Origin of the sequence: Leclercia sp. W17, from assembly GCF_003336325.1 — a bacterium.
Lineage (GTDB): Bacteria > Pseudomonadota > Gammaproteobacteria > Enterobacterales > Enterobacteriaceae > Enterobacter.
Genome location: NZ_CP031102.1, coordinates 57,672 through 173,014 on the forward strand (window position 1 = coordinate 57,672; position 115,343 = coordinate 173,014).

The window sequence follows — 115,343 nt, forward strand, 5'->3', positions numbered from 1 at the left end:
TCTCCGAAACATTCTTTAACAACGCTGGCTATGACCGTGTCGTGTTCTCCATCTTCCGGAGCTGGCACAAAGATTTCAAATTGTGCCGGTGTATCCGGCTCAAGCAGAACGGGATAGAGACGCGGAGAATTAAGCAAAGCGCATTCAGAATTAATGAGCTTAACCCAGGCGCTTTTGTCGTCCGGATCCTTAAGCTGCTGTCCAAGGTTATCGCAAAAGTCAACTATCTGACGGGTATGCTCATCCGTGACTGCACAGATCAGGTTAAGACCATGCGTGGCCATACGCAGTTCCCGGGTTCGGGACTGGGAATTGATCGACCAGGGGTTAAGTGAAAGCGAAATAGGGCTTATGGAAGGGACGACCGTCTCATTCTGCAAATCTGTAAGCTGGCAGTTCGCAGTAGGCTTCGGGGAAAGGGTACTAAATATGTAACTTGCCTGTTGTTTAGTACTGGCCTGGATATAAAACATCGCGTCCATGCTTGTATCCCGGGATGAAATTGAAAATAGCTTCATTTTTAACCTTAATGGATGAGCGATTTATAGTCATGTGCAGACAAATGAACATTATGTGCGCCATCATTCCATTCAAAGAATAATCGATACTTAGAGTTTACTCGAATGGAGGAATAACGGTTTGACGTCATTCTTAAGCGTTCATAACGCAAGCTGTTGGATAATAACTCCCGCTCACTCTGGACATTATCCAGCGTTTCAAGTCGACACAGAATTGCGTTAATAATTTCAGAAGGAATACCTGCCGTTGTTTTTCCATTACGGAAGAACTTTTCAAGCCGTCTGTCTTTAAATGAATGGATCATAGTTCCTCCGTAATAATTGACCTTAAAATTAAATTAAAAGGGCTTTGAATTAATGAATACCTAAAATGCGGGCGGCAACTGCCAGCTGCTTATCACTTAACTGACGCTGGTGGGTTAAAGAAGACTTAAGGCTTTCCAGAAAATTATTACTACTGGATTGTTGGGTGATTGCATCAACCATTTTTTGATGAGACCTGCACCATGCTGTGAACGCAGAACTGTGGGCGCTTTCAGTCCTTAAACGCTCGTCTTGCAGGGATGCTGACACTTTGCGGGCAGCTTGCGCATTAATGCGGTACAGCGCATTCAGCGTGTAAGCAGTACGGGTCGTTTCGAGGCTGTAACCCGTGGCTTTACAAGCCATACAGCGACTTCTATAAAAATGCTTACGCTCTCCCCGCCCATTGCATTTATCGCAAACAATACGAAAAGTATATTCCGCAGTACCTTTTACAGAATCAACACAGCGGATTTTTGCGCTGGAGATTTCAATTCCACTGCGATCATAATATTTGGTCATAATGTGATTCCTCCGGTTAGTTCTGGAGTAATCATGACAGAATGAATCTACTGGCTAATAACCTGAGAGTAAATATTTTAAAAAAACATTGAGAGAGGGTCTGCAAATTTATACACGAAGGATTCAAATATAATTTGTTTAAAAAATTAAGAGCATTCTGAAGTAAAATTGCATCAAAAAGCATTCATGGATAAATCATGTACTGGTGCCAGCGATTTAAACGAGGACATTGTTCCGGTGTAATTACACAGTTTAGCATCATAGATTATAACCAAAAGGAAGGAGTCCTTCCCGTCTCGGGAATATTACTTTCCCGTTTGCAGTTTAAGAGACACTTAATGAGAAAGTAATAATTAAGTCATGCTCAACTCTACATTTTACATTGAGGATGGCGTAACAGGGTACGGCATACTACCGTACCCTTGTGTAGGGTTTATGTTTGAGGGAATTCTATAGCAAATGTGGCCGTGCCAGATTGACCACTTACAGCGGGAGTAACGGGATATGTGCGCTCTTCACCATTACCAAGATCCAGTGACAGCGATTTAGTTTCACCAGGCTGGACCGTAACTCCGGCAACCGTAACGCCGAACTGGGCGTTTTTCTGAACAGTCAGGGTTCCGTTTAACTGTCCGGTAATGATAGAACCGTCCTGACGACGCAACACACTGGTTCGGATGATGGCCAGCGGCGTGTTGTCCGTTGCTTTCAGTGCTACGGCTGTGGCCAGCGTCTTGAGATTATCCAGCATAATCAGGTTAGCTGGCTGGTAGGTAAAATTAAGCGTTTTAGTGGTCCGGTTACCTGATTCGTCAATAGCCAGAGCCTCCAGATGATACATCTGTCCCGATTCGTCAGTATTGGGGAAGATTCTGGGGTATTCAGGAATAAAGACATCCTTGGATAGCGGCGTGAATGCAAGGGTGACCTTTTCAGAGTTAGGTCCACCAGCGAGCTGAAGCGATATCAGGGAAGCATCCCCAGAGGCATCAGTAACGCTTATGCGTAGGTTCTCAAGCCCTTTAACCAGTTTTCCTTCTGCGTCTGCGCCATTAAAGCTGAACGCAATAACCGGAAGCGTTGAGTCAATTTTCAGCGGTGCATTAAGCGTTTTGGTTCCTGTGTTTCCAACAAGATCCGTGGCAGACACGCTAACAACCGTATAATCCCCGTCCGGTAGACCAGCGTATGAGAAAGTGGCGTTTTTGGTTTTATAATCGCTTTCACTGACAGTCACAGGCTTCAGGGTGAAAGTTTCCCCCCGGGCATTTTTAAGGGTGGCTTCGAAAACTTTGGTATCCCAGTAGCTGATGTTCCAGGCGTTGACGCGATCATTATCGGTGGCCGTCATAGTGATTGTCTTGGAGGCCTTGTTTACCTGAGCGACATTAACCACCGGTGGGTTGTTATCCCAGATAACCGTAAAATTACCAGCAAGCGCATCGAATATGCTGTCACCATCTTTTCCCGAGTAAAGATGCAGATACTCAAATCCTTTGTCACTGGTGTAGTTGAAGTTAACCGTCATCTCGCATGAACTTTGTCCGACAGGAATAGTGCAGAACCAGGCTGCATTTTTTACCGTTCTGAACTTTTGCACGTATGGTCGGGGTTCTGCGGTTACCTTTATGCGGCTAATGGTGGCGGTTTTAACGCTGATTGAGGCCTGAGTTAACCACTCACTGGTATCACTCCGGTACATCTCTTTAGCCACTATCTTCGGGGCTATTTCCATCGCCGGGGCTGGAGTGAAGTTGAGGGAGTTATGATGAATTCGTCTTACTCCTCCCGCCAGAGTCTGAAATTCATGATAAGTATCCCCCACATTTGGATATATGTATTTGAAAGTATAGATATTATAAGTGCTATCGGACGTCTGGAAATTCGAGTCCGCCCAGCCATATTTGGAACCGTTAACAGCAGTAAAGTCACTTTTCTTCCTTAATACCCGTACGGAAATAGGGTTCTGGAAGACGGTCATGCCAGACTGATAGGAGACCCATGATCCGGTAGTGGCGTCCTGCACCTGGATGATATCGTCAGGCTTAACCCGATCAATTACGCTTCGGCGGCTTAGTTCGCTCCTGTTTCCCGCTTTGTCATAAAGGTAGATCCCCACTTTATATTCAGAGCGGTTTTCCGGTGCCAGGGCATTGCTGCTTGCGTCGGCGACTTGAACGGTTACGCTACCTTCCACTGTATTAATTTCCGCTGGCTTTTTACGCTCCACTCCAGCGGCATCGGTTATGAAATATTCAGCATTAGCAAGCCCGGAACCTTTATCACTCAGTCCATTAAAGACCAGTGCCTGGACGCTGGCGTACTGCATACCGGCTGGTACTGAAGTGAAGATCGCTTCGCTGCCAAAGTTCCACCCATTTCTCGTATAACTTATGGTACCCGTTGCCGGAGGCGTTCGGTCAATTGCAAGCGGGTAATCCTGCCGGGAGACCTCCTTCCCTTGCAAGTCGGTAATCACCTCTCTGAGGGTGAAGCTATCTTCTCCCATCGCTGGTACGGTCAGAGTCTTGCCGTAATAATCAAAGCCTGTCGAAGATGTGGTACGGTCATCAACGGTAACCAGGCTGCTTTTCGTGCTCCAGATGAGGCTCCCGTCACTTTTCAGCAGACTGAGCGTAATATAACGGTCCAGACCGGAAATAACGGCAACGTCAAAGCTCGTTACCGGATTAATCCATACGGATGCAGGCGATACGGTCTTTTTAACGTTCAGGGTATCTTTAAAGCTGAATTCTGCGATTTCAGCGGAAGCTCCTGCGCTGAAACCTGCAAATGCAATAAGCAGGGCTAGTTTGATTTTCATGGGTTGTCTCCTGATCAGGTTCCCCATGATACTTTTTCAGTGTTCGTGATCTTTTCGGGAAAATAGCTATTTTTGATGTTTTTCTTTTCTGCCCGGCGGGACTTTTTTTGTTTACGTGAATGCAACAAAACCAGAAAAGTTACTTTTTGATAGGGTAAAATTAGGTTTCCCTAATTTCCAGAAGCAAGCGAAAGCAGAACTAGCTTAATAGCCATTAAGAACGCCATACCTATTGATAAATAACGCTCCTTACATTTAATGATTTGAGCATTTAAAAATGAATTAGCGAAAGAATTTTGGTTTGCTTTTTATTGCATGAGTAAAACAGTATTAATAATCCGGAGCCATTAGAACGTACTCTAAAGACTCCGGTATACAGATATCTTGCCAGTAAAAATGGCCTTACTCCTCATCATCCCCCAGCGCTTTTTTGATGGCGCGGCGGCGGGCTGCATCACCTACACGATATCCGACTGAATATACGTCATTCAACCGGCGCAGAATAAGATTTATTTCCTCATCCTGAATGTAGGCAGGTAAACACAGAACCACGTCGCCATCTTCATCATAGACTCGAACAACTTCCTTCTGCCCATCTCGCTCGCGAATAATCTGGACATGCTGAACCCTGGTGTATTCTGGGTTTACGCTCATTTTAAGTATCTCTCTGTAATTGTTGTTACCAGTTAGCTATAAGCCGGATAATTCTGGTATTCAGTGTTCTGCACAGCAATCGCCTGCTCGTGGATCATTGACACTGCCAGGCGGGCTTTAACTCGCTTGCTGGTGAGAAAACGCTTCACTTCTTTAAGTTCGCTGCCAGCCGACAGCATATTGAAGACATGCTGTTTGAGACTGTTGTTATTTTTGGCCACTTGTTTCTCCATCATCTTTGTACATGGTTATTTCAGGCTGGCCTGCCAGATCACACACGTTATCCATATGCTTTTGGACCCAGTCTGTTAGACCCAGACCTTCGGCCTTTGCCTGATTGACGTAACGCAGTTTACGTTCAGGGGTAACCCGCATCTGTAGTTGTGCCGTCGCTGGAACCGCCTCTTTCAGGGCGTTAAGGCCCCTCTGATCACGGGCCTGAATTGATGGTTTACCGCTAGGCATCTGATGTATCGCTCTCCCGGCGAGCGGTGGACAGCTCTATTTCTTTTGCGATAGCTTTATCTATGGCATCCAGCTGCATGGCAAACTTGATTTCAAGCGAACAGCGTAATGCCTTCAGGGCGCGTTCTTTGGTGCTGTATTGTGGTATGCCGTTCTGGCTACCATTCATGCCTCGCATGCGGCGGGAGGTTGCATCGACAACCTCTCCCTCTTCCCGTGTGCCGTGAACCGTAGTTCCGCTCCATGTCGGATAAACAGTGCCAGTGGCGGTGTTGAAGCTCCAGCCGTTTTGGTATTCCCCCGAGACCTCTGGTACGGGCATATCGCGTTCAACGCCATAGTCAGACCAGCGTAAAGCGCGGTTTATTCTGGCCTGTGCCACCAGCTCATCATACGCGGCTTGTTCTTTTTTATTCATCGCCATTTAGGGCAATCTCCTTAGAGGGGAATTAGGTGTTATATCGGTACGTAAGTGCTTTTCAGGCCTAATCTCTGACAAGGCCTGATGTGCCAGACTGCCGTTGCATTCACCGTTTTATGGCGGTTGACAGAGCCTCATTAAGAGCCGCAATTAGCTCAGGCGAAGTCGGCTCCAGATTTTTGGAAGCGTTCAGCAGCTCCTGAAGTGAAGAGATTTCCTTTGGCTCCACCTGGTTTGTTTCAGGTGCCGTTTTTTGCACTTCATCCAGTGTACGCTGTGCACCGTTATCCAGCACCAGCACCCCCCCGGCACGAATTTCTGAAATGGTGCGCAACGTATACATCAATTTATCCCAGACACGGCTACCAACCTCGAACCCGGAATCAGCTACTTTTTCTTCATTATGCTTTTGAAAAATTTCTTCTAACCAAGTGGTGAAGCGCTTTCCAAAAGTATTGGCGGCTAAAGAAGTGCAGGAATAAACCTGTTCGACCTGTTTTGTTCCATTTTTATCAGTGAATGTAATGAGACCGATTCGGCCACTGTTAACAGTGTAAAAGCGAGGTTGAAAGCCAGCTTTGAGAAGGTTTTCAATAGCTGAAAAAAAATCTTTTTTGAGCATCGGTTTCAAAATGGTTTTCCTTTTATGCCCGGTGCCGCCGGGGCGGTGGCGTTAAATATACGCCATGTAAGTAAATTAATTTATACCCATTTGATTGTCAATACAAACAAAAAAACAAACCATGTTTATTATTTTATCAACGATGCTATTTTAAAGTCCGTCTAAAATAAAAAACCAAAAAGTTAAATTTGAAGCCGTCCTTCCTAAATTCATTTCTTGCGCATATTAGCACCCTGCTTTAAGTAAATAATTTTTGAAAAAGTTGTCTGGAGGTTATTAGCTCGTGCATCTGGATTGGTAATATAAAGCCAACACAGAAAAGGAAAACAAAATGTATAAATTAGTATCTCCTCGTGAACTGACTGAGATTATTACCGGTTTACTGCTTAAACCTGAACTCCTTGGTGAGCTGGACTCACCAGAAAAGCATCGGATGTTTATGGCAGATTTAGGCCGCGTGGTGGCCGAACATTGTGGAGGTCTGGTAAACAGCGTCGTCTTGCCAGGAACAGAAGTTACAGTGTCGGATGGGTTACCGCTTAATGGCCAGCCGGTACGTTATCTCGGAATCAAAGAGAACATCCCTCACCTCCTTGTAGAGCCTGATGCTTCCTTACCTTCGCTCGCTAAAAACGTCTGGATGTATGCAGATCCTGAAGGCTGGAAAGAACATTTTGGAGCTGAGGAAGACTGCCTTACTCCTGAAATGATGCAGCTGTTCCGTAAAGGTATCCAGGCTCTTCAGAAAGAGCATGACACCCCTGAAATTAGCCTCACACTTCAGGACTGGCGCCTGGAGGAGGAAACACTGCCAGAAGAGGACAGTCAGGCCTATCAGGTCAGCGTTACCGGCCAACATAACATCCACTGTGAAGTTGTTAACAAGGAAGGTAACCCCTGTTTTGGTGTCATGTTCGAAATCGATCAGGGTGTGCCTGCCTTACACATCAACACCGGCGGGGATATGTTGCTCCACATTCATTGCGCCCATAACGGACTCGTTCTGACCCCTGATGCAAGCGGTCAGCGATTTGATAAGGCTCCCGTTGACCGCTTCTCTTATAACAGCCCATCCCTGCTGTTGTCTGCCGACTAACCAAGGCCAAATCTGAATTGTCCCGTTTAAGTAACCAACCCGCTGCCGCCAGGCGGGTAAATCCTCTTAATGGAGTTTTAATGCAAATCTCAACTGAAGTTCTGAACGTCTTATCTCGCTGCCGTGCTGAAGGGAACTTTCTTTTCCTGGCCGACCAGCTCGACCGCAGCATTTATGTTAAGACAAACAAAGTGCTCGAAGCCGCCGGTGGCAAATGGAACCGAAAAGAGCAGGCACATATTTTTACGGCGGATGCAGCTGAGCGTATCGAGCAAATCATTCTGACAGGTTCGGTTGACATCCCACGAGATCTGTTCAATTTCTTCCCTACACCTGAGAATTTAGTCACAGATATGGTTCTACGCGCTGAACCAGCTGCCGGGGAGCGTGTACTGGAGCCAGAGTTTGGTGATGGCCGCATTCTGAAAGCCTTAAAACTGGCGGCTCCGGATGCATTGATTACCGGGATCGAATTGAACGATGAGCGATTCCTTGCAGTGAAGAACGATAGTGTCCTTAGCACAGGAGTCGAGCTGGTGCATACCGACTTTCTTGGGTACCAGCCCGATGAAACTTTTGATGTTATCGTTATGAATCCACCATTCCTTAAACGCTCTGACGTTAAACAAGTCATGCATGCCATCGCAATGCTCGCTAAGCGAGGTCGCTTACAGGCCATTCTGTCAGCTGGGGTATTGTTCCGGGAAGACACACTGACAAAAGCGCTCAGGGAGCGAGTCAAACAACTTGGCGGACAAATTTCGCCTCTTCCGGATGATACATTTAGGGAGTCCGGAACAAAGGTCAAAACAGCCCGCCTTGAAATTGATCTTCGCCGCTAACTGACAAGCAACCGGAAAGAAATCTTAATACGAGTAGCCGGTTAAAGTTACCTGACCGGCTTAACTGACTAAATCAATAAAGAGTGAACAGAAATGACGCATACTGCCGTTTCTCAGGCTAATAGTGCTTTGCAGCTACCCACGGTGGAGCATGTCTACGCTCTTCTGAAAGCAAATTGTAAACCTGACCGCTTTGACGGGCGTGACGGACCCGTGTGGGGCCAGGAATACTCGTGGAATCTGGCAAAAGATCGCTTACAGGATCTGGAGAAATACGGTAAGGCATATGTCTCCCGTCATGAAGACCGTATGGGGGAAGGATTTAGTTTTGGTCCTGACCTGTTAATTATTCGCTAACGCTCCTAATGCCTGATGATATGGTAAGCACAACTGGAAAAATATGTTTTCAAAGCCTATGACCACTTTCACACCAGAACGTATTGAACAAATTTTGGAATTTGCCGAGGGTAGTAACCCAAGCGAAGCAATGAGTCTCAGAGCTGACGAAGTTGCTGTACTGGCACGTATTGGAAAGGCAGTTATGTCGATTGCGCCTGTTTATCAGTGCGAGTTTTGCCACCATGACGCAACCGGGCAACTTCAGTGGCACTGGGAAGATGTGAACAAAGCTTTTTATGATAAATACGATCCAGACAGACGCGGAAGACGTCGAATCCTCTATACCGCCCCGCCGATGCCTTTAGTTTCGGCTGACCTGCTTAACATGGCTTCATCTGCTATTGAAGACTTGCTCACTAACAAAGACAGAAGTGGTGCGGGAATGTGGAATGACATTCCAGAACAGCTACGACGCGCAGCAGAACTGGTAATGGATAATAGCCGGGCCGCTGAAACAGAAGCGATGCTGATGCGTCTTTATGTAGAATGTGACACAGGTGAGCGCAGGGGCAACGGCACTCAATCTGGCGTAGCAATGCCTTCTTGGCAAACCGTTGAAGAGGCACGTGTGTTGCTAGGGGTGAAATGATGCAGTTCTCGCCAGGGCAGTTTGTAATTCACAACAAGAAGCGCCTTGCGGAACGAAGGTAGACGTACTGACTGAGGTTCACTCCCCTCTCGACTGGTGGCGTAATGCCGCCAGGTTTTGATTCATATATGCCGTCCGTTAACGCATTTATATCTGACATACCTAATTTATCCTGATTCTTTTTTACACAAAGTAAAAGCATCACTTAATGCGATATGTGGATGCCGATAGTTTCAGGCTAATGTTATAAGTTTTGCAATCGTTGCCAGTTTGGACACCACAGAAATGTCAGATGTAATTCCAAAAAGAAAGATTTCCGTCCTGAACGCACAATAAGGTTTGTCGAAAGGCAAATTATAGATTTGTAATTTCGAGCACCATATGGAGAAGTTTTTTATACTTTTACGAACATAGTGACCTTTAGGAAAAGCTTAAAATAACACCAAACCTAAAGGGGAATAAGAATGAAACATCTCGCTTTTATTACTGCTGTAGCCGGACTCGGTATGTCTGTTCAGGCCCCAGCTCAGATATATGAATCGGCCTTTAAAGACACGAACGGTATTGAGATCCACGCCCCGTCTTCTCGTCTTATGCTTAATCCGGCATCACCGGTAACTTTGACACTTATTTCAGGTCTTGATCGTTTCGTTAATGTCAAAGTCACGAAAGACACTGGAACTGTCATTCTTAATACTACGACTACACGGACGGGTGTATCAGACCGACTAACAGCTGCTGACGGTAGTGAGTTCTACGGCAAAAAAGTAACTTTGCCTGCTTTGGGTGAAGGCAAATTTGTCGTTCAGATAAACGTGTTAGATCTCAATCAGAAGCCTGTAGCGACCTATAACTATAACTGGCTAATTGATGTCATCCCTCCAGCGGCAAATGCTCTTACCGCTAATACTGGTTCTGGCTCTACCGCTGGTGACGTGTGGAAGCTTGGATTAGAGGCAACGGGGCAGTATGACTTCACCTCTTCGGGCGTAAGTGATGCAAATGGTATTGATAAGGGCCTAATATATATTTACAGGCAGGACGGTAGCCTCTACAGCACTACACAGATGCAGTATGACGTATCCGGCCAAAAGATGTACCACACTTACTCTAAGAATTCAGTTAAGGGAACCGGAATACCAGACAGCAACCTGGATGAAGACTTTACTGCAAAAGTTGTTATCTTCGATAACGCAGGTAATAGCCGAACGCTGCCAACTCAAAAATTTCGCTACGACAACACGCTGGGTGAGATGACACTGTGGGCCGTTCATGATCCAAATACGTCTTCCAGCGTCGTACCCGGGGTTTCTAATTATCCGGCTTACAAAGCCGGTATGGTCGTTAACGAAAACCCTATTCGATTAGTCTACCGGATCCCAAAATCTAACTACCGTGCTTATTCAGAAGGTGGGCTTCAGTTCATCAATCAATATTCCGCCCCCAAAGAGATAGCTGTAGACAGCACTTATGCTTATGTTGAAATGACTCTTCCCTATGGCTCAATTAATGGGGATATGGCTCGTATGGCGAACTTTGGCCAGTGGGGAGGGTATTATCCGTCATACAGCCTCGTTCTAAACCCATCTGCAAACCAAACGCCTGCATTTGCGGGTACCTGGGTAGATTTCCTCGATGATAAGGGGAACTGGGTTAAGTGGAAGGATTTTGAGAGTGTGGCTTCATCACGACTGCCAATTAAAATTTCCCGACTTCGTTTTAACGTTGAAGCCCGGCCCTTTGCACAAGAGATCGGCGGTAAGGCGACCTGCACCATTCCGGCAGGAAAAACCTCGTGTGAAGCGCCTGAGACGTTTGATATGGCCTTGGGTACCCAGGGCTACAATAGGATCCTTTACTTCGTTCGCAGCATCAGCAATCCCATTTTGCGGTCTGAGCAATGGATTATGACACGCTGGAACAATAAACAACTGCCGGTAATAAACTCGATATCATATGACGAGACTAACAAGCAGCTGGATGTACTGGCGTCACTTGAAGGCGATGGTAACTGGTTCGACTCGGTCTCATTGAGGGAATTTTATCTTTCCGATAAGAACACCGGTACCCGGATGTCACCCACAGGCGTAATCAAATCTCGTATCTCAGGTAACTACACGATTGCTTATGATTTATCCCGTCAGTCTGAAGGAAAATACAACGTTGAGGTCAACATCAGGGACTTCTTCCAGAACCAGACCAATAAAACTTTCGGAGAAATTGCTCTGGATAACACTCCTCCGACAGTGGCCATAACATTCGACGGAAAGCCGGTAAAAGACGATACGGTAGTGTACGGCCTGGAGAACCTCAGGATCGCTCTGGCAGATAATCTGACAACCCCGAGGATAACCCGTCTTCAGCTCGTAGGTGGCCCCACAGCTGATAACGTTGAGCTTACGTGGTCACCGGCAGGCAAAGATACATACATGCCTGAGTATCCGAGGCTGTTCCCAAATTTCGAACCATCTGAAAATTATTCAATTAGCGTAACAGTTGCCGATAGTCAGTCGAATACCAAAACCTATACTCAGAAGTTCAGTTATCTACCGAATAACCTTGTGCAGTTACATAATCTACGCACATTATCGGTCAGTTCGCCTCTCAAAACGACAGATGGCGTACCCCTTGCGTACCTGTCCACTAACGTTCTGCGTAAGACAAATGGAGAAATTGCTAAAGGGGTCCAGAACGCAACGCTGACTGTGCGGAAGGATGCAGCCTTCGGTATTAAATTTAACGGGGCACAGGCGGCTCCAGGTGAGTCAGTTGAGGTGCAAATAGATATGGGCCAGGGGGATAATCTTCTGTTACCCGTTTATCCTTCCGAAAATGGGAAAGTTGGCACCTCAGAATTCATGATTCAGATCGACGAGTTGAAGTAACTACCCGGAGCCGACAGTAAAACTGACGGCTTCAATTTTACTGCCCTCCTTGACTCCGATCAGCCAGTACGTCTTCAGAGATTCGCAAGGAAGAACCGAAAGAAAAGTTACTTTAATCGTACGTTTCCAGCGATGCTTTTAAAAGACAATGCACACTCGTTGATTACGACAATGGGAGTGAGTGTCGAAACCCTTGAGTAAGGATACCCGGTAAATATACAGCCCCGGGGATCCTCTTCCTTCAACCGGGGATGACAACGGTAGTGAGTCCGGCAACTCACTCCCGTTGTCACTTCTCTGACATATCGTCATACGAGCTTACTCAAGTGCATCCACAAAGATGGGATCGTTTTGAATCTAAACTGGTACTGGTTAGCCAGTCACTTGCATCTATTCCCCCGTCGATACTTAAGTGACAATTGTAGTGATCTGCAATACTGGTGTCTCAGAAACACTGACGACGGTAGAGACTCAATACCCTAACCCCTGACAACAGGAGTGAGCTTAGAGGTGTTACGCTGCTGTCACTTAATGCTTGGGAATTGCCTGACTCACAACCATTGTCATCCGGAGCTACTGATTAACGTTGAACCGCTGGACTTTAATGACAGTGGTAGTGATGGATAGGCTCATTTCCATTGTCGTCATTTTATCGGACAAGCCTCTTCGTCCTACAGGTTTAAGCTGACAATGGTAGTGATTGGATGATCTCACTACTGTTGTCACTCAGTTCTTTGAGCGGACCCTTCCCTCGGTTGGTCGGCATTAACAACGGTAGTGACTCGATTGGCTCACTGCCATTGTCATCGTGTAAATGACGTACCTTATCAGCTCAGCTGAAAGCAATGACAACGGAAGTGACTCTAATTGCTCACTGCCATTGTCGTCGTGTCTATTGAGAGCCTTATCAGTGCACCTGAAAAGCAATGACAACGGTAGTGATTCTAATGGCTCACTACCGTTGTCACCGTGTGTATTGAGAGGATGGTCCACTTAACTGGACGTCTATGACAATGGTAGTGACTTTAATAGCTCACTACCATTGTCGGCGTGTGAATTGAGAGGATGATCAGCTCAGCTGTACGGCCATGACAATAGTAATGACTTAATGAGCTCACTACCGTTGTCACCCTGTTAATTAAGAGGCTCATCTGCTCTTCTGGAAGGCTATGACAACGGAAGTGACTTGCTGGGCTCAGTGCCATTGTCGCCGTATGAATTGAGAGGATCATCCGCTCTTCTGGATGGCAATGACAACGGTAATGACTTAATAGGCTCACTACCGTTGTCATCCTGTAAGTTAAGAGGTTGATCTGCTCAACGGGACGACTATGACAACGGTAGTGACTTGCTGGGCTCACTACCATTGTCACCCTGTGAATTGAGAGGTAGATCCGCTTAACCAGACGTCCATGACAACGGTAGTGACTTTCTGGGCTCAATACCGTTGTCACCCTGTGATTTAAGAGGTTGACCCGCTCTACTGGACGGCCATGACAACGGTAGTCACTTTCTGGGCTCACTACCGTTGTCGCCACATAGAATGAGAGGAGCATCAGCTCAGCTGAACGGCAATGACTACAGTAATGAGCTGGATGAAGCATAACCATTGACATCTGGCCCAACCGGAAGCCGTATTCGCCAATCCAATCGAGATTCACAATGGCCGTGACTCGCCGCATTAAGTTCCGGTGTCCTCCCAAAGCTGAACGCACACTCGGAGGACAATGACAATGCCAGTAAGGTACACATCATTACCATTGTCACTATAGCTACCAGAGAAGCCGGGATTTGAATGTCGATGGTAGTGAGTGGGTCAACTCACTGCCATTGTCACCCCGTTACGATATTTTCCGTTGGATGTACTGGCCAATGAAGTAAAGCGTAGAAACCGGGTGTTAACAGGTGACTCAGGAGAAAGCGTTGAATTCGCAATCTCGATCTACATAGGGTGGTAGAGAACAATGACAACGGTAATGACTTTTGACTCATTACCGTTGACGTGAAAGAGCGGGCTGGGACTAACGAAAATCGAAGAAGTAATTTAGCACCCGGAGCCTGAACCGCCGGGTTAACTTTAGCTGGCGTTGCTGTTCTTTTTCTGGCTTCGAAGACTACGAATATAGCGCAGTTCTTCAGCGGTTAAATCATGGACGGTAAGAACATCATCGCCGTCTATCGGGTCAGCTGGTGGGCATAACTCACCTTCTAAAACAGAAGACCCTGAGTTCTCTTCTTCATCTTCAACCACTTCTAAAGGAGGCTGAGTATTGTTCAAATTCAGATCGGGATCCCGCTTATGAATCTGGAAGTATACTTTTCCGTCTTTCTTAATTTCGGTGTACTGGAGGTATCCTATCGATGCCAACTCTTCAAGAGCCTTTCTCACGGTAGCATTCTGACTATTTGCTCGTGTTTTGAGGTTCAGACGATTTTTCAGCCGAGTAAGGGATATCGGTATAGGATTTGGCGGTAATGACTCTATGAACGTATAGAGAGCCTGGGCGCTTTCCTTCTTGGCCAACTCCTTAATTGCCTTCAGCTGCATCAAAACCTTATGATCGTATTGATAGAGCTCGAAAATCTTAGGATCAACCTGAAGGACAACCTGATCTGATTCCGGGTCTAACAGGGCAGACTGTACCAGATGCGTTGTATAGACTTTGGACGAGTTATTACTGGTGAACGACAAGGTAACGGATGCTAACCTGCGTAAGGAGGCGTCTATACGTTTTCTGGACGCTGTAGATGAGCGATAATTTTCAGGCGTACATAGCTTGAGGAATTCAGTGAATTTTAAGCTTATCGTGTCATTGTTAATCGGATGATTGGCATAGGTTCGAATGATGCCCATCCACGTCTTAAAATCTACTGACATATCAAGACGCTCACCGACAATTGAAATATTGGTGAACCCCTCGCTCTCCATTAAAGAGAGCGTCTGTAACTCTTTCGTTGCGTCAAAGCCAACCGTTTTATATTCCCGATTTTGACGCCCCACACTCTTTGGTGATGGGACGAACAGCCCGAGCCGCATCAAAGCAATAGACTGCACCGTACGGTTGCTGTTAGGACGCAAAATGATGTCTTTACCTGATTCTTTCTCTCTAACAGAGAAAGCCCTGGTGACCAGGTCCTGCTGCTCAGTATCTTTCTCTTTAGTCATAATAAGTTATCACTGAATGTGTAAACAGATTGGTGAATAGTAAGCCCCAGCGAACTCTATGTCACTGGATGGATCATTGTGATGATCCATATCTGTGCATAAGTTCTACCTAAAAAAACGACTCCACTCATTAAAACTTGGCAAAAACTCTTTGCATACAATGACCTGCAACTCTTATCAACAACGGATCAGATCAAGTTAAAAAGATCTAATGAAAAGTCACTACTATTGTCGCTCTGATCACTACTGATGTCAAAAAACTCATTACCAACGTTATAATAATCACTACCAATGTCAAAATAATCACTACTGTTGTCACTGATCACGTCTCAGGCCTTGTGCCGTCTGGCCTGGAGGCAGCGGGGATCTCTTTTGATCTATCAGGAACACTAAGGTACTAATTATTGGAACTACCTTGTGGAAAATGGGGATAAATAAATGCTTAGTTCTTATACAGGTCTCAACTTGCCTCCCTGATAAAAACTGTCGTCAAAGCTAAATCACAGCCACAGGCATTTTCGGTGGATAAATTTTTGAGAAATAGAAGCATACATGCAGACTCGTGTCGCAAGTAATTGAAAGTAATAATTTATTTAAATAATGCGAGTCACCTTACCTTACAGTGGAAGTTTAAGTCTAACCTCACTACCATTGTCACTTAAAATCATTACCAACGTCGAAATAGTCTCTACCATTGTCTTTTAAGTCACTCCCGTTGTCACTTATGTCGCTACTGTTGTCAGTGACAATGCTCCAGCCCAGTAACCATGCGGCCTACAGCGTACCGGGATCTTCTTTGTACTCTCTGGCACCTTTGGGATCATTTATTGGATCTACATGAGGGATAAAATCTTTTGACGATTTCGTAGTGCAGTTATACCAGCGACTTAGCAAGACAAAAGCTGCAATTTAGTGACGAGTTACTAGTCTGCCCAACAAGAGCAATGCAGAGAAGATATGTGGTGAAATGACCATGGTAGTGAGTCTAATCACTACCATGGTCCGCAGTAAGCGTTACTTACGCAATGAACGTCGGACTGATTTGCAACAACATGGGCTACGGCGCATCAGAAGACGGCCGTTGTGCTTCAGCAAAACAGCCCTGCTTTATTTTAATTCTTCAATGTTAATCATGAACTCAGATCTGCCTGTAAGGCCGGATACAGCAGGGAAAATAGGAAAGCTACGGCTGTCCCCGAGCCCCAAATCCAGTTGAAGCTCTTTGCTTTCACCTGGCATCGCAGAAACACCATTTACAGTCACGCCGAATGCAGCGTCCTTACGGACAGTAAGCACTGCGTCCTGAAGCCCTGTAGCGATTGAACCATCCTTTTTACGCAGCTGGCTGGCATACAGAACAGCCAGAGGAGTATTGTCAGATGTTTTGAGAGAAGCATTGACAGCTAAGGTTTTCAGATTCTCTAGCCTGACGAGATTGTTTGGAAGGTAGTTAAATTCGACTGAGCTTTCTTTAACGTTGTTCATCTCATCTTTGGCCTGAACTGTGAGAGTGTATGTTTCGCCTTCATTAAGAGACGGAAAGATCTTGGGATAATTAGGTGCATACAGGTTGTTTCCCAGATTCACCCAAGACAATTCCACCGCATCAGAAACAGGGCCACCGCGAAGAGTCATACGGCTTAAGGATGGTTTAGTTAGAGCATCGGTGAGCTGTATACGGACGTTCTCCAGCCCATATACTGTTACGTTTTTGCTGATCGGTTTTCCTTCGTAGCTAATACTTACAGATGGTGCTGTATTATCAACGACAACAGTTTGATAAGGGAGGTTACCGGTATTGTTGAATGTATCTTGGGCATTAATTACCACGTTATAACTGCCTTCTGGTACCTCTTTCATGTTGAACTCATACGTGTAGTTCCCAGACGCCATATTTCTACCTGTTTGTTTGCCGGTTACGCTTATTTCTGCGTTGTTACGGTTTTTATCTGACAACCAAACTCGATTTACATAAACATGGTCGAAATATGAACCATCTCCAGGTTGATTCACGTAAACCTGGAGAATGTTGGTGGTTTCAATGTAATCAAATCCAGTGACGGAGGGACCCAGTGTATGCCAGGCTATATTCTCCCATATAGGGGCAAAGAAGGTTGCTTCGGTGGTTGACCTTACTTCATAGCCACTATGAAGATAGCCGGTAGTGCCATTTATAATATCCTGGGGCAAAGAGACGGTACAGGTTGTTGAGCCAGCTGGAATACTGCATGTTGCTCCGCCAGTGATTTTTTGATCATATGGCCTAGCCTGTACATTGAACCGGATATTAGTAAGTTTTATAGGCATATCAGATGCCTTGAACAGGTTCCAGTTTACGCTGTTGAACCATGTTCCATCAGCCTTTTGTCGTTCTATGGGTGAACTTCCCCAAGCCGGACTCTTTACAGAGGCAGGATCCCAGTTGAGCCAGCTGGCATACTGACCAAGATCTCCTCCAGACCATTGATATGTATTCACAGGTCTATAGTAGTTTCCATCTAAGGCACCCTGTGGCAGCTTAACTTCCACGTAGACATAGGTGGCATCTTCGGAAAGGACCTGTACTCCGCCATAGTTATTGGTAATGCTCATGCCACCATTTCGATATGGCTTCCAGTTAGTTCTTGGGATACGTATAACCAACTTGTAGGGGTTTTCCAGCACTGTAAGGCCTCGTTTAAACGGGACGTATCCCGAAGAAATGCCGGGTACAACACTGGTGCTTACACGTGAGTCATGAACTGCAAATGGCGTAAATTCTCCCATTTGATCGTCATATAAAAACCGCTGGGGAGGAATGTTAAGCGTATTTCCTGCCAGGTCCGTAACGATGAAATTGAAGGTGAATTCTTCATCAAGATCACTTGAGGGCATGCCAGCCTGGGTGTTCATATCTTTAATCCACGGATAGAACGCACGTTTATTGGCTGTGTCATAACTCAGGTTATTGTCGGAGACCACAGAACCATTACTTCGTTTAATGACAAGACGGATCTTGGCAATTCCACTAGCATCCTCAATACCGTCTGCAAATATAGAAAACTGGCCACTACCGCCTCGGCCCAACTCCCAAAGTGGCCCAGAAAGTACCATGTCGTAACCTGCGTTTTGACTCGGATAAATACTCTTATAGCGTGGAGGAGTTGTATCAACGATGAAATGATAAGTAGATGTGCTCACTACAGTCTGGCGAATATCCAGAGTTTCATTGACTACAGTAAAGGTCCCTTCTCCGAGCGCCGGTAGAACCATATCCTTTCCATAGTATTCTGTTCCATCGGCAGCAACGATACGATCTGCAACGCTCGTTTTGGTCGAGACGGAGGAATACATAACCTTTTTATCGCTGTCTCGTGTGACCGTCACTCGCTCGTACCGATCAAGACCCGATATCAAGTTCAGAGTCAAAACACCAGCGGGATTAAGATATGTTTGTGTTGCAGGCTTAATATTCCGAACAGCCTTATTGGTATCTGTAAATGAGTAGCTAAATACCTGAGCATGTGCCGAAGATACAGTAGCAAGGGCAGTTGCAACCATGCAGCCAATTAGAGTTTTACGCATATGATGCTCCGGGAATAGGTTATAGCCTTATTCTACGGATTCAGCCTACAAGGTCCGGTCGGATAAAGTGATAATTTGCCTGTTAAAAGAGACATCAAGTGAGAAAGCAACCAACGTACAGAATGCAAAATGGCGGCAGTGCATCTGGATGACGCAAAAGTAACTTTTTGTACCCACTTTTTTGGATTTTAGCCTTCAAAATGAGTATTCAACCAATCATAAAAGTAACTTTTGATAGACGCTGCTCCTTTATGTTTGCCAATTGTGCTGATATGTTTTTAAATTCAAGGAAGCGAGATTTTAAAAGCATCTGTTGAGTCAAATTTATGTAAAATAACAGGGTAACCATCACTTCTAGGTTGAGGAAACCCAATGTTATACATGCTCTTATGCTGTTTTCTGATGCTCAACAGTACATTCGTTATGTTCAGAGCAATGTCTGCAATAAGTAAAGGATCCGCTAAAGAAAACCGGTCTGAAATATCGCTGATAGTCCTAGCAACACTTGGAATTGCATCACCATTCATTGTCGCAATGATTACTATTAATGAAAGTATGACATCTAAAACAGTAACAGATTTTTCTTTGGGTGCTCAGTGGTCCGGAATGGTTTCAGCGGTAGCGCTAATGGGGTTATATGCTCGACGCGTTTGGAAAGAGAAGAAGTCCTTATTTACTGGCGCTTTCCTGGCCTCTTCCTTAATGGCCTTTATTTTTACTGACAGCCTTGTTTTCGTATCCCAGAAGGACACCGGCGTTCTGGCTACTTTCGTACTCGATAAAAACGCTGGAGATATTGATTGTAGTCGCCCGGCTATGATTGTCCATTACAGTAAAGGTGTTCCAACGGACTGGCGTTGCCCAACCAGTATCATGTTGATGGCGTATTCTTCATATCCTTTTTTACCTTGGCCTGAGTATAGCCATGGTACCAGCCAGTCTCTTACGGTTGTTATTGATACATTTATGGAAAACGCTGTTAATCTCAGTCAAAAATAATAAATAAACCTCTCTAGTGAGAGGTTTTATAAACCTGAGCCACCAATCTAATTAACTCTATATTTTTGTTTTAGCTTTTTTAAAGGTAGACTTACCGAATAAAACAGCAATTATAGAGCAAAGGCCTGGCGTTAGGACAAAAGCTAATAATGCACTGCCAAAACTTGTCATTTCAGGCACCACGAACCAGCTGATAGGCCACGTCAGGGCAGGTAAATTTAGCGGATCATAAAGCGCATGTAGAGCGCTTAACACACAGTAAAGTGCTAAAAAGCAAACTAGATAAACAACGATCCACATTTTAATTTGCTCAGCAATTTCAAATTTAGGACTGCCCATGCTTTACCTCAGTGGCTGAATATTGATGGTTAATATCTTTAATCACCCGTAAGCACTTAGTGCATACCTTAGTTCGATTTGTCTGCTTGTCCAGAGTGTATTTAACTTCAAGTTGACCTCCAGCATTAAGCAAAGTGAGCATCTCATCTTCTAACACGCTTCGGTAAATGGTCTTGTCCGAGAGTGTGCCCGGTAACGAGTACTCAACATAATTGTTTGAAACTCTTACCGATTTAGGGATTTTACCACTGAGCTGGATTTCATTCGTTGAAGGCATTACAGTTACTTTAATCACAGTTGCCGGTGACCAGAAATCCTGATAACGCACTTTATGAATTTTATCAGCTCTAAGGCCTAACCACACATTTCCGGCGATAAGAACAATAAGCAATCCATAAACTGATCGTCGAATGTTACGCCTTTTAATCACAATGTCCCCCATCCCTCAAATATCATTCTAAATAACTGCACCAGGATATCATGAGCGTAATTAAAAGAATTCTTCATAACCGGGGTTTTCAGTTGAGTTTGCGGACTCTTTACTTTGCGGTTTCTCGCCCTCTATTTGAGTATCCCTGACAGGTTTGGATTTACCCATGCTCCTCTGAAAGGTATCCATAACAAACTCAATATCTTCTTCTGGCAGGCTGGTGGGTTGGTTGCTCATAGGACTTCCTCTTGTTGAATACGTTCGGCGTACAGGATGCGAACCGAAACGGTCGTGTTTTCAAACTCGTTCTCAAAAACGTCCATCCATTCCGTCCGGAATTCTTCCCCCAGAAGGTTATCGAGCCCCTGAAGAGATAATGGAAGAACGGCTGCTAGAGATCCCCCGGCTGCGAGATGAGATGCAGCTGCCTGGAGATGCAGCCTGGCCCGGTTATCGGCAAAAGGTGGGTTCATCACGACATAATCAAACTTCTTCTGTTGATTAGACTTAGACCATGTGAGGAAGTCAGCTTCTGTCGTATCGTATCCCTTAGCCCGGGAGATAAGGCAATTCAAAGTATCAAGCTCGATGCCAGTAACGATCACACCGGCAGGGAATGATTTAAGCAAATCCGCATGGCCAATATTAGGCTCCAGGAGGGTATCCCCTTCCCCTGCACCGAGCAGGGAATATACATATTCGCTGATTCGGCAAGATGAAGGGTAAAACTGATGCGATACAATATCAGGCATCTCCCCTATCTGGCCGATGTAACGAATAACCTCACACGGATCATAGGAAAATGTCACATCGTATTTTGTTACTGTTGCCCCTAAGAACCGAAGGGTGTCAGCGGCAACACTCGAAGATTTGCGTTCGGCGAGAGACCCTAAAGATGTCCAGCAACTCCATTTATTGTCCCCGTCATTTTTAAACATTAGTTCAGAAAGCTGCATCCGGGTATCAAAGTCGATGCACTGCTTAAGTACAGGGAATGCCTCCAAAGATTTCTTGCTATGAGCCATGCGGTCGGCAGGTAATGCCAGCGGTACGATAGCTGATAAAATATTGTTAAGCCGCTCGGCGATATCAGGGTGGACGTCAATATGCATTGATCCATTTTTGTAAACCCTGAAACGAATACTGTTGCCATCGATGCAGATCCATTTTCTGAACCCCTCATGTTCGACCAACGCCTCAACCAATGATTTGGTGTTATGGATCGCCTTCACCTGTTCGCCACGGAAGAATGCGCATATAACGCGGAGCTCGCTCAGTGGTGAAATGCCAGACTCTTTAAAATCCACCCTTAATTTCTGCCAGGGGTATTTAGACGGCTCGCAAACTCCGGTAGTGATCATGCGGGTGGAGAACCCAAAAGCTTTGTTTGTCTTATGACTGCGGCTCAGAGACTGGAAGACGTCGTAAACCCTTTCTTTAATAAATTGATTGCGGTCATTAAGCAAAGCAACGACTGTGCCTACTACAGCGTCAGCTGTGAAATCAGGGATCACCTGAGGCGGCATAATATAGCGGTCGGCCGTAAACTGCTTATCCCATTCGTTACGTTTGGCATCCGACATGATAGGCAAAACATCAGTGAGTGCCATAACGCGTTTCCAGTATTCAGATCTCAGAGCGTTTTCCGCGAACAAGGCATCCGCTTCAGAGATACTGTGGTTGTAGCCTGAGAGATAAGAATAAAGTTTCTGGTGATTGTGGGTTTTGAACTGGACAGCCATGTGTTTCAACAAGCAGAGTTCATCATTATAGGACTCAACAAGATCCGCGATAATGCCGAGCTCTTTGCGCATATCTGGAAGAAATGTTTCAGAAGAGCTAACCACCAGGCTATGAGAGGTTGTTAAAGCCAGTACGCTGTGACCTGCATTATCGGGTTTAGCTTCAGAATCAAGAGATGACATTTTACCGGTCCTTTAGAAAAAACTTTTACCAGGATAGCAACGTCGCTCTGTAACCTAATAGGTTCAGTGACACGAAAAAGTTTTTTATGTCTCTGAATAAAACTTAAAGATGTCAACTCATAGAAAGAAGCAAAAAAAAAGCCCCGCATAAACGGGGCAAGAACGATACATGGAGGTTTAAAAAAGGCGGGCAAAAAGCCTGAATCCTTAATGACTCTGACAAAACCAACACTTTGCCAAAAGTAAATTATTCTGCGTCCGGCTGTGGGTCAGTATCCTGATCGGTCTCTTCCCCTGCCTTCTTAGCATTTTTTTTACGTGGGTATTTTGGCTTCTCACCATTAAGTTTTGCCTGACGATTCTCCGCACGGCGAAGCTGCTTGTTCTCTGATTCTGTGATCTCTTTTGAAAGATTTCTCAGCATCTCCAGAGTACTGCGGTTCAACGTAATGTTGATTTCTTCGTCAGCACTTGAATCTGTCATCTCCGGCAATTCAATATCCCCCAGTTTCTGTAATAAGCTGGTGGTGATGAGTTTGACGCCTTCTACGGCTTTTGTGGCAATAACCGGCGGAATCCGTGCTGGCTTGAAGTCTGAAGGTCTGACTCGTACCTGACCATGTTGGGTTTTTTTCACCGTGATGCCATTCGCATCGGCCTGCTCAAGTTCCGCGATCATCTTCTTGATACGTGAAATTGCTTCTGTTTCACCGAGCTCATCGATCAGTGAAAGCACGTTAACATACGAAATAGCGTCAGCATGAATCCATTTCTTGATAACAACAGAACAGGTTGTCAGGCGGATAAGAGAACTGATGGTCGTCGGGCTTTTATTTTCACGTTGAGCAATTCGTTCGAGTGACCAGCCAGCAAGAGAATGTAGGCGACGATAGGACTCGCCAAGCGCAACAGGAGAAAGCGCAAGACCACGGTTACCATCAATGGTCGCGAGCTCACAGCCAATTTCATCTTCTTTAATCTCAACGCAAAGGATTGTGATGTCATGATCTTCATCACATGCCATCATTGCGGCTTTTAAACGGCAGTGCCCCTGGCGAACAAAAGGTACCCCATCAATGACACGTACTCGGATAGGGTCTACATAGTCACCTCGAATGTAGGCATTCTTGATGTTGTAGATGTGTTCTTCAACCTCAGGGAGCTTATAGTAATCGTCACCCATTCCCATTTCGCGGGAGTTGAAGCCTGGCGTGACCTGAATTACTGAAGGGTGGATAGCCCATGCTTTCTGGTCACTTACTTCAGTACAAAGTTCAGGGTTTGCATCACGGAACTGTTTAAGCCCAGTGACGTAACGACCTGTGCCAGTAACTACTGAAAAGGCAACATGGGCCGTTTTAAAGACCTTGTCATTAGCTTGCTGTGTAGGTTCTGTCAGTAAAACACTCATAGGGGCTCCGTTACATTTTTCTGCTTACTTTCTGCGTAGCGGGGATACTACCGAAAAAAAAATCCATAATTTTTCGCAAAAAAGGTACTTTTTGAGCCTATTCTGATTTTTCACAAAAAAAGAGGGCTCCCCATTTCTTGTGATGGCATCAAAATCGCTTCATAAACAAAGACATAAATCCAAAACATAAAGTTCAGGTATCAGTGAGGAAAAATCTTATAAATCCGCAATGCTGAAAGTCAAAACTGTGCGTCTTAAACAACTTTTTTTTGCTCCCTAAGTTATTAGTTAAAGCCCGTGGTTAGGTACGATACCAGCACCTAAATTTCTCTCTCAGGTATAGACACTTTGACTCGACATCTCAGACACATGCCGATAATCAAATGGGCTGGTGGAAAAACGAAACTGATGCCTTTCATCAGCCATCACTACCCACACGATCATAGTTGCCGGTGGGTAGAACCCTTTATAGGCGGTGGTGCCGTTTTTCTGAACATGTTTGCACAAAATGCATTGCTTGCAGATAGCAATCCAGACTTGATCAACCTATACAGGACTATTCAAAGACAGAAAACTAACTTTATAAATCAGGTCCAAAACCTAGCGGATAAAACCTTTGTCGAAAAGGACTACTATGAGATGAGGGACCGTTTCAACAAAACCTGTATTTCTGGTCAACCGCTTCAAAGAGCGGCTTTGTTTTACTCCCTGAATCGCCTGGGCTATAACGGTATGTGCCGCTATAACTCAGAAAGAATCTATTCAGTGCCCTGGGGGAAACATACAGAACTGAAGCTTGACTTCAATAAAATAGACTACCTTTCATTTCGTCTTTCAGGTATTGAACTGATCACCGCTGGTTTTGAGGAGACTCTGGCCGCAACCGGCGAAGGAGATCAGATTTATTGTGATCCGCCATATGACAAAACAAGCAAAACTAGTTTTGTCAGTTACGATGGTAAACCGTTCAGCCAAAGCGACCACGTGCTGTTAGCAAATATGCTCGTTGACGCTCACAGAAAAGGCGCTGCTGTTGCGATATCAAATAGCCTGACACCATTCACTTTGGGCCTCTATGAAGAGCGTGGATTCGTCATACACAGACTCAGCGCTTACCGATCCGTAGGAAGTAAGCCAAATACACGGAAAACGGAAACAGAAATACTGGCCGTGCTGAAATAGAGTTAATTCTAATCAACGGGGCTAATCCATTCCTGAAAAGTTAATACCTCAGGGTGAGTTCGTTGAACATAAGGTATAAACTGAAGCTCTTCTATTCTCCGGTCGCCCCTCTTTCCTTCGCAAATAAATGAAATGAGTCCTTGCTGAGAAAGCCCAGTAAGGACGCTCATAAGTCTTATATTTAGAGTTTTAAGCTGTAAGTCGTTATTAATGTCCTCCACTTTATGAGAGCTCTGGCCTGAACGTTTAAGATACTCGTAAACCATGAAATTCGAATTTCGTCGTTTTAACAATTTTTCGGTTATGCATTCCTGAATGAAACCGCCAAGAGCATCTAAAAGCGGACTGAGAACTACCGGGAAAGTTAATGTGTAACTTTGAGAAGTTTTAGACAAAGTAAATGAATTTAGAAAGCTAAAGTTAAGTCTCTTTTTTGAATATGGAGCGTAAGCGACAAGAGTAGTTGACATAACAGTAAGTAAAGCTTCAAGATGTTCCACTGTTATTAATGTGGTTTTATCTGTATTTCTTAGATTATGGAAATCAATAAACGCTACTCTTGAACGGCTAAGCCAATCTTGTACTTTAATGTCGATAGAAAATTGCGATATATGATTTGAACATTCATTTTGGTTGATAGGGCATGCAGACGAAAGATGGTTATGGATTATCATGCATAGCACAAAAAAAGGAAATCGGCAGGCTGTGGGGCATTGAAAACCGGTTAAAGAAAGCTTAGACGTTTCATATGCGCTTACCGGAAAAGTAACTTTTCTTAACGTTGGCTTTGACGATGTTCTTGCATTTTTACAAATGAAACCGAGACCCAGATCATTGTGCATTTTAAAGTCCATCTCCATCATCACCTTTTAGCCTTAACTGTATGGTATTGGTATACAAAAAATTAAAAATTATAATTAATAAGATTATCATTTTTTTACTATTGAAAAGGTTGTGATAGAGGGGAATTTAAATGTAAAAGATTTATACTCGCAGATCTTTATGAGGGATAAAACCCATTGCGTAAGCAACAATATTACGTGAGTGAGTCCTAACGACAGTTTAAGTCTTGGCTCTATATTTAAGCAGTAAAACATTTAACTGTCTTGGAGTTTACTTAACTTAAAAACTGTTATTGCAGCATAATTTTTCGAATCAAAATCATAGAATTTTCTGACTTTTCCAGTCAAATGATAACGTTCACCCAATAAAATGTGATCCTGTTTATCGGCCGTTAAAGCGATCCCGTCATTTCTAACTTTACCAGTAAATGTAAAAAAATAACTCCCTTTACTTTTTGCGTACGCGGCCCTGACTTCAGTAAATGTTAGTTCAATGCTTATGACCTGGCCGATATTGTAGCTATGTTTTAAAATTTCTTGTTCATTTTCCGGAGTTTCAGACAACATCACATCAAAGGTTGTAAAGAAACAATCCAGCTGGCGTTCTGTCAAAAAACGGTTATTGTCTAGTTGCGCCAATATACTATTAGAAAACTTAGTGTTAGCCTTTTTTGCTTTCTCAATAAGTACGTGGTTTCTGGATTTCCATGCTTCGAGTGTTGGGTTAACACGCAGTTCCGGAATGTTATCGAGAAAGGTAATTGGCTCTAGTACCACTAATTTTTCAATAATGGGTCCAACTGTTTGCACCCCATGACACTTTTCACATACATCAGCCCCTTTGTGGCCTGTGCCCGCACATTCGTTACATTCTCTTTCGATAGGTGCATAATAATTTCCATCTCCGTTAAGGGATACATTCACTGAGGCTGGTACCATATGACCATCAAGAGTAAAGAAAAGAGATTTCATTTTCGAAACACCTCCAAACGTGCCTCTACGATTGCTACAGCTTCTTTCACAGTTTTTTCATAGTGGTCATGCCCTTCAGGAAATTGGTCAAAACGTTTACCGTGTTCTAACTCTTCCATGTTGCGTTTAAGGACTTCATGAGTTAGAAGCAAATCATTATAATTATCGATAAGAGTCAGCTTTATAGGTTTAATCACTCAACTAATCCTCGGGTTTTTATTCCTTAAGGAGATCTCGAATTTCCAGAAGCTCTTCTAATTTTGGTTTAGAAAGAATGATTGCTGTATTTTCGTCGTTAAGTAAAGACAATAAAATATTTAGCTTTTCATCATTCAAGATTATTTGAACACCATCATCAGAAAATATTACATTTTTACTATCAACATTTTTGAACAAGTGTGCACTATCTCTACCAAATTTTAGTTCTGTTTGAGTATTCGTTATAGATTCCGTATGTGTACTTTCCACAAGCTCAAGAAATTCAGATTTTAGCCGTTCTGTTTTCTTATGCGAGAGGCGCTTAATACCCAAAGTCTTACGTGTGACTGCCGAATTTTTCTTTTCTGGTCCGCCTTTATTTAAGGTGTCTGGTCCTGCTCCAGCTGCATTGTGTTCAGGTATGCCTACAATTTTGCTCGTTGTAGTCTCAATATTCTTAACGCCAGGTAAGAAACCTTCTATATGTTTTAAAACCATTTTGTGATCGTTGGAATATTTTAACATTATTTCAATGGCGAGCGTTTTTTTGATTAGATTTAGGCTAATCAAACGTTGAAGCTCTAATGGCATATCAAGGATTTTTAGCATATTACGAATTGCGGTAGTTGATCGTTGATATCGCATTGCTAGTTCTTCAACCGAATACCCGAGACTAACAGCATGAGCTAATGCATGAGCTTGCCCAACCGGATTTAGCCCATTGCTTCTGTTACCATCGAGGTTCTCAAGGTATTCTTCAATTTCGTTTTTATAATCGATTAAGATAACAGATAATTTTGGAATATTAGCACCTTCAGAAATTGCTAATTTTAAGCCATGAAAACGAGTATGACCTTGACGAACTAAATATTTACCTTTTCTTTTTACGACCTTGATCATATCAACCTGCCTTCCTTCCTTAAAGGCTTGTTTGATTGACACAATCATCGATTTGACAGGTTCTTGTTCGTAACACAAATCTCCGATTACCGCCTCTCGGGGATTAAATCCCTTTTCAATTTCAACTAGATTAGTATCCACTTCAATGACTGTATGTTTGCTGTTGTTCATATCTTCCTCCTGTTTACTACATGATACATGAACCTCAAATTTGCCAAATAGGGCTGATACATCTAAAAGGTAAACTCAAAAAATTTGCTTAATAAAATTAAAATAAAAACTGTCTTGAATAAAACAATGATAGTAAACCCACTTTCATTTCCGTTTGCGATCTGTAGATATTGATAAAGGAGCGCTATTCCTTGTTTTATATGGACTTATCATTGTTTTCAACAGGTTAGATCAATTCTTTAGATCACTAAAGATCAATAGAGTTCAAGTAAAGATCACGGCATCTTTAACTCATTGATTATAGTAACTTTATGAAAGGATCCGGCATTCGGATGCATGCGAAAAGCATTTGAATGAATAAGGAAGGCATTTACTGGAATGCTTATGGCATTTAGGTAAATGCGTAAAAAGCATTTGCAAGAATATGTTATAAACAGTTTGCCAAATGAAAATCTTATCACCGACGAGTTAAGTTAATGATTAAAAACAACGAGTTAATCCATCCTTTTGACGTAACCAGTAATGAATCAGGTAAGACTTATCAACTGACGCCTAACTCGTCCAAGTCGGTTCAGCCCGTGGCCCTGCTGAGATTGAGTGTATTTACCCCTGTCGGCACAAAAGAAAACCGCGACCGAAACTTTGAAGTTGATGCCTCTGATGAGCTTTCGTGTATGGAAATTGCAAGATCGGAGGGTTATGACGACATCAAGATAACTGGTGTCAAACTATCTATGTCTACCGACTTTAAGTGCTGGCTCGGGATCATCATGGCTTTCAGTAAATATGGTTTTACTTCCGAGAAGATTAGCCTGACTTTTAACGAGTTTGCGAAGATGTGTGGTATCAGTTCAACAAACATCAACAAACGAACTCGTGCGCGCTTTAAAGAGTCATTAATGAACCTTGCATCGGTAGTGCTTGCCTTCTCAGACTCTCGTAGTGGTCGGTTCACAGTAACGCATCTGGTGCAGAAGGCTATGATTGATCCAAAAAGCGATACTGTTGAGCTGGTTGGGGATCCTTCTATGTGGGAACTGTATCGTTACGACCATAAGACATTGTTAAGCCTTCAGGTTCTATACATTTTGGCTAAAAAAGAAGCTGCGCAATCTCTCTATATTTATTTTGAAGCAATGCCAGCTGGTACGTTGTTCGTTAATATGAAACGGTTGAGGGAAAGGTTGCTTCTTACAACCCCTATTCGTACGCAAAACCAGATAATTCGTAAAGCAATGCGGGAACTTGAATCTATCGGATATCTCGATTATCAAGAAGTTAAGAAAGGTCGCGACATACAATTTCAGATCTTCAAAAGAAGCCCTAAGCTGGCCCTTGCCAAACAAGGTTGAAAGCTATCTGGTATGCACTGGTTATAACCTGCTGAAAAATAAGTTATTTATCAGTGCTATGCTTAGTGCTTCTTTTACTACTGGTCTTACATCTCGGCTTAATGTGCAAAAAAGTAACTTTTCAAACGAACTCCTGACTATTCATCTGTATGCCTTTCTGACTCAAGCGTACATGCTAGCCCATTCATTAAATGCCGTTGAGCAAGATGGTTTCGTGCGCACTCTATTCACGTGAATGCCTTTTGTGGATTACGCCTCTTACATTCATACAAATGCTTTTGATGTCGGTATCCCAAAAATTCATTCATTGAAATGCTTTTGTTTGCCACTGTATCCCGAGCATAGCTATGCAGTGGTATAAAAAGGCATTTTGGTGAATGGCATTAGGTCGAATGACACACAGTTCAGCTTTGTTAAGAGCGAGAATGGTCCAAGACATCTATGACATTGGGCATCAGAAGGACTATGTGCTTGATATGAGATCAAAAAAATATCAGAAGCATCACAACTCCAATGGCATTCAAAGAAATGCCTTTGTTTTGTTAGTACACCAAACAACCCAAAATTCATGCAGTTATATCAAAGACTCATTCGCAAAAGGACTCAGCCAGAAAGCATTTGCTTAAATAGCATTGGCCAAAAGCATTCGAATGAATGATGTTCGTATGGACAAGACAAAGTCCCACTCACGCCCAGAGGTGTAAAAGGCATTTAGATGAATGACGCACCGGCCCGAGGATTGTATGTAGTTTCTCCAACTGATAGTTGCCGAACCAGGGAGCACAGTGATATGCGGCCTTCTCAGAATCAAGAGATAGATAATAAGGGAACAAAAAAGATTAGATATGAAGCTTAGTTACCTGCCCGATATCTAGTTAGAGCTTTTCAAACCATCAAAAGTGACTTTTATGCTTGAGGAGTCTCATCAGCTTCAGGATTGAGCTTAACGTAATCTTACCCCCTCCCCTCTTTCAAACTTTTACTAAGCGTTCACTGGTACCTTTCAAAGATTATGCTTTAGGCCCTTTGCTTAAAAATTCACCAATCGCTAAACGTTAAAAAAAGGGGGTTTATGCGAACGGAAGGATCGGAATAAAAAAGTATTATTCATTCGCGTTTACGTGAACTCAAATCTACACGGAGTAATTATGGAACTTTCTTTAAATATTGGCCTTAGTGAAAAGAAATCTAACACGGCTGCACTTTTTAAAACAAAAAGCGCAAAAGTGATTTTGTTTGTTCTGCTGACCGTGCTTTTTTGCGGTCTGGCATATGCGGGTTCAGATGATGGGGCACTGGGAGATATTTGGTCATACATGAGTGAAAGTATGACTGGAGCTCCGGGCAAAATTCTGGCAGCCGCGATGTTGATCTCAAGCGTATATTTCTCTGTCCTTAAGCCTAACCCGGGCCTGGCACTGGTTTCATTATTCATGATGCTGGTAATGGCCAACGGCGAGAAAATTATCAGCACCTTTATGGATGCTGGCGTACCGCTGTAATTTATTGTTAATCATGCATGAGGGGGTTCATCCCCCTCTCTGGATTTTTAATGAGTAAGCAGAACGACGTTCCTCAGCATACCTATAGATTCCCTTTCAGGATCAACATGCCTCTACTGATTTTGTTTTGGGATGCCAAAAAATTAGGGCTTGCATTCATTCTGGTTGCATTTGGGAATATCTTCGAATGCTTCGGGTTTTCTGTTGTAGCAGCGGTTGTGTATTGGATTGCGTATAACAAAGCAGCTGAGTCAGGAATAAGAGGATTGCTAAAACACAAACTCTGGTGGCTCGGTTTTTTGCCAGGTAAAGCAGTTTTTAGTAGCCGTTATTTCAACGATCCATTTATCAGAGATTTGTATTCTTGATGGAGCTATGAATGAAAATGCTAAGTGGCATTAACATCCCTTTTTTCAAAAAATCTAAAAAGGATGAAAACGGTGATCTTGAACAGTCATACGTAAAGAAAGATGAAAGTGCTAAGGGACGTTTTTTGGACATTAAAAAACGATTTAGCCCACAAGCTGAAGCGTCAGGTGCTGGAATTACATACAGCGCCCTGATTAATCGTGATACAAAACTTATCCGCATTAATACTGTTTCAATAGCCGTCATTGGGTTATTGGTTGCAAAGATTCTTTTTTTCACTGACCCAGTGACGATTGTTACCCCTCCAAACATGAATGAAGAGATCACGGTTGTTGGTAACAAAGCATCGGAATCTTATAAAACACAATGGGCTCTCTTTTTTAGTACCCTTTTAGGGAATATTAATCCAACTAATATTTCCTTTGTGACGGCCTATGTCCTCGATGCCCTTTCACCTGAACTACAGGCTAAAACGAGTGAGTCTTTACAGGAGCAGATAAATATCATGCAGGCTCGTGGTGTTGAGCAGACCTTTAAGCCTAATGATATTTACTTTGATCCAAAAAATGACATGGTCTATGTCTGGGGTACCAAAACGACTCGACTTGTAAATGTTCCGGACAAAACTGAATCATCGAAATGGACTTATGAATGGGTTCTCGGGATGAAAAATGGTCGCCCAAGAATTGCATATGTAAATCAATATTCCGGAACACCGAATATTAAAAAAATTACGATAAACGGCAAAGAGCAACTGGCAACGCTGGATAATCCGCCACCGTCTACAGGTAACAAGTGATGATTAAAAAAAAGGGCTTAGGCTTCAACGCAATTACAGCATTGATCATGCTCACGACTTCGAACTGCGTAATCGCTGAAGAATACCAATTGCCAGCAACAATTAATAACCCGGTTGTAATGCCAGTTGGTGCTGACGGATTTCAGAATGGAGCTGCAAAAGCCATTATTCCGGGTCAAGCTGGTTCTGAACAGTCAGGTGCACAAACAAACCTTAGTGAAGCCGGTAATGCGCAGGGACAAAAACCTACAACTGATCTCCCTACCGTGCAACTTTCCCCAGCCAGCAATGCTTCGCCTGCGGTAAGCGCTATTACTGGAGCATTATCAAATAATCCTAGTCTCCCCGGATTTGACGCACAGACCCGATCTGGTGCAATTGATAGCTATGGGAGACCAACAGGTACCTCTTCCCAGCAGAATGCAACCAATGCGACCGCCACGTCAAAAGCCGATGAACTTTATGTCGAAGCTCGTAACCGATATAAAGAAGTTCAGCGTGTAAATGTGCCGCCTGGTGGGAATGTGGTACTGCCAGTTTCACGAGGACTTCAAAACAGAATATCGACCAGCTTCAAGAATGCTTCTGTCAGTACTTCTACCCCTGCTGAAGAGGCAAGCATATTTGTTAATGGTGGCGATGTCTTTATTTCAACTAATACCGATAAACCAATCGGGATTATGTTGTCTGAAGATCAGGTACCTGAATCGACCTATAACCTGACCCTGGTACCGCTTGATGTTCCCGGTGCGATGATTTCAGTTACTACATCTTTAAGCCCATCTATGCAAGCCAAACGTGAAACCTCATTGGATAAGCAAAACTATGAGGAAATGTTGGCCCGCTCCCAGTCAGAAGAACTGGCTCCAACGGATCCAAAACAAGACGATCATAAACAAAGAATCATTGATTTATTGACTCCTGTGGCTCTTGGTGAGGTCCCTTCAGGATTCAGTTTACAACAGGACCGACTTTCTCGTATTCCTGCGCCAGAGCAGTCACCATGTAACTTTAATATGTATGCAAAGCTCGGTCAGAGACTGGTTGGCTCACGTGAACTTATTGATGTAATTCTTGTGAAAAACGATAAACCATACGGTCAAATCGTTGCTGATCAGCAGTGTATGGCAGAAGGCGTTATTGCAAGTGCTTTATTTGATAAAGCATACCTGCAACCGGGAGAAGAAACAGAGCTTTACATAGTCCGGGATAAATTGTTCAAGGAACGCGAGGCCCGGGTTACAACCAGACCAAGTCTAATCAGAAAATAATATGGGAAAAGTTACTTTGCCTGCTCTGCTTGGGGCCACCGTGATTGGTTTTGTCGTATTTGCTTTAACCAGCTTTTACTACAGGTCAGAATATATACCAAAAAGGAGTGTATTAATCGTTCCGGACGCACCCATTAGTATCGAAGATGGCAGTAACGCTTTTCCCGTTCAGACAGTAATAATGAACGATCCAACTCTTATTGATAAATTTGTAGGAGAGGGCAATATTAATGAGGAGAATGCTTTTGACTATCACAAAAGTAACGTTTTGGAACCTAATTACAAACATGAAATATCTAGAACGAGCCAGATAGATAAAGCTGAAATGAATCATCCATCTGTTCGTGAAAACTGGGCCAGAGCAGGTGAACCCTATATCGTTCCTCAGATGTCTGACAGCGAACGAAATCTAAAAATTAAACGATTCCAGAAACCTACAAGTGGAGCTAATCATGGACATTAAAAAGGCCTGGGAAAATAAGACCGTCAGACTTTCTGTTATTGGCGCTCTGCTGGTAGTGATTGTTTATATTATTAGCCAGTCTATTTTTTCCACACCAGTTAAGAAAGAAAAGAAAACACAGAAAAAAGACATGCAGACCAATTTGTTGTTAGATGATTCGCAAATGAACAAATTGAGTAATGAAGAAAGCCAGAAAGTATATAAAGAAATGGTTAAGCAAAACCGACTTGACCAAAATGCGGCGAAAGAGGACCGCGAAAAAGCAGAAAAAGCCCAACAGGAAACTAAAGCCCAAGTTGCAAGTTTAACTTCTCAACTTCAGCAGCTGTCTCAGCAAATTAATGATATGCAGACAAATCGAAACGGCAATCGTAACTTGGATGCTGGTAGTTCGCGTAAAACGATTAATGAGCAGGCACCGGCAGCTCCTTATCAGCTTAATGCTAATGCGCCGATTAATGGCGTAAACCCTAATTACGCTTCTATCACACCTACGCGTAATAGCCCAATGAGAACAATCACACAAAGTTCCATTAAGACTAATGGTACCGATGGTGTCATTCAGGTTATGCCCGTGTCTGAAAACAGAATCAAGGAAGGCAGAGAGGTCATTGCAGGAGATAAAGCGCCAACTCGGACTGTACGAGGTGATGGTACTGCGCCAGTTGATAGCAAAGCGCGGCATGCTGCCCGAAAAGATGAAATGTTTCTTCCGGCAACATCTATTATCACTGGTGTTCTGATTACCGGGCTTGAAGCGCCTACAAGCCTTTCTTCCAAATCAGAACCAATGCCAGTAACGATGCGTATTAAAAAAGATGTCATCATGCCCAATAATTTCACCATGGATTTGCGTGACTGTAACCTTCTGGGTTCAGCTGTTGGTGATCTGGCGTCACAGCGTGCTTACATACGTGCCACTTCTATCTCTTGTGTTAATTCAAAAGGGAAAGCTTTTGACGTAAAACTGGAAGCATATGCTGTAAGTGAAAATGACGGAAAAAATGGGATCCGAGGCACGCTTATCAGCCGAAATGGTAACGCAATTGCAGGAGCTGCATTTGCCGGTGGACTTTCTTCACTTGCCGGTAGCTTAAGTCCCAGTAAGGTATCTTCACTTAACATCGACCCTAATTCACAGGCTCAGTATCAGTCCCCTAATTTTGGTGCACTTGGGGCATTAGCCGGGGCTGGTGCAGCTCAAGGTGGTCTTAATCGACTCGTCGATTACTACACCGCAATTGCAGAACAACAGTGGCCAATCGTAGAAATTAGCCCTGGCCGAGCTATTACATTTGTCGTTCAGACCGGAACTACAATTCCAACGAATCTGACCAGTCGCTGAGGTTTAAATGGATAGTTTAGAAAAAAAAGAATCGCCTGAATCAGCTGGACCTGAAATCACTAAAAAAATGGTGCGAGAAAGGACAACAAAAAAAATTACCTTCGAAATTGATATTGAAAAAATATTGAAGTATTTATTTTTCTTCGCCTTTGCCGTATTGGTCATTATTTATGGTTATAAAGGCTTTATGAATGTTTACGATTACTTCAATAAACAATCCCAGCCTTCGTACAAGATTGCAGTGCTTGACATGCCTGAATTACGTAAGGAATTTTTCAAGCATCACGGAGGCCGTACTGCTGACAATGATAGATCTCAATTCGAAGAATATTTCAGAACATTAATGAAGATCTACCGTGACCGTGGCTATTTAATTATTGATGCAACGCTTGCCGTTACTGTACCGGATAGTGTTGAAATCGTCACTTATATGGAACTTGAAGATAGCTCTGAAGCGGTACAATCAAGTTCTTATAATGCAAAGAAGTAGAGGGCACCCAATAGTGAAAAAGTTACTTTTCCCTTTAATGGCGGCTTTCGCCATTATGGCGAATACGGTCACTTATGCTTCAGAGCAGGTCCTAACTAATAGTGATGCTGCTGCGTTAATGGCAAAGGCAAAGGAAGGTGGCGTTTCACCCAGTCAGATCTCGGGTGTGTTATCAAAAATGAAAGGATATAAACCTAAGGATGCCATATACATTCCTTCTGGTGGGCTATACCTCTTTCAGGACGAACGTTCGCAGCTAATGGCAGTAACGACCGATGGCCGATACTCCCTTACTGGGGGAAGCCTTGTTGATGTAATTAAACGTAAACCTGTTCTGACTGTAGAAGAAATCAGGAATTCCTATTTTATTAGTCTTGATGAGGCCCCCTTCCCTCTGGAAACTGTAGCGTCCATTCCTCTGGGAAATTCAAAGCTTAAAAGACAAGCAGCCATTTTCATAACACTTGATTGTGACGGTTGCATGGAACTTGTTAAGAAATTCTATGCAGATCGGGACAAGTATCGGATAGATATTGTTTTAGTTCCCTCACCCGGTGAGCCAAAAGAAGAGCTTAGAAGGCTCTGGTGTAGTAAAGAAAAAGGAAAAATAAACAACCTCGATATTCTTCGTTGGCTAATGGGAAGCAAATCCGACATTGAAAAAAGATTGCTCTCTCAAAAAGAAGCAGAAGAATGTCCGGCGGAACCTTTGGTAGCGTCATTGATGCTCGCAGGAATTTATAAATTGCAGGGTGTACCTTCAGTTGTCAGACAGGATGGTTTGGCTGGTAATGGCATTCCAAAAGATTTCGACTACTGGTTGAACCAAAGCGTTGAACCTCTCTTAAAAAATCCATTTGAGACAAATTAAGGCTAGTTTATGAACATCAAAAGATTGGTACTCAGTGCTCTGGTTGTAGGTACATCCTCATATCTTACGGGGTGCTCCATCGGTAGTTCCGAATCCGAATGTCCAGGCATTGAAAAGGGCGTTATCTGTAAAGGTCCTCGCGAAGTTATGGAGTTAACTAATAATCGAGATGATCTGTCTGCACTGGCGGGGGAAGAGTCGGAATCGGGAAAGGAGAAATCGGCTGTCAATGACAGCCGTTATCCAACTGAAATTAGCCCTCCAGGGGAAGTCAAATATCCACAGTCTACTACCCTTAAAAATCAGCCTGTGGCTTATTCAAAAACCGAAATTAAGCCAGTTGGTCAGTTACCTGTCATGTACGATAAAACTTTAAAAATGGGTGCCCCTACTTCATCCATTGGACCACGGCCTATTTCTGGTGTACCGGTTAATTCAAACGTAAGGATGACTAGCAGTTATAGCACTGCCTCTTCAACTGGTAACCCTTTCGTTCATCCGGCTGCGGAAGTCGTTAAACAAACAAGCTATCCGGTTTCTGCTGGAAATGCCCCACGCTACGTTGCACCTAATTCTGATATCAGCCCTGGTAAGGATATGTACTCTCTTTACAATGGCCAGCCCGTTAACCCGACTCTCAACCCTGGGCAGATCCAGCAATACCGTTCGCAAGGTTATAAACAAGCTGTAGTGGCTCCTGAACCACTTGCTGTTCTGCAACAGGGGAAAGTAATGAGAATTACTTTTGCACCTTATACCGATGATAACGATGCGCTTAATCTTCCCGGCTACGTTTATGTCAACGTAAAACCGCAAACATGGATTGCTGGCAAGAATTCGACCTCAAACCCAGCTCGCATAGTTCCTTTAGAAGTACAGGATGCGGCCCGGGAAAATATGCAGCAGCAACAAAAAGCAACTAAAGCTGTCTCTTCGAACGGCATTGTTAGACAACTGTAAGGTCAAATATGGAAGCTATCAATAATTACAATAGCGGTTTAAATCGCCATCAATTAGGTGGGTTTATCCCTGTTTACGATCAATTAGCAGGGACTCACTATTTTTTGATTGATGGCAACAGATTAGGGTTTATGTTTATCTGTAATCCATCCCCTGGAGTTTTTGATAATCAGCAAGATGTTCTTGCTGAAATGTTCAAAATGGATTTCCCTACAGATACTGTCTGTCAAATATCTCTGACTGCATTGCCAGACCTGACTTTACAGCTTAGTGCTTGGTCAGCTGTGCGAGGTGGGCGTATGACTGGGAACGATAAGCTTAAAGCAGATCTGCTTAATGGTTATCAGTTGGACTACTACGACAGAAGTATGCATAAGCCTTTAAAACCTGATCATGATAACCTTATGTTGAGGGATTTTCAGGTATGGATCTCGCTATCGATTCCTTTACAGTCTGCCCTTCCTACCGAGCTGGAACATTCGCGTATCGATTCACTTTACTCTGAACTTGTAAGTAAGTTAATTACGATTGGATTGCATCCGTTTAAGGTCGATGCAGAAAACTGGCTCTATTGTATAGATAAGGTCGTAAACCCCGGAAAGAACTCCCGGTGGGCTGAAGGTTTCATAGACGTTAACACTATGAAAAGGCTTAATGAACAAGTTAACGTTCCCGGCCGTAAGTATACAGTCACAGAAAATCATTTCTCATCAGTCTGACCTGCTCCCCGTTGATTAGTACACCCCGATGTTAGTAATGTCTTCATAAGCCACATGAGGACATCCCCATGAAGAAGCGTTTTTCCGACGAACAGATCATCAGTATTCTCCGCGAAGCCGAAGCTGGGGTACCCGCCCGTGAACTCTGCCGCAAGCATGCCATTTCCGATGCCACGTTTTACACCTGGCGTAAGAAGTATGGCGGTATGGAGGTGCCTGAAGTTAAGCGCCTGAAGTCGCTTGAGGAAGAGAACGCCAGACTCAAGAAGCTGCTTGCCGAAGCCATGCTGGATAAAGAGGCGCTTCAGGTGGCTCTTGGGCGAAAGTACTGACGACAGACCAGAAGCGGGAAGCCGTGATGTTGATGTGTGATGCGACCGGTCTGTCGCAACGTCGTGCCTGCAGGCTTACAGGTTTATCCCTGTCGACCTGCCGCTATGAGGCTCACCGTCCGGCTGCTGATGCGCATTTATCAGGGCGCATCACTGAGCTGGCACTGGAGCGCAGGCGTTTTGGCTACCGTCGTATTTGGCAGTTGCTGCGCCGTGAAGGGCTTCATGTTAATCATAAGCGCGTGTACCGGCTTTATCACCTCAGTGGCCTGGGCGTAAAACGCAGAAGACGTCGTAAAGGGCTGGCAACAGAACGTCTGCCGCTGCTCCGTCCGGCGGCGCCCAATCTGACCTGGTCGATGGATTTCGTCATGGACGCACTTTCCACCGGTCGCAGGATCAAGTGTCTTACCTGCGTCGATGATTTCACAAAGGAATGCCTGACGGTCACTGTTGCCTTTGGGATTTCAGGCGTTCAGGTCACGCGTATTCTGGACAGCATTGCACTGTTTCGAGGCTATCCGGCGACGATAAGAACTGACCAGGGGCCGGAGTTCACTTGCCGTGCACTGGATCAATGGGCCTTTGAGCATGGTGTTGAGTTGCGCTTAATCCAGCCGGGCAAGCCAACGCAGAACGGATTTATTGAGAGCTTTAACGGACGATTTCGCGATGAATGTTTGAATGAGCACTGGTTCAGCGATATCGTTCATGCCAGGAAAATTATTAATGACTGGCGGCAGGATTATAACGAATGCCGCCCGCACTCCACGCTGAATTATCAGACACCGTCTGAATTTGCAGCGGGCTGGAGAAAGGGTCATTCTGAGAATGAAGATTCCGACGTTACTAACTGAGTGTTGTATCTAATCGTGGGGGCAGGTCAAGTCACACAAAGTGACGACGAATCTGAGCATCGTTACTTCAAACAACTTTCCGTTGTAAAGTTTCCTGAATACGTCAATTTCGGTTGTATGTATGAGTTAGTAGTTAACTGGATGCATGGACGTAAGACAATTTTCAGCCCATTTATGATCACTCAGACTGTTCAGTTTGCCGATCCGCTCAAGTTGTCAAAAGAAAACGTCCGCTACAAAGCAATCACTAATAAACAGGCAAGTATACCTTCAGTTGTCACATTCTGCCCTCGCCTGCGGGATATGGATAATGACTACATGGCCGTAACTCGCGAGCTTGAGGATGGCGCAAAGCTTTTAAGAGGGTATCTTACTTTCACTGTTATGGGTAGTAATGCCAATTCTGTGCAGACAGCAGCTAACGATCTCAAATCCTTTTACCTCGAAAGCCGGGTCAAAGTAGCAGATGATTCCTTTATCGTTTTCCCGTCATTTATGTCATGTCTGCCAATGTGCAATGACCCAAAGACAATTTTCGACCTTGACCGTTCCGAAGTAGTGAGCAACACCGGAGCGGCTCATATGACACCGATCTTTGGGCCCTGGAAAGGTAATACAGATAGACCAGTACTGAGTTTAGTTTCTCGTGAAGGTCAACTCATGGGACTTGATATTTTCAAGACTTCTGCAAGCTATAACATGGTTATTGGTGCAACGTCAGGTGCAGGGAAGTCATTCTGGACAGCATATCTAATCAATAACTATCTTGGAGCTGGACCGCGATCTAATAACCTCGTTCATTATCGCTCAACATTTAAGCATTTTTTAGAAAACGAATACCCAGATGATGATCCTGACGGTGCTCAAGTATTTGTTGTGGACGTGGGCCGTTCTTACCAGGGGATTGCGGAACAATATACAAACAGTCAATTTATTGATTTCGGTAAAACCCCTGACTTCACCCTAAATCCCTTTGCCTTCCTAACTGACATCACTGTTAACGACGATGTATTTAACGAAGCACCTGAATTTACCGGTGAATCAACTTCAAACGATGCAGAAAAAGACAAAGTTGCTCAGACCATAATGGTTTTGAATCAGCTAAAAATTATGGCTTCAGAGAAAGGCCTTATCGATGATTATCAACAATCAGTGATGCTTCAGCTTATTGCAGAAGAGTACCAAGAATCCAGAAAATCAGGTCGGACCGGTTCAATAACCGGCTTTGCTCTGCGTTGCAAGAAGCATGAAGACAAACGTATAAAGGATATTGGGGAGCAACTCGGAGCATGGTGCGAAGGTGGAATTTATGGGCACCGGTTTACCGATACGTTGCCTCCAATCAACTTCGACAGCAGATTTATTGTTTTGGAACTGGAGGAGCTAAAAGGCACCCCCCACCTTCAGACAGTTGTATTAATGTCTATCATTCAGGCTGCTCAGCATGCAATGTTCATCAAAAAAGATGGGCGTCGTCGCTTGTTCATCCTTGATGAAGCATGGGAGTACATTCGTCCTGATAATTCATCAGGTGCCGGAAATCAATCAAACCAATTCTTCTCTTCCTTCCTCGAAGCGGCATGGCGTAGGTTCAGGAAAACAAACTGCGCTGGCATCTGTATCACACAGTCGTTTGAAGATTATTTTACTTCTTCTGTTGGCCGGGCCCTGACTGCTAACTCGCCTTGGAAGATAATCATGAAACAAGAAAAAGAAAGCATTGAAGCAATGAAGGCTAATAAATATTTTTCTACTTCAGATGCAGAATATGAACGTATGAAAAATATTCGTACAGTCAAAAAGGTGTTTTCAGAGATGTTAGTCAGGTTCGAAAACTTCCAAGAGATCTGTCGGTTATACGTAGACCGGAAAATGGAGCTTTGTTTTACTACGGATAGTGCTGACAGGAGTAAATTATGGGAAATTCAAAGCCGCGAGAATTGTAGCTATGGCGAGGCAATAGAAATTCTCTATGCTCAAGAAGTAGCAGCGGGTTTGGCCGCGTAGAGTAAATATCTTCAAGCAAAAATAATTAAACCAGATGTCTCATAAGAATCTGGTTTTTTATTGTATGCCTTAAGTAAACAAATGAGGTTGTGACTTAATGAGTTCATCACTGTGCTGCAAATTTTGGTTTTATAATTAATGTGGTGTAAAAACAGTGACATAAATACAAATCGCAGTTAGGTTGTGTACGCATTAAGTAAACAAAATTTATAACTTCAATACTGACATTATAAGATGAAAATCACGTAAATTACATTTTTGTTTACCAAAGGTAATCAAAGTAGCGCGGCATTATTAGTGAAAACAGATCACTGGTGTCATTTTGCATACAAAACTTAATATCCTTTAATCATTCTTCTAAAAGTTTATTATTAACGGTTTGGTTTCTGAAAATTTATCCAATTTGCTCACCGAAGACTTTTAACTTATTTAACCCCCTTTATCGCCAAACTGTGATTTTCTAATGTTAGTCTACAGTTCTAGGGCCCTTGCTCCCATGATGCGAATCCTGCCACCTAATAAAGATTAACGCCTCATTCCTGTATGCCGGTCTTACGACGCCAGTGCACGGACTATTTTTGGTCATCACAAGGACAGGCGGGAGATTTAATCAGGGCGTGGTGTTGCTGAGCAGCAGCTGCGGCACTGTAAGCCGAAGGCGGAATTAACTCCTTTATCACCATCTGGGGACGTCATTATGGGTAGCCCTTTTAACTTGCTCAGGACCATTAAGCTAAAATTCCGGATAGCGATTGACGTAAGATTTAGGCTAAGCAGGTAAAGTGATCCCCGCTCCCGGGGTGACAACTTTATACAAAAGGCCGAGCGGAAGATTGTCCTTAGGGAATATTTCTTTAACACAGCACGGGCACTTACTCACGCTGCCGGATTTAACCCCCTTAATCGCCAAACTGGGGTTCTGTCCTCATGCTGGCCTTCAGTTCTGGGCGGGGTTGCTATCACTTGCTCCCTAATGCGAGATGTACCTGCTGATACAGATTAACGTCATATTCCTGCGTGCCGGTCTGCCGACACCAGTGCACGGGCTTTTTTCGGTCATCACATTACCGGGCAGGAGATTTTATCAGGACGTGGTGTGACTGAGCAGCAGCTGGGGCACTGTCATCCGCTTGCAGATTTAACCCCCTTAATCGCCAAACTGGCGTTCAGTCCTGATAGTGTCCTTCCGTCCTGGGCAGGGTTGCTAACACTGGCTCCCTTAATACGAAATGCGCCTGCTGATAAAGATTAAAGTCACATCACTGCATACCGGTTTGCCGACTCCGGTGCATGGCCTTTTCCGATAATCACAAGGACGGACGGGTGATTATATCTGTGCATAGTATGTCTGAGCAGCATCAGAAGGCACTGTCAGCCACTGGCAGATTTAACCCCCTTAATCGCCAAACTGGCGTTCAGTCCTGATAGTGTCCTTCCGTCCTGGGCAGGGTTGCTAACACTTGCTCCCTTAATACGAAATGCGCCTGCTGATAAAGATTAAAGTCACATCACTGCATACCGGTCTGCCGACTCCGGTGCATGGCCTTTTCCGATAATCACAAGGACGGACGGGTGATTATATCTGTGCATAGTATGTCTGAGCAGCATCAGAAGGCACTGTCAGCCGCTGGCAGATTTAACCCCCTTAATCGCCAAACTGGGATCAGTCCTGATAGTGTCCTTCCGTCCTGGAGAGGGTTGCTAACACTTGTTCCCATGATACGAAATGCGCCAGCTGATACAGATTAACGTCTCATTGCCCATGCCGGTCTGCCGACACCGGTGCATGGCCTTTTCCGATATTCGCAAGCACAGATGCTTGATTTTTTCAGGGTGTAATATACCTGAGCAGCATCTGAAGGCACTTTCAGTCGCTGTCAGATTTAACACCCTTAATCGCCAATCTGGGATTTTATGATGTTAACCTCCAGTTCAAGACCCTTGCTCCCATGATGCGAACCTTGCCACCTGATAAAGATTTACGCCTCATTCCTGTATGCAGGTCTTACGACTCTAGTGCACGGACAATTTTCGGTCATAACAAGACCTGGCGGAAGATTTAATCAGGCGTGGTGTGACTGAGCAGAAGCTGGGGCAATGTCAGCCGCTGGCAGAAAAAACCCTTATTCGCCATCTCAAACCGTCATTATGGGTAGTCCTTTTAACTTTCTCAGGACCATTAAGCTTAAACTCCGTTTAGAGAATGACGTAAGATTTAGGCTAAGCAGGTTAAGTGATCCCTCTCCCGGGTTGAACACTATATTCATCGTACGAGCGGAAGATTGTCCTTCGGGAAATATTTCTTAAACACCGCTCGGGATCTTATTGCCACTGGCGGATTTAACCCCCTTAATCGCCATACTGGGGTTCTGTCCTGATGCTGGCCTTCAGTTCTGGGCTTGGGTTGCTATCGCTTGCTCCCATAATGCGAAATGTGCCTCCTGATACAGATTAACGTCATATTCCTGCGTGCCGGTCTGCCGACACCAGTGCACGGGCTTTTTTCGGTCATCACATTTCCGGGCAGGAGATTCTATCAGGGCGTGGTGTGACTGAGCAGCAACTGGGGCACTGTCAGCAGCTTGCAAATTTAACCCCCTTAATCGCCAAACTTGGGTTCAGTCCTGATGTTGGCATTCCGTTCTGGGCGGCGTTGCTATCACTTGCTCCCATTATGCGAAAAGTGCCTGCTGATACAGATTAACGTCATATTCATGCATGCCGGTCTGCCGACACCAGTGCACGGGTTTTTTTCGGTCATTACAATACCGGGCAGGGGATTAAATCAGGGCGTGGTGTGACTGAGCAGCAGCTGGGACACTGTCAGCCGCTGGCAGATTTAACCCCCTTAATCTCCACACTGGGGTTGCCTCCTTAAGTTGGGTTTCATTTCGGGGTGAGGTTGCTAACTCTGCTCCCATAATTCGTAGTGTGCCTCCTCAAGAGATTAACACCTCATATCTTTAGACTGGACTGACGACAACGGTTCACAGTTAGGAAACGTATATCAGCACACCGGTGAGATAGATTTTAGGGTCTAAGCAAGAAATAGGGTAGGCGTGAAGATTCATTAATGGAGCTCTTAACTTCAAAGCGTAGAGAAGGAGACAAGAATCGTGGTTTAAACAGGTTGTGCATTAGGTATGGACTAGAGAGTCTGAGCTCACATCTGCAAGTTAAGCTCACAAAAAATCATAAAAAAGTAAACAAACATTAGCTTAAGATTGAAACTAAGGATAGAATTGTACGCATAACAAGGAAATGGACGCATTATACGTAAAGTTTACATATATGCGTAAAAGTCGGTTTTCAGTGCAAAAAGGTCATAACCATGAATTTACTTGAAAAGATCGCCCTCGTTGGTCAGCGCATGAAAAGCGAGCAGATTTCTCTAAAGGAATCTCTGATGGCTTCATCAAGAGTATCTGTTTCTGATGATAGTGTTGATGGTGTTGATAGACTGATCTATAACCACTGTTTGAATAAAAAAAATCTCTCTGATTTTTTTGGGAAGTCACGAGTAACGTTCAATAAAATACTTTCGGACTTAGAAGAAAAAGAACTTGTTGGTGCACCTATTTATCAAAACAAAAATCATCTTTACACCCGCTGGGATGTTCAAAAAATAATGGATGCCCTGGGTTATCCCAAGTACCGCGATCATTACTTTAGCAGAGCTATTGTTACTCAGAATCATAAAGGCGGTACAGGGAAAAGCACTACATCTGTAGCTTTAGCAGTAGCAGCTGCTTTAGATCTACAACTCAATGCACGTGTATTAATGATCGAATGGGACCCACAAGGTTCGATTGGAAGCAGCATGATTCAAAGTGTCTCAGAAGATGATGTCTTCCTTACAGCAATTGATGCAATCCTTGGAATTTATGAAGAAAATTCTGAGTATAAAAAATATTTAGATTCAGGATTCTCTGAAGAAGAAATCATCACTAATATGCCTTTTTCAACGCATCTGCCAAACTTGGACGTAATAACGGCTTTTCCGACAGATGCTCGTTTTAAAGATAAATACTGGCAATGTTCTAGAGAAGAACGTACGTCTTTGTTACTACGTTTCAAGGAAGTTATCTTACCGGTACTGAAGCAGAACTATGATTTGATTATTATAGACACTCCACCTGAAGATTCACCTTTGATCTGGGCTGCTGACGAAGCGGCCGATGGGATTCTTGTCGCAGTGTCACCACGTGAATATGATTACGCCTCTACTACAGACTTCATGCTTACAATAAGTGAAAGGTTTAAACAATCACCAAGTAAGGGCGACAATTTAAAATGGTTCAAAGTTCTTGCTGTCAATGTAGATGACAAAAGTCCATATGAAAGAATAGTTTTGGATAAATTAATCAGAACTGTTCAGGACCTTTTGATGTCCGCTAACATAAAAAATTCTGAAGCATTTAAGGCAGCTGCTTCCAAAGGGCGTACAGTGCTTGATATCAAAAAATCAGAGGAACTTTGTTCCGCAAAGCAGCTTGATGTCGCAGAAGAATCTGTATTACAGGTATATCAGCAATTTATAAATGAAATAAAAAGTTTTTCAGCTAAGCAAGGAGTTAACGCATGAGCGATGAGCAACATATCGGGAATGATAAATCTCGATATTTAAACGCACCAAAGCGGACAGAAGTCGGTCACCGTTCAGGTCTTGCGGGTTTGAAAACAGCACCTCGCATAAAAAAGTTATTCACTCTTCATAAGGGCCGGAGACTTGAAGCGGAACATGTGATTGTTCCAGCCCAGAGAGTGGAGAAGGAGACCTTAGTCCATCCAGCGAACCCACGAAATCAAGAAGCCCTTACAGATTATTCTGTTAGAGATATTCTTAAGCAGATTGAAGAAAGAGGGGTCGATACCGAAGGGATCGCTGTAAAAAGAGATGGGGTTTATTTATTAATAGAAGGAAGTCGCAGACGTTTCTGCTGTATAAAGGCAGAAAAGGATCTCCCCCTGTGGGTTCTTCCGGATGAACTAACCGAAGATGATATAAATTCAATTATATCCGCAGCACAAACATCTCGAAAATTTTCATATAGAGAAGTTGGGTTTCAATTTATCAAAAAAATGGAAGAAAAAGGATTTTCTACTAATGAAGAACTCGCAGCATATCTTGGGATTAGTCATGTATCGGTAGCCAAAAGAATCCAGGCGGCCCGTATTGACGAAACATTGATCTCTTTATTCCCGGATTATGAAGGAATCCCGAACTCCTATTATAGTCGCTTGTCTCGTTTACAGAAATATGTGCAAAAAAATCTATTTCCTTTAGATGAAGTAATAGATAATGTTAAAGAGGAAACAAAAGATTTAGACATTGGAGATCTCCAGGTTGCTCAAAAAGTTGTAATGGAAAAAATCACACAATCTGTGGAAAGTGTTTGTGAAAAAACTTATTCCACAAAATGGGAAACAAGTGATCTTATTACTTTTGATAACAAAGATAAGTATGCAAGAATCAGTAAAAACAATACTGGTAGAAAAATTCGCTTTGAATTCAATAGGATAAATGCGGGTTTTATTAAGGAACTAGAGGAGTTCATAAAAGAAAAATTAAAAGTATCAGAATAAATATTGAACTGCATCTTTATGATGCAGTTCATATGATTTATATTTTTAATTTCTTGTTATATTAATATGGGGTGTGCGCAGGTTCAGACATATAAGGTCTTAGTTCTATATGAACAGAAGCGCCATTCCCATCATTTACTACGTTTAAAGGTGCTTTTCCCGGCAATGACATAGTTGCAACGTCAGGTCCAGAAACAGCAAAATTATTTTCTGCTGAAGGCATTACTGTAAAAATCTTTATAGCAACATTTTCATGTCTAAATAATGAAATCCCAAAAGTAGAACCAGCTTCGGTATTGCTCACGTCCACAACCACAGGGGTTTTTCCTAGATATTCATTAGTTAGTATGTTTTTTACTAATGCCCCTTCCGGGACAGTATAGATACGGTATGGATATGCTAAAGCCGTGTGACAAAAACATATTAAAATAACAATTAATGTTTGTTTCATAGATTATCCTCATTCAAAAATAAAAGATATAACTCTTGAAAATCGTGGTTAGTAATTAGGTCCGCTTTTCCGGGAAAATCGTAACTAACAGAAAATAAAAGCGAAAGCGAATCTTTTCCTTTTGCTTTGGGAGAGATTCTGCTAAAAGCACGGTTAATAAACATAAGTTGATCTTCATTGTTGAAGCAAAGTCCAAGCATTCCAACCGTAGGAACTACGAATGTGCTTACGCTGCCTGGGGGCAAAAGTTGCTTACTACGGGCATTGTAAGCACAACGACTACCGCCTAGCGTTAGGCCTGAAAGCTCAATAAAACTTCTGGTTCCATTCTTGGCGACAAGCCAAACATCAGTTCCTGAACTTTCGACACGTAAAGTAACTTTTCCGTCAGTAAAGGCCTCACTTTTATTGTATAGAATAGGGTCAAAACCAACTGTCGGGAGTTCTTCGATTTTACTTTCTACTGACTGACAACCAGTCAGTAATGCAAACAATAAAAGTGTGATAACTTTAATCATCCCGCTTCCTTAGATTGTTTTTGGCGCTCGTTATAAAAGATAATGATTCACCGGGGTAGAGAATTGTTTCTTTCGTCCAATAACCATAACCACCGAGGATATTTTTTCTTTTCTCAATATAAACGGGTTCAGAAAATACTAAATGTTGATATTTAGGAAGAGATAAGATTTCATATTTTCCTTGTCCAACTAAGAGGTAATTCTTCTCTTTAGGATTGATGGATACTGGATTACCAACACTTTGAGGTATGTTAAGTTTTTTTATATTTAGGTCAGAATAGTCAGGAACGGACACTTGATCATTAGACGTATTTCCGGGAAGAGTAAACCCTTTACCCTGATCCGGTCCAAAGATGGCAATTATATCTTTGTTGTTTCTTGTGATCGAAACGATAGCCTGAAGGGGCGTATTAGCAAGGTCATTTATAAACGATATAGTTAGACTTGATTTTGGCTCGACCCAAACAATGCTTTTTCCGGATGTGCCTTCGCTTAATGCAATTTTTTCATTTAGTAAGATTTTATTTTTGGCAATGATATTATACTCAAGTTTTGGTATCACAATAAAAAGTGATTCTTTATTTGAAACATTCATGATTTCTAAGAAATTGGTTTTGGTCATGCTGGTCTTTAGAACAGGCCTATATTTACCATTTATAAACCACCTTCCGTTTATAAGCTCCGCTTTAGCAGATATAAGTGAATCACTTTTCTGTGCGGCAGAAGAAAAAGCATCTTTTCTATGCTCTTTCTCTTGATGTGGTGCAGCTGCTGCGTGAAGATGCAAAAGTAATGTTGAAATTGAGATAATCTTCCAATTTATCTTCATCTTGTTACCTCAATGTTGTTTTCAATCGAATCGAGTTCTAAAGGATAGGTTTTAAGTGAATAAAACTTGTTTGTTGTTTGTATTAGCTGATGGCACAATAAAACTGGATTGTTCTTCATGATTATTTCTACTAATGTAAGTGCTGGTGAGTCAGTTTGCGGTATACCCGGAGCAACTATTACCTGGTCTTCTAATTTTGACATATAGAGTGATCCAGTATTTATATGCAAACAATTACCGATCAGTACTGGAAGATTGTTTTGAGTACGACCATGGGCTTTTCGAATGCTGTTTACAGGATTCCTACCTAGGACCATAAGGTTGACGTCATTTATCATCATTGGTATTACGGCATGGTCCATACCGAATAGAAACTGGCTCTGAAAAATATTCACATTGGCATAGTTGAATGCTTGAAGCGCATTATAAGTATCAGTGAATGATGTGCGGATAGGGGCGTAATCAGAAGGGCAAACCCCAATTTTTATATCGCCTTTTAGTAAAATCTGCATCATCGTACCAAGCTGGGTATTAAGAAGTTTTTTTACCTCTTCCTCTAAATAGTAACGATTCACAGCTTTATGCCACTTTCCGCCCATTACACACCATCTCTCATTGAGGTATGTGCTGGGGTAAAATGTTCTCCGGTCTTTGTTTAATGGTAACAATTTTTTTAACATTTCTTCTCCGGCTCCGGCAGCTGAGAAATGCCTCACAAAACGTCCATCGAAAAAGCCACTGTTTATCGCCTTCATCAATTCTATGGGTTCCGGCCCATAGTCAAACAAATTTCCAGTAGAGAAAATTACTATCTCTTCTTCTGGCTTTGTAACTGATTGGATCAAGTTGCACAGCGCAGAGTAATGTCCATGAGGATCTGCCAGAAAGAAAATCCTTCCGGAGAAGTTTGTAAGGTCTATAGTTTGGACGTGCTCAGCTGCCATAAATTCCTCTACGTATGTTTACATCGATGATACGGTATTTCGAACTATGATTTTTTTACAAAAAGGCGTCATTTTGGATTCTAAGCCTAAGGACCTTTGTTACTTACAGGTAAAGGCCCCAGTCCTGGCTCTCAAACAGTTCATACTTAGGATGCAAAGTAACTTTCTGATTATAATTGGCTCCTTTATAAACATGGTTAATACATGAATACAGGAAATTTAACGGTAAGGTATTTAAAATGGAAGGATGCTGAAATAACATAGACTTACGTATTTTTTTAATAGTGTTAATGTTGATAATAGGTCACCATTAATGTATAAAGTTAATATCTAATATGGTCCTATTAATAAAAGAGAGTTTTTATGGCTGAACTATTAAAATCTGAAAGTCCTGTTTCACCATCAGTGCAGGATATCACTGAAGCTTTAAAAATCGTTGTCGATGATGGAAGTAAAGCTGCAAAACTGGTTTGTCTTAATGAAAGAAACGAATTAGTTCCCTTGCTTACACAAAATAGTTTTGTTCCAGATTTCCGTGTTCGCCATGAGGGTCTCAATCCTTTTAACTATCTTATTGATGGGCTGGAAAGGTTTTCGCATCACAGCGAATCTAGTAACTCACTGGAATCGACTGATGTATCTCACCAATACGATGAAATTAGCCGGTTAAATGTTCACCATGCACTTCATGCTTCTGGTTTAGTTCCTCAGGATGTTCACCTCTTTGTTACTTTACCACTTAGCCAGTTCTATACTGCTTTAGGGGAAACGAATATTGAAAATATTCAGAGAAAAAAAGATAATCTGATGAAACCAGTAGAGCGTTATCTTGACGGTAAACGCTATTCTTTTAACGTTTTGTCTGTGACTGTTTTCCCTGAATCTTTACCAGCTGTGACCCGGGCAGATGAAATTGAGGATATTGCTTCATTTGAATCAAGTTTGGTAATTGATCTTGGTGGTACTACTCTTGATGTTGCAAGTATTACTGGGCAATTAGAACAGATTTCGAAAGTAAAAGGTTTTGACCGTATTGGTTGTTCTATTGTTTACGATGAGATCAGCAGGTATCTTGAATCTGAGAAACTGAATACGAGTAATGCTTACATTCATCATCTTGTTGATAATCGTCATGATAAATCAGCTTTGAAGGTTGCAGAGGACAAGCGTGACGGTGTTTTTGATGCGGTAAACTCTGCGGTACAGAAGTTGCAAAGTAAAGTAATCAGAGCGGTTACACAAGTCGAAGAGAGGCCTCATAATGTTTTCCTTGTTGGGGGAGGTTCATATCTCATCGAAACAGCTATTCGTAAACATTTTGAAACGGCTAAAGTTATCATGGTAGACAATCCGCAGTTCGCATTATCTTTGGCAATTGCTGATACTATTTATTCAGAATAATGAGCTAGAACATGGCTAAATACCCTATCTCAAATAAGGCAGATAACGACCGGATTCAGATCCGGTCTTTCTGGATATCCGAAAGAAAAGCACCCTATGTTTATAGTTTCTTGAAAAAAACAGAACTTTGTCATAGGGGTGACCAACTGGATTTAATTAGGTCGGCTATTAGTACCGGGTTGGTATTAAATAATTTATTTCCTGACTTGGCAAATTTTATAAATGGTTTAAACGAAAGATTAACACTTGCAGATCTTAATAGGTTTCTGAATGATGGAAATACTATAGATACTGAACCTAAGCCTCCTATTAATGTATTGCTAGAGAATGTCTTAGATCAAAAGTTTAAGGAGTATTTAACACCTCTACAATTAGATAATTCAAAGCAGGATTCTGTTTCTGTAAAAGAAACCTTCCTTGTACAAAAGGAACATGCCTGCTTTGGTGTGAAGATTGAAAATGAGGGAAGCGATACCTCTATACCATCTGAAAGCCCACTTTCTTCAGGTGCATGGCTTTGTTGAATAAATCGAACTTTTGCTGAGTTGAAGGATCAGATCACGCATCTTCCCGACAACGCAGACCGTTCCGTGGCAAAGCAAAAGTTCAAAATCACCAACTGGCCCACCTACAATAAAGCCCTCATCAACCGTGGCTCCATAACTTTCTGGCTGGATGATGAAGCTATTCAGGCCTGGTATGAGTCAGCAACACCTTCTTCACGAGGCAGACCTCAGCGCTATTCTGACCTTGCCATCACGACTGTGCTGGTCATTAAACGCGTATTCAGGCTGACCCTGCGCGCTGCGCAGGGCTTTATTGATTCCATTTTTTCTCTGATGAACGTTCCGCTACGCTGCCCGGATTACAGCTGTGTCAGCAGGCGGGCAAAGTCGGTTAATGTCAGTTTCAAAACGTCCACCCGGGGTGAAATCGCACACCTGGTAATTGATTCCACCGGGCTGAAGGTCTTCGGTGAAGGCGAGTGGAAAGTCAAAAAGCATGGCCAGGAACGCCGCCGTATCTGGCGTAAGCTGCATCTCGCCGTTGACAGTAAAACACATGAAATCATCTGCGCTGACCTGTCGCTGAACAATGTTACGGACTCAGAGGCCTTCCCCGGGTTAATCCGGCAAACCCACCGGAAAATCAGGTCAGCCGCCGCCGATGGCGCTTACGATACCCGGCTATGTCACGATGAACTGCGGCGTAAGAAAATCAGCGCGCTTATCCCTCCCCGAAAAGGTGCGGGTTACTGGCCCGGTGAATATGCAGACCGTAACCGTGCAGTGGCTAATCAGCGAATGACCGGGAGTAATGCGCGGTGGAAATGGACAACAGATTACAACCGTCGCTCGATAGCGGAAACGGCGATGTACCGGGTAAAACAGCTGTTCGGGGGTTCACTGACGCTGCGTGACTACGATGGTCAGGTTGCGGAGGCTATGGCCCTGGTACGAGCGCTGAACAAAATGACGAAAGCAGGTATGCCTGAAAGCGTGCGTATTGCCTGAAAACACAACCCGCTACGGGGGAGACTTACCCGAAATCTGATTTATTCAACAAAGCCCAGGTGCATCCAAAATTTCAAAAGAAAAGTCCATTTCCTCTGTGGTGCCAGTGCTAGAAAAAGTATCGGATGAAAATCAAACCGCCTCCATAAGCATAAAATCTAAAGCTAAGGCAAACAAGCGACTAGCGACTTTGGCAAGATAGGTGAGAGACAGTACAATCGACTTCTGAGTTCAACTTGTCTTACCAGGAAAGCCAGCATACTTGCTGGCCTTTTTTTTGTTATAATAAACTCAGGCTTCAGCTGAATCTGTAAAATTACTGTTAATGAAACGGTATTTTAGGTTAATTTGGATGCTGTTACAGGAAGTGCGGATTTTTCCTAAATTTGTAAAAAACCTAAGAATTATCTTAATAAATCTGGTACTTAATTATTATTTTACGTAAAAAGTCTTTGTGGTTTAATGGTTATGTAAGGATTTTTTGATACCCTTATACCCGATGGACCTAAGGTCACTGACAACGATGTTCATGTAGAATCTTCGTTTCTGTAATCCCTTTTGTCCTTGTCCCAAATGATTGATTATTATAATAAAGGCTGATCGAATGCTATCTCGCAACTCACTAATACATGGTTTACGCCGAGACCAGTTAATCGGAGTTCTGACTATTTCAGAGTTTCCGGTAGTTATGGTAGAAAGCCACTTCATTCAGTCTGAGGTTATGGGAATAAAACCCGTAATTTTTAATATTGATGAGCTTCTTGTTTCTATATCCCCAATTTCCTCTCTTAAGTTCGATTGGGAGTGGGCCCCAGTTGATACAATACTCATTGAAGTTATCATTCCACCTGTAGAGTCAGACCTTGTAAGTGCAGAAAATGACTTCCTCCGTGATTCTGGTATTGGCCATATCCAGTGCGAGCCTGGCGGAGCATCAATACGACGTACAGTTACCTTCGTTGGTGGAATAACCGCTGATAACTTACTGTATCAGTTGAGGCTTATGTGCGTAAGCGCGTTAAAACTTTTAGGAGAGGAACTGGGGGATGAAGTCTAAGATTAGATATGTTTTATCTGGTTTTGTTGTGTTATGTGCATTTGCTGGAGTTTATAAAATCCTAAACAATGTTCCGGTTAAACCTGACCTTTTGGACTTCACTGGAAACACATTTAAAAAGACATCACTCTTCCTGCCATGTGATAAAAGCTCGCCTTCTTTAAACATTAAAATTGCTGATAACGAGAAAATCGTGATCAACGGCATCGCTTCAAAAGTAACTTTTGTTGAAAAGGCTGACCCCGTCAAAAGCCCTGGTTTTTGTGATGATCTTGATCTAAACAATTCTCGCCTTGTACATACGGCATCTTACAGCCTGGTGATTTCTGAAACCAAAACAGGATTTACACTATCAAATTTCAAGCATCTTGCCGATGATGAATCATTAGGCGGTATGTGGTTTTATCAAAAGTGACTTTTTATATGGCAACTTCAGACTTCGCTCTTAAAAACCATAATGTTAAAGCATTTGGTCAGGATGCAGCCCTTGTCATTGAGATGAACAATGAAGATGTTAGCTCATCAAAACCTTCACCTTTTTCAAATGAGATTGATAATTATTATCTTACATTGCACGTCGCTCCAAGGAACGCAAAAAAAGATTATGACTGGGGCTCAAACCGTTCTGTACTTCTAAAATTGTCGACGAATGAAGTTATGCAGATGGCATCTGTATTTCTTAGAATCATGCATACTTTAAAGATTGATAAGAGGAAAACCTCACATCATGGCCACGTCGTATACAAAAATATAAGCGTTACCCCAAACGAGAGGGGCGGTTTGTTGTTATCCGCAGGGATAGTTCCAGTCGATAAAGATGGCTTAAAACCCTTCATGCACATGGTCCCCGTCTCACAAATGGATTGCGTTAAAATTGGCCTCTACATACTTGGATATCTTGCTCAAAAAACGCCCTGGGTAAGCTCCGAGTCTATAATTACCGCGCTTCGCTTATCTGAAGCCAAGAATTCAAAATAGCGCATTAACATACGGAATATACGGAAAAATACAGGTTTTTTTAAATGTTATACGAACGGATATTTCTGTTTTTCATCGTAAAGTGAGTTTAATTTTGCTCAGAAAAACAGGTATTCGTCATGAGAAAATCAGGTTTAGGTTTAGCCCTGTTGTTTTCTTTAATTGCTCCGATTAAAGCGGTCTATGCTGAAGCGATTATGATTTCAGGAAAGCTACAGGCTGATTTGCCAGCCGTATCCTTTGACCCGGGGCCGGGCGACTTTGTTGCATACGTTAATTCTAACACTATCACTGCCTCAGGTGCAGGCACAGCCTGTAATGTAACGGTTGATGATCGAGCGACTTCCTCTGTTGATAACCTCGTTTGTTTTTTTGAGTGGTTACCCAATACCTTGGGATTAACTTCTAACGGCTTCACTCTTTCAGGCGTTCCCAACACCACCGGTGATTTAAAACTACCTTACAAGATTTCTTACTTCTCTGGTTCTGAACGGAAAAAAGTTGAAATAGTAAAAGGTGAATATTCAATCAAAAGTGTGGCACCGGTAAAACCAACTATCACCGGTCTTAAATCATCCCTGAACGGATTAGTCTATGACGGCTTTTCTTTCAAATCGTATTTAAAGGATGAAGCGATCAAAGATATCGCTGTTTCTGTTGAACCCCGCAATTATATTCAATACATCTCAATAGGTTCAGGCTCCGCCTGTGAAGTACCTATTGGCGGAACTTCCTGTACCATTGAAGTTGGAAGCATTAAGGCCAGTGATACAGATGAACTTTTGGGTTCACGTGATATCACAATTACAGCAAACTCTAAGAATAATTATTTCGCACCTCCTGAATCCAAAAAGCTTGTTGTTAACTGGGATTATCGGCCTCCTGTAGTAGACCATACACTTTGGAATTTTACCGATGAGGCTAAAACAATCAAAGTAGGTGGCCAGGACATCTATACCGGAGCCAAAACCGTTGCTGTGGCCGTTAAGGTACCCCAGCAAGAAACAGAAGGTGAATGGTGGCTCCCAACAGCTATGTCGCTCACTATGACTCCGGATGGCGTGTTTAAGCCGACGACTAAAGTGACTTTAGATGATGGCACTGAGATTGATTTCAAACAGTCCTGGGCAACCCCTTTACGTAGAACTTTACAGCCGGTAAGTGGACCTCAAAAAGTCGGTGATGAGTACCTCTATATCTTTGACTTAACGGATCTTATAAACGGGTCCTACGCAGCGACTTTTACAGTAGAAAATACGAGCAAAAACTCTTCTACGTACACTGAGCCTGAAAGCAAACTGATGCTGTCTGATAACCCAACGCTTATGGTTCTCAAAGATGGGCAGGTATTAACTAAACGAGCACCCGTATACTTCCTGAACGAGATTATCGTTGCAGCTTTCCAGGGGCAGGCTGGGGTTGCTGACATAAAATCAGTAACAATAGACAACAAAGTAGTTTCGTTAACACCTACAAATTATAAAGGTATTTACTACCTGCCGGTTGGAGACGATTTAGCAGTTAATTCGGATCACGAGATTACTGTGGTGGCTGAAAACCTTTATGGAAAAAACGTAAATTTCAGTACCGTGTTCACTTATCAACCTACTGGATTCACTCTTAAGAATCTGGAAAAAAACGTAACTCTTTACTCGCGCGTACGTCAGTATACGGACCTGCTTAGTCAAACAGCTGGTGATAAATGCACTCTGTTTACCACAGAGGAAAATGCGAATGCTTACCTCGCCTGGTATGGGGAAAAATCAGATGTTACAGCATGCTACCCTCAGTGGAACAATGTCCCTGATGGGTTGGAGTTCTATTTTAAAGGACGTACCCCGGGTCTAACTGGATTCTTTAATAAAACAGGTGAGAATCTGCTCGACTATCAAGTCTATATGATTAACGGGAAGGGCTCTAAAGCGGTTTCCGCAAGGAATCGCCGTACTCTGACCACACAATTACCATACAACCCGATCATCTCTTACAAAAAGAATAAAGTCATAGCAGGCATCAATCCGAACACTGCTCTGGCTTATACGACCGGGGGGGAGGCCGCTCGAATATTAGCGAAGGTGGTACCAGCTGACGTTACGATGATCGTCTCTCAAAACGGCTCTGAGGCTGTCAAAACGTCATTTAAAAATCGTTCCTCAAACAACGATGCAACGACCTTTGTACAAAGGGTCAAGGTTGCTGCTGCACCATTGTGGACAAAGAACGTCTTTGACATAGCTGTAGAATACTCAAAGGATCCAGAATTAAGAACTACAGACACCCTCAACGTATATACGGTGCCTGATTTCAATATTCGAGCATCGATGGAAGTGGATGACAAAAAAACAGCCACATCTCTTGAAGTGCCCTTAAAGGTAACAGTGGGGCGTTATAACAACTCCACACGTAAAAGTGCATTTGACCGTAAAACAATGGGAGAATGGGACGTCACGATATACTCTCAAAAAAGTGTATACGGCAAAGATCCAGAAACAGGCCGTTATAAAACTACATACGAAAGAACTGCGCTGACTGAAGCATTGCCGGTCAATGATGCGGGCATTGTCGAAACCAAGATTAAAATTGAAAATATGGATCTGGGTAATATGCGTCTGGTTGGTGTGGCTAAGGTCAGATCGCCATTCTCTGATTTTGAAATGAAACGTGAGACCAGTGCTGTAGGCATTCGAATCTATAAAGGTGAGGAACTGGAGGGTAACCTGTCGAAAAGCCTTATTATCGGAAGGATCCCACTTAGTACTCTGGTAAGCTTCAAATCTGCCAGTACGGCTAACTCTGATGCACTCGCCCCCACCGAATGGCAGCAGTCCTCTGATAATGGTCAAACCTGGACCATGCTTTCCGACATGACCGGAAAGAGAAGTGTAAGTATCAAAAAGACAGAAGTAGGAAAGTGGCTTTATAGGGCAAAAATGACTAATAAATTCACATCCAAGATTTCCTACACAGATGCCTTAACGGTAGTTACCTACAAGCAGCCTAAGCTCAGTATAGATGTTACAGACATTCTTCAGGGCTCAGATATACCTGTAACCCTGCTTGATAACGATGAACCTATACCAGCAGGCACCGCTGAGGTTCTCTGGTCAGAGGATAAAGTCAACTGGGTGCAGGGAGATACAACTTACACTGTGGCTTCAGCTGATACCCTACCGTCTACGATTTATGCCCGGATGCGTTACCTTGATTCCGATGAACTGGCAGAGGAGTCTTCATGGAAGGAAACGTCTGCTCGGTTGGCAGCCGCAAAACCCAAGCGCCTTTCTGTCTCGGTAACGGGGGTTTCAAAGGTAGAGGTTGGTCAAAAAGTTACTTTGGAAGGTAAGTTCACGAACCCTAACAGTAAGTACCAGAATGGTAATAACGTAGTTGAAGAATGGAAAACACCGGATGGCCAGACATTTAAGGGCTCTTCACTGTCTGTTACCCTTACTGAGCAAATGTTGGATAAACAGGGATATGCTGCTTTTGAATACAGTGCATGGTTAGCGGACAATAAGGAGAATACGGTTTCTACCCGTAGAGTTTCTGTCAAATCGTGGGTTTATAAATTTCCCGAGATGAAAATAAGCTCCAAACTTAAATACGACATGGCACCGACCACCCTACGCGTTGCGTTGAGCGGTATTAAGGATGGAGACTATCCTGGTGTTACTTATTCCCGTGAATGGATCTACGACAAAGAGAATCTGGTAATCACTAAAGATGAAGGTGACACCAAAGAATTTACAATTGAAAATCCTGGCAAATATACATTGATGGTTGTTTTCAAAGATAACCGAAACAATGAACAGCGTATCGAAAATACCTTTGTTGTCGATGAACAAACGCCAATGAACGTTGAGATGACACCCAAGTTCTCTAACAAATATATGAGAGCTCCACTCGATGTAACCTTAAGGTCAAACATCAAGCTATCTCATTCGGCGGACTCGATAGATACGGTCACATACAAGGTGAACGGTGAAGTAATACCCAGCGGCAAAAATTATTGGGCTCAACTGATCTCGGGTTTAAAAGAAAAGAAATACGAGATTACAATTGATGTTGTTAGTAAACTTGGACAGAGAGGTTCAGCATCTGTTGAGTTTGATGTCGTTAAAAACGCAGTGCCTAATTGTACATTGAGCTACACGGAAACCAACCTAAGCTGGAGCTTTACCAATAAATGTGATGATACTGATGGAAAAATGGTTAGATATGAATGGTTCATCAACGGCGAATTAAGGAACGTTTTCGGTAGTACGGCTACACTTTCTAAAAACCTTAACCGTGGTAAGCAGGACATAAAAGTAATTGCTTATGATGATAGTGGAGACTTTGCAACACAGCACGTGACAGTTTTCGGACCGGCTGAAGAGGCAAGTAAGTCTGAAAACACTGTATCAATACCAAGCAGTGAGTAGTTAATTTTTAAATATAAAGCCGGGACATTATGTCCCGGCTTTTTTATACCCAATAATTGGACCTTTGAAAAATTAATGTCGGAAAGTAACTTTGCTCCAAAGGCATCTTTCATGGCCGCTAACAAAGCTGCGTATACATGCTGAGGAATTAACATTCTTATAGGTGAATATTAGGTTAGTTTGCAGACTTCCGAGCGTTGAAAAACATGGATAATAGTTACTTGGATAGAGGTGCATCTGCCTAGTAAAAATATTCTTCAGTGCCAGTGAGAAAAATATGAGCGACTACATACCTAAAAAGAGAGGGCTGCTTATACTGGATTGGTATGTCCCCCTTAATATTTTATTGCTGATTCTCGTTATGTGTGTCTTTTTCACCCGTTATACATTTGGATACGGTTTATTGAATGGGTGCCTGCCTGCTGATTTTTATATGATTGATCATTCGGATAAAAGTATTAAAACTGGTGAACTCATAGCATTTAACATGCCGAAATCGGTACGTTTTATCCCAGAAAATGAACGAGTCATAAAAATTGTTGCCGGTGTGGGCGGTGACAAACTTAAAGTAACAATGGATGGGGTTTATAACGGGGACAAATTTTTTGAAGCTAATGCACGTCGTATTTCGAAGAAATACAATATTCCGTCCATTTTGATTGAAAAAGAATTGATAATTCCTGAAGGCGAAGTTTTCCTAATTGGGCAAACCGATCACTCATGTTATTCCCGTTTTTGGGGAACAGTAAAGCTGAATTCAGTAATTGGGAAAACATATGCGATCTTTTAATGTAAATAAAAAATATTTACCAATACTTCCTGGACTTGCGTTATGTGCAGTTTTAAGTAATACAAATGCAAGCACTGAGTATCAACATGATGCTGACCTAATCGCTCAGCAAGCAAAAGGGCTTGGGGCACAGGCTAAAGGTGCACAGCAGCCAGATGGGGCTCTTAGCCTTGATGCTACGCTAAAATCACCAGATGTGCAGAAGTACATAGCGCAAGCTGAAGCACTCCAAAAAAACCAGGACCTGAGCAAGCAAATAAACCGTGGTTACGTCCCCGGTATGAATGCGGATAGTGTTCAAGCAGTTATAGACCATACCCAGGCTATCAGGGCCCAAAGTAATAACTCTGAAGCTGTCAACGATATAATTAGAAGACGTGATGAAATTCAAGAAAACGCCAGCCTTAATGAAGCGGCTCTGAAAGCTGTGGAAAATAAGCCGGAAGTCATGCGAGGACAATCTAAAAATATCGAAAAATTGTTTGGTTCCTCGGGCATCACAGCTGCTGACTTCGAAAGAAAAATGGATAGCACACGTGAAGAAGCACTATCAACTGAAAATGGAATAACGATCTTTGCTTCATTTAGCTTGCCGGATTATGTACTGGAAGACCTTCTACGTACGGCCTCAGAGCATAAAGCTCGTGTAGTTTTCAATGGTCTAAAGAAAGGAACTACTCGGCTACCAGAGACACAGGCAGCAATAAACCAAATGATTGTCAAAGGAAAATTTGAATCTCCTTTGATTACAATTGATCCTGATAGCTTCAGTCAGTATCAAGTAACTCAAGTACCGACAATTATTTCTAGGGAGCAAGCTCGTTTTGCAAAAATGGTAGGCTCCTTCAACGTTGAGTTTTTTCAGCGAGAACTTGCTAAAAAACCCGATCAGGATATTTTCCCGGTTGCTGGTACCACTTATCCCGTTGAAGAAAAGAGCATCATTAAAGAACTGGAAGAACGTGCACAAAAATATGACTGGGAAGGTGCAAAAAAAAGGGCCGTTTCTGACACATGGAAAAATCAATGGATGGTCGACCTCCCTCCTGCCCAGGAACACAAAGAATTTTTAATTGACCCTACAGTGAGGGTCACTCAGGACGTAAAAGATAAGCAGGGCCGTGTAATAGCTTCCGCCGGTGAGTTGATTAATCCACTTTCGAGATTTCCTCAAAACCTGACGATGATAATTTTCGATCCACTCAATCCGGGCCAGCTGGTATGGGCTGAGCAGCAGTATCGACAACGTCTGGGTAGTGGAAAAGTAATGCCAATGTTTACCCGTATCCAAAAAGATAATGGATGGGATCACCTAAATGATTTACGTGAAAAATTTAACGGTAAGGTGTTTAAAGTTAACGAACAGATCATCTCACGCTTTCAGATTAAAAACACACCTGCGCTTATAACTACTGACCAAGATAAATTCCGGATCACCCTGTTTAGCGAGGCAGAAGTCCGTGGTATCGGAGCCCCAAATCTTTCAGAGGAAAAATAAGATGAAACTCGGATTTATTATAGGCGCTCTCTTTGCAACATGGCTGACGCTAAATTATCCGGACCAGATGAGAAGTTATTTTACCAAAGCCGTCGACTATATCGAAAGTGTTGCAACATTTATTACATCCAAGTGAGCATGATGGTGAAAAAATTCAAAAAGTTACTTTTAGAGTTCATTGTAGCAGTTATGCTTTCGCTTTCTATACCGGGTATGGCTATGGCAGCAGATGCTGGAGTCCCTGGGGCTATGTGTCAGTCAGCTGGAGTGTGGCAGGGCTTGATTAAGAATATCTGTTGGAGCTGCATTTTTCCCATGAGGATAATGGGCATAGGGGCAGCTCCAGAAGGCGCTGCTCCTTCACGTCCGGGTTGCTACTGTACAGATCAGAACGGCGTACCGGAAATAGGTTGGCAATTGAGCTTCTTTCAGCCGGTGAAGATTGTTGAAGTTGTAAAGAGCCCCTGGTGCAGCCCCTTTCTTGAAGGCACGATGCTTCAAAAATCGCAGTTTGATATTGGTAAAAGCAACACAAATCAGCCAATGACAGCAACTGAAGCCGGATTTTACGATGTTCATCTTTGGGAGTTCCCAATCATGACAATGCTCAAATTACTGATTATTGGCGAGTGCACTGCTGAACCCTATATAGATGCCAGCCTGACCTATATAAGCGAAGTGGACCCTATGTGGGAAAGTGATCTGCTTACACTCGTCCTGAATCCAGAGGCAGTAGTTTTTGCAAACCCAATTGCCTCAATGGTGTGCGCTGCTGACTGTGTAGCAGTAACAGCAGGAAAGGATAATCTCGCTGCATACTTTTGTGCCGGATGCGATGGCAACCTTTATCCATTAACCGGCCACATTTACGCAAATGATGACGCTGTAAGGACGAGTTCACTGATAACCCAGCGTCTTCTGACTAAACTACATCGCCAGGGAATGCTGATGCGAACGATGGGAGCAGACGCAATGTGTGAGAAAACGTGGGAATACTTTACACCTCGTTCCCAGTATCGGCTTTCAATGCTTTTCCCAACTCCTGAGGCGAAAGGGCCGGATTGCTGTCATCGTCTTGGTGATTCGGTACATGACTGGTCAACCCTTAAAGGTGGGCGCAAAAAAATAGGCAATGATAATTATGTCTATATGTTGTGGCGTTACAATGACTGTTGCGTCAGATATATACCAGGCGCTTGATTTCTAAGGGTAAAAATAATGAAACTTAGAAAAACGATAGCTTCAACTATTATTGCATCAATGATTGCCAATACTATGAGTTGGGCTTTTTATATCTCTCTCATAAATATGGTAATGACTCCTCGTATTTATGCGGCAGACGCTATATTTGACCAGCTCGAAAGTAACTTTAATCTTGCTAATCCTAACGCAAATCGCAATGCGACAACCAGTGCTCAGGACATTGTTGAGAAGTACAAGAATGCGGATTCAGGCGAGAATGTCAGTGGGAAGATCACCGAGAAATACGTGGGTAAAGCCGAATCCGCTAATCTTAATCTCGGAAAGTATGGGGCAGGGAACTCAAATGAAAGTGTCATGAAAAATGCCGCATCCGATGGAAAGTCCATTGGTAGCGCCGTACAACTGCCGAGTATGTCTGGAGGGACAATCAATTCAAACTATACCAAGGAAGGGGCAAAGCTGCTCTCTCGGGATGCTAATGGCAACATTGGTATAAGCAGTAATCCCAATACTACTCCTGGAACCAAAACAAATACCGGAGAGATTTTCAGCTCAGAGCAAAAGCACAGCGATATTAAGTTCAATGCCGCAGATCGTTATGGGGATGAGGATGGCTTTGTAAACGATATAAAGAATCGGAAAAGCCAGTTATTTGATGCTCAAAGTTATGATGGCGTTGCCTACCGCACCCTCGTAAATGCTAACAAGGACAACCCGGCATCATCTATAAAGCCTAACGATCCCATGTTTACTGCGGGGAGAAATGAGATAACAAATGCTGTTGCTGGTACTGGAAACTGGCTTCAGAACTGTAATGTTGAGACCTCTAAAAAAACAGTAACCACACACTATCCTGATTACAAAGAGTTCTACTGTAACTCGCCTAAGCAAGATAACTTCAGCAGCTGCACGATAACCCGTGATTTTTCAGTCCCTGTTTACATTTCAGGCGGAAACGGAGACATGTCGATGTGCGGCGATAATTGTGTGCGTATATGGTTTGGTCGCCGTGATGACAACTACTGGAGTGACGGGGTATATGATAACGAACTGACATTAAAATTCCATCCGGATGCAAAATTGGCCTCAGCAAAGATTGTTAACGCGGAGTGGGATGACCACATGCGGGTAACACTTGATGGCACGCAGATTTTTGCTCACATAGATGGTGCATATCGAGAAAGTGACTATCCGGCTCCTAAGGGATCTTGGGAGTTAAAAAAATCGTGGAAACTCGACAAGGTTTACGATGTGACTGATAAGGTCAGAAAATCGGTGTATGAGGAGCCTGATCGAGAAGTGACAATGGCATCCAGAGTATGGGTTGGTGGGAAGGGTGAAGGGTATTTTGAGGTTGAGCTGACTTTTGAAAATATGAAGCTCGAAGATAAGCACGTCCAGGAACCAGCTGGTTGTTACGATGCTGTACAAGCTCCGAATACATTCTGCCGTTTCGATCGGTTTAAAGATATGGATGTTGGCACAAAACGGCTTCCGGAAAGCGTGCTTTCATTGGCAAAGCCTCTGTATGAAGGTGATAAAGGATTTCTTACCTGGAAGACAAACCTTGAAGGCTACTTTTGTGATCCATTGGCCAAAGACAAAATTTGCTCTTATGACGCTAGTGGAAAAATTATGAAAGACGCTAATGGAAAGGACCTCTGTTACAACTATGAAGAAATAAAGAGTATGCCTGATGCATGTAGTGCTTATAAAAATGATGCAGCATGTGTACTCGATAAACAAACATGTGCAGAGGGTTGGTTCGATGAGGGCACTAACAGTTGCTACATGTATGAACAGAAATACACCTGTGACAGAGGGAAGGATGTAGTTCGGGAGGTTGAATCTTCTACAAATGCCTGTGTTGGCATGATCCCATGTTCAGGTGGAACATGCGAAACTGGGCCAAAGGAAGAGAACAACGATTTTGGAAAAGTTGCGGCTTATTCAAACATGGTTCAGTACATGCAGGGCGAAGCCAAATGCGAAGACCCTAACGATGCCAATTCATGTTCCGTCTTTGAAGGAAAACCTGAATGGTGTGGTCGTTCAGTAGGCTTTGTAAATGGCCTGGCAAAGACGGACTGCTGCGAAGCACCACAGGGAACCGCAGGAGCACTTGAAGGTATCATGCTTGCCGGATCTATGATCAGAAACACAAACTGGACCAGAGTTAATGCTCAGCTAATAAAATGGACCGGCGGTGATACAGGTACATGGGCTTCTATGTCTAATGCGGTCGGAGAGTGGACTGCATCAGCTGGTAAAACAGTAGGGCAAATGTGGAACAACGTCACGAGCTCCTTAACGAGCGTATATGAAAACGTCGCTGGTAATCTAAGCAGGGCAGTTGGGTCTTCCGCAACTTCTGGAGGGGCAGGAGGTGCTGGCCAGTTGGCACAGGAAACAATGTCCAGCTTCGGTATAGGTCAGCTTAAGCAGATGGCAATGAAGAAAGCCTACGAATTGCTACCAGATACAGTTCGTGACTTTGTCTTTAAGAACGTTGCTACTACCGGAGGAGAGGTTGTCTTCTCGGCTGCGGTTCAAAACTTTATGCTTGCATTAAACGTGATCGGTTGGATTTATACAGCCTATCAGGTCACTAAAATGCTTTTAGAAATGTTGGTAGCATGCGACCAGAAAGAGATGGAAGCTTCTATTCATAAGAATCAAAAATCCTGTTTTACATTAGATACGGAACGATGCGTCAAATATCTGAATGTTGGTTTCACAAAGAAATGCGTTAAAAAAGCAACAGACATGTGCTGTTATAATTCCATGTTGTCACGCGTTATTATGCAACAAGCTTATCCGCAATTAGGAATAGACCCTGTCGCCTCTAATTGCGTGGGGCTATCAATAAAGCAAATACAGCAACTGGATTTCGATAAAATTGATCTGACGGAGTGGATTAATGATGCAGTTCAGGTAGGAGAAGTTCCTGATCAATATTCAAAATTCTCCGAAGAATCAATTGTGGAAAACTTACCATTCCAGAATGAGAACTATCAACTTCCATCAGAACGTACCAAGGAAGCAATGGGCGGTGAAGAAAATATGATAAAGGCCAGACAAGAAAATGCTCAGGCTATAAAAGAGGAAAATGTAGATTGTAGCTATTTACCTCGACCGGCCATATGTGAGGTAGGTTCAACTACGCTGGATCCGGTTACGGGCAAGCAGTTGCCGAAATATTGAAGAAGGGGCCGTTAGGCCCCTTTTTTAATTACTTGGCTTTCAATGTTTTTTCTGGGAAGCCTTTTTTACCGTATTCACCGGTAAAGAGGTAATAATCTTTTCCGTTGATGGAGGCTGCAACACCCCCTGGAGTTGTTGTATTTGGGCTATCAGAACGGAAAATGATACCCGAAAAATCAGCGCTTGTTTCGTTTCCTTTAAATGGGATGAACACATAACGAATTACAGCGTAATCACCAGCGGGAAGGTTTAGCTCAGGAATTTCGGTTCCTGTTGCGGGGCGAATCGCCTGAAAGCTGTACATTGAATCTGTAGGGAAAACATCAGCATCAGGCTTAGAGGGCAGATCACAGGTACTCCATTTATTGACGACTGCCATATCAATTTTACATGTGGCCAGAGCTGCTTTCTGTTTTTCAGGGTTGTATCCAAATGAGGCCTGAGTTGCTTTTGTATGCTCAAAAACATACTTAGCTCCCTCACGTACCAAACTTTCATCATTGTAAGGCAATTTTTTTGGATTGGGGACGAACACTAGGTATTGATTGACCTGGATGTATTCGGCGTCAGAAGAACTGTACAAAGAGCTGAGGCTCATGATCCCAAAACCTTTTAGACCGCCTGTTACGTAGCCCATCGAACTATTGATGAGATACTTAGAAAGAAAGTTGTCGGCATCCCCTCCAGGAGTAACCTCTTGCTCCTTAAAATTAACGTCGAAACCAGCAAACGAATAGGCATTCTTGGCGACAGAATCATTTGCATTAGCATGCCAGTACTGGCCGTGACTGTACGCATTCAGAGCGGTGCCTGGCGTAGTGCCGGTGTCACCGGCACAACCCGATAGGGAAAAACCAATGACGACAGAAGAGACCAGAGATACTAAACGTAAAAGTTTCATTTAAAGCCCTTTTTGTAATGTCTTTTGGAGATGGAACCATTATTCCATAGTCACGCGTTTCACAAACAACCTGATTGCATAAAAAAGGAAAAAAAGTGATTTCCAGTAGAACCAGCAGTACACAAGAAAAGCGCTTTTATAAAAATGTATAATTATTAAAACGAAGTAATGAGGTTGAAATGGGTAAGCCAACAGAAGAGCAAAGACCTGTTATCGAGAATGCTAGCGCAAACAATATGGTGATAGCAGCGCCTGGATCAGGCAAATCGTTCACCATGATAGAAGCGGTTATATCGATTCTCAAAAAGTATCCATATGCAAGAATCGGGATGGTGACCTTTACTCGCGCTGCAACAAACGCACTTGCAGCAAAGTTACAAAAGCGATTGAGCAAGAAGGATCTTGACCGGGTGCTGGTGGATACTTTTCACGGACTCGTTAAGAAGCAACTGGACATGATTCGCTGGCCGGGAAAGATGTTGATAGGGCCAGCACAGAGATCTGTCATTCACCGGGCTTTGAAAGAATCCGGTGTAACGATGAAGTTTGCTGAAGCTGAATTCGTTATTGATGCTATCGGCAGAGAAATGGATACGGATGTGATTTCAGTTCGGCATAACAGACAACAGATCCATTTGTTTAATACCTATCAGGCGTTATGCCAGAAAGACCATGTGGCGGACCTCAATGCTCTTTCAAAATTTGTTGTCGGTCAAATGCATTCGGGAAAAATGCGCACGTTAGATTTGACACATTTGATAGTAGACGAAGTTCAGGATACTGACTCTATACAATTCTCATGGATAGCATTGCATACAAGAGCTGGAGTCTATACGAGTATAGTTGGAGACGATGATCAGGCCATCTACTCCTTCAGATCCTCAGGAGGAGTCAAAATATTTCAACAGTTTGAAAAACACTTCAGACCTAACATATTTTACTTAAACACATGCTTTAGGTGTGAACCTGAAATTTTAGAGGTGGCCGGAGCACTGATAGGAAAGAATGTTTACCGTTATGCCAAAGAGTTACGCTCGGCAAAAAAGGGAGGGGGAAAGGTCACTTTTCGTTCATATGTAGATATGGAGGAACAGATACAGGGTATTTTAAGCCTTATAAATCAGGATCCACATGGATGGGCAATTCTAAGCCGCAATAATGCTCACTTGGATGAGCTAGAAAGTTTGATCGAACAGCCAGTAATTCGTTACGGAGGTAAATCATTCTGGGATGAAAAAGAAACAAGCGATGTGTTAAGCCTTATGGCCTTTTTCCGACAATCAAATGATCCTCGCTTAATGAAGAGAGTATTGGCATTGTTTGGAGAACAGGAATCAGTTTTGGATGAAGTGGCATTGAGTATGAGAGGAAGAAAAGTTACTTTTGGCGACCTTGCCATCCCGGAGGACAGTTCTCTCGAAACAAAAACATTACATTCAAACTTCGTGCGCTTTACCCAGGAAAGTTCTGATAAAGTTGAGATAGCAAAACGTTTCGCCAACCTTACGAAATGGATGGAATCGTCGTCAATCAAGATGAGGAGTAATAAAGGTACAGCAACCTTAACAAAAATTGCTTTAGACACTTGTAAACAGTGGGCAGAAAAGACTGGTTGGATGAATATGATAAATCGTGCTGCTGCAATGTCATTAGGCCCTAGGAAGAAGGACGAGGAATACAGCCCAGAGAAAGTAGTCCTATCAACCTTGCATGGTTCAAAGGGTCTTGAGTGGAATAAAGTAATAATAATGAGTTGTAATGCGGATCAGATACCAAGTAAAAGATCAGTTGGGGAGGAGGCAATAGAAGAAGAAAGACGTTTGCTTTATGTTGGATTTACGCGTGCAGAAAAGCAACTTTTTGTAATGTGGTATGGTGATCCTTCTTTCTTTTTAAGAGAATGCAGTGAAGAAAAGATAAAAGAAGCAGCTAATATTCGAATTTCTCCACTTTATACAGAATAATTCGATATGGGCATTTACTTATGCTTAAAGCTATAGTATAAAAACAATGAGCTTAAATATCAGCTCCCAAATTTGAGTAACTTTGCTTAAAGTTACTTTCGCGTTAAGCGTTGATTTAGCCGTGAAAAGCGGCCAGCTTAAACAAGCTGTAAGACACCACCGGCAAAATGTCACCTTTGTCGCTGGTGCACTTCCCATGCCTGCAAAAGGCAATCTGAATTTACCAAACCGTAACTAATTTAGCTCCTCCTGGGGCTATTTTTGTTGCGTACTTCTAATGCCAGATAGTATAAATCAGGCGGTTCATAGCTTACGGGAGATGAATGACAGGCTTTGCCTTCGTGTTGAAACAAAAATTTGTTTCTTCCTTCTTACTATATATAGGTGACCCCAAATGTCTAAAAATAAAGCTCGCAGTAAAGCCCTTCATCAAACCTTTAGTGAAATTATTCCAGAGATGGATAAGGCGCTAAACAAACAGCTCTTAGAAGTTCTGATGAAATATACAGAACGTGATAATGAACTGATTGTTATTTTGAATGAGGACGGCCCAAATATCATTGAACTTAAGTCTCTTAAGCCTGTGTCTTTGTTGGCCGAAAAGCTTTCTGCTTATTCAAGCTATTATCATGTGGATGTTGTGGAGCTCGTGGTCAAGAAAATTGATTTCGAAGGAGCTTATAAGCTTCTTAAAGCTTCCCCAGATGTACCACTTTTTAAAAGCTTAACTGAACTGGATAAATATCTTGTTGAGGAGTTTGAAAAATACGGATTAAATTCATTTCTTGACGTGGATAATCTGGATTACTCACTTGAAAAAGCCAGTGAACTCAAAAATGAGCAGTTAATAAATTGGGTTTCGGACATCATTTGCAAACGTGAAAAATTAACTTTACGTAAGCGTTTTGATGTCGCAGTAAAGGCCCACTACGAAAATGTAGAAAAAATGTATGATACCATTCGTCCGTTAATGAAAAAACTGGGTTTCCCAGAAGATCTCATGACGCACACCTTTAGTGAGTTAAGCGTTTTTGAAACTAAAGGATGGGACCATGCAATAAAATCGAAAATTGAGACTCTCGCTAAGCGTGAAACTCAATATTTAGATGATGCGGCTAAAGCAGAGAATCGACGTCTTGTAACAGAGAAGTTGGAGAACTCTTTAGCGATTGCACCAACTAAACCAACAAGAAATTGGTTACATATTGCCGGAATTGCCTGTTTGGTAGTCTGCACGTTCATGTATGTAACTAATAAATTTATTTAATCCTGTTAAGGGGGAACCCTAACGGGGCTTCTCTTTGAACAAATCGAGGAGCGGAAAATGTCATATCTTGAATATATCAATGAAGTAAAAGTGTCCGGGATAGTTATCAGTGCTGTGGAGAAAAAAATGACTGACCAGAGTATAGGTTTGTTAATAAAGCTCAAAAATAGGATGAAGACAGAAGTTGATGGTGAAATCACTGAGAGAGAATTTTCAGTTCAAATCAAGGTGTCGCCTGAAATGTATTCAACCTGTTTCACTGGTATAAATCAGGGTGATGAGTTGATGGTCTCCGGTTATATTGTTGTCGATACTATTATGATTGAAGGGAGAGAACATCCTCTTGACTACATGAGAGTGGTAGCAACAAGTAAGTTGGCTCACATACCTAAACCTCTAAAAGGTTTTGGACAAAGTAGCTTTAATCAGATCTGACATTAAACCCACCCTAAAGGGGAGAAATCCCTTCATGGGATTTCTCCTTTTGGAGTCCCCATGAAACAAAAATTTAGGGCTACTGCAATAAGTAGTAATCAACTTAGTTTTTTTTCTATATTCGATATAGATGAAGATGAAATAACGCAAATAGTTGATTCACCCAAAGAGCATTTAAATGATGCATACACGTCCGGATTAAACTTTAAATCAGATGAAAGTAACATTTCTGAGATAAATTATGATTCTGAAAGGCGTGAAAATCACCTTTATGAAAAATCCAAATTACTTAAAAATCAGATTTTGCATACAATTAATTTTGCAGCAGAAACAGATTATCTATATTCGGTTGAAGAATATAACCCAGATTTGGGTGGTCTGGTAATAGAATGGACCCCTGAGGATGTGTATGTTGTTTTTCTATCCGCTATGGAAGAGTCTTTGGAAATCATTAAAGAACTAGTGTTGAGGAGAAAGTTATTCTTCAAAGATGACAATGGTAATATCACAGTGAATCCACTTTTAGAAGCTGAAACACGGTGGTATATGTCAAAATCATTTGAATACACTTGTTTATCTCATGGACTTGATGCATGTGAATTTAGAGCGGAATTAAAATCATGGCTCTATTATCATTCGCATCGTTCGATTAGTGAAAACACGAAATTAGCTGAATGCAGGAATGATGATGAAATCATTTTGCATGATTGCAATGACGATATGGGCTGGGACATCTTCTTTGATCAGGATTATTTAATGTCAGAAAAAAAACTGGCTGTTAAATGGACTGACAGGGAAATTATGGATGTTTACATAAAAGCTTTTAAATCCACATTAGAGTTGTTTGACGAGCTTGTTTCATGTGATCTGTTAACTAAACGAAACGCTTTTGGCAAGTTAGAAATAAATCCAATATTCGAAAATCATTTTGAATGGATCATGTCTGAAGCTTTTGAAATAGTGGGAAATCATCTTGGTTATAATGTGCCTCAAATCAGGAAACTGATGGCAACTATTTGCCAAATGAATCTCAAATAAAATGCCACTGGCAAACATCTGCCAGAGGGCGGTGTTTGCATTTTACCGGAGTTAAAAATGTCTAATGCCGCTATGAAGTTAAATGAAACATCTTCTGATGCTTATGAAAAATTAGAAGCTCTTCTTTCCCCGGATGTTATAAAGTTAAAACATTATGTGGATAAAGGTGAGTATCTTTTAGTTCTAGCAAAGGACCTTTTTGGTATTCCAGAAATGGATCCAAAGATGGCTGTGCCTGTTTTCAAAACTAAAACCTCGTATCGAGCTCCGCTGAACAAAGACTACATACCAAATCCCCGAATACTTGAACAAGTGGTTAAACTGCTTATCAGTCCGGATATAGATTTAAGTGTGTGTCTTAAAGGTGAGTCCGGTTCTGGCAAGACTGAAATGGTAATGTACATTAGCCACATGATGAATTGGCCGCTGACAATTAAGCAGATCAACAGCAATATTCGAGTTGATGAGCTTGAAGGTGAGCGCAGTCTTAATGGTGGTAATACAGGTTTTGTACACAGCGATTTGGTAACGGGATTTCGTAATGGTCACCTCATTCTTCTGGATGAAGTGGACAAAATCGATCCTGATACGGCAGCAAAACTTCACATGCCCATTGAACGTAAGCCCTGGTCACTCAGTGCTAATGGTGGTGAGGTTATAACTGCTAATGGCTACACGCGATTTATTGGTACTGCAAACACAAACATGAGTGGAGGCGCTCGCCGGTTCGTTTCTTCTCAACGTCAAGATGCAGCTTTTATAAAGCGGTTCTTGATAGTTGAAATGGAGAAGCCCGACAAAGTTGCTTTAACCAATGTGCTTACTAAACGATATAGCTCTTTGCCTTTTCAGGTCATTGAGAAGTTCGTAAGAGTAGCGATTGCAGTAAATGACTCTGGTACAGAAGACAGTGTGATGGATATTCGTCAATTAGTAGCTTGGGTTGGCACGTCGATGACGTTAAAAACCTTTAGTCTTCTTGACACTTTCAAAATAGCTTTTGCTTCTGCTTTACCTTTACATGTGGTCGATCTTGTTCTTCAAGCTATAGATCTTTCTCTTGGCGAAGACAAGGATAAATCGTTGGAGTATTTCACAGCAAAAAAGTCGAGTTAGATGGGATTTGTTATGAAACCTCTGATATTTGTATCTCAGAGTTATCCCATCTTGAATTTAGTGCGTTTTTAAGTACGGATGGTGCTGCTACCATTGCTATAGCAAAAAACGGAACTAATTTTACTGGACTTATGCAACTGAATAACGACTATTCTTTATTGTTTTATCATGATGGTAAAATAAATATGGAAGGTCTAATTAAAGAAATGGAATTAAAAGGTTATATGTATCAGGGAGCAATGGGCAATGATGATGTTGCCGCTGAGTTTCCCGGTATTCTTTTAATTGCACCAGAGAAGCTTTAATATCAACCCTATCGGGAAATCTTTCCCGTTGGGGAGGGTTTCCCCTTTTTTTTGGAGAAACCCATGACTTTAAATACTTCAATGCTTAACAAAGTATCTGCAAAACAAATCTCTGAGAATTTTGCAAAATCATATCCAGATTTACTGGAAGGTGCAGTTATAACAAAAATTGAAATAAGTGGCTGTCAAGGATCGCGTCGAACCGATAAAATCGATTTGTCTTATGATGGAGATGATATTACGGATCAAAAAAGCGTATCTAAAAGCGAAGTACGTTGGATTGACATAAAAGCCCTTAGCTTCAAAAGTACGATTACCAGCAGAATATCAACCCTTTGCTCACGCTTGTGCATCCGCTATAGCAATATGTGGATTTTACCAGTTTCCAGTATGGAAGAGTTTCTGGAAGGGGCCCAAGAGATTGAACGAGAGTTTCAGGCAGGTATTCAAAACGTTGTAGACAATTATGAGATGCATATTGAGGCTGAAAAAAATAGAAGCCCAAGAATGTCTTCTTTGATTGATCAGTTGAAATTAACTAAAGATGATTTCATAAAATCCTTTAGATTTAATATTGCTCACTTTATTCCTTTTACGCCTATTAGCGTTGAAGGTGATGAAACCCAGGACTACTATCAGGAACAATTGATAACAGATCTGGCAGAAGAAGCAATGAGGGTTTATGAAAAAATTAGTAAAAATAATAATTTGCGCTCAAGTACTATTGACCGACTGAAGCAAATGCAAAATAAGATCATTAGCTTCATGTTTATACATAAAGAGGCGGCAGTACTTGCAGAAGCTATAAAACACATAATGAATAATTTACCTAAAGGTGCCATTTCTGAACCTCGCGACGTTGCGGTGTTACAGCAGTGGTTTTATTTCATGAGTGATGCTTCAATGTTAAAGCGTATTATTTCAGGAGAGCAAAAGGTTACTGACTGGTTGGAATCTATTACCAGATCATTTAATCAAAGCTCACAAACAGAACCGAACGCGCTACAGAACACAGGTATTGAAGCTATTTTAGATTCAACAAATGTGTTTCAGGTTGAACCTGTCGTAGAGAACGATATAAAAAACAGCACGTTTTCAAACACTGATTCTGTAGCTGAACCTGAGAAATCAGTTTCGCAACAGGAAGACAATGCTGAAAATGGTTTTGATATCGAGCTCAAAGGCTGGTAACTGTTTGCTTTATTAAAAACCCCAGATGGGTACTTCACCATCTGGGTGAGTACCCCTTTTTTATAAAGAGGTATTCTATGAAATTAGATCTTAAATCATCGCCGCGCCATATTAAGCGTTTACAGAATATAGCAAAAGTCATTAGCGGCTTAGGCGATGTAAGAGTTGTAATAGACGACAATACCAAAGGACCGTATTTTGATCCTGTCAATAAAGTTTGTGTTTTACCAAACGGCGATTATAGCGATGATGACTTTGTCAGTCTGATTGAAGGTTTTACCTGTCATGAAGCTGGTCATGGTCGCTATACCGTCAGTGAGGTTTACAGTGACGCCTTTAATAGTGTTCTCATGTCATCTGAAGGGTTTACACGCTTCGATGACGGAATGAATGCAGAGTTTGAGAGCCTCGCTGAGAAACGTAAAGCTTATAGCAGGGCAAAACGTCTTACCGGGCTTATAAATCTGTTCGATGATGTACAGATGGAAGAGAAGGTTGGTAACGATTATCCGGATGCAAAGCGGCGGCTTGCAGCCACTTACGCACTGATGGTTAAAGCCGGAAGGATGACTCCTGATATATCTTCTCGTCCGGAAAATCCTGTCCTATTTATTGAGTGGTATCTGCTTAACTCATTGCGAGTAAAAGTCCTTCAGCAGGTAGGTCACAAAGAAACCCTCGATCCGTTTTTTGACTATGCCCAAAAGATACTTTCTCCAGTAATTTCTGATGTTGAGGAAATTTTTCATGATGCTCTTGGTTGTGAAAATACTCAGGGCTGTGAATCCCTTGCTCGTAAGACCCTGGCTCTTTTAGAGAGACTGCGGGATGAGGCAAAGGAACAACAGCAGCAGACAGAGCAGGAGGAGCAGGAGGCATATGATGAATCCGAGACCGATACCGATACCGAATCAGAAGATAAATCGCTTACGTCGACTGATAGTCGTGAGGATGATTCTGAGGACGATAGTGAAGGTCAGGCAGATACTTCCGATAACGCTGATCTTGCTCAAGAGGGATGTTCTGAGCCTTCAGAACTTGCTGAAGATAACGAGGGAAATAATGAACCCACCGGTGGCAATCCCACGGGTGATAACATTATTGAAGACGATACTGATGCGATTAACCCTTCCGAGAGTGAATCAGATGAAGCCAGTTCGACTAACGTTGAAGATGAAAGTAACTTTTCATCGGCTCAATGGGAGATACTGGCAGATTTGTTGGATGCCTTTCTTAGCAGTGATGAGGATAGCGAAGATTATCACGATGCTTTGGCTAAAGAGATTGAAGGTATTGCATCAAAAGTATCCGATGACGTGAAAGCCGAATTCGGTGCTTCTGAATGGGATATCCCTGATCTCCTTATCGATTTGAATGTTTACAATGAGGCTTTGTCTCTGAGTCATTCAATCGGTAGCGACTTGTCTGTTTTACAGCAGGTTAAAATGCGTGGCCGAAACAAAACTCATGAGCGTGGAATTACCTTCGATGGAAATCGATTAATTCTGTCACAAATGGGAGTTCGTGATGTCTTCAGAGCTCAAAGCGAATCTAAAAATAGAGGGCATGTTGGCCTCGTATTAGTTCGTGATATTTCAGCGTCAATGGCTAATGATGAAAGATATATTCATGCCATTAAGTCAGATCTTGCTTTATCGATGGCCGCTGAAAGTTTGTCAAAAATGCATGTCTCCAATATAGTTTTTCCCTTCAAGGAAAGTGAATTTGAGATTATCAAAACGTTTGATCAAAGCGTTGAGGAATCTCTATCGAAATTCACTCTTGGATGTAAGGGTTATTATACCCCTACGGGATCTGCTTTAATGGCAGCTGTTGATCTGTTACTTGACAGCCAATTCGATAGGAAAATAATTTTTCTTATAACTGATGGTTATCCGAATAAATCGGAATTTACTATCGTCGAAGTTATGGAAAAGGCTAAATGTAATGGAATAGAAATCGTTGGTGTTGGTATTAAGACTGATGAAATAATTGGTTTTGAAACGGACACTTTCGTAACAGTTGATGATACTTCTTTATTGTCTATTGAAGTCAGTAAGCTAGTTCATCAAATACTTTCTTAATAAACTCTACCCAATCGGGGCAAAAAGGCCCCGGTGGGTCTTTTTGCTCCATGAAGGAATAAGGAGCAAAATATGACTCAGATAAAAACTTACCGTGTAGAACATGAAAAAGTCGGTGCGATGCATAAAGTCCGTATTTTCGGACGTGTTGGTGAAGTTATAAGCAATGATAGCCCTCAGGAAAGAATCTTCCGCGAAGTCACTATAGCGGAGGGTAATAGCCAGCAGGCTGCGTTACTTGTAGATAACTACATACAGCGTCTTGAGAATAATGGCTTCACGACTGAAGCATAAATGTTGAGGGCCCCCGGGCCCTCTTTCTTAAATTCTGCGTTGTGGGTTTCTCCCTGTCTTCTGCACCGCAGAAGGCATTGAGAAACTCACAATGCCAGATAAGAGAGATCATCATGACTTATGCATCCCCGGCTCTTCGTCGTAAACCACAGGAAGTATCTGAACACTTTATTAAACTCGTTCATGCTCGAATTGCTGAAGTGTCTGGCTGGAAGTATATATTCGAAAGAATACCTGCTTTCAAAGACGCTTGTGCAAAAGCCCCGAGCCAGGTTCCTTGCCCGTTTACTGGCGCAGGGAAATCGAAGTTTCGTTTCCGGCAAAAAGACCTTTATACCGGATGTGCGATCCATAATGACTTTCCGGTAAATGAGTTTTGCGACGGAATTGATGTTCTGGCGAAATATTATGAATTAAGTAAAACGCAGACTTGCAAAAAGATTCTCTCAGATTTTTTCGGGATGGATCTGCATGCTCCGTTAACTGACGCCGACATTGAAAATGAACGACGCTATAAATCAGCAGTTCGTGCCACAGAAACTCTTGACCGAGAGGAAGTGGCAAAGCGAATGCGAAAACTTGATGTGATGTATCACTATACCGGTGAAATAAAGCCTAATACTCCTGTTGCTTTGTACCTCCGTAATCGTGGGATCTCCCGCTTACTGAGTCACTTACCAAAGGATTTAGGCTTTAATAACCGGATCTACTATTGGGATAAAGATAAGCAGAAATCGATTATCTATCCGGGAATGATTGCAATCTATCGTGACACCCGAGGTCGGCCTCTGACTATCCATAGAACATACGTAGACAAAAACGGTGATAAGGCACCTGTAGAAAATCCAAAGCTGATGATGAAGCCTCCTGCCGATATGACAGGTGGCTCAATTCAGTTGTTTGACCCTCACTATGATTCAGGTAGTTCGACCTGGACACTGGGAGTGGCTGAAGGGATCGAGAATGCGCTTTCTGTTGTAGAAGCGACTTCAACACCATGCTGGGCAGCCAGCTCCGCATGGTGCCTTGAAAACGTTACTGTTCCTGATTTTTTACTGCCTCCGCCGGATGTAAAATATATAAACTTTTATATCTGGGCGGATAAGGATATTGCTAACTCACAAGGCACTCGTGCCGGTATCGAAGCTGCTCAGCGACTTCAAAGCCGCATGGTTGAGTTTTTGGCTAAACGATATCCCGCATCAAAGCTGACAATTGAAGTCTTCGAACCAGCACAAGATATTCCTGATGGGAAAAAGGGTATCGACTGGAACGATGTTCTCCAGTTAACAGGGCAGGATGGATTCCCGATTCACTGGGCTCCTGAATGTCTTAATCAGCTGTAACAACGATAACTCCCCCGCATTTTGCGGGGGGGGTTATCTTATCAATATTATTTTTTAAATTGTATTGATAAGATAACCGCTTTCCTTCGTGATAATTACCTGCCTTTAAGGTCTTTTCACGGCTGAGATGCTTGCTCAGTTAAATAAATGTGCGGTACTACTGGCTATGGTCGGTTGTATGACATGGTTATTCCATAAACTATTAAAACCCATAACGGGAGTATTACCGTTATGGTGATGCTCGTCGTTTTACATCGGAGAGCATTTTAATGAATTTTCAAACTAACGAAGTTTTTAATAAATTTGCTGCTGTTATAAAATCGCGCATCGTCAATGAACCATCGTCATGCTATTTGCTGCATGATAATGAGATAGATATAACGATTTTGAAACATGGCATATTAGAAAATGACAGAAACCTGTTGTACGTAGTTCGTCCTTCAGGAACGTGTTTGTTGCGTTGTGACAAATATTTCTATCCGAAATATTATCTTCGTTGCCGTGGAGATTATAAGTCATTCATATATGTCCATCTTGATCTACATAGTGGTGAAGCTAAAGAAATCACATGGGAGCAAGCAGACGATATGCTGTCTAGTCCAGGAAAACCCCCATTAAAAGGAAATCTTGGACGATTTGAGTATATAAAAGTTGTGGTTGAGGACCTTCGTATTCGAGGTTACGCTGATTATCTTCCTGCGTATAATCTTGATGACCTTCGCCGTTTTGCCTTACAGGACGACCGCCCATCCCTTGTCAGATACATTGACAATGTAATGGCAACGGTCTGATTGGTTGCTAATTGATTTACATATTTTCCCTGATGGCCAACCTGCATCAGGGAGGCCTCAATAACGACTGGAGGCTGTATGAAGTTAGCTACGGACCTGGTAAAAGCTATTTTGATTAGAAATGGTGTTGAACCAGTAAATATAAGCGAATCATCTAAATTATCTTTGAAACAACCACTGACAGAACTTAAATTCAGTTTATATTTGCGAACTGAGCATTTATCTCACTTCCTACCCGGTTATGTTTATTCTATAAAAGAATGTCCACTGTCATATGACATCGGGATCGAAATTCAGAAAATCTTCGAAAGTTTACATTTGTTAAACGAAGAATTTGAATCCCTCGGTTTTGTTTCTGTATGGATAGAAATGCATCAAAGCATTTTTGAACAAAGTCGGTTTAAGAAAAGTAACTTTACTTTTCGGGAGGAAGAGGTCGAGCTTGCTAAAGGGCTTGTTTGTTCTCACAATTCACAAATAAGTAATGCGGCTTATTTCTGGCTTCAGCACTTTGAGGAGTTTATGATTTATGTTCGTAATAAGCTTATCGACCTCTTTCGAGAGGCCTATGACCTGATCCTTGGAATGCAGCAAGTATTTTTCATTCGGGAAAAGGAAGAGCTGTTGAAAACTATAAGTTATGGGGATGACCTGTATGAGGTGAAATTAATGGCGGCTGAGCTTTACTCTATCGAACAGAACTTAAAGTGTTCTGAATCGATAAGTACAAAATCTCAAGCTTCGGCATATATTAACCGCATCCGTGAGTTTGTGCGTTCGGGGTGGAGGCAGGGCTATATAGTCTGCCATCATAAGCGAAGTAATCAAATCTCATCATTGTCATTACCGATGTACTTGAAAGATACGTCAGGCCGAAGTGCTCGAAAGCGAGTAAAACGTCTTATATCTTCTACAGTTTGTGGTAGAAATAAAGATTTAGGTCTTACAGATTTTTAATTAAATTATACCCATGTGGGGATCACACCCCATATGGGAGTGATCCCTTTTTTATTGAGAGAGGATCACATGAAAATTATCGAAAAAATCATTAATGCCTTTTTGGTTGTTCAACATAAAAAAATACAGGTTAAAAACATTACATTTTTAGACAATGGGCAGGGCATGTTCTCTGGTATGTCTTTTGATGCTGATGTTTCACTGGAGTTTATGTATGAATCAGCAAAAGCATATAGTTCTTGTTTCTGTGATATTCCCTTTCCAGGTTTTGAAGATGCAAATCTGGAGGAAATTACGAAATTTCAATTAGATGCTTTGAAGCAAAGAAAGAATCATTCTTTCATTGTTAACCATTTGAGGTTTCCTATAGTTTTAAGGGAAGGGTGCAAAATCGAAAGAGGAGAAGTCTATTCAATTTCGAATTGCACTTATAATAAAGAAAGATTGCAGTATCTTTTTTCTCAGGATATTTACGGTAAGTTGTATAATTCCTTAGAGAAAGAATTAAGCTCGTTTTTCTCATTTATCAATGTTGAGGTGCACGAGTTGTTAAAAGATGCTGTATGCTTTGCATTAAAAATCCTGAATAAGATATCTTTGGATACACCTGAAAGACTTATTAAAGCTTTTAATTATCGTGACTGGTATTGTAGTTACGATGTTGAGCTTTTTAGGAAAGGCTTACCTGGTCATATTCTGGAAGAGCTCATTGCTCCAGATATCTTACTTTCAGACCTTAACGGTTGTAGAAAAATACTTAGAAATGCAAAACGATTTCTAAATGGACATACAAAAACCAATTGTGTTTATATTAAATATGAATGGTGGTTGGGGCCTGTGGATACCTCACACTCAGCTAAGTTGATGTCTGACAAAGAAATTAACAACCGAAGTGACTTGAAGAATTTTTCAAAGGTCTTTTTCAAAGAGTGTTTAAGTTCTGGTAAGTCGGAATATGAAAACCATCTTAGTGAAAAAGAACATGCGCTTCGCTACAATTATTAATTAAAATTATTTTCTCCCATAGGGATTTCTCCCTTTGGGAGAAATCCCTCTATTAAGAGGGTATTTAAATGAATGCGATACAAAAGTTAGTTGAATCTATTCTTGTTAAAATGGGTTTTGTTGGCGCTGTAGTGGAAAATATATATTTGGATTCAAAACCATTTCGGCATATTCGATTTGTGGCTGATATTCCAGTAATATCTTTTCTACCTCATTTGGTGAAATATCTTAAGGGCGCAGACCATCTTTACTGTGGTAACGATGATTTGCATCCTCTTTTCATTTATTTTTCCGAAGCGGCTACATTAAAAGCAGGCCCTGTAAATCTCGCGAACTTTCGTTTTGAAGTTTCTATAGCTTCAACTCATTTACGACTGGTCTCAGAGCAGCCTGATTTGCTTATCAAAGGATTTAACCGGGATAATCTAGAATACGTTTATTACCGCTCAGATTTGGCCTCTAAGGATCTTATACTAGGCCTTGTTGAACACGGTTCTCCTTTCATAAAACATCTACATGGACTTATACAAAAGCGAATTTTAAACGAGTTCTCTCTGATTTTTTCTGTTCTTGAAAAGATTTTAGAAAGCGCGAAGCCACAAATTCTTGCTTGCTTCCATAGTGTTGATTATGAAATGAACGTAAAAATAATAGCCGAAGCTATACCTGAAACTGTATCTAATCAGATAGTCACATCTGATTATATAGTTAATTCTATATCAGATGCGGACAAGTTTATAAATCATGTTCGTCGCTATTTAGCAGGCAGGGTAATGAAGAGGCGGATATACGCTGAATTAGATGTTTGTGAAGAAACATCAAATATTTCACTAGTGAACTTAGGATGCTTTACGTCTCCTCTGCTCGTTACGGAATATCAAATGTTTAAGCCACACTCTTCAGGGTTATATCGAAAAGCTATAAACAACTCCTTAAAACAGTTCAAACCAGAAATGCATGTACCTTCTGAAGAACTCTTTTATAATTAATCTAACCCATCCGGGAACTTGCTTCCCGGTGGGAAGCACTTCCTTTTTAGTCATGAGGTAGTGTAAATGTTTAAAGAATCTGACCACGTGGAATTTGTTAGTGCCTTTCTTTATCAAAATTTAGGCCTTAATGTTCCCGCTGACGATATAACCGTTCAATTATCTGATACTTCGTTCGACAAAGTAACCTTTGATTACGATGTAGATATCGATAATTTAAATTGTATGTTGGATCTCTACATATCTGAACTAATAAAGCACAACGCATCTTACTCCGATTCTATTCTTTTGAAACAAAAAATAATTTATTTTCTTGGAGTATTTAAGAATTTCGGATTTTTTACGTTTGATATTCGCGGATATAGTAATACTTTAAGCCCAGTTAAAGTTATTGATATTGTTTCAATGATTATTAATGACTGTGAAGAGTTATCTAAAGCTAATTCTTCTACTGATGCTATAAGAAATCTTTATCTCGATAAAATGAAGGTGGATGGGAAAGTGTTAGTTGCGAAATTTGCACTTAAACAGTTTTTTCATTCCGACTTTGGTGACTTTATCTCATTTGTCGAGAAAAGAATTACAGATTGTCTTAATGAAACTTTAAGGATTATCAAAGCTGTTGAACATGGCTTTGTACGTGTTGGGCAGCATAAGATTAATCGCCGTATTAATGATGACTTAAAGTTATGCATTGATTTCAATACTGATGATTATCCGGCAAATATGCCAGATATATATATTAAGTTTAACGATACATTTGATGGGAACGGGGCGTTATATTGTGACAATGATGCCCTCATATCCCTCTATACCGATGTTGCTTCAATTATCAATGTGCCGGTGATGATGGAAGTAAGATTGATCAATAAAAGAGGGCGTGTTGTCTGTGATTCTTCGCATTCAACTTACGTATCTCTCGAAAGTAATGACCGATACAGAGTAACTGATCGCACATTACTAATAACTGAAGCTTTTGACGATTTTCGTAACGCGTCTCAATGATCCTTTTGCTTCAGTCCAAAAAAGTAACTTTGGTTGGCTGAAGACACTTGTCTATGACAATGTAAAATCTGTCGCTGGCATCTTCTTTTAGCTTAACCAAACTTTTATCTAACCCAGTGGGGAAGTCGCTTCCCTTCTGGGGCACTTCCTCTCAAATTTGAGGTAGTGTATATGACACATTCATCTGATGATAAAAACTATGTCCGAGCAGTTCTGAGCTATCTTGGCATAGATTTTGATGAGGCGGATATAGTATTAAGTGTTTGCCATTGTCAAAGTGACGAGCTTTCTTTTACCTGTAATATCAAAGCTATTGAACTCAAGAATGCTGTTGATTTATATGTCGATAGTATCTCTGAGAATGAAATAGAAGCTTTAAACAGAGAATCTTTAAAATCTCGACTCTGTTACTTTCTTGAGGTGTTTGACGCAGTCTCTGGTCAGTACCTTGAGATTTCAGGAAAACACTTTGCAACTAGCCGTTTTGAATATGATGATGTTTGTAGTGAAGTTCTTAGCATGTCTAATGATGTTTCTCAGTCGAAAGGTTATGACCGGGATGAATATAACAGACTGATGCAGGTTGATGGTCAGGTTATGATTGCCCGTTTTGCTTTGCAACAGTTCTGGGATACTCATTTTATTGGACTAATAACATTTGTATCTGAGTCTATAACATCGAGCCTCTATAAAGCTTATGAAACTTTTAGTGATATAAGTTTGGCTTGCTATAAACTGAGTGAATATTCTTATTCACGCTCTATCAACAGTGAATTGACCCTTAATATTTCACTTAAAGAAAATGACTTCTGTGAGGACCTATCTGATTGCTATATGGAAGATGAGGCTTTACCTTCTGGTAGGGTAATTTCTCGACGCAACAATGACTCCATAATAAGTATTTATGAGAGCTATGCTGCGGCTTCTTATATTCCGATGATTGCATCTTTGGAAGTCGTTGATGAATACGGCGAAGTGGTTACTGACCTCTGCCATACCGTTTATGTTTCAGAGTTAACCGGTGGGCGGATTAAAATCCACGACCGTAATGACTTAGTATCTGAAGTTTTCGATAACCTAAGAAATTTAAATCTTGCAGTTGGAGATTCAGTTTCACAAGCTGCTTGATTCTTTCCCTGATTTTGATTTTTTCTCACATACTCTTATGGCACGGTTTCCGTGCCTTTTTTTTGCCTCGCTTACAAGCGTCTACTCCTCTTCTACCTATCCCACCTTACATCACCACTTAAAATCTATCTTTCTAATTCCATTATCCTTTTCGTAGCCTCTAATGCTCTGGTATGAACATACTCTTTAAACTCAAAAAAGTGCTATTAACGAAAAAAAATCCCTAAAGAGATTTGTATACTGTTCTCAACCAAGGAGAGCTCATGAATGAACTAAAATCCAAAAACGAGAACAGTACCAAAAGCAACTTTCCCCCGGTTGATAATCAGTTTTGCTTTTACCATGTTGATTTCAGCATAGAACGACTACTTTCAACGGCCGAGGATCTCCAGCTTGAGTACATCTTCCAGAAACCTGGAAGTGAAGTAAGAAAGGATTTGGTTGAGCGATTCGAACGTGGAGAGCGCTTTGTTACAGCTTCACACTGTGACAATTTCTGTGAAATCCTTGGTTGTCAAGGCCATCAGGAAAATGCATAAACCCATAAACCTACATTTCCACTTTTAAGGATGTTCACTAAAGAATGATTGGAGAAAGTATTTTTGACTGGGTAATTTACGGAATATCCATTTTGATATTTGCCTCAGCACTAATTGAAGGAAAGACAACTCGCTACCCAGCACTTTTTTTCTATGGGAGTTTAATTTTAATGTTAATCCTGATAGTTGCTGGAGGCCTTAACTGGTGGTTCTACAGGTCAAAATATGGCGCAGTAATCGTTATCTTCACAGTGGTCTCTTTACTGATGACTCGATTCCGCCTGGTCATATATAAATTAAGATTAAGAAAGTTAGTTTCAGAAATCAGATTTCGTATAAAAACGGGTTTTCGTATAATTCTTGTTTTGTCGGATAATGAGGATGAGCGTAATGTTCTGCTGTCTATGCTTAGCAACGTATTGCCAGAGCAAACGCTTATTCACACGCGTGATGCTCTCGGACCTCATTCAGAGCCTATCCTAAAAGCTCTTGAGCTACATCATCAACAGGGAACAGGTTACATACTCGTCTGTGAACAACAAATCTCAGCGCGTACGTGGTTGAGTATCGTAGAAAATGGGAAACCTGATACATCTATAGCTGTTAATTTTCATTCGATCCCAGAAATGGAGTGATTTTTCAATGAGTAGAACCGTTTCACAAAGTGTCACAGAAGATTGTCTTTTTGATACCCGCACACAAGTCAGATTACAACTAAGTCGAAGCGTTCATAAAACGCTGGCATCTGCTAAAGAAATTTTACAGGGAAGGGGGGTTGATTCGGTCTCTATTGAAGATCTTGTGCGAGCCTGTCTTGAAGAGAACCAGCCAATTGATCTAGCCTCACTTTACCTTGAAAATCTCTTAAAACAGAAAGGTACCAGCATTTGCGATTTTTAGTGTTTTCAAACCTATTAGATAAAATGCCGGTTGTGTTTATATAACATCAATAATTTCATGCAACAGGTAAAACATGAGTACTCAAAAGCAACTTTCCAGAACTACCGGCACTGAACGTATGTTTAAGGAAGAGCTGGCGTTATCCTTAATTTGTTGGGTTTTCACCAGTCCTTTTACCAACTGGACCGATAAAGTCTTCAGTGGTATTGAAGTTCCGTCTGAAGGACCGTCATCATTACGGGGTGAGACAGAAAAATTCTTTCGTTTTGTCGTTAATGAAGAAGGCTACGACGCAGGAAGGGCTGCTATTGGTCTTGACCTATGTTGTTTTTCACTTCCGTTGTGTTTGTTCCCGGACGCTGCCCTGTCTGAGGAAGAGGTTATGAGTAAGTTAACCGGAGAAGTTATCCATGGAATTCTTCTTTCCTTACCTGAGTTTATTGATATGCCAGAAGTGCTCGCTTACCAGGTCAGGGATGAAATTCTTGCTTTTAACACTCGCTGTGGAGACGGGATCTTTCATGGTTGGAACACGGCTTCAGAATTGTGGAAGTTTGAAATCTTTCCCCGCACCACCATCATGATGCAGCATACTTCGGCAATACATTAAAATTAGGCGGGGCAGAATGCATAAAAAACTTTTTCTTCTCGAATGGAAACCCTGTCAGAGCCGCGTATGGGCCGGTTGGATGGCCCTGTGGTTGACTATCAGTTTTCTGATGTTATCTGCCTTGCTTATGACAGATCATCTCCTGAACAAAGTCATCCTGCCGCCAACATGGTTGTTGATCTGGTTTTCGCCAATGCTGGGGTTTTTGATAAAAGTTCGCGTCGTCGAAACTCAACATTTCCTGGAGCATGACCTCTGTGTTGCAGGTTTCTCTTTTTACCGCTGGAAGAGGTTAGTTTCTCCCGGGCTTTGGTCAGTTGACTGTATAAATGGTCGTTTTCGCCTCAATCGGATCACCCAGGTGGGTAAGACTATCCACTATCCATGGCGTCTCCATTATCATCCTTTGTTCATGAGCCCTATCGAACATAAATCGCATGCTGTGAAAGCTGTTTCAAAATGACTTCTTTAGAGGTTTACATGACATTTATGTTCTGCAAGGTCAGCCTGGGCAGCAAAATTGATTGGAAATAACATGAGCCTGGAGAAACGTATGAGTTATGACGATTTGCCCTATTTTCGTGACCAGATTCTGGAACGCATCGACTCGCTCAAGTGTTTTCTTTCGAACACCCCCCCGATGATGGCAAACCTGATGACTGTCTCCACCGTATCTAGAACAGAAGAGCGCTTGAAGCAGGTTAAACCCATCAGGGTTAGTATTAAAGACGATGCTTCGGTTGAGGAAATTATTCAGGCACTTACTGACATCTGTGTGGATGACATAGAGTCATTAAGTCATGATTCCACCAAAGTAACCACTAAATACCCGGGTCTAATCATTGTCCCCGAAAGAGCAGATCTTCTCGAAAGCTTGATCACTTCTATAAACGAAGCAAAAAATGATTTTGCTGCGGCAATGAGGCGTATCGATAATAAAAAGAATGTCCGTTTTGATAAAGTGCACAAGAAGCTCCCGGGCCTTGTCGCTATGCACTCAACAAGAAATATCCTTTTCATCAAGTCCCAGCTTAAAAAAGTTACTTTTTCATGGCGGCTAAACCGAAACCAGGAAGTTAAAACAGCAGAGCAACTTGTGAGTTTGTTGGAGCGCAGGAGAGCCTCAGAAGTAAAAAATGTAGCAACTACCAATTTGAATGTCGTGTCTAATATCGATAAGGCTTTACACCGTCTTGAATTTCACCCACTGAAGCAGGGCGAATCTTATCGCCTTTGTCGAACTAACTCTTTCCCTGTTCCGATTGCTCACATTTTTGCATTTAGGCCTGAAGGGCAGGAACGAAACGGGAATAAATATGCTGAGACTGATTATTCAGTAGTAAAAGCATCCTTGCCCATTTTCGCAGCAGGCAACATACCTCAATTAAAAACGCTCTCTGACTGGGCTCCTGAAAACAGCCAGGGTCCGTCCAACCAACGGAAGCTGAGCCTGAAATATACAGAACTCGTGCCGGGGGCTGAGCTGGGCATTTTCATTGTCAGCCCCGAAAATTAAGGAACAACAATGCAATGGATTTCCACAGCCAGCCAGAAAATCGATGAGCGTCTCTATCGTGTCTGCGTCTGGGTAAAAAAATATCACGCTGATGCGATTAACCGCGTTGTGCTAACCGTTGATCTAAGTAAAGCCCGACATGACCCTGACGAGGACCAGGTAAGAGCAGAGCTGCTGTGCGGCCATTATTTTTTGCTTCGTAAGGAAAACGCTTCGAACTCTGCGCCTGACGATCAAAAGTTTGCTTTCCTGCCTGACGGGCGCAATCTGTGTTGGCAGACCGCAACCCCGGTGCTTCAGCATCTCCTACTCAATAAAAACGTTCCTGAGTCGCTGAGGTTGCTTACGGACTACATACATATGCGTCTGGCCAGGCTGACAATGGTACCTATGTCCGGAACCATCATGAACGAGGCTCTGCTGGACAGCATCAGCTGGGTTAAGGTGGATTTGACCTACTTCTGGCAGTACGAACAGCTCAGCTCTCATCTGGGACCCATCCAGATAACCCACAAGGCACTTGTACGCTTCGGGCACCTGGCAAAGAATGATGAAAACTCCAGTGCCATAAGAATTCTGCGTCAGCGTCTGTCTTCAGAATTCTTACAAGAATTTCAGATGGCTGAGGATGAGCTAAAGCGCAAACAGTCGTTGATGGGCACCATGGACGTGAAAATGCTGTTTCATGCTCATTACCCCAGCCAGAAGATGCTGGTGGCTCGATATAAAAATGGTTGGGTAATGGTGGATTGTTTTCTGTTTCACCATACCAAACCTAAGAAAAAAGCAAAAAACAAAACTACTGTGGCTAAGCCTCAACTTAAACAGACTAAAAGAGAAGGGAGTGAAAATGGAACTGGGCATTATGGTGTGCATCGTGTTGTTACTCTCAGTGGCGGCGGCGTGGATCAGTAATAAGACAGTTGATTTGCTCGAAAGATTCTATTTCAAGCGTCCGCTGAGCATGGAGTACGCGGCATGGCTACGTGTAATGTGTGCAGGCTTGTTATTAGTTTTTATTCAGGTTGCTCCCCAATTTACACTCCTGTATACCCTTAAACTTGTCACGCTTATTAATCTTGGAATCCAGACAATGAAATTAAATGGCGTGTACAAATATAAAAGGACGGGAATTTTGCCTCCGGGAGGGGCACTCTCTAATCTCACCAGACTTAACCCGTTCAAGAAAAAATAAAGTTATGCGCCCGTGAGGGCGCTATTCATCAAAGGCATTTCGCATAAGCTTGATCATGGCTTTTTTACCAGCTTCAATATTGCGAATGTAGCGCATAACCATTTCTTCATTCGACCAGTTCCCCATTTCCATAATCTGTGGTAGCGAGTAACCTTCAATATCCAGCTGTATCGCACCGCCTACACGAACGCTGTGCCCTGTCCAGTAACGGGTTTTAGTCTCATTTGGATAAAGCTCATTCCACATTTCTTTAAATGCCCGTAAAAGGGAATTTTTGCTGAGCATACCGGCATCGTCCACAGTGTCTTCCTCATCTTCATCGTTCAGAAGACTTTGTTTAGCACGGTAGGGCAGGTTATGCCGTTTAAGAAGCTCAGATAGCTCATTCCCTTTACTCCGAAGCTTCCAGCCGGGTGGCATATAGCCTGTATCATGGAAATTTACGGCCTGGAAAAGGTATTCATCCGGATGACTGTGCTGATCCATTTTCACAAGGTTCATCAATCTCAAGAGGCAGTTAGTTAACTGACGTGTCAGCCGGTAGGTAAGAAGTGTACTGATGTTCGTTTTTGTACGGTATACCGTCAGGTTAAATTCACCGGTCATACTATCCAGAGACAGATCTTTCAGACGTATACGGCGAATTTCGGATGAACGGAGCAGTGTTTCAAAGCCTGTCCAGATCAGGCACAGGTCACGAAGCTTACGAACTGAGTTTGTAGTACTGCGTAACTTTATCAGAGCCTTGAGATCGCCAATAAGAAAGGGAGTTGCCTGTTTAGTCGTCTTTCGCTTCCGGGCTTCCGATTGTTTTAAGGCTTCCAGCATGTACCATGCTTCAGACGTAATAATCCCGGGCAGGTTAAGCCCTTTTTTATGGATACTGTTTAAGGCCTGAAGACAGCTGTTTATGCTGCTTCGTGACAATTTGCCTTCAAGATGCCCCATAAACGCCAGCAGAGCTTCCTCAGACACGGGGAGCGAACTTACTGGCCAGTCTGTATGCAACCGGGCATTCGCCTGATACCATTCGTTCCATACTCGTAGCCAGTGCAGATAGGTTTTAGCTGTGTTGTATCTCAGATGGGAAAAGTAACGGATCAAGCGTGAAAGCTGTTTATCATGGTTGCCGAACGTTTCCAGCTGCTGATGCAATTCGCTTTCCGAAAACTGTCTGATCACTGATTGATTCTTCATCCTGCTCACCGGGATACACTGGTTTTATTTACAGTCATTTTAGCACTCATGTACCTGGTTATGAACAGGGTGGAAACAACGAAAAAGGTTGTGAAATCGTTAGGCTTAAGTGAAAAATGATATTAAGATTATCCCTGGCCAGTTGAGGCCTGTCTAAAGAAGGTTGATTATGTCTGACGCAAAGCAGTCTTATTTAATGAAATTCCGTAAGTGTAGTTCGTTCGAAACGCTCGAAAAAGTATTTGAAAGGTTATGTGAAAAAAACTCGGGTGTCGCCTCTCTTGAAATTTCTGGTGCTTATGATCATCGTAAAGCTGAACTGACAATGAAAAAGTTATATGACAAAGTTCCTGCGAGTGTGTGGACCTTTGTTCGCGAGTAATTATTGATATTGGCACAACAAAAAGACTGTGTCTGGATTTGAAAATAGTTTATGCCCCTTTCGGGGCTAAAGGCACTGTAATAGCCTGTCATTTTAACTTTCTTATTAAGTTCGGAGAAAGACTTTAATCATAAGCCAAGCCCACTGCTAAATACATCCGATATTCTCCTTAATTTTAGAAGTTGTGATAAAAGTTACTTTACCTAAACTTCTCTCTCCATATTTGTAAGGCTCTCATTTGATTCTTGTCAAACATTAATCTGGAAAACTAAAAAATCATTTCTTTTAATTCGTTTTACAGAAATCCTCCTCCGTTATTTCGGATATAGTTTGAATAATTATCAAAAACGGGGTGCAGCCATGCGTAAGAGTTACACATTTGGTATTCCATTTGGACTCCAGAGAGAATCAGGACTCTTTTTAGATATTACAGAGGTCAGCCGGGGTATCGACTGTAACTGCATCTGCCCCGCTTGCAAAACTGATCTGTTAGCAAAGCAGGGGGAGGTCAAGCTTTGGCATTTCTCACACAGTACTGCTGTAGCCGGTGACTGTGATGGTCTGATGGAAGCCATCCGGGGAAAAATTATTGAAGTCATCAACGAGCACCAGGTTCTTGGTTTCCCAAATCTTCTCGCTGGCGACGATGGTGGGCCGGTTTCACTGAATGAGGTTATTGGAAGCGGCAGTATGTTCGGAGGCACAGCTGATCTGTTCGTAAAGGTTAATGATTTATGTGTGGCCGTCTTTCTGGACAGGGATCGTAGCATTTCTGCGAAGTTAACCTTTGACCACCTTCATCCTTCCGAAAGAGTTGCCGCATTGCGTATCGATCTTCCAGATATTGAATATGAAATCAGTCAGGTGCAGCTCGGGCGACGTAAAACAACATACAGTGAGTGCATTGAAAGCCTGATCATTGATGAGACCAGTTCCCGGGAATGGCTATATCATCCATTAATGCATGAACTTGAATCTGAACCTCTTCAGGAGTATCGGGGACGGGAGCCTTCAGAGGAAGGGCCTCTTCTTCAGCGCCTTGCTGACTGTAAGATGAAATTGCCTGATATCCTTCCGGGCAGTCATAACGCGTTAGTCAGGTTACAGCAGGATACGATTGTATGTCTGTGTCGGTTAACGGTTCGGGCTTATGACATCGCTCAGACCGATGAATTTCCTTTGTTCCTTCGCTATTTCAGGTTGCACTGCCTGGAAAACAGCGAACATGTCAGTTACGAAAGACTGATCTGCTGGCAGGAAATGATTTCAAAAACCCAGGAAGGCCAGTCCTTGACACAAAACGAACTTGAATATCTTCATGAGATTGTCCGCATCGCCTTATACAATCACCGGCTTAACAATGTCAGTATTTCAGATGTTAAAAACCATGACACAGGAAAGGAGAGCGGCAGGGTAGAGCCACAAAACTATTCACTCTTATAAATAAATTGGGCTTTGCGCATTAAACCCTTGCCGCAGGAGGTGTACCGCATATCCGGCACAGACAGTCAGTTTTTCTGGCAGCTTAAATTTGACACAGCTTAATATAGTGATTCATTAAACAGGTTCAGTATGCTGCCAGAACGTTTTAGTCGTTATGGGCGTCCGTTAGTTTTCTACTAACTGAACGACGACCAGCCTGCCGCCTTCCTCCTTTGACAGAACAAACTGAGCGTTATTCGTCAGTTCAATTTTTTCCCCAATGGCAATCTGTCGTTTATCCGGTAATGACATAAGCCCATTTATGCCTTCATTTACTAACCACCACTGATCGTTATGGAAAACAAAATACCCAACTCGTTTCCTTTGCAAATCGGTTGTACGCTCATTTGGCGCAATGAGGCGATTCACATGCCACGCATAGATTGACTGCCCGCTCCACACCATCAACCGGTGGTCGTCAGGACGATAACTGCCTTCCTTTCGGGAAGAATATAAATTTAGAACCGGTAATTTACCCTTGTATGGCGTACCGCAGTAGGGACAAACCGGCTTTGTCTTACCCGAGAAAACGTACCATTTCTGTTCACACGCCTTGTTCTGGCAGGGCTGTATCAGATCGACTGTTTTAACCAGGGCGCTTTCCCACTCATCGGCGGTCGGGCGTTTAGTGGCATCGTGTAAGCCATCTATAAAGGCGCGCTCAAACAAAGGTGTCAGATAAGGGCCCATGATGGTGTAAGGAATTTTCTCCGGGTCAGCCCAGGGCAGTGAAAAGGACGATAGCTGACTGACTTTGACTGCATTGCTTTTGTCTGTCGGATGTTCAATGAAGAGTGCCTTCTCACCCATAGATAAGGTCTCATCACGTACTTCATCCGACATGTCATGTATTTTTCCGCCACGTAGCGGATGACGGAAGAACAGATACATGTAGATAAGCACCGACAGCGCATGACGGTCAGTAGTAATGCTTGGCAATACGCGGTTCGGATCCTCTTTGGAAAGATGACTGGTTTTCACCACTTCCGGAGCGATAAAATCCGGGGTGCCCACCACGTCGGGAGGATACTTTCCAGGGACAACCAGGCCGTCTACGTCAATGATGCAGGCATGTCCCATTTCTGGATCGATAAGCACGTTTTTATAGCTTAGATCGCTGTGACAGAGACCTGCCGCATGCATCCTTCTGACGGCTCTTGTCAGCAGCAGACAGACCTTGAGATAGGTAAGCGTATTGCCTCGTTCACGTGGGTCGAGAAATTTGTTCTGGTTGCTGGCGCTGGCAAACCATTTGCCTTCCTTTTCACGACCTTTTATGCCAAGAAAATCATCGTTTTTAGAGCCGTATTTAAAGAAAAAGTAGCTTTTGTAGGTTGGAACCACGATGCCGATTTTATGCCCATGCTCAACAACATGGGTCGGCCAGCAAAACAGGTCCTTCCAGTATTCACCTCCGGACTGGCCAAAAATGTTTTGCCTGTAGCGTCCGGTGATCATATCAATCCGATCCCGGGCCTGCTCGTTCTGCGGTTTATGATAAAAAGCGACGACGTATGATTTATCAGGCGAAAAGTAAACATCCTTCATCGAGCCCGAACCAATTACCTCGTCAACATACTGGACTGTTTCGCCGTCCTTTGTTTTGCACGTAACGATATTTGCCATATTGATCACCGAAAAAGCGTATCCCTTACCACAACACCGCAATAGTGCGGTCATCATGGTTCCCTGTGGAGAAAAAGTTAAGCCAGTCGCCTAACCTCTCAGGCGCAATACTGGCGTCTGTAAGGACAGGGTTGAGCTCATCAACGAGACGGGTCCATTTTTCGTCACTGCGAAGCCCATTATCCGTCTCAAACAGAGGGTCTGAGACGCCGTCTGTCATGAGGATCAAGTGAGATACATCATTCCATTTACCCACGCTGATGCGGCCGCTAAACGAGGGGTCTGCGATAATGCTCTGGTCAAGGAAACGGGTTTGTCCTGCGTATTCTCCGCTATCGGGATTTCCCAGTATCCTGACTTTACCGGAAGGGCTGTATGCACCTATCGCACCATCACCAAGCCAGAATGCAGTCGCAAACAGCTCGTTATCAGTTCGTAGCGCTACAGTTGCCAGAAGGGTTGTTGAATAGGATTTCACAGGTTGTTCTGCACAAATGGCTTCGTTCTGGATACTGTTGACCGCGAGCGTAGCTGCCTGTTTAAAATGATGAAGCATGGCGTTTATTGTTGCCTGCTGATCGCTCCCTTCCCACGCCGTGATGTGCTGCTTTAAATGGACGCCTTTCACACCACTGAGCTGATTTAAAAGGTAATCGCCAGCCGTTTTGACTGCAATCCGGGAGCCTTCCCGGGAATTTACCGCACTACCGGCTCCGTCTGCGACCAGCATGACAGACCATCCTGTTTCCTGGCAGTGGTTGATGTAGAAGTCGTCATCTCTGAAGCTTCCGGCATGCTCATGAGAGCGTCCCCGGCGACTGGCGGCAGCAATACGTATATCACCCCTGACCAGGCCAGCAGCGTCCAGATGGGACTTAGGGTAGGGAGCGTCTGCTGGTGGCTCTACCACCTTCCACAGGCTTCTCGGATCGGGATTGATTATAAATAGCTGTTTTGTTTCACATTCGTCGTGCGACGTGCATGACCAGATTACTGAAAGCTCTATATCGCCGCTTTCGGTGGGAGTACCTGTCAGCAACTCCTGTTCTTTGTCAAAAGACAGGCCAATGTTCCGGGGAAAGACAACGTCCCTGACAGTAGCCTGCTGGCCCTCACCCAGAACGATAGCAACCGGCGAAGAGAAACGTTCGCCTGCGCGGGCGTTGGGGATCGTTATTTTAGCTCTCGGGGGAACGGCAGGTGGCACAGCTAAGCTGGCCCGCTGCTGGCCTGTCGGTATCTGCCCGGGTTTTAATACCAGGGAAGACAGGTTTTCGTCTTCCCTCTGTGCTGGTTTATCAAATTCGTAATAAGGCATCAGCTTCCAGAACGGAGGATGAGGCTCATTTTCTGGCAGGGGTTGCAGTGCTGATGTATCGGTAGCGTCAATGCCCGGGTTATCAGCAACACTTACGACCGTTTGTTGCTGATCGGAAAGACTGGATGCTGACGAGGCGGCAATCTCTGCGTCGTTATCACCTTCGCTAACCCGCGCAGATAAACCCTGTGCAAGGCTCTCAATCCGCTCTTTAAGCCGCATAATTTCTTCGGTAAGGGATGGGTCCTGCGATAGAAGTAAAAGCCGCTCACCTTCAACAGGGTGGCCCAGCTCAGACAGAACTAAGCGGATAATCTTCTCTTCAAGTAAAGCATTTTGCGACATCAACCTCTCCCTCTGTTTACGTCGAAGTTAGTGTTTCCGCCATCATTGCTGAATGACAGGCCTGTTTCACACCACGGGCAGATCACGTCATCCGGGCCGTCAATACACAGCAACTTTCCGCATGAGCACAGGGCAAACGCACTGGCATTACCGCAGTGGGGGCAACCCGGTACGCCATGCAGTTCGCTGGTATTTACCTGCAAACCGGTAGCGGTGGCATCTGACCACGCAAAATAGTCCTCATCGATGGGATAGCATCCGGCAATATTAAAGCTGTTCAGGTTCAGACTGAAATCGAGCCCGGAAACCCTTGCTGGTGGCCGTTCATACTTCATCAGGTACGGACGACGGGTCTTGCTGCAACGGCCGGTAAGCGTAACGCAGTTTTCGTCGTACGCTTTTACTGGCTCGTCCTTGGCCAGCCGGACTATGTATTCAGTCTGGCTGAGCTCAGGTTGTTTGTCGTCCCCGACGCTGCGGCTGTGCGCCGTAACCGAGGCCGTGATCCATTTGATGAAGCGGGTAAAGTCCCCTTCCTGAGATTCGGTGAACAGCATGACATTCTCTGTCAGTTGCCGCAGGATATTCAGGTCCGCTGACGGCCCCAGGCCAACGGCAATGAGATTCACTTTACTCGCGTAGTGATCCTTCCAGCGCTTCACTTCTGCGGTTGTGTCGTCAGTCGGACGTCCGTCGGTAAGGAGATACACGACGGGTTTCCAGTCGCCTTTAGCCTCATGAGTGGTTTTTCTGACCTGGGTATCAATTTGCACGGTCAGCTCACGCAATGCAGCTCCAAGGCTCGTACCGCCGCCAACGGGAAGGCGGGGAGGGTAGAACGAGGCAATTTCGTGAAGAGGTACAATCGTACGGGCTACACCGGCAAATGCGATTACCGAGACCCAGGCTGTTTCAAGTGCGTGTGGATCCTTTCTTAAATCTCCGACGATCATTTGCAGACCATCAGTCATTTTTTTCAGGTTTTCACCAATCATGGACTCTGAACAGTCCAGGACAAAAAACACGGGAAGGCGTCTCATAATTTTCCTCGTACGGCTGGTACGGCCAGCAGAAAACGTTGCTGTACAGAAAGGTGCTGCCCGGAAACAGCACCTTTCTGTCTGTCAGAGCACCAGCTGGATTTCTGGTGGAGGAGGGGGAAGGGTATCAGTTCCGTTATTAATCCCCGCGCTTGTGCTGCCGGAAGACACGCTGGCCGATACCCATTTAAAGAAACCTGCAAACGCGGTTGAATCTAGCGTCTCCAGAGACACAACCTTATCGGTGAGCTGTTTTAAGTGCTCATGGCCTGCTTTAGGACCAACGGCGCAGGCAATGATGGATCCGAATCCCCGGCCGCGAATCGCTTTTACCGCTTCACCGTACGCCAGGGCATCAGAAGGGGTTCCATCAGTCATCAGGAATACCAGAGGACGCCAGTCTCCTTTGGTATCACCATCTGAGCGACGTACATCCCGTTCAACACACTGCATCAGACATTCAAGGGCAGCACCGGTGAACGTCCCGCCTGCGCTTGGCACAACGATGTCAGAAAACTGGAAGTCTTCCAGCGGCGTGAGAGGAATGAACTCACGCGCCTCATTGTCATAGGTGATAATGGAGATATGAACGCTTTCGAGGGCGTAGGGATCCTGGCGAAGAGCGCTAAGCATCGCCTGAATTCCAACGTTAACGGAATGGATTGACTCACCGCGCATCGAGCCGGATGTGTCGATAACAAGGTAAACAGGCAGGCGGCGCATCACATGTAATTCCTCAGGTGCGAGACAAACGAATCTGATTCTGAAGGCTCACCAATTGCCCTGAGTTTCCAGCCTGTAGCCTCGCGTATCAGCTCGGCAAAGACCATGGAGCGCTGGCTGGCGAAGGCGGGTCCGCCAGAAAGATCGAATCGTGCCATTTCAATATTACGGGCATCTACTGCCCGGATGAAGGCATTCTGAACTTTACCAAAGTGCTGCTGGAGCTTTTCACCATTGTAGATCTGAACGATGAACACAATTTTCTCGTACTGAGCGTCAAGGGAATTCAGGCGCACAATAATTTGCTCATCGTCACCGTCACCGGCTCCGGTTCGGTTATCGCCCGTCAGCCAGATATTGCCTGACTTATGGCGAAGGCTGTTGAAAAAGATGATATCGCCATTCACAAGCGTTGGTTTACCATTTTCCACATTGCCGAGATCGGTCACCTTTCCGGCTGAATTACACAGGAAAGCGATCACATCAAGGTCGTATTCTTCTTCTTTTTTACCAAAGATCCCGCCGAGAAAACCTTTCTTTTCCTCATTAATATCCCAACCGAGGCCGATAGTAACGGACGAGAGATCGTATTCATTTTTTTTCAGGCTTACGCCCTGGCCTTTGCTCAGACTGACAGACATGATATCCCCTTAATCAATAAAATTATAAGACCACATTTACTTCTGGCGGCGGCGGTGGCAGGTCTTCAAGACCGATCACTTCTTTTTTGCTGGACTCCACTTTCTGACTGCCTACCGAAATGCTCGCACTGACCCATTTAAAGAAAGCTTTAATCGTCGAACTGTCAGCTGTATCGAGCTGAACCACGATTTCAGTGATTTCTTTGAGGACGCTGGTATCGGCATCATGCCCGGCTGCACATGCCACAACAACGCCGGTTCTGGCCGCTTTAAAGTCATTCAGGCCTTTACGCCAGTCATCATTCGGACTTCCATCCGTCATCAGGAATACAAGGGGACGCCAGTCACCTTTAGTGTCAGCCGTCGTTTTCTGTACTTCTTTGGCAATGGAGCTGGCCGTGAGGGAAAGCGCTTCGCCAAGAGACGTGGTGCCGCTGGCTGTTAGTGCTGGCATCTGGAAACTCAGGAGGTCTGTCAGGGGGACTGCCTGTCGGGCTGAAGAATCAAAGGTGATCACTGACACGTGAGCCGTTTCGAGTGCATACGGATCCTGTTTCAGCGTGGTAAGCAGCGTCTGAACGCCATTTTTAACCGCTTCGATAGGCTCTCCGTGCATAGAGCCGGACGTGTCGAGTAGCAGATATACGGGTAAGCGTCTCAAATGTAATTCCTTCTTAAGAGATCGGAAGAGGAGAGTAGTTTCAGGAAGAGGCCAGGGTTTGTTGATTTGATAAAACGGCACGACATCTGTCGGGTGGAGATTAAATACTCAGAAGCGGCATTAAAGAAATAAGTTAACCACCATAGAATTACCGACATGTGAATGGCCTCTTATCAACAGAAAAATAATTCAGACCGGACTGGAATATAAGATTTCTGAAAAAACTCGGACAAATAAACTGTCTTATGTATGAAATTCATCATACATCACAGATCTGCATGAATGGAGTGTAAAACGCCCAAAGATTGATGTGTAGCACAAGAGGATGTCAAGACACCAGGTTTTGTAGTCAGTAAGGCGCTGCTGGCATTGCGGGAGGAGAATAGATCAAAACTACGTCACGCCAATACAGAGGTAAAATATGACAAAACCGGGGTTTTCACCCCGGTCTGAGATTTAGCGTCAGGACTTTTTAGCGCTGTATTCTTTTATCAGTTCGTCAACGGAGTGCAGAGCCAGCTTCTCTACCGCTTCACTTCGGGTCGAGCCACTCAGCGCAGCCAGACGGTCAATTTTTCTTAAGATCCGCATGCGTAGCGATAAGGACACGGCTGTTTTTTTATCCTTATCGAGTACGACCTTCCCTGTAGACTCACCGGTTTTCAGTTCAGCATTCTGTGCGAGCGCTTCATTCATCCGGCGAAGGGTCTTTTTATCCAGCTGGCCCGGATTAACGAGATGGTAGGAATGACCTGCCTTGCTGTATTTGATCTCCGCAGAATATGACTCGCGTAGCTCTTTGAGGGCCCGGGTTAATGTCGGCTCTGAGCATTCCAGACTGGTTATAATGTCGGCAGCGGAAACGGGCTTGCCGGTGCCCAGTAAGTTGGCAAGCTTAAAAATCCGGGCCTGTCTGGTATTTAATTGCATCGTAAGATTTAGCCTGCTTAAAGGGTTAGTGGTTCAATAGGCTGAAAAATGAAGGTACTGCTCATCTTTCGAATAACCGGGTGATCGCCTAACGCTTCAACCGGATCAATGTGTTCTATGCCTGCAAAATTTACTGACGACATCTGGCTGCGAGTGCATTTGCAGGACAGGATATACTCATCCTCCAGATAGCCGGTCCGCTTACTGACCCGTTGCGTAAAGCCTGACACAATCACGTTGTCGAAAGGTAGCGTATGTAAAACGATACCGACCAGGCGGAACAAGCAGCCATGGACGTGGCGGGCATAGTTTTCGCGTACGGCTTTTTGCGTCATGGCTTTTTCCGTCAGCTCCGTGCCCCGGGCATTAACGCCGTAAATCTTATCAGGGAAATCTTCAATCTCAGCTAAATCAACGTCCAGCAGGACTGCTGATAGCTCCGGCTTTACTTCAAATGCAACAATCGTTTCACGCGGCCATTCAGTTTCTGCCAGCACACCCGCCAGGTATGATTCGAAAAACGCGGCGTCTGTCCGGAACTGCTGCCGGGCATCTGCCTGAGCCGTGGCGAGCCGTTTTTCATGTTCTTCTGCTTCAAACTTCCAGTTTGCATACTGTTCGGCCCAGGCCGTCCGTTGTTGCTGGTACCGGTGCTGTCGAAGGGTATTCTCACGCTCCACATCAATCAGCTCCTGCTGCCACCGGCGAAGATTTTCGGCGTGGCGCTCAGCTTTAGCTGATTCCGATTCAAACCATTTACCCAGAAAACTAATGCCTTCGCTCTCGGCAGGCTTTTCCGGCAATGCAAGGTAGTCTGGCTTTTCTGGACGCACCGGTGCCGGAACCTGAAAAGGCGACGTTCTGTTATGCAGGTATACTGCTTCCAGCTCTGCCCAGCTGATGCCTGTTTTTGGATCCGGCGTCAGCTCGTGAATATTACGGATTGCGGTTACCGCTGACATGAGTTCAGCGGCTTCCTGCTCAAGCGCCTGTCTGAGCCCCGGGTCGGTTGCCGTCCGGTTTCCACCTCCGGAACGCGCGGCCCGGTCAAGCCGGGTACGGTAACTCAGCCCGGTACCGGGCAAGCCCAGATTGGCATAGGTCCCCCGGCTACCAAAAGAAACGGAAGCACCTCTCGGCCCGACACTCAGGCTCGGTGCACCGTTACTCAGGTTGAGGCGAACGCCAGGAATAATGTTGATCGACTTTCTGAACCTGAACCCCATTATGATTTCCTTAATGATGCTGGGTCACGGTAAGTAATCTGATTCCATCAGCGCTTTGCTCGTTCTGTAACCCATAAAAACGAGCTCTGTCCAGAATGCCAGCCGCCCAGCGGCGATGTGTGGCGGGTTCACACATTGCTCCCTGCGACTTAAACACGGCCTGGGTAGAGTTCAGGATCCGCAGAGCGTCAGAATACTCACCCTGAGTGACCATCAGCGCGTTTTGAATGACCTCTATCTGACCCGGGTGAATGGCCGTTTTCCCAACAAGCCCATGTGCCATATCAAGAGCCAGCTCTCTGGCCATAACGGCATGATCGTCAATATGCTCACATACGGGCGCGGTCAGGGCAAAATCACGCGGGCCGAAGACTGAAACGAGCATTTTGATGACGTAGCCCATCGGGCTGTCATACAGCGTCAGGTCCCGGGGGCGGCGAAGCGACACAACGTTCATAAGATCGTTGCCGCCGATTCGAAGCGCAATAATGCGGTCGTGGCAGGGATGTTCCACCAGGCGAGTGGCCAGCTCGCGCATCTGAACCACGTCAAAGACGTCTTCTGTTTCCAGCGTTGGCATCATGCACAGGTGAGTCCCGCCCATGATATCCCACCATTCAGCTAACGAACTGAGGGTAAATTTCGGCAACACAAACCCATCGACAGCGGAAAGATCATAATGCGCTTTTAACCATCTGCCCATTTCGGCATGCCGAGGGCGAATGAACACCAGAGGCCAGTCATTTTTACCCAGGCTACGCATGCTGTTACTGAGCTCGTGCAGCAGGTGCTCCAGATTTTTGAGGGCGATGGGGATGTCTGCTTCACTGACAGCATCCTCCAGGCAAATCACCAGAGAGCGCAAACCCGGGATTTTCCCGTGCAGGACGGCATCAGCAATATCTTCCCGTGTTGCAGGCATGTATAGCGTGGCTCCCAGATTCCAGGGAGAAAGACGATTTTTCATCAGAGTACCTTCTTGATAATGGTTACAGCCCGATACTGGCCGAGGGTTCCCCCCATTTCTGTAACAACTATTCCCTTTTCACGAGCAAGCCCTACAAGCAAGGCAACGTCCGGGTCGTCAATAGAACGCACAAATACATGGTCCGGTACCCGACGTAATACAGCCCGGGTTGCTTCAGCAATACCGGGTTTAATACGATTGACGCTGTCCACTTTAAATTCATCGGCCAGGAACGCGATAACGTCGCGACTTGTCTGCCATAAGACCCGGGCTGACTCCATATTCCAGCTCAGGGTAGCGAGGGATGACGGGGTTAACTTCTTACGGAAATGGGCGACGGTATCGACAAGCATCCGGCTGCATTCGAATTCACTGAGATGCTCGCAAACCATGCACCCATGTAATCCTTCAGAGGACCATACTGACCGGGAGATCAGGCCTGATACCGGCGCACCCATGATGCCAAAAGGAATGAGCCAGTCATCATCACTGGCTGCAAGCCAGGAGCAGCCACAGGGATCGGCCAGGACAACCAGTCGCGGCTGCTCAGGATAGCCCGGGCGATCTTTCAGTGCGCGTACAAGCTCTCCGGTAATTGCGCCTTTACCTGTCCATCCGTCAACAAAGACAATACCGCTGGTACCATGGCGCTCTTCAATGACGTCGAGGGCTGCACCGTCAATTCCACGATCCCGGATAATGCTGATACCGTAATGCCATGAGGTTTTCCCCATGTCACGCAGGGCCTGGTGCAGCATAACGCCGAGCGGCACGCCAGCTCTGACGAGACTGGCCAGTACAATGGGCTCATCACCGAAGCGTTCGGCCAGAGCAATAGCGAGCTGTGTGACTTCTTTTGCAAGTCTCTCTGCGCCCCGATCCAGCGCCCGGTGAAACAAATCAAGATGCCATTGTGTTGGCGCTGGCTCCTGACTGAGCATGTCCGAATAATGTTTCTTCCCTGACTGAATCAGCTCTTCTTTTTGCTCAACCGGCGTCATCTCAATGACTACCGGCTTTAGCAGAAATTCCACGTCACCGGGCTGGTATGAGCCGGTAAATGTGTCATGTGGCTGCATTTTAATTTTCTCCAAAAATTCGCTGTGAAATGGCATCTGCAAACTGACTCTGACGCGGGATGCCAAACCAGCTGCACAGTTTCATAAAACGATGATCGCTCAGGCTGTCGCCCAGACCAATTACGGGGAAGACTCCGCGTTCAGCCCGAAGTTTTTCAAGAAGCCATCTGACTGCCAGCCCTTTCTCAACCGCGGTGGGAAGCCAGGCCACGTTATTACTGTTGCGGTGGATGTAGAAGCCCTCGGTCGGAAACACCGTTTCTATCTCATCTGCAATGGCATTGAGCTCGTCAAGGCGGGTGCTGTCGCGGTGCTTCATCACCATATAAACCGCCGTTTCACCGTATTCGAAGTTCAGCCTTGCCCAGGCATTGATCCCTTTTGCGTCCATCATTTCAGTGATCAGACGCTGCATCGATGTCAGCTTTTCCTGATAGGGAGCCAGCTGGCCGAGCATATGGGCCTTCCACTCCTCGTCGGGTTTGCCTTCTGGCGTGAGAATGACGGCCCCGTGAGTGGTGATTGCCCAGGAGTGGAAAGGGATCCGTACGCGGCTGATTTCTTCAGTTCCCCGTGCGGTAACGGGTATGAGTTCAGCCTGCTCCAGGAGCCAGTCCACCAACATGGACTGTTCTTCCGTCATAAAGCTTCGTGGATTCAGGGTGCGATCAACGGCACCGGTACGGAATGGCTCCAGGGCCAGCTCGTCCACCATTTTACGACGGGTCTGAAAGAGCGTGTCGTCAAGGTCGCTCAGAACAACGGGTTTATTCATAGGTAACAATCTCCACGACGGCCGCAACCTCAGCCAGCGCTTTAAGAAGCTGCGTGTCAATACTTTCTGCGGGTGTCTCAGTACACACAAGAATGCGGTCAAACTGCTGGTGGGCGACGTTATAGACAAAATTGGGGATGCCCAGCCCGTAGTTATCCGTAAAGGAAATGGCGGACTCAATGGCATAACCAACGGCGATAGGGGAGCGGGTGGTCGATCCATAAAATGCCTGTGCTCCGGCAGCTTCGAGCCGTTCAGCAAGCAGGAACGGCTCCCAGACGAATTCCCCGGTCCCGAGAACCAGAATACGTTCCCCCTTGTGGACGGAGACCTCATGGCCGAGATCGGCCGCAGGTGCGAGCATCCCCAGTCGGCCCCAGGACTGTTTTCCCTGGATGTCCCATTCTCCTCGTGAAGTTACGTTGACTTTCGGCATGTCCGGGACAGGTGCATCAGGTAATGGGGTCCATCCCCACTTACCGCTTACAAGAGAAACCGAAGTGACTGGTAAGGTGCTGCGCTCGGACAAGGCTTTGCCACTCCAGTCGGTAAGCGTAACGGCTATAACCTGTTCAATATGTTGAAGCTTGCCGGTATTACGCAGGGCTGAAAGCAGGTTAATAAAGGTATTACCGGTGGTTGCCTCGTCATCAATCAAAACCAGCGTTCGTGCGTTGGTAACACGACGTCTTTTCTCTTCATCATCTGGCAGATAGATCAGATGATCGGTGGCGTGGCTGTGTTCTTCCTTGAACTCGCAAAGCAACGTGCCATCAACCGGGTGACGGGTAGAGGTCAGATAGACAGATTCAGGATGCTGGTGGCGCACTTCATCAAATACACCGGCCCCAAGCCCAACGGCGGTTTCAGCCATACCGATAAACAGTACGGGTCCTGTCAGTGTCGAGGGGAACTGGCTGGCAAGCTGTCTGTAGGCCTGCCGCATGACTGAGGGTGGCACGGGAATGTGCCTGCCGAGTACTTTGCTGACAAACAGAAAGGCGCGTTTCGGGTTACGTCTTTCAGCGATGTCAAACAGGTCATCGAGCGAAACTTCACCCTGGTCGCGGGTTACCTGAATCGTACCGCATGAGAGGGTACGGCGATAAATCATATCTTCGAGGATATCAGACATAAATACGCCTTAATTCAGAAGGTTAGAGAGTGATTCCGGGTATGCAATTACATCCGTAATGGATCTCACCGCAACCGGAGAAAAGGTGTTTTTAGCGCTCTGGCGCACCATATCTTCAGACATCAGACCGAGCTTAAAGGCAGCAAATAACCCAGGAAGGTTCACCCCGCTGTGAAGGGTATAACCCACCCCCCCTGACGGACGCATGTTGGTTTCAAGCAGCACCGGGTTGCCATTCACATCGTTTCGCGTCTGAACATTCACCAGCCCGTCGGCCTTCATAACCCTGGCGCAGTCACACGCCAGTTCCCAGGCGCTTCCTTCGTTTACCAGATACTGGATAACCCCTTCCTTACGGCGTCCCACGGCTGCGAGTATTTCGCCCTTATCCGCGAGGATATCGACGGAAAATTCCGGGCCTGGCAGGTACGGCATCAAAACAAGGGGTTTAAACGACTCAGCAGCTGATGCTGCTGCAATATACTGTTGCGGACTGACCAGACGATGTTCGGGATGATTAAAGACGGCCATAGGCGAAGCACTGTCATCAAAGCGCCAGAATCCCATGCCATAGATACCCGTCACCGGCTTCACGCATACCGGGCTGTCAGTGAACGGCGGGGCCGCGAGGTGTGTTTTTAATTCTGCCAGCGTATTCACCCGCCAGGATGGTACGACCGGGAGACCCTTTTGCTCCATAAACTGAGCAAAAGTAACTTTTTCGTCAGCCAGAGTTAACCAGTCGACGCCCGTTGCACCGGTAGTAAGGGTGGCACCGGTCGATTCAATGGCTGAACGGTGTTCTTCAAACCACTGGCTGTTACGGCCAGTATGAATATGGTGGATGCCGTAGGACTGAATGGTTTCCTGGATAAACTGAAGACGTTTTTGAGGATCTTCAGGTTCAGTCAAAGAATAGTCGGCAACGGAAAGGATTTCATTTCTTTCGTTACGGTGGGAGGCAAAAACGGTAATGGCAAAATTATTTTTTTTTGCAAATGATTTTACCCCCTGAATAATATCTCGCTGGGAGGATAAACCTTCCATAAACCAAATTTTCTTGTTCATTTTTTTTAATTATCCGGAACGCCATGCAAATTTATGATTGAGAAGTGAGTCTATGAGTGTCTAAGCTACATGTCAATCATAATATGATTTATAACTCCTGTGGTTATGGAGTGCGTCAGGTTTTTTGGATTCCTGATAACACATTGATATTTAAATTAAACTTAGAAAATTAACACCCTGAAAAGGATTTCTTTTTGTGTTTTTACAGAAAACTACCAAAATTTCCCTTGTCAGAGAACTTCATCATGATATGATTTTCTTCGTCAGTTACTAAATATACCTTTGATTGTCTCGGTCATTACCATTTTAAGGAATAAAACATGGTTTCATTAGTTAAGAACCAGACGGTATCACTCAGCAAAGAATCATCTGCATTAAGCCAGCTTCATTTCGGTCTCGGTTGGGATCCGGTTAAGAAAAAAGGTCTTCTTGGAGGATTGTTTGGAGGCAACGACTCAATCGATCTCGATGCTGGCTGCGTATTAATGGACAGCACCGGTAAAACAATTGACACCATCTGGTTCCGCAAACTGGAATCCACCTGCGGCGCTGTTGTGCACAGTGGCGATAACCTGACCGGTGAAGGTGACGGTGACGATGAGGTGATTAATGTCAACCTCTCCCGACTGCCTGCAAACGTTGAATACCTGGCGTTTACGGTAAACAGCTTCCGTGGTCAGTCGTTCAATGACGTCGAAAACGCGTTCTGCCGCGTTGTCGATCAAACCGGCAAAGAGCTGGCTCGCTACAAGCTGACTGAGCAGGGCTCACATACCGGGATCGTTATTTCTTCGCTGCGCCGTAATAACGGCAACTGGGACTTTACCGCCCTTGGCCATGCCTGTCGCGGCCGCACAATTGACGATATGCACTCCGATATCGTTTCAGCGGTTATTCGCTAATGAACCTGACGCCGGGGGGCAATGCCCCCGTTCCAGCCCAGGAGTTGCGGGTCCGGATCACCTCGGGCGGCCAGGTGGATGCTTCGGCGTTTCGCCTGTATGCCGACGGGAAGGTGCAGGGTGATGCGGACATGGTGTTTTATGGTCAGCCACGTAACGATGATGGTACCGTCAGCCTGGTCAGTGAAGGCCAGTACTCAACCTTTACTGTCGCGCTCAACCGGCTGAAACCTGATGTCCAGAAAATTGCGTTCACCGTGACCTGTGACGGTGGGCAGACGGTGTCCGGTCTTCGTAATCTTTCCATCGACGTGGAGCAAGGGGCTACCGGCCTGGTTAGCGGCAGTGTCGAACTGAGCGGCCGTCAGGAAGCAGCCTTAATTCTGGGTGAATTTTACCGTCGTAATAATGACTGGAAATTCCGCTTCGTTGCGCAGGGGTTCAACGGTGGACTTAAACCGCTGGCAGAGCATTTCGGCGTAAATATTGCCGACGAACCGGCTCCCGCAGCCCCGACTCCTCCGGTTGTAACCCCTCCGCCAGTTGAGACAAAAATCAGCCTGAGCAAGGTATCGCTGACAAAAGAGAAGCCTGCAATCAGCCTGACCAAACGGGATAACTTCGGTGAAATCCGGATCAACCTGAACTGGCACCGGGGCAGCGGCAAATCAGGCTTTGCAGGCATGTTCGGCTCCAAAGGAATCGACCTGGATCTGGGGGCCTTTGTTGAGCTTCAGGACGGGTATAAATCGGTCATTCAGGCGCTCGGTAATGCATTCGGTGATTATCGCGATGAACCGTATGTTCAGCTCAAGGGCGATGACCGGACGGGTGATGTATCAGACGGCGAGTGGCTGCATATCAATGGACGTGAATGGAAGCATATCCGCGAAGTGCTGATTTACGCCTTTATTTATGAAGGTGTTCCCAGCTGGGACAAGACTGATGGTGTGGTCACCATTCATGTGCCGGATCAACCGCCCATTGAGACCCGCCTGACCGAAGGTGAAAACCGTCGCACATTGTGCGCCATTGCCAGACTCGTAAACGAAAACGGCGCAATTAAAGTCGAGCGAATTAACCAGTACTTCAAAGGCCAGGACGAAATGGACCGGGCATTTGGCTGGGGATTTCGCTGGAGCGCCGGTTCTAAATAACACAGCAACAAAGGAAACAGGTATGAGCTTTTTCGACAAAGTTAAAGGTGCCATTAACTCAGGCCGTGACGAACTGACCCGCCAGGTTGGCCGTTTCAAAAACAAAAAATTCATGCAGGGCACCGTTGCTGTATGTGCCCGTATTGCCGTATCGAGTGACGGCGTAAGTTCGGAAGAAAAGCAGAAAATGATGGGCTTTCTGCGCTCTTCAGAAGAGCTGAAGGTCTTCGATACCAATGAGGTGATTGAGTTCTTCAATAAACTGGTTTCAAGCTTCGATTTCGATGTTGAAATCGGCAAGGGCGAAACCATGAAATACATCCTGGCGCTGAAAGATCAGCCTGAGGCCGCTCAGCTGGCCTTACGTGTTGGTATTGCCGTTGCGAAAAGTGACGGTAACTTCGATCAGGACGAGAAACTGGCCTCCCGCGAGATCGCTATCGCGTTGGGCTTCGACCCGGCTGAATTTGGCCTCTGATCCACATCCCTAAGGGTAAAATATGGTTTCCACACACATCGGCTTCCCGACTGAAACGGTCATTGTTTTTATTGCGCTTTCAGTCGGTGCCATCTTTATTGACCTGTTTATGCACCGTGATGACAAGCCTATTTCGCTGAAGAGTGCGGCGCTCTGGTCCGTATTCTGGGTTGTGGTTGCGATGGCATTTGCCGGTTTCCTCTATATCCACCACGGTGCTGAGGTTGCCAGTCTGTTTGTCACGGGTTATGCGCTGGAGAAAGTGCTGTCGGTCGATAACCTGTTCGTCATGATGGCCATCTTCTCCTGGTTCGCCGTTCCGGATCGTTATCGCCACCGTGTTCTCTACTGGGGGATCATTGGTGCCATTGTCTTCAGGGGCATCTTTGTCGCCATCGGTACGAGCCTGCTGAGTCTGGGGCCGTATGTTGAAGTTGTCTTCGCTATTATCGTTGCCTGGACAGCGGTCATGATGCTTAAAAGCGGTGATGACGATGATGAAATTGAGGATTACTCCCAGCATCTGGCTTACCGCATGGTTAAACGCTTCTTCCCTATCTGGCCGAAGCTCAGAGGGCATGCCTTCCTGCTTAACCAGAAGGAAGTGGATGCTGAACTGGCGAAACCAGAAAACAGCGATGTCACCATTGGCCGTGGTAAAAAAGCGGCGCTGTATGCGACCCCGCTGTTCCTGTGTGTGGCTGTGGTTGAACTCTCGGACGTAATGTTCGCGTTTGACTCGGTACCGGCAATCATTGCCGTCAGTCGTGAACCGCTTATCGTCTATAGTGCCATGATGTTTGCTATCCTGGGCCTGCGTACTCTGTACTTTGTCCTTGAGGCACTGAAACAGTACCTGGTTCATCTGGAGAAGGCCGTTATCGTGCTGCTGTTCTTCATCGCGGCAAAACTCGGCCTGAATGCGACCGATCACATCTGGCATCATGGTTACAGCATCGCGGCAACAACCAGCCTGTATGTTGTACTGGGTGTACTGGCGCTGGGCATTCTCGCAAGCGTCATGTTCCCGGGCAAACCTGAATCTGAGGAAAAGGGGAGTTAATCCCCTTAAGTGTTAACCTGAACAATTACTAATCGAAGAGGTTATTTTATGAGTGTTTCTCTTTCCAAAGGCGGGAACGTCTCCCTAAGTAAAGCAGCTCCGTCAATGAAAAACGTCCTGGTGGGCCTTGGCTGGGATGCGCGTTCAACAGACGGTCAGGACTTTGACCTGGATGCTTCAGCATTCCTGCTGGCCTCAAACGGCAAAGTGCGCGGCGATTCAGATTTCATCTTCTATAACAACCTGACGTCATCCGACGGTTCCGTAACGCACACCGGCGATAACCGCACCGGTGAGGGCGATGGTGATGATGAATCGCTGAAAATTAAACTGGACGCCGTCCCGTCTGAAGTTGACAAGATCATCTTCGTTGTGACCATCCACGATGCTCAGGCTCGTCGCCAGAGCTTTGGTCAGGTATCCGGTGCGTTTATTCGTCTGGTTAATGACGATAACCAGACTGAAGTTGCTCGCTACGATCTGACCGAAGATGCGTCCACTGAGACTGCCATGCTGTTCGGCGAGCTGTATCGCCACAATGGTGAGTGGAAATTCCGCGCAGTAGGTCAGGGTTATGCTGGTGGTCTGGCATCTGTATGTGCTCAGTACGGCATTAACGCGTCCTGATCAAAAAGTAACTTTTCTACCCGGGGCTGTTAATGCAGCCCTCATTCAACTGTTTGCAGGAGCTAAAAATGGCAGTTTCTCTCGTAAAAGGCGGCAATGTATCTCTGACCAAAGAAGCACCAACCATGAATGTTGCTATGGTTGGCCTAGGCTGGGATGCCCGTGTAACCGATGGTCAGGGTTTTGACCTGGACGCTTCCGTGTTCGCAGTAGGCGAAGACGGTAAAGTGTTGTCAGATGCGCATTTCATTTTCTTCAATAACAAAACCAGCCCTGATGGCGCGGTAGAGCACCAGGGCGACAACCGTACCGGTGAAGGCGACGGCGACGATGAGCAGGTCAAAATCGATCTGACCAAAGTCTCAGCAGATATCAAAAAACTGGTGTTTGCCGTTACCATCTATGATGCAGAAGCGCGTAAACAAAACTTCGGCATGGTGAGCAACAGCTTCATGCGCGTTTACAACAACGACAACGGCACGGAAATTGCCCGTTTCGATCTGTCTGAAGATGCCTCAACCGAAACCGCTATGGTCTTCGGTGAACTGTATCGTCATGGCGCTGAGTGGAAGTTTAAAGCTGTCGGTCAGGGCTTTGCCGGTGGCCTGGCGGCTCTTGCCTCCCAGCACGGCGTTAACATCTAAAATAACGCTGAATCATACCCCGGCAATGCCGGGGTTTTTTTTGGTTGCGATCCGCTATCAGGAGGGGGGGGGCAGAAAGGGTTCGGGAATCTCAGAAAGCAGAGAGATGTTAATTCTGACGTGAGCCTTTTAAAGGCAGGAAACGGATTTTTCTCTGGTTGCTGGTTAAAGCCTGTATTCCGTGCCTTATATCAACAGCATGCCCCTCTGATATATGTTACGTTTGCGACTTATGAAGGCACGGGTTCTGGAAGATAAAATACCCGACCAATGGAAATTCCAATTCAACAGGTATAGAAACTTCAACGTGATGAAATATGGTGTCACACCATATATACGCCTCACCAGAAATCCAGCGTCCTGAACTAAGCCAGGGGAACCTATATAAACGCTGCGCTTTAAAATAATCAAAAATCAGGAGAGTTAATGTGAATCTACAATCCGGACAAAACATACCACTTCAGCAATCTGCGATCAGGCTGAATCTTCAGTACCCTACCAAATCCGGCTTTAAAGGCGAACCCGATACCTGCCTGTTCCTGCTTAATGCTCAGGGAAAGGTCAGCGGCGATTCTGACTTTATCTTTTACAATAATCTGTCTTCTCCTGAAGGGGCAGTAAAGCTCGTTACCGGTTCTCAGCAGTCCAGCATTGAGATAGCACTGGATCGTGTTCCTGCGAACATCAGTAAAATTGCAATCACAGTTGTCATTGATGGTGAAGATACCATCAGTGGGCTCAGTTCGTTGAGCATGCAGGCTCAAGGAATCGCTGAGTTCCAGGCTGAGACTCAGGGCCGCAGTGAGAAAGCAATTATCCTGGGTGAAGTATATCGGCACAATGGCGCCTGGAAGCTTCGTGCGCTCGGGCAGGGTTTCAACGGTGGTCTTGAGCCTCTGGCCATTAGCTATGGCGTTGATGTCGCACAGCCAGCTCCGCAGCCAGCAAAGCCTGCTCGTATCAGTCTGGAAAAGAAACTGGAAACCAGATCTCCGCGCCTTGTAAGCCTCGCTAAAAAAGCCTCGGTCAGTCTTACTAAAAATAAACTGGACACCCTTGAGGCAGCGGTTGCATTTGTACTTGACGCATCCGGCTCAATGAGTGGCCAGTTCAGTAAGGGTAACGTTCAGTCTGTGCTGGACCGCATCGCCGTTCTTGCCGCCCAGTTCGACGACGACGGTGAAATGGATGTCTGGGGATTTGGAGAGAAGCATAAGAAGTATCCAAACGTCACACTGGACAACCTGGACACATATATTCAGTCCATTCGCGGGGCTGGAAAGCGTTCAGCCTGGGAGAACCTGCCGGGCCTCGGAGGGACAAACAACGAGCCTCCTGTGATGGAAGAAATAGTCGACTACTTTAAGGACTCGAAAATCCCGGTGTATGTTGTATTTATTACCGATGGCGGGATCAGCAAGACCCGGGCGATTAAAGATGCAATCCGGCGTTCTGCCAACTACCCCATCTTCTGGAAGTTTGTCGGCCTGGGTGGTTCAAGCTACGGTATCCTCAAAAATCTGGATGACTTTACTGACCGCCGGGTTGATAACACCCACTTCTTTGCCATGGATGATTTCGGTTCGATTAGCGATGAAAAGTTATATGATAATCTACTGGAAGAATTCAGACCGTGGATCGATGAAACAAAAAGGTTAGGCATCCTTTAATACGCACAGTTTGAGCTTGGTTGAATGAGCTCTACAGCAGCTTAATACTGTAGAGCCTTTGTTCATTGGAAATCGTACAGGGAGGCGCATATGGACCGCATCAAGTACCTGAAATGGATAGCTGAAGAATCACCAAGTACGGCTCAGCAGCTGGTGGCCTGGTTAAACAGAGCAAGGCACTATACGCCCGACATGAAAGAGCATCAGGCAGGTGTACAGATTCAAGAAAAGGGGATTGTTGTAGGGCTTAGACAAAGTACTAATCGTTATCATGGAGATTGTCTGACCATACATGTGGTACGGCTTCCGGAAGAAATACAAAACAAGGGATGGTTTAAGTCTTTTCTGAAGCTTTGCTGTGAATCGAATCCCTGGTGCGATGTTGTAATAGAAGACGTGAAAAACCCATATTTATTAAGCTTTTGTAAGAAACTAAACTTTACTGTATTAGATGAATTTTACCCGAATACTTACATAGTAAACACAGATGCCATTATGAGTTTACCTATCCCACCCTTAGGGAGATACGAAACCTATCTTTATTAAACCTGCGAACCTTTACCGGTTGCGTGGGGAGCGGATGGACTTCGGCTAAAGAAAAATCACATCGTCTATTTTGACCAGAAAAAGCTAATCTGCTTGATGTAATGCAGAAACGCATTACATTAATATCTTCTCCCAACAATCACCTGAACAATTCCCTGATTGCTTTTCACCTCATACCAGTGCTGGCTCATAGTTAGTCCTTAAGCAAATTTGTTATCGGAATAAAGAACGAAGCCAGCCTCATCGAGGCGCATAACCTTCTTCCCTTAACGCCTGTTGTAATTTTTCAATTGCGCTTTTCATTACCCAGGCTTCTTCGTCACTCACAGCACAGCCACGAAGATCGCTCCAGCTCAGACGTTTAACTAATTGAGCAAGGGCCATAGTTTCATTCTCATCAAGCTGCAAACTCAGTGTCTCAATACCTTCCACTATCTAACCTCCCTTATACTGAAAAATGGCGCTTTATTTCTGACCAGATGCCGAAGCCTTGAATGCGGCCGGAACTGCCGTTGTTTCTACTTTACAGAAATGGAATTAAAAAGTGGTGGTGCTGGGCACGTTTCTTTTCCAGTCGGGGTTTAAGCCAGAGCCGAAACTCATTCAACTTCTCAGCAGCCAAAACCGCTTCAACGGGGAAAACTTTATATTTACCCTGCTGCTGAGGTTCACCCAACCATCGCCTGATGGCTCCGTCAGTCCATAAACGAGTCTCTTTGAGCCTGGTTACAGTGACCCATTTCCTGGACCATTCATCAAATTGTCGCTGGCGATCCCGATAACGTTGTTCTTCCTGCTGACGAAGCCAGTCGCGATCAACAGCGAATTTTCGGTATCCAACAAAGAGCCCTTGTACTTTGGCCATGACAACATTCCGGTTTGCTTAGAACTGTTCAGACAGACATGTCAGGGATAAAGCTGAAGAAAAAGGTACAACGAAGAATAACCAAGACATAGGCCTGCCGGGTAAGTGGTGCGGTGCACAGGACTGTCGGAAAGTACGCTCAGAGAGGGTCGTTTAAGCATGATGCACCACCGCCAGCCAGCCTTAATAATGGTAATGTACCACTGGGTTACCAGACAGACCAGTAACGCATCAAACATAAAACTGTTTTTTAAAAAACGTCAGGAACGTAGCCTGACCTTTTAACCAGTGGTGTAAAAAACATACAGATTGCTCTGAGGTATGAGGTTCAGCAACTAGCCTTGTCGACGCAGAAACATTAAGTAATCAATAGCAGCTATCGCAAACAATGGTGAAAACCACCACGTGCTTTTCAACAAGCCAAGCGGCAGAAAGAGTACAGTTGCCATCGAATAAACAAAAACACGAACCATACCATCTGTAATAAACATAGGCTATTTGCAATCTGAGGTTGGATTGTAGATTTTAGTTAGAAATGGATCAAAGTCCGTTTTGTGCAAAACTTGGTTGACAACCCTCTTTTGGAAGATGTGCCGTTTCGTGCAAAAGTTGGTTGGAGGCCAAGATGGCAGAGTTCGTAGGTTCGGCTGCTTCGCAAGCTGATTTCATTTGGAAGAACGCGGAAGACCTGTGGGGGGGGATTTCAAGCATACCGACTTCGGCAAGATCATTTTGCCGTTTACTCTGCTGCGTCGATTGGAGTGCGCACTGGAGTCTACACGGGAAGCATCGCTCGATAGCCAACCAGCCACGATTGAGTTCTTAGAAGCAGAGTTCAGTGTTGATTTCGATGCGCTGCTATCTTGACCGCCAATCAGACCCGCATGGTTCAGGTTTGTGTATGAGAGTCCCCAAATGGCTGTAGTTCTAACCAAAGCCTTGATTGAAGCCGGCCGCGCCGGAAATAGTGGGTACAGAAAAGGCAGTTGCTTGCGCTGGGCGTAAGTTACCCGCCGAAAAGCGGCTGGATCGAACGACTGATCGGCACTGAGGTATCTGACGAGCAGTACGAACGCTTTCTGGGGCACAGCACGAGCAAGCAGGCTGAACAGATCCTACGCGGAGAGCAGCCAGCCAAGGGGCTTCAGTATGCAAAGCGAGCGAAGAAGCTCGCTTCTGAAAGAAAAGCCACAATTGATCTGGATAACGAGCACCTGTCTGAAATCGAAAAGTATCGGTAGCCCTAGACTTTTAGCCGCTGAAGATCTCTTAGATACCATTGGTGAAACTTGCTGAAGTCAGCCTTCTGTTTCTCTACCGTGCTGTTATAGATCGCATCACTGGTAACCGCACAAGCAGTCCAGCCAGCCTCATAGACGAAGCGAGTAGCTATCGGTGACTTCTTCGGGGTGCTATCCCAGCGGTTTTTGAGCCACCGCGCAAGCCCTTCATCAAGAGGGACCACCAGATTTAGCTGCTGTTTTGTGCGAGTGATACCGACATAAAACAGCCGACGTTCCTCCTCGATTTCCTCTTCGGCCGGAGGGGTGTTCATCGATGTGCGAACGCTGTAAACATCATCGGGTTTGCCGCCAGGAAATTCCTGCTCATTCAGCCCGATCAGGGGTCGTCTCAGAAAACGGAATCTATGGTCACTCCCGTTTTTGCAACACCGATTTTGACGACAAGTTGGCTTGCTTGAATCTATCCGGCGTCTGAATGGGATTTTATTCCCGCGCCTTGATGAGTTCCGCGCCTGATGAACCTCCAGAAAATATACGGCTTCAATGAGCCTTTCCGTTTTACAGGTTCCTCAACAGGCCGGTGGGCCGTTAGTATCATCAATATCAGTATTCGCAAAACCAGATCAGTAATTCTTTAAACCGGTGTATTTCTGCCGTTATGCTACATAAGTTTGCTGTCGTGCCGTTAGGGCCCAGGCTATTCTGGCCAGCTTGTTTGCCAGAGCACAAGTGACGACAAAGTTGCTTTTCCGGCACAGTAAATCCCTGACCCAATCGGCCAATTTGCCAGACTGGTGTTCCAGTTTTTGTATGAATACCCTGGCACATTGAACCAACAAAGTTCGGATCTTTTTATTACCTCGCTTACTAATTCCCAGCAATGTCGTCCTACCTCCCGTGCTGTACTGCCGAGGTACAAGCCCTGTTGCCGCCGCAAAGTCACGGCTGCTGGCGTACTGCTTCCCGTCGCCAATCTCAGTTGAAATAGTACTCGCTGTCAGTG

Annotated in this window: 109 protein-coding genes and 2 pseudogenes (2 of these 111 cut by a window edge); 69 read left to right on the forward strand and 42 right to left on the reverse strand. The window is 44.0% G+C overall.

The genetic code is table 11. The features are described 5' to 3' along the window. From DVA44_RS24120 to DVA44_RS24160, 8 genes are all read right to left on the reverse strand, one after another. Positions 1 to 482: the start of a hypothetical protein gene (locus DVA44_RS24120; protein ID WP_000339750.1), read on the reverse strand. It extends 664 nt beyond the left edge of the window; only the first 482 of its 1,146 coding nucleotides appear in the window; its start codon is at positions 480 to 482; the stop codon falls past the left edge of the window. A 44-nt stretch (positions 483 to 526) separates the two neighbouring features. Then, the gene (locus tag DVA44_RS24125) at positions 527 to 823 is read right to left on the reverse strand and encodes a type II toxin-antitoxin system RelE/ParE family toxin (protein ID WP_000581857.1); all 297 of its coding nucleotides are present in this window, start codon (positions 821 to 823) and stop codon (positions 527 to 529) included. Positions 824 to 872: 49 nt separating this feature from the next. After that, the gene (locus DVA44_RS24130; RefSeq protein WP_000170639.1) at positions 873 to 1,343 is read right to left on the reverse strand and encodes a hypothetical protein; all 471 of its coding nucleotides are present in this window, start codon (positions 1,341 to 1,343) and stop codon (positions 873 to 875) included. Positions 1,344 to 1,776: 433 nt separating this feature from the next. Further along, the gene (locus DVA44_RS24135) at positions 1,777 to 4,167 is read right to left on the reverse strand and encodes an Ig-like domain-containing protein (protein WP_000694551.1); all 2,391 of its coding nucleotides are present in this window, start codon (positions 4,165 to 4,167) and stop codon (positions 1,777 to 1,779) included. Positions 4,168 to 4,569: 402 nt separating this feature from the next. Next, positions 4,570 to 4,821, reverse strand: coding sequence for a hypothetical protein (locus DVA44_RS24140; protein ID WP_000115760.1), 252 nt, complete (start codon positions 4,819 to 4,821; stop codon positions 4,570 to 4,572). 32 nt (positions 4,822 to 4,853) lie between these two features. Further along, positions 4,854 to 5,057, reverse strand: coding sequence for a hypothetical protein (locus tag DVA44_RS24145; RefSeq protein WP_012477421.1), 204 nt, complete (start codon positions 5,055 to 5,057; stop codon positions 4,854 to 4,856). 221 nt (positions 5,058 to 5,278) lie between these two features. Further along, complete coding sequence (locus DVA44_RS24155) at positions 5,279 to 5,710, reverse strand: hypothetical protein (RefSeq protein ID WP_001251242.1); 432 nt, start codon at positions 5,708 to 5,710, stop codon at positions 5,279 to 5,281. Positions 5,711 to 5,813: 103 nt separating this feature from the next. Beyond that, positions 5,814 to 6,329, reverse strand: a complete 516-nt coding sequence (locus DVA44_RS24160; protein WP_012695482.1) for a hypothetical protein — start codon at positions 6,327 to 6,329, stop codon at positions 5,814 to 5,816. 331 nt (positions 6,330 to 6,660) lie between these two features. Here DVA44_RS24160 and DVA44_RS24165 point away from each other — a divergent pair, with 331 nt between their 5' ends. From DVA44_RS24165 to DVA44_RS24185, 5 genes are all read left to right on the forward strand, one after another. Then, positions 6,661 to 7,425: a hypothetical protein gene (locus DVA44_RS24165; protein ID WP_000277498.1), complete on the forward strand. Its 765-nt coding sequence runs from the start codon at positions 6,661 to 6,663 to the stop codon at positions 7,423 to 7,425. Between the two features lie 80 nt (positions 7,426 to 7,505). Continuing rightward, a complete protein-coding gene (locus DVA44_RS24170) occupies positions 7,506 to 8,267 on the forward strand; it encodes a methyltransferase (RefSeq protein ID WP_001167418.1) in 762 nt (253 codons plus the stop codon). Between the two features lie 93 nt (positions 8,268 to 8,360). Then, complete coding sequence (locus DVA44_RS24175; protein ID WP_000149862.1) at positions 8,361 to 8,624, forward strand: hypothetical protein; 264 nt, start codon at positions 8,361 to 8,363, stop codon at positions 8,622 to 8,624. Positions 8,625 to 8,667: 43 nt separating this feature from the next. Then, positions 8,668 to 9,255, forward strand: coding sequence for a hypothetical protein (locus DVA44_RS24180; protein WP_000491820.1), 588 nt, complete (start codon positions 8,668 to 8,670; stop codon positions 9,253 to 9,255). Positions 9,256 to 9,719: 464 nt separating this feature from the next. Then, positions 9,720 to 12,140, forward strand: coding sequence for an Ig-like domain-containing protein (locus DVA44_RS24185; RefSeq protein ID WP_058688217.1), 2,421 nt, complete (start codon positions 9,720 to 9,722; stop codon positions 12,138 to 12,140). Between the two features lie 2,077 nt (positions 12,141 to 14,217). On the opposite strand, the gene repHI2 is transcribed toward DVA44_RS24185, so the two are convergent. Then, positions 14,218 to 15,306: an IncHI-type plasmid replication initiator protein RepHI2 gene (repHI2, locus tag DVA44_RS24195; protein WP_000159528.1), complete on the reverse strand. Its 1,089-nt coding sequence runs from the start codon at positions 15,304 to 15,306 to the stop codon at positions 14,218 to 14,220. Between the two features lie 1,107 nt (positions 15,307 to 16,413). After that, a complete protein-coding gene (locus tag DVA44_RS24200) occupies positions 16,414 to 18,870 on the reverse strand; it encodes an Ig-like domain-containing protein (protein ID WP_001232713.1) in 2,457 nt (818 codons plus the stop codon). 372 nt (positions 18,871 to 19,242) lie between these two features. Here DVA44_RS24200 and DVA44_RS24205 point away from each other — a divergent pair, with 372 nt between their 5' ends. Further along, positions 19,243 to 19,869 (forward strand): hypothetical protein, encoded by a 627-nt coding sequence (locus tag DVA44_RS24205; RefSeq protein ID WP_000966518.1) that lies wholly within the window; start codon positions 19,243 to 19,245, stop codon positions 19,867 to 19,869. A 57-nt stretch (positions 19,870 to 19,926) separates the two neighbouring features. Here the strand turns inward: DVA44_RS24205 and DVA44_RS24210 are convergent, their stop codons facing one another. The 5 genes from DVA44_RS24210 to DVA44_RS24225 form a co-directional block, all read right to left on the reverse strand. Further along, positions 19,927 to 20,208, reverse strand: coding sequence for a hypothetical protein (locus DVA44_RS24210; protein ID WP_000535423.1), 282 nt, complete (start codon positions 20,206 to 20,208; stop codon positions 19,927 to 19,929). After that, complete coding sequence (locus DVA44_RS24215; protein WP_001805248.1) at positions 20,195 to 20,638, reverse strand: hypothetical protein; 444 nt, start codon at positions 20,636 to 20,638, stop codon at positions 20,195 to 20,197. Before DVA44_RS24215 ends, DVA44_RS24210 begins: the two co-directional genes overlap by 14 nt. A 60-nt stretch (positions 20,639 to 20,698) precedes the next feature. Beyond that, a complete protein-coding gene (locus tag DVA44_RS25760) occupies positions 20,699 to 20,875 on the reverse strand; it encodes a hypothetical protein (RefSeq protein ID WP_000070862.1) in 177 nt (58 codons plus the stop codon). Then, complete coding sequence (locus DVA44_RS24220) at positions 20,872 to 22,563, reverse strand: DUF4942 domain-containing protein (RefSeq protein ID WP_000096325.1); 1,692 nt, start codon at positions 22,561 to 22,563, stop codon at positions 20,872 to 20,874. The genes DVA44_RS25760 and DVA44_RS24220 overlap by 4 nt, the downstream gene beginning before the upstream one ends. 247 nt (positions 22,564 to 22,810) lie before the next feature. Further along, a complete protein-coding gene (locus DVA44_RS24225; protein WP_000114860.1) occupies positions 22,811 to 23,974 on the reverse strand; it encodes a hypothetical protein in 1,164 nt (387 codons plus the stop codon). A gap of 369 nt (positions 23,975 to 24,343) precedes the next feature. Between DVA44_RS24225 and DVA44_RS24230 the strand changes: the two genes are divergently transcribed. After that, complete coding sequence (locus DVA44_RS24230) at positions 24,344 to 25,156, forward strand: Dam family site-specific DNA-(adenine-N6)-methyltransferase (RefSeq protein ID WP_001121574.1); 813 nt, start codon at positions 24,344 to 24,346, stop codon at positions 25,154 to 25,156. 8 nt (positions 25,157 to 25,164) lie between these two features. On the opposite strand, the gene DVA44_RS24235 is transcribed toward DVA44_RS24230, so the two are convergent. The 4 genes from DVA44_RS24235 to DVA44_RS24250 all read right to left on the reverse strand — a co-directional run bounded on the left by DVA44_RS24235 (position 25,165) and on the right by DVA44_RS24250 (position 28,239). Then, a complete protein-coding gene (locus DVA44_RS24235) occupies positions 25,165 to 26,019 on the reverse strand; it encodes a hypothetical protein (RefSeq protein WP_000970401.1) in 855 nt (284 codons plus the stop codon). A 234-nt stretch (positions 26,020 to 26,253) separates the two neighbouring features. Next, entirely contained in the window at positions 26,254 to 26,970 is a 717-nt protein-coding gene (locus DVA44_RS24240; RefSeq protein ID WP_000838219.1) for a zinc finger-like domain-containing protein, read from the reverse strand. Next, entirely contained in the window at positions 26,967 to 27,167 is a 201-nt protein-coding gene (locus DVA44_RS24245; RefSeq protein ID WP_000594930.1) for a hypothetical protein, read from the reverse strand. Before DVA44_RS24245 ends, DVA44_RS24240 begins: the two co-directional genes overlap by 4 nt. A gap of 19 nt (positions 27,168 to 27,186) precedes the next feature. Next, positions 27,187 to 28,239 (reverse strand): hypothetical protein, encoded by a 1,053-nt coding sequence (locus tag DVA44_RS24250; RefSeq protein ID WP_001065778.1) that lies wholly within the window; start codon positions 28,237 to 28,239, stop codon positions 27,187 to 27,189. A 476-nt stretch (positions 28,240 to 28,715) separates the two neighbouring features. On the opposite strand from DVA44_RS24250, the gene DVA44_RS24255 reads away from it, so the two are divergent. The 16 genes and pseudogenes from DVA44_RS24255 (at position 28,716) to DVA44_RS24330 (ending at position 47,162) form a co-directional block, all read left to right on the forward strand. Beyond that, positions 28,716 to 29,591: a RepB family plasmid replication initiator protein gene (locus DVA44_RS24255; RefSeq protein ID WP_000594611.1), complete on the forward strand. Its 876-nt coding sequence runs from the start codon at positions 28,716 to 28,718 to the stop codon at positions 29,589 to 29,591. A gap of 1,148 nt (positions 29,592 to 30,739) precedes the next feature. After that, positions 30,740 to 31,093: a hypothetical protein gene (locus tag DVA44_RS24265; RefSeq protein ID WP_000423602.1), complete on the forward strand. Its 354-nt coding sequence runs from the start codon at positions 30,740 to 30,742 to the stop codon at positions 31,091 to 31,093. Positions 31,094 to 31,110: 17 nt separating this feature from the next. Then, positions 31,111 to 31,461 carry a type IV conjugative transfer system protein TraL gene (locus tag DVA44_RS24270; RefSeq protein WP_001447770.1) on the forward strand — a complete coding sequence of 117 codons (351 nt, stop codon included), beginning with the start codon at positions 31,111 to 31,113 and terminating at the stop codon, positions 31,459 to 31,461. An 11-nt stretch (positions 31,462 to 31,472) separates the two neighbouring features. Further along, positions 31,473 to 32,261 carry a TraE/TraK family type IV conjugative transfer system protein gene (locus DVA44_RS24275; RefSeq protein ID WP_000783153.1) on the forward strand — a complete coding sequence of 263 codons (789 nt, stop codon included), beginning with the start codon at positions 31,473 to 31,475 and terminating at the stop codon, positions 32,259 to 32,261. Continuing rightward, the gene (locus tag DVA44_RS24280) at positions 32,261 to 33,532 is read left to right on the forward strand and encodes a type-F conjugative transfer system secretin TraK (RefSeq protein ID WP_000592092.1); all 1,272 of its coding nucleotides are present in this window, start codon (positions 32,261 to 32,263) and stop codon (positions 33,530 to 33,532) included. The genes DVA44_RS24275 and DVA44_RS24280 overlap by 1 nt, the downstream gene beginning before the upstream one ends. Position 33,533: 1 nt before the next feature. Next, on the forward strand, positions 33,534 to 33,995 hold the full coding sequence (htdO, locus tag DVA44_RS24285) for a plasmid transfer protein HtdO (RefSeq protein ID WP_000521242.1): 462 nt from the start codon (positions 33,534 to 33,536) through the stop codon (positions 33,993 to 33,995). Continuing rightward, the gene (gene trhB / locus DVA44_RS24290) at positions 33,985 to 35,340 is read left to right on the forward strand and encodes an IncHI-type conjugal transfer protein TrhB (RefSeq protein WP_000351841.1); all 1,356 of its coding nucleotides are present in this window, start codon (positions 33,985 to 33,987) and stop codon (positions 35,338 to 35,340) included. Before htdO ends, trhB begins: the two co-directional genes overlap by 11 nt. Before the next feature lie 7 nt (positions 35,341 to 35,347). Beyond that, complete coding sequence (locus DVA44_RS24295) at positions 35,348 to 35,830, forward strand: hypothetical protein (protein WP_000377632.1); 483 nt, start codon at positions 35,348 to 35,350, stop codon at positions 35,828 to 35,830. A gap of 118 nt (positions 35,831 to 35,948) precedes the next feature. After that, entirely contained in the window at positions 35,949 to 36,701 is a 753-nt protein-coding gene (gene htdT, locus DVA44_RS24300; RefSeq protein ID WP_182911723.1) for a protein-disulfide isomerase HtdT, read from the forward strand. A 9-nt stretch (positions 36,702 to 36,710) separates the two neighbouring features. Beyond that, a complete protein-coding gene (gene trhV, locus DVA44_RS24305; protein ID WP_001022588.1) occupies positions 36,711 to 37,661 on the forward strand; it encodes an IncHI-type conjugal transfer lipoprotein TrhV in 951 nt (316 codons plus the stop codon). 8 nt (positions 37,662 to 37,669) lie between these two features. Then, positions 37,670 to 38,380, forward strand: coding sequence for a TraC family protein (locus DVA44_RS24310; protein WP_305773799.1), 711 nt, complete (start codon positions 37,670 to 37,672; stop codon positions 38,378 to 38,380). Positions 38,381 to 38,448: 68 nt separating this feature from the next. Further along, a protein-coding gene (locus tag DVA44_RS24315) for an IS3-like element ISSen4 family transposase (protein WP_087451024.1) occupies positions 38,449 to 39,569 on the forward strand; the annotation gives its coding sequence in 2 pieces (ribosomal slippage) (positions 38,449 to 38,707 and positions 38,707 to 39,569; 1,122 coding nt in all). A gap of 33 nt (positions 39,570 to 39,602) precedes the next feature. After that, positions 39,603 to 41,576 (forward strand): annotated as a pseudogene (locus DVA44_RS24320) (DUF5934 domain-containing protein); the annotation flags it as partial. 2,548 nt (positions 41,577 to 44,124) lie between these two features. Continuing rightward, positions 44,125 to 44,280: a hypothetical protein gene (locus DVA44_RS25765; RefSeq protein ID WP_168194528.1), complete on the forward strand. Its 156-nt coding sequence runs from the start codon at positions 44,125 to 44,127 to the stop codon at positions 44,278 to 44,280. Positions 44,281 to 44,907: 627 nt separating this feature from the next. Next, a complete protein-coding gene (locus tag DVA44_RS24325; RefSeq protein WP_001050364.1) occupies positions 44,908 to 46,161 on the forward strand; it encodes a ParA family protein in 1,254 nt (417 codons plus the stop codon). After that, entirely contained in the window at positions 46,158 to 47,162 is a 1,005-nt protein-coding gene (locus DVA44_RS24330) for a ParB family protein (RefSeq protein ID WP_001278838.1), read from the forward strand. The genes DVA44_RS24325 and DVA44_RS24330 overlap by 4 nt, the downstream gene beginning before the upstream one ends. A 61-nt stretch (positions 47,163 to 47,223) precedes the next feature. Here DVA44_RS24330 and DVA44_RS24335 read toward each other — a convergent pair whose 3' ends face one another. From DVA44_RS24335 to DVA44_RS24350, 4 genes are read right to left on the reverse strand one after another with little or no spacing between them, the layout of a single operon-like run. Next, entirely contained in the window at positions 47,224 to 47,613 is a 390-nt protein-coding gene (locus DVA44_RS24335) for a hypothetical protein (RefSeq protein WP_000815011.1), read from the reverse strand. Beyond that, positions 47,610 to 48,131 carry a hypothetical protein gene (locus DVA44_RS24340; protein WP_000598517.1) on the reverse strand — a complete coding sequence of 174 codons (522 nt, stop codon included), beginning with the start codon at positions 48,129 to 48,131 and terminating at the stop codon, positions 47,610 to 47,612. Before DVA44_RS24340 ends, DVA44_RS24335 begins: the two co-directional genes overlap by 4 nt. After that, positions 48,124 to 48,960 carry a hypothetical protein gene (locus DVA44_RS24345; protein WP_058688219.1) on the reverse strand — a complete coding sequence of 279 codons (837 nt, stop codon included), beginning with the start codon at positions 48,958 to 48,960 and terminating at the stop codon, positions 48,124 to 48,126. The genes DVA44_RS24340 and DVA44_RS24345 overlap by 8 nt, the downstream gene beginning before the upstream one ends. Then, entirely contained in the window at positions 48,957 to 49,904 is a 948-nt protein-coding gene (locus tag DVA44_RS24350) for a metallophosphoesterase (protein ID WP_000718595.1), read from the reverse strand. Before DVA44_RS24350 ends, DVA44_RS24345 begins: the two co-directional genes overlap by 4 nt. Positions 49,905 to 50,267: 363 nt before the next feature. Between DVA44_RS24350 and parM the strand changes: the two genes are divergently transcribed. The 11 genes from parM (at position 50,268) to trhN (ending at position 65,973) form a co-directional block, all read left to right on the forward strand. Continuing rightward, on the forward strand, positions 50,268 to 51,305 hold the full coding sequence (parM, locus tag DVA44_RS24355) for a plasmid segregation protein ParM domain-containing protein (protein ID WP_000818954.1): 1,038 nt from the start codon (positions 50,268 to 50,270) through the stop codon (positions 51,303 to 51,305). An 11-nt stretch (positions 51,306 to 51,316) separates the two neighbouring features. Next, positions 51,317 to 51,829 carry a hypothetical protein gene (locus DVA44_RS24360; protein WP_001151875.1) on the forward strand — a complete coding sequence of 171 codons (513 nt, stop codon included), beginning with the start codon at positions 51,317 to 51,319 and terminating at the stop codon, positions 51,827 to 51,829. Positions 51,830 to 51,850: 21 nt separating this feature from the next. Further along, positions 51,851 to 52,819 carry an IS5-like element IS903B family transposase gene (locus DVA44_RS24365; RefSeq protein WP_031942297.1) on the forward strand — a complete coding sequence of 323 codons (969 nt, stop codon included), beginning with the start codon at positions 51,851 to 51,853 and terminating at the stop codon, positions 52,817 to 52,819. A gap of 604 nt (positions 52,820 to 53,423) precedes the next feature. After that, positions 53,424 to 53,876 carry a H transfer determinant A gene (gene hdtA / locus DVA44_RS24370; protein WP_000952689.1) on the forward strand — a complete coding sequence of 151 codons (453 nt, stop codon included), beginning with the start codon at positions 53,424 to 53,426 and terminating at the stop codon, positions 53,874 to 53,876. After that, positions 53,866 to 54,291 (forward strand): hypothetical protein, encoded by a 426-nt coding sequence (locus DVA44_RS24375; RefSeq protein ID WP_000836981.1) that lies wholly within the window; start codon positions 53,866 to 53,868, stop codon positions 54,289 to 54,291. The genes hdtA and DVA44_RS24375 overlap by 11 nt, the downstream gene beginning before the upstream one ends. Before the next feature lie 8 nt (positions 54,292 to 54,299). Further along, entirely contained in the window at positions 54,300 to 54,854 is a 555-nt protein-coding gene (locus DVA44_RS24380; RefSeq protein ID WP_000235773.1) for a plasmid transfer protein, read from the forward strand. 119 nt (positions 54,855 to 54,973) lie between these two features. Then, a complete protein-coding gene (rsp, locus tag DVA44_RS24385; protein ID WP_001232109.1) occupies positions 54,974 to 59,278 on the forward strand; it encodes an IncHI-type conjugal transfer protein RSP in 4,305 nt (1,434 codons plus the stop codon). 277 nt (positions 59,279 to 59,555) lie between these two features. Then, complete coding sequence (trhF, locus tag DVA44_RS24390) at positions 59,556 to 60,068, forward strand: IncHI-type conjugal transfer protein TrhF (RefSeq protein ID WP_114388472.1); 513 nt, start codon at positions 59,556 to 59,558, stop codon at positions 60,066 to 60,068. Then, a complete protein-coding gene (locus DVA44_RS24395; protein ID WP_001256132.1) occupies positions 60,055 to 61,566 on the forward strand; it encodes a TrbC family F-type conjugative pilus assembly protein in 1,512 nt (503 codons plus the stop codon). The genes trhF and DVA44_RS24395 overlap by 14 nt, the downstream gene beginning before the upstream one ends. A 144-nt stretch (positions 61,567 to 61,710) precedes the next feature. Next, complete coding sequence (trhU, locus tag DVA44_RS24400) at positions 61,711 to 62,766, forward strand: IncHI-type conjugal transfer protein TrhU (protein ID WP_181231580.1); 1,056 nt, start codon at positions 61,711 to 61,713, stop codon at positions 62,764 to 62,766. 18 nt (positions 62,767 to 62,784) lie between these two features. Beyond that, on the forward strand, positions 62,785 to 65,973 hold the full coding sequence (trhN, locus tag DVA44_RS24405; protein ID WP_000776701.1) for an IncHI-type conjugal transfer protein TrhN: 3,189 nt from the start codon (positions 62,785 to 62,787) through the stop codon (positions 65,971 to 65,973). Between the two features lie 28 nt (positions 65,974 to 66,001). Here trhN and DVA44_RS24410 read toward each other — a convergent pair whose 3' ends face one another. Further along, positions 66,002 to 66,874, reverse strand: coding sequence for a hypothetical protein (locus DVA44_RS24410; protein WP_000771834.1), 873 nt, complete (start codon positions 66,872 to 66,874; stop codon positions 66,002 to 66,004). A 179-nt stretch (positions 66,875 to 67,053) separates the two neighbouring features. On the opposite strand from DVA44_RS24410, the gene trhI reads away from it, so the two are divergent. The 23 genes from trhI (at position 67,054) to DVA44_RS24520 (ending at position 88,269) form a co-directional block, all read left to right on the forward strand. After that, entirely contained in the window at positions 67,054 to 68,838 is a 1,785-nt protein-coding gene (gene trhI / locus DVA44_RS24415; RefSeq protein WP_000517885.1) for an IncHI-type conjugal transfer helicase TrhI, read from the forward strand. Between the two features lie 394 nt (positions 68,839 to 69,232). Further along, on the forward strand, positions 69,233 to 70,105 hold the full coding sequence (locus DVA44_RS24420; RefSeq protein ID WP_000041927.1) for a hypothetical protein: 873 nt from the start codon (positions 69,233 to 69,235) through the stop codon (positions 70,103 to 70,105). 57 nt (positions 70,106 to 70,162) lie between these two features. After that, the gene (locus DVA44_RS24425; RefSeq protein WP_000120822.1) at positions 70,163 to 70,540 is read left to right on the forward strand and encodes a hypothetical protein; all 378 of its coding nucleotides are present in this window, start codon (positions 70,163 to 70,165) and stop codon (positions 70,538 to 70,540) included. A 60-nt stretch (positions 70,541 to 70,600) separates the two neighbouring features. Further along, complete coding sequence (locus DVA44_RS24430; protein ID WP_000810361.1) at positions 70,601 to 71,578, forward strand: hypothetical protein; 978 nt, start codon at positions 70,601 to 70,603, stop codon at positions 71,576 to 71,578. Between the two features lie 57 nt (positions 71,579 to 71,635). Continuing rightward, positions 71,636 to 72,694, forward strand: a complete 1,059-nt coding sequence (locus tag DVA44_RS24435) for an AAA family ATPase (protein WP_000063335.1) — start codon at positions 71,636 to 71,638, stop codon at positions 72,692 to 72,694. 131 nt (positions 72,695 to 72,825) lie between these two features. Then, a complete protein-coding gene (locus tag DVA44_RS25770; RefSeq protein ID WP_001176645.1) occupies positions 72,826 to 72,999 on the forward strand; it encodes a hypothetical protein in 174 nt (57 codons plus the stop codon). Between the two features lie 63 nt (positions 73,000 to 73,062). Beyond that, entirely contained in the window at positions 73,063 to 74,190 is a 1,128-nt protein-coding gene (locus tag DVA44_RS24440) for a DUF3150 domain-containing protein (RefSeq protein WP_000174396.1), read from the forward strand. A gap of 77 nt (positions 74,191 to 74,267) precedes the next feature. Continuing rightward, entirely contained in the window at positions 74,268 to 76,274 is a 2,007-nt protein-coding gene (locus DVA44_RS24445; protein ID WP_000762700.1) for a VWA domain-containing protein, read from the forward strand. Between the two features lie 72 nt (positions 76,275 to 76,346). After that, positions 76,347 to 76,568, forward strand: coding sequence for a hypothetical protein (locus DVA44_RS24450; RefSeq protein ID WP_000192120.1), 222 nt, complete (start codon positions 76,347 to 76,349; stop codon positions 76,566 to 76,568). Positions 76,569 to 76,681: 113 nt separating this feature from the next. Beyond that, positions 76,682 to 77,914, forward strand: a complete 1,233-nt coding sequence (locus DVA44_RS24455; RefSeq protein ID WP_000220379.1) for a toprim domain-containing protein — start codon at positions 76,682 to 76,684, stop codon at positions 77,912 to 77,914. Positions 77,915 to 78,183: 269 nt separating this feature from the next. After that, positions 78,184 to 78,705 (forward strand): hypothetical protein, encoded by a 522-nt coding sequence (locus tag DVA44_RS24460; protein ID WP_001011130.1) that lies wholly within the window; start codon positions 78,184 to 78,186, stop codon positions 78,703 to 78,705. Positions 78,706 to 78,783: 78 nt separating this feature from the next. Next, complete coding sequence (locus DVA44_RS24465; protein WP_000762003.1) at positions 78,784 to 79,662, forward strand: hypothetical protein; 879 nt, start codon at positions 78,784 to 78,786, stop codon at positions 79,660 to 79,662. A 69-nt stretch (positions 79,663 to 79,731) separates the two neighbouring features. Beyond that, positions 79,732 to 80,667: a hypothetical protein gene (locus DVA44_RS24470; protein WP_000691119.1), complete on the forward strand. Its 936-nt coding sequence runs from the start codon at positions 79,732 to 79,734 to the stop codon at positions 80,665 to 80,667. Positions 80,668 to 80,735: 68 nt separating this feature from the next. Beyond that, entirely contained in the window at positions 80,736 to 81,656 is a 921-nt protein-coding gene (locus DVA44_RS24475; protein WP_000991697.1) for a hypothetical protein, read from the forward strand. 66 nt (positions 81,657 to 81,722) lie between these two features. After that, positions 81,723 to 82,661: a hypothetical protein gene (locus DVA44_RS24480; RefSeq protein ID WP_000472041.1), complete on the forward strand. Its 939-nt coding sequence runs from the start codon at positions 81,723 to 81,725 to the stop codon at positions 82,659 to 82,661. Between the two features lie 171 nt (positions 82,662 to 82,832). Then, positions 82,833 to 83,789, forward strand: a complete 957-nt coding sequence (locus DVA44_RS24485; protein ID WP_000149830.1) for a hypothetical protein — start codon at positions 82,833 to 82,835, stop codon at positions 83,787 to 83,789. 263 nt (positions 83,790 to 84,052) lie between these two features. Then, positions 84,053 to 84,328, forward strand: coding sequence for a hypothetical protein (locus tag DVA44_RS24490; RefSeq protein WP_001004201.1), 276 nt, complete (start codon positions 84,053 to 84,055; stop codon positions 84,326 to 84,328). Positions 84,329 to 84,372: 44 nt separating this feature from the next. Next, on the forward strand, positions 84,373 to 84,963 hold the full coding sequence (locus DVA44_RS24495; protein ID WP_000578891.1) for a hypothetical protein: 591 nt from the start codon (positions 84,373 to 84,375) through the stop codon (positions 84,961 to 84,963). A 7-nt stretch (positions 84,964 to 84,970) separates the two neighbouring features. Further along, complete coding sequence (locus DVA44_RS24500) at positions 84,971 to 85,228, forward strand: hypothetical protein (protein WP_001371933.1); 258 nt, start codon at positions 84,971 to 84,973, stop codon at positions 85,226 to 85,228. Between the two features lie 73 nt (positions 85,229 to 85,301). Continuing rightward, the gene (locus DVA44_RS24505) at positions 85,302 to 85,838 is read left to right on the forward strand and encodes a hypothetical protein (protein ID WP_000107167.1); all 537 of its coding nucleotides are present in this window, start codon (positions 85,302 to 85,304) and stop codon (positions 85,836 to 85,838) included. 16 nt (positions 85,839 to 85,854) lie between these two features. Next, on the forward strand, positions 85,855 to 86,301 hold the full coding sequence (locus DVA44_RS24510) for a hypothetical protein (RefSeq protein ID WP_000549069.1): 447 nt from the start codon (positions 85,855 to 85,857) through the stop codon (positions 86,299 to 86,301). A gap of 90 nt (positions 86,302 to 86,391) precedes the next feature. Continuing rightward, positions 86,392 to 87,354: a DNA replication terminus site-binding protein gene (locus DVA44_RS24515; RefSeq protein WP_000119428.1), complete on the forward strand. Its 963-nt coding sequence runs from the start codon at positions 86,392 to 86,394 to the stop codon at positions 87,352 to 87,354. A 9-nt stretch (positions 87,355 to 87,363) separates the two neighbouring features. Continuing rightward, complete coding sequence (locus DVA44_RS24520; RefSeq protein ID WP_001198595.1) at positions 87,364 to 88,269, forward strand: hypothetical protein; 906 nt, start codon at positions 87,364 to 87,366, stop codon at positions 88,267 to 88,269. Positions 88,270 to 88,570: 301 nt separating this feature from the next. Here DVA44_RS24520 and DVA44_RS24530 read toward each other — a convergent pair whose 3' ends face one another. Then, the gene (locus tag DVA44_RS24530) at positions 88,571 to 89,746 is read right to left on the reverse strand and encodes a tyrosine-type recombinase/integrase (protein ID WP_000795949.1); all 1,176 of its coding nucleotides are present in this window, start codon (positions 89,744 to 89,746) and stop codon (positions 88,571 to 88,573) included. A 169-nt stretch (positions 89,747 to 89,915) separates the two neighbouring features. Between DVA44_RS24530 and DVA44_RS24535 the strand changes: the two genes are divergently transcribed. Both DVA44_RS24535 and DVA44_RS24540 read left to right on the forward strand, forming a co-directional pair. Beyond that, entirely contained in the window at positions 89,916 to 90,128 is a 213-nt protein-coding gene (locus DVA44_RS24535; protein ID WP_114388473.1) for an Hha/YmoA family nucleoid-associated regulatory protein, read from the forward strand. 360 nt (positions 90,129 to 90,488) lie between these two features. Continuing rightward, positions 90,489 to 91,571: a hypothetical protein gene (locus DVA44_RS24540; protein ID WP_001232447.1), complete on the forward strand. Its 1,083-nt coding sequence runs from the start codon at positions 90,489 to 90,491 to the stop codon at positions 91,569 to 91,571. Positions 91,572 to 91,736: 165 nt separating this feature from the next. Here DVA44_RS24540 and DVA44_RS24545 read toward each other — a convergent pair whose 3' ends face one another. The 13 genes from DVA44_RS24545 to DVA44_RS24605 all read right to left on the reverse strand — a co-directional run bounded on the left by DVA44_RS24545 (position 91,737) and on the right by DVA44_RS24605 (position 105,144). Beyond that, positions 91,737 to 93,236 (reverse strand): helix-hairpin-helix domain-containing protein, encoded by a 1,500-nt coding sequence (locus DVA44_RS24545; protein ID WP_001284318.1) that lies wholly within the window; start codon positions 93,234 to 93,236, stop codon positions 91,737 to 91,739. Between the two features lie 25 nt (positions 93,237 to 93,261). Beyond that, positions 93,262 to 94,899, reverse strand: coding sequence for a PP2C family serine/threonine-protein phosphatase (locus tag DVA44_RS24550; RefSeq protein ID WP_000081060.1), 1,638 nt, complete (start codon positions 94,897 to 94,899; stop codon positions 93,262 to 93,264). Next, positions 94,899 to 95,939, reverse strand: coding sequence for a TerY-C metal binding domain-containing protein (locus DVA44_RS24555; RefSeq protein WP_001253656.1), 1,041 nt, complete (start codon positions 95,937 to 95,939; stop codon positions 94,899 to 94,901). The genes DVA44_RS24550 and DVA44_RS24555 overlap by 1 nt, the downstream gene beginning before the upstream one ends. Positions 95,940 to 96,023: 84 nt before the next feature. Further along, the gene (locus tag DVA44_RS24560) at positions 96,024 to 96,662 is read right to left on the reverse strand and encodes a VWA domain-containing protein (protein WP_001253658.1); all 639 of its coding nucleotides are present in this window, start codon (positions 96,660 to 96,662) and stop codon (positions 96,024 to 96,026) included. Next, positions 96,662 to 97,303, reverse strand: coding sequence for a TerD family protein (locus DVA44_RS24565; RefSeq protein WP_000116681.1), 642 nt, complete (start codon positions 97,301 to 97,303; stop codon positions 96,662 to 96,664). The genes DVA44_RS24560 and DVA44_RS24565 overlap by 1 nt, the downstream gene beginning before the upstream one ends. A 22-nt stretch (positions 97,304 to 97,325) precedes the next feature. After that, positions 97,326 to 97,964: a VWA domain-containing protein gene (locus tag DVA44_RS24570; RefSeq protein WP_001253657.1), complete on the reverse strand. Its 639-nt coding sequence runs from the start codon at positions 97,962 to 97,964 to the stop codon at positions 97,326 to 97,328. Between the two features lie 462 nt (positions 97,965 to 98,426). Next, positions 98,427 to 98,894: a tellurium resistance protein TerW gene (gene terW, locus DVA44_RS24575; RefSeq protein WP_001176767.1), complete on the reverse strand. Its 468-nt coding sequence runs from the start codon at positions 98,892 to 98,894 to the stop codon at positions 98,427 to 98,429. 17 nt (positions 98,895 to 98,911) lie between these two features. Continuing rightward, complete coding sequence (locus tag DVA44_RS24580; RefSeq protein WP_011152964.1) at positions 98,912 to 100,120, reverse strand: DUF4236 domain-containing protein; 1,209 nt, start codon at positions 100,118 to 100,120, stop codon at positions 98,912 to 98,914. Positions 100,121 to 100,130: 10 nt separating this feature from the next. Continuing rightward, entirely contained in the window at positions 100,131 to 101,087 is a 957-nt protein-coding gene (locus tag DVA44_RS24585; protein WP_011152965.1) for an HpcH/HpaI aldolase/citrate lyase family protein, read from the reverse strand. Beyond that, the gene (locus DVA44_RS24590; RefSeq protein ID WP_001585166.1) at positions 101,087 to 102,166 is read right to left on the reverse strand and encodes a cysteine protease StiP family protein; all 1,080 of its coding nucleotides are present in this window, start codon (positions 102,164 to 102,166) and stop codon (positions 101,087 to 101,089) included. The genes DVA44_RS24585 and DVA44_RS24590 overlap by 1 nt, the downstream gene beginning before the upstream one ends. A gap of 1 nt (position 102,167) precedes the next feature. Further along, positions 102,168 to 102,941 carry a hypothetical protein gene (locus DVA44_RS24595; protein ID WP_001040058.1) on the reverse strand — a complete coding sequence of 258 codons (774 nt, stop codon included), beginning with the start codon at positions 102,939 to 102,941 and terminating at the stop codon, positions 102,168 to 102,170. After that, entirely contained in the window at positions 102,934 to 104,076 is a 1,143-nt protein-coding gene (locus tag DVA44_RS24600) for a phosphoribosyltransferase domain-containing protein (protein WP_001280115.1), read from the reverse strand. The genes DVA44_RS24595 and DVA44_RS24600 overlap by 8 nt, the downstream gene beginning before the upstream one ends. 9 nt (positions 104,077 to 104,085) lie before the next feature. Then, the gene (locus tag DVA44_RS24605) at positions 104,086 to 105,144 is read right to left on the reverse strand and encodes an ATP-grasp domain-containing protein (protein WP_012695441.1); all 1,059 of its coding nucleotides are present in this window, start codon (positions 105,142 to 105,144) and stop codon (positions 104,086 to 104,088) included. A gap of 320 nt (positions 105,145 to 105,464) precedes the next feature. Here DVA44_RS24605 and DVA44_RS24610 point away from each other — a divergent pair, with 320 nt between their 5' ends. The 8 genes from DVA44_RS24610 (at position 105,465) to DVA44_RS24650 (ending at position 112,231) form a co-directional block, all read left to right on the forward strand. Then, on the forward strand, positions 105,465 to 106,046 hold the full coding sequence (locus DVA44_RS24610) for a tellurium resistance-associated protein TerZ (RefSeq protein ID WP_000254137.1): 582 nt from the start codon (positions 105,465 to 105,467) through the stop codon (positions 106,044 to 106,046). Then, entirely contained in the window at positions 106,046 to 107,203 is a 1,158-nt protein-coding gene (locus DVA44_RS24615) for a TerD family protein (RefSeq protein WP_001054786.1), read from the forward strand. The genes DVA44_RS24610 and DVA44_RS24615 overlap by 1 nt, the downstream gene beginning before the upstream one ends. Before the next feature lie 22 nt (positions 107,204 to 107,225). Next, positions 107,226 to 107,681, forward strand: a complete 456-nt coding sequence (locus DVA44_RS24620; protein WP_000007449.1) for a tellurite resistance TerB family protein — start codon at positions 107,226 to 107,228, stop codon at positions 107,679 to 107,681. 22 nt (positions 107,682 to 107,703) lie between these two features. Beyond that, the gene (gene terC / locus DVA44_RS24625; protein WP_000255079.1) at positions 107,704 to 108,744 is read left to right on the forward strand and encodes a tellurium resistance membrane protein TerC; all 1,041 of its coding nucleotides are present in this window, start codon (positions 107,704 to 107,706) and stop codon (positions 108,742 to 108,744) included. A gap of 48 nt (positions 108,745 to 108,792) precedes the next feature. Continuing rightward, entirely contained in the window at positions 108,793 to 109,371 is a 579-nt protein-coding gene (gene terD / locus DVA44_RS24630; RefSeq protein ID WP_000116680.1) for a tellurium resistance membrane protein TerD, read from the forward strand. Between the two features lie 68 nt (positions 109,372 to 109,439). Next, positions 109,440 to 110,015: a TerD family protein gene (locus DVA44_RS24635; RefSeq protein ID WP_000301247.1), complete on the forward strand. Its 576-nt coding sequence runs from the start codon at positions 109,440 to 109,442 to the stop codon at positions 110,013 to 110,015. Positions 110,016 to 110,443: 428 nt separating this feature from the next. Beyond that, the gene (locus DVA44_RS24645) at positions 110,444 to 111,685 is read left to right on the forward strand and encodes a VWA domain-containing protein (RefSeq protein ID WP_001053340.1); all 1,242 of its coding nucleotides are present in this window, start codon (positions 110,444 to 110,446) and stop codon (positions 111,683 to 111,685) included. Positions 111,686 to 111,775: 90 nt separating this feature from the next. Then, the gene (locus tag DVA44_RS24650) at positions 111,776 to 112,231 is read left to right on the forward strand and encodes a hypothetical protein (protein WP_000374058.1); all 456 of its coding nucleotides are present in this window, start codon (positions 111,776 to 111,778) and stop codon (positions 112,229 to 112,231) included. A 240-nt stretch (positions 112,232 to 112,471) separates the two neighbouring features. On the opposite strand, the gene DVA44_RS24655 is transcribed toward DVA44_RS24650, so the two are convergent. Then, the gene (locus tag DVA44_RS24655; protein WP_000398479.1) at positions 112,472 to 112,663 is read right to left on the reverse strand and encodes a hypothetical protein; all 192 of its coding nucleotides are present in this window, start codon (positions 112,661 to 112,663) and stop codon (positions 112,472 to 112,474) included. A 91-nt stretch (positions 112,664 to 112,754) separates the two neighbouring features. Beyond that, complete coding sequence (locus DVA44_RS24660) at positions 112,755 to 113,096, reverse strand: hypothetical protein (RefSeq protein ID WP_001151572.1); 342 nt, start codon at positions 113,094 to 113,096, stop codon at positions 112,755 to 112,757. 625 nt (positions 113,097 to 113,721) lie between these two features. Here DVA44_RS24660 and DVA44_RS24665 point away from each other — a divergent pair. Together DVA44_RS24665 and DVA44_RS24670 are read left to right on the forward strand one after the other, a co-directional pair. Further along, a pseudogene (locus DVA44_RS24665) lies at positions 113,722 to 113,942 on the forward strand (type I restriction-modification system subunit M N-terminal domain-containing protein); the annotation flags it as partial. A 140-nt stretch (positions 113,943 to 114,082) separates the two neighbouring features. Continuing rightward, the gene (locus tag DVA44_RS24670; RefSeq protein WP_000880375.1) at positions 114,083 to 114,337 is read left to right on the forward strand and encodes a hypothetical protein; all 255 of its coding nucleotides are present in this window, start codon (positions 114,083 to 114,085) and stop codon (positions 114,335 to 114,337) included. Positions 114,338 to 114,339: 2 nt separating this feature from the next. Here DVA44_RS24670 and DVA44_RS24675 read toward each other — a convergent pair whose 3' ends face one another. Together DVA44_RS24675 and DVA44_RS24680 are read right to left on the reverse strand one after the other, a co-directional pair. Continuing rightward, positions 114,340 to 114,885 (reverse strand): 3'-5' exonuclease, encoded by a 546-nt coding sequence (locus tag DVA44_RS24675; RefSeq protein ID WP_306307854.1) that lies wholly within the window; start codon positions 114,883 to 114,885, stop codon positions 114,340 to 114,342. A 111-nt stretch (positions 114,886 to 114,996) separates the two neighbouring features. Next, on the reverse strand, positions 114,997 to 115,343 hold the 3' portion of the coding sequence (locus DVA44_RS24680; RefSeq protein WP_000427623.1) for an IS110-like element IS4321 family transposase. 658 nt of this gene lie beyond the right edge of the window; the window shows 347 of its 1,005 coding nt (coding positions 659–1,005); its start codon lies off the right edge, out of view; its stop codon occupies positions 114,997 to 114,999.

What these genes read in the sequence shown, in the direction of transcription:
- DVA44_RS24170 (WP_001167418.1), top strand. Translation starts at nt 7,506, where the DNA reads ATGCAAATCTCAACTGAAGTTCTGAACGTCTTATCTCGCTGCCGTGCT.
- parM (WP_000818954.1), top strand. Translation starts at nt 50,268, where the DNA reads ATGGCTGAACTATTAAAATCTGAAAGTCCTGTTTCACCATCAGTGCAG.
- DVA44_RS24130 (WP_000170639.1), bottom strand. Translation starts at nt 1,343, where the DNA reads ATGACCAAATATTATGATCGCAGTGGAATTGAAATCTCCAGCGCAAAA.
- trhI (WP_000517885.1), top strand. Translation starts at nt 67,054, where the DNA reads ATGGGTAAGCCAACAGAAGAGCAAAGACCTGTTATCGAGAATGCTAGC.
- DVA44_RS24340 (WP_000598517.1), bottom strand. Translation starts at nt 48,131, where the DNA reads ATGATTAAAGTTATCACACTTTTATTGTTTGCATTACTGACTGGTTGT.
- DVA44_RS24310 (WP_305773799.1), top strand. Translation starts at nt 37,670, where the DNA reads ATGGAAGCTATCAATAATTACAATAGCGGTTTAAATCGCCATCAATTA.
- DVA44_RS24460 (WP_001011130.1), top strand. Translation starts at nt 78,184, where the DNA reads ATGAATTTTCAAACTAACGAAGTTTTTAATAAATTTGCTGCTGTTATA.
- terC (WP_000255079.1), top strand. Translation starts at nt 107,704, where the DNA reads ATGGTTTCCACACACATCGGCTTCCCGACTGAAACGGTCATTGTTTTT.
- DVA44_RS24585 (WP_011152965.1), bottom strand. Translation starts at nt 101,087, where the DNA reads ATGAAAAATCGTCTTTCTCCCTGGAATCTGGGAGCCACGCTATACATG.
- DVA44_RS25760 (WP_000070862.1), bottom strand. Translation starts at nt 20,875, where the DNA reads ATGAGCAACCAACCCACCAGCCTGCCAGAAGAAGATATTGAGTTTGTT.
- DVA44_RS24435 (WP_000063335.1), top strand. Translation starts at nt 71,636, where the DNA reads ATGTCTAATGCCGCTATGAAGTTAAATGAAACATCTTCTGATGCTTAT.
- DVA44_RS24480 (WP_000472041.1), top strand. Translation starts at nt 81,723, where the DNA reads ATGTTTAAAGAATCTGACCACGTGGAATTTGTTAGTGCCTTTCTTTAT.
- DVA44_RS24180 (WP_000491820.1), top strand. Translation starts at nt 8,668, where the DNA reads ATGTTTTCAAAGCCTATGACCACTTTCACACCAGAACGTATTGAACAA.
- DVA44_RS24475 (WP_000991697.1), top strand. Translation starts at nt 80,736, where the DNA reads ATGAATGCGATACAAAAGTTAGTTGAATCTATTCTTGTTAAAATGGGT.
- DVA44_RS24240 (WP_000838219.1), bottom strand. Translation starts at nt 26,970, where the DNA reads ATGAAATCTCTTTTCTTTACTCTTGATGGTCATATGGTACCAGCCTCA.
- DVA44_RS24205 (WP_000966518.1), top strand. Translation starts at nt 19,243, where the DNA reads ATGTTATACATGCTCTTATGCTGTTTTCTGATGCTCAACAGTACATTC.
- DVA44_RS24565 (WP_000116681.1), bottom strand. Translation starts at nt 97,303, where the DNA reads ATGTCTGTCAGTCTGAGCAAAGGCCAGGGCGTAAGCCTGAAAAAAAAT.
- DVA44_RS24380 (WP_000235773.1), top strand. Translation starts at nt 54,300, where the DNA reads ATGGCAACTTCAGACTTCGCTCTTAAAAACCATAATGTTAAAGCATTT.
- DVA44_RS24125 (WP_000581857.1), bottom strand. Translation starts at nt 823, where the DNA reads ATGATCCATTCATTTAAAGACAGACGGCTTGAAAAGTTCTTCCGTAAT.
- hdtA (WP_000952689.1), top strand. Translation starts at nt 53,424, where the DNA reads ATGCTATCTCGCAACTCACTAATACATGGTTTACGCCGAGACCAGTTA.
- DVA44_RS24545 (WP_001284318.1), bottom strand. Translation starts at nt 93,236, where the DNA reads ATGGCAAATATCGTTACGTGCAAAACAAAGGACGGCGAAACAGTCCAG.
- DVA44_RS24220 (WP_000096325.1), bottom strand. Translation starts at nt 22,563, where the DNA reads ATGTCATCTCTTGATTCTGAAGCTAAACCCGATAATGCAGGTCACAGC.
- DVA44_RS24535 (WP_114388473.1), top strand. Translation starts at nt 89,916, where the DNA reads ATGTCTGACGCAAAGCAGTCTTATTTAATGAAATTCCGTAAGTGTAGT.
- DVA44_RS24250 (WP_001065778.1), bottom strand. Translation starts at nt 28,239, where the DNA reads ATGAACAACAGCAAACATACAGTCATTGAAGTGGATACTAATCTAGTT.
- DVA44_RS24420 (WP_000041927.1), top strand. Translation starts at nt 69,233, where the DNA reads ATGTCTAAAAATAAAGCTCGCAGTAAAGCCCTTCATCAAACCTTTAGT.
- DVA44_RS24635 (WP_000301247.1), top strand. Translation starts at nt 109,440, where the DNA reads ATGGCAGTTTCTCTCGTAAAAGGCGGCAATGTATCTCTGACCAAAGAA.
- DVA44_RS24280 (WP_000592092.1), top strand. Translation starts at nt 32,261, where the DNA reads ATGATTAAAAAAAAGGGCTTAGGCTTCAACGCAATTACAGCATTGATC.
- DVA44_RS24275 (WP_000783153.1), top strand. Translation starts at nt 31,473, where the DNA reads ATGAAAATGCTAAGTGGCATTAACATCCCTTTTTTCAAAAAATCTAAA.
- DVA44_RS24255 (WP_000594611.1), top strand. Translation starts at nt 28,716, where the DNA reads ATGATTAAAAACAACGAGTTAATCCATCCTTTTGACGTAACCAGTAAT.
- DVA44_RS24160 (WP_012695482.1), bottom strand. Translation starts at nt 6,329, where the DNA reads ATGCTCAAAAAAGATTTTTTTTCAGCTATTGAAAACCTTCTCAAAGCT.
- DVA44_RS24145 (WP_012477421.1), bottom strand. Translation starts at nt 5,057, where the DNA reads ATGATGGAGAAACAAGTGGCCAAAAATAACAACAGTCTCAAACAGCAT.
- DVA44_RS24465 (WP_000762003.1), top strand. Translation starts at nt 78,784, where the DNA reads ATGAAGTTAGCTACGGACCTGGTAAAAGCTATTTTGATTAGAAATGGT.
- rsp (WP_001232109.1), top strand. Translation starts at nt 54,974, where the DNA reads ATGAGAAAATCAGGTTTAGGTTTAGCCCTGTTGTTTTCTTTAATTGCT.
- DVA44_RS24225 (WP_000114860.1), bottom strand. Translation starts at nt 23,974, where the DNA reads ATGAGTGTTTTACTGACAGAACCTACACAGCAAGCTAATGACAAGGTC.
- DVA44_RS24660 (WP_001151572.1), bottom strand. Translation starts at nt 113,096, where the DNA reads ATGGCCAAAGTACAAGGGCTCTTTGTTGGATACCGAAAATTCGCTGTT.
- htdO (WP_000521242.1), top strand. Translation starts at nt 33,534, where the DNA reads ATGGGAAAAGTTACTTTGCCTGCTCTGCTTGGGGCCACCGTGATTGGT.
- DVA44_RS24360 (WP_001151875.1), top strand. Translation starts at nt 51,317, where the DNA reads ATGGCTAAATACCCTATCTCAAATAAGGCAGATAACGACCGGATTCAG.
- DVA44_RS24595 (WP_001040058.1), bottom strand. Translation starts at nt 102,941, where the DNA reads ATGAATAAACCCGTTGTTCTGAGCGACCTTGACGACACGCTCTTTCAG.
- DVA44_RS24375 (WP_000836981.1), top strand. Translation starts at nt 53,866, where the DNA reads ATGAAGTCTAAGATTAGATATGTTTTATCTGGTTTTGTTGTGTTATGT.
- DVA44_RS24350 (WP_000718595.1), bottom strand. Translation starts at nt 49,904, where the DNA reads ATGGCAGCTGAGCACGTCCAAACTATAGACCTTACAAACTTCTCCGGA.
- DVA44_RS24235 (WP_000970401.1), bottom strand. Translation starts at nt 26,019, where the DNA reads ATGATGGAGATGGACTTTAAAATGCACAATGATCTGGGTCTCGGTTTC.
- DVA44_RS24610 (WP_000254137.1), top strand. Translation starts at nt 105,465, where the DNA reads ATGGTTTCATTAGTTAAGAACCAGACGGTATCACTCAGCAAAGAATCA.
- DVA44_RS24265 (WP_000423602.1), top strand. Translation starts at nt 30,740, where the DNA reads ATGGAACTTTCTTTAAATATTGGCCTTAGTGAAAAGAAATCTAACACG.
- DVA44_RS24200 (WP_001232713.1), bottom strand. Translation starts at nt 18,870, where the DNA reads ATGCGTAAAACTCTAATTGGCTGCATGGTTGCAACTGCCCTTGCTACT.
- DVA44_RS24155 (WP_001251242.1), bottom strand. Translation starts at nt 5,710, where the DNA reads ATGGCGATGAATAAAAAAGAACAAGCCGCGTATGATGAGCTGGTGGCA.
- terW (WP_001176767.1), bottom strand. Translation starts at nt 98,894, where the DNA reads ATGCAATTAAATACCAGACAGGCCCGGATTTTTAAGCTTGCCAACTTA.
- trhV (WP_001022588.1), top strand. Translation starts at nt 36,711, where the DNA reads ATGAACATCAAAAGATTGGTACTCAGTGCTCTGGTTGTAGGTACATCC.
- DVA44_RS24450 (WP_000192120.1), top strand. Translation starts at nt 76,347, where the DNA reads ATGACTCAGATAAAAACTTACCGTGTAGAACATGAAAAAGTCGGTGCG.
- DVA44_RS24540 (WP_001232447.1), top strand. Translation starts at nt 90,489, where the DNA reads ATGCGTAAGAGTTACACATTTGGTATTCCATTTGGACTCCAGAGAGAA.
- DVA44_RS24175 (WP_000149862.1), top strand. Translation starts at nt 8,361, where the DNA reads ATGACGCATACTGCCGTTTCTCAGGCTAATAGTGCTTTGCAGCTACCC.
- trhB (WP_000351841.1), top strand. Translation starts at nt 33,985, where the DNA reads ATGGACATTAAAAAGGCCTGGGAAAATAAGACCGTCAGACTTTCTGTT.
- DVA44_RS24495 (WP_000578891.1), top strand. Translation starts at nt 84,373, where the DNA reads ATGATTGGAGAAAGTATTTTTGACTGGGTAATTTACGGAATATCCATT.
- DVA44_RS24560 (WP_001253658.1), bottom strand. Translation starts at nt 96,662, where the DNA reads ATGCGCCGCCTGCCTGTTTACCTTGTTATCGACACATCCGGCTCGATG.
- DVA44_RS24590 (WP_001585166.1), bottom strand. Translation starts at nt 102,166, where the DNA reads ATGCAGCCACATGACACATTTACCGGCTCATACCAGCCCGGTGACGTG.
- DVA44_RS24135 (WP_000694551.1), bottom strand. Translation starts at nt 4,167, where the DNA reads ATGAAAATCAAACTAGCCCTGCTTATTGCATTTGCAGGTTTCAGCGCA.
- DVA44_RS24210 (WP_000535423.1), bottom strand. Translation starts at nt 20,208, where the DNA reads ATGGGCAGTCCTAAATTTGAAATTGCTGAGCAAATTAAAATGTGGATC.
- DVA44_RS24520 (WP_001198595.1), top strand. Translation starts at nt 87,364, where the DNA reads ATGCAATGGATTTCCACAGCCAGCCAGAAAATCGATGAGCGTCTCTAT.
- DVA44_RS24485 (WP_000149830.1), top strand. Translation starts at nt 82,833, where the DNA reads ATGACACATTCATCTGATGATAAAAACTATGTCCGAGCAGTTCTGAGC.
- DVA44_RS24550 (WP_000081060.1), bottom strand. Translation starts at nt 94,899, where the DNA reads ATGTCGCAAAATGCTTTACTTGAAGAGAAGATTATCCGCTTAGTTCTG.
- DVA44_RS24165 (WP_000277498.1), top strand. Translation starts at nt 6,661, where the DNA reads ATGTATAAATTAGTATCTCCTCGTGAACTGACTGAGATTATTACCGGT.
- DVA44_RS25770 (WP_001176645.1), top strand. Translation starts at nt 72,826, where the DNA reads ATGCAACTGAATAACGACTATTCTTTATTGTTTTATCATGATGGTAAA.
- repHI2 (WP_000159528.1), bottom strand. Translation starts at nt 15,306, where the DNA reads ATGACTAAAGAGAAAGATACTGAGCAGCAGGACCTGGTCACCAGGGCT.
- DVA44_RS24490 (WP_001004201.1), top strand. Translation starts at nt 84,053, where the DNA reads ATGAATGAACTAAAATCCAAAAACGAGAACAGTACCAAAAGCAACTTT.
- DVA44_RS24185 (WP_058688217.1), top strand. Translation starts at nt 9,720, where the DNA reads ATGAAACATCTCGCTTTTATTACTGCTGTAGCCGGACTCGGTATGTCT.
- DVA44_RS24410 (WP_000771834.1), bottom strand. Translation starts at nt 66,874, where the DNA reads ATGAAACTTTTACGTTTAGTATCTCTGGTCTCTTCTGTCGTCATTGGT.
- DVA44_RS24580 (WP_011152964.1), bottom strand. Translation starts at nt 100,120, where the DNA reads ATGGGGTTCAGGTTCAGAAAGTCGATCAACATTATTCCTGGCGTTCGC.
- DVA44_RS24425 (WP_000120822.1), top strand. Translation starts at nt 70,163, where the DNA reads ATGTCATATCTTGAATATATCAATGAAGTAAAAGTGTCCGGGATAGTT.
- DVA44_RS24455 (WP_000220379.1), top strand. Translation starts at nt 76,682, where the DNA reads ATGACTTATGCATCCCCGGCTCTTCGTCGTAAACCACAGGAAGTATCT.
- DVA44_RS24140 (WP_000115760.1), bottom strand. Translation starts at nt 4,821, where the DNA reads ATGAGCGTAAACCCAGAATACACCAGGGTTCAGCATGTCCAGATTATT.
- DVA44_RS24615 (WP_001054786.1), top strand. Translation starts at nt 106,046, where the DNA reads ATGAACCTGACGCCGGGGGGCAATGCCCCCGTTCCAGCCCAGGAGTTG.
- DVA44_RS24620 (WP_000007449.1), top strand. Translation starts at nt 107,226, where the DNA reads ATGAGCTTTTTCGACAAAGTTAAAGGTGCCATTAACTCAGGCCGTGAC.
- DVA44_RS24430 (WP_000810361.1), top strand. Translation starts at nt 70,601, where the DNA reads ATGAAACAAAAATTTAGGGCTACTGCAATAAGTAGTAATCAACTTAGT.
- DVA44_RS24500 (WP_001371933.1), top strand. Translation starts at nt 84,971, where the DNA reads ATGAGTAGAACCGTTTCACAAAGTGTCACAGAAGATTGTCTTTTTGAT.
- DVA44_RS24325 (WP_001050364.1), top strand. Translation starts at nt 44,908, where the DNA reads ATGAATTTACTTGAAAAGATCGCCCTCGTTGGTCAGCGCATGAAAAGC.
- DVA44_RS24345 (WP_058688219.1), bottom strand. Translation starts at nt 48,960, where the DNA reads ATGAAGATAAATTGGAAGATTATCTCAATTTCAACATTACTTTTGCAT.
- DVA44_RS24555 (WP_001253656.1), bottom strand. Translation starts at nt 95,939, where the DNA reads ATGAGACGCCTTCCCGTGTTTTTTGTCCTGGACTGTTCAGAGTCCATG.
- DVA44_RS24650 (WP_000374058.1), top strand. Translation starts at nt 111,776, where the DNA reads ATGGACCGCATCAAGTACCTGAAATGGATAGCTGAAGAATCACCAAGT.
- DVA44_RS24510 (WP_000549069.1), top strand. Translation starts at nt 85,855, where the DNA reads ATGCATAAAAAACTTTTTCTTCTCGAATGGAAACCCTGTCAGAGCCGC.
- htdT (WP_182911723.1), top strand. Translation starts at nt 35,949, where the DNA reads ATGGCAAAGGCAAAGGAAGGTGGCGTTTCACCCAGTCAGATCTCGGGT.
- trhN (WP_000776701.1), top strand. Translation starts at nt 62,785, where the DNA reads ATGAAACTTAGAAAAACGATAGCTTCAACTATTATTGCATCAATGATT.
- DVA44_RS24470 (WP_000691119.1), top strand. Translation starts at nt 79,732, where the DNA reads ATGAAAATTATCGAAAAAATCATTAATGCCTTTTTGGTTGTTCAACAT.
- DVA44_RS24440 (WP_000174396.1), top strand. Translation starts at nt 73,063, where the DNA reads ATGACTTTAAATACTTCAATGCTTAACAAAGTATCTGCAAAACAAATC.
- DVA44_RS24515 (WP_000119428.1), top strand. Translation starts at nt 86,392, where the DNA reads ATGAGTTATGACGATTTGCCCTATTTTCGTGACCAGATTCTGGAACGC.
- DVA44_RS24600 (WP_001280115.1), bottom strand. Translation starts at nt 104,076, where the DNA reads ATGTCTGATATCCTCGAAGATATGATTTATCGCCGTACCCTCTCATGC.
- DVA44_RS24445 (WP_000762700.1), top strand. Translation starts at nt 74,268, where the DNA reads ATGAAATTAGATCTTAAATCATCGCCGCGCCATATTAAGCGTTTACAG.
- DVA44_RS24330 (WP_001278838.1), top strand. Translation starts at nt 46,158, where the DNA reads ATGAGCGATGAGCAACATATCGGGAATGATAAATCTCGATATTTAAAC.
- DVA44_RS24395 (WP_001256132.1), top strand. Translation starts at nt 60,055, where the DNA reads ATGCGATCTTTTAATGTAAATAAAAAATATTTACCAATACTTCCTGGA.
- DVA44_RS24530 (WP_000795949.1), bottom strand. Translation starts at nt 89,746, where the DNA reads ATGAAGAATCAATCAGTGATCAGACAGTTTTCGGAAAGCGAATTGCAT.
- DVA44_RS24270 (WP_001447770.1), top strand. Translation starts at nt 31,111, where the DNA reads ATGAGGGGGTTCATCCCCCTCTCTGGATTTTTAATGAGTAAGCAGAAC.
- trhF (WP_114388472.1), top strand. Translation starts at nt 59,556, where the DNA reads ATGAGCGACTACATACCTAAAAAGAGAGGGCTGCTTATACTGGATTGG.
- DVA44_RS24505 (WP_000107167.1), top strand. Translation starts at nt 85,302, where the DNA reads ATGAGTACTCAAAAGCAACTTTCCAGAACTACCGGCACTGAACGTATG.
- DVA44_RS24605 (WP_012695441.1), bottom strand. Translation starts at nt 105,144, where the DNA reads ATGAACAAGAAAATTTGGTTTATGGAAGGTTTATCCTCCCAGCGAGAT.
- DVA44_RS24295 (WP_000377632.1), top strand. Translation starts at nt 35,348, where the DNA reads ATGGATAGTTTAGAAAAAAAAGAATCGCCTGAATCAGCTGGACCTGAA.
- DVA44_RS24230 (WP_001121574.1), top strand. Translation starts at nt 24,344, where the DNA reads ATGCCGATAATCAAATGGGCTGGTGGAAAAACGAAACTGATGCCTTTC.
- DVA44_RS24335 (WP_000815011.1), bottom strand. Translation starts at nt 47,613, where the DNA reads ATGAAACAAACATTAATTGTTATTTTAATATGTTTTTGTCACACGGCT.
- terD (WP_000116680.1), top strand. Translation starts at nt 108,793, where the DNA reads ATGAGTGTTTCTCTTTCCAAAGGCGGGAACGTCTCCCTAAGTAAAGCA.